This window comes from Halalkaliarchaeum sp. AArc-GB, assembly GCF_031432225.1.
Taxonomy (GTDB): Archaea; Halobacteriota; Halobacteria; order Halobacteriales; family Haloferacaceae; genus Halalkaliarchaeum.
Genome location: NZ_JAVKGM010000013.1, coordinates 1 through 95,773, shown reverse-complemented (window position 1 = coordinate 95,773; position 95,773 = coordinate 1). Strand labels below are relative to the sequence as shown.

Sequence of the window (95,773 nt, the reverse complement as noted above, 5' to 3'; positions counted from 1 at the left end):
CTGGGTCATCAGCGTGTGTTGGTGTTTCCCCAGAAGACATCACGACAGCGGCAGAAACGATATCAGAAGAGTACGCTGCGTTCATCGACGAGTACGACGCAGAGACGGACTCTTCCTGGCATTTTGAGAGGCAGTACGAGGAAAGTGAAACGTTCCGAGAATGGCGAACTGGGATCTACATTGGACACTACATATCCGGTGAAGAGGTGTTTGAGACGGCTGATAAGCCGAAACTCGTCGATGTGTTCCGGATGCAATATGTCAATAATACCCTCCTTGGAACGGTGTTGTTTGGTCCCACAGACTGGGACTGGTCACACGCGGCACTCCTGGATCGGCTCACAGAGTACCAGCGAGACCAGGTACTCTCGCTCACGGAAGCTGCCTCCATAACCACGTCAGGTGACAAGTAATGTCGGAACACCACCCATCTGGACTGCTTACGGACAACGAACGCGAGGTACTCACCGGAGAGCATCCAGACGCAGAGACTCAGCGAGAGCGTGTTCTCGAGGCAGCTTCGACCCGGCTGCCGGACGCACTTGTCGATCTCATGCACCTGTACCTCTACCTTGATGATGACGAACTCGAGACCGTCATGACTGGTGGCGCAGAGTCTGAGCGCTCGCTTCGAGCCCTAGCACAATACGCACACGCTGCGCTCTATACGACACTCCAGCTCACAGGTGATGATCCTGAACACCGGCTGGTGAGTGCGATTAAACAAGCAGAGGCTGCCCACCAGCGTCACGCACAGGTGGACCTCTCAATCACGACAGAACCCTTCTTACCGCCTGAAGATCGACTTGCCGCGCTCAAACGCGGTGATAGTGACCGAGTGTCGATCGAGGCGTTAGAACACCTGTTTTTCGACGATACGACGTCGGCTGACGTGTTTGCTGACGCCCTCTCTGTGTTCAATGGTGAGGAGGTTTCACCCGAGACAATTCGGGCGGAACGAGAGGGAGCATCTGAGTTGGCTCGGCCTCCAGTCGCTGTACTTACTGACATCGAGATAACGGAGGCTGAAGACTAATGCGAGATCACTCAGCCCCTGTTATTGAAGAAGACGCAGATGCTGTGTATACAGTCTCTAACCTTTTTCAGAGTAATGATGCGAAGATTCTACTCGTCGATCTCGGCGACGAGACGATAGAAATTGTTATCGGATACCTCCCAGCACCTCTTGACTACAACTTGGATCGGAATTATCCAGATGCTCTTGAAGATGAGGAGAAGATGCGATCACATGTGGTTGCGAACTGGATTGTTTCGGAAGCCGCTGGAATCCTGTCGGACTACGAGTGGGAGACATATAGCTATCAGACGGCGAAGCCAAATTACGTCTTAGGGGAAGTATACTTCACCTGTGCTAAGTCTGAGGTCAATGAGGCAGTACTGGCTGCGAAAAAGTTCTTGATCCAGCTGGAAGAGAAATCTCTTCGCCATCAGCGTGAGTTTGGGACGGTACAGGAGAGTCCGCTCGACCAACTCGAAGATTGAGAGTACCAGACACCCGGACATCGCTGTCTACTACAACACCACCATCCGAGCGTCTACCGATAGCTGAGCCGCAGAAGTTCCTCCAGTACTCTGGCTTGTTTTGTATCGGGTCCACGATTGTTCCACAGTTGGGATGCTCTGTCCAGACACTACCCTCATCCCCTCGCATTATATCAGTAACCTGTAAGAGAATCAGAGACTGTGTTCAGGAATGGACAGAGCTGGTAAGTCGGGGTCCCTAGAAGATCTCACCGGAACTGAGTAGGAACTTTGAGGGCCATAAGAGGAGAAAAGAAAGTCATGAGTCCTACCGTCCGAGAACTACGCAACGCGATTCGAGTAGCAACTGGTCGCTTCGAGCGGGAGGTCAAGGCCTCGTTCACAAAGGAGGAACTACAAGCAGTCTGTGAGACACTCGGAGTCGACGTCAGCGAGGCGGGGCGATCATCAACATCGCAGATGCGCCGAGTTATCCGGGCGCACGTCGGGATCGCAGAGTCGCTGGAGGCGGCTGACGACTCTACCTTTCGGAAGACTGATCTCCAAGTTATCGCTGACGAAGTCGGAGCATCGTTCGAACCGTAGCTGCCAGTTGCTCAATCTGTCTACTGGGGGCCCCGACCTAATCCTCTGAGTAAGACCGTACCCACATTATCGGGTCGCACTGTCTGTCAGCACAGCTGCCGAAAGAATTGATGGTGAGGTCACATAAAGCTCACATCAAGGGCATTCTCAATCCGTTTCACAACTTTGTCCCACTCCACTTCTTCATTATACCACTGCTCAATCGGGATATTTGCAGTACCACAAGCTCTCGCGATTTCATTCCGTGAAATTCTTTGATTGGTCCACTCCGTTGCGAGATATTCAATCATCCCCTGTTTAGCCACACTATTCTCATCAGTCGATTCGACATTAAATGCATCAGCAACCCCGTCATCGTAGGCACTTCCATGGGATTTGATCGCTTCGCGGCTTGGCTCGGAAGGATATGGTAGTTTAGACATGAGAACCAATATACTCACCAAGAAAATAATAGTATTGGATTATGGACACATATTCACAGTCGAGTTAGTGCCCGGCTGCGGGATGCGTATCGTCGTCTCGATCGGTATCGATCGGTTCGTAGTCGTAGTCCATCCCCACGGGAGTGAAGCCAGGAACGTAGCTGAACCGTTTGCCAGGCTCTCCGTAGAACATGACGGGGAGGGTGCCCCGATAGTCACGAACGTTGTTCTGTGGAGGCCACTCGTTGAGTTCAGCCGATGGCTTGTACACTTGGGGCGCAGGAAGCGCACCACGTTCAAGATCCCGCAGATCGAGGACTCGGACTTCGAACTGACGGGCGAGCTCCTCAGCCCGAGCTGTGATATCGCTCGTATGACAGAGGATCGGCATTGCCCGGCAGGCAAACGCAATCGTACACAGCCGGAAGATCGTTGACGGCGTGATCGTGTCGCTCGTCCAGTCTTTACACTGAGCGACAATCCAATCAGTCGGCTGCTGTTGTTTTGGCTTCCGCTTGGCGACGACATCGACCTCAAGACCGAACAGGTGCTGGCGTGTCTCTGCTTGATACCCCCACCGCATCAACGCGCGCTGGAGCTGATACTCAAGCCATCGCCCATCGCCAACCCCACGCCCAGCCACGTCTGCATAGACAGATCGGTGACTGGAGAGTTTCTCAAGCAGCGTGGAGTTGTCCGTCGACCCCTCAGAAAGTGCGTCCTGAAGAATGACGATGTGGTCTCGAATCGTTTCGAGTGTTTGCTCGATCGAATACTCTTGTGAGGAGTGGTCGTACCCCTGAATGGAGAGATCCTCAAGCAGCCGATCGAGACGTAGTTCGATATGATACAGTGCCTGAGCAGGGCCATCCCACGTCACCACCTCATGATCGCCTTGGGACCGGTGATGCTCTGTATCCGCAAGCTGTTGGCGGATCGTGTTAAGCGGGTAGAGCGCGAGGAACAACCGCCGCCGTGTGGTGACAGCTTGGACGGTCGTAAGTGTCTCCTCGTCTGAGAGAGCGTCCCGGAGCGTCTCGATCGCGTCGATAAGCTGGATGAGTCCACGATCGAATCCCGGTGGAAGCGAGAGTGGTTCGTCCGTCATTGAGAGAGCGGGCTGGGAGTGAAGTCATGGCGAGTCAGTGCGGTTTCTGAGAGCGGTAGGAGCGTTGGCTGTCCGTGAGTGCGAAGGTGGTGGTAGAACTCGTCTGTCGTCGCAGGATACCACTGTGGGCTATCGCGCTCGCGGTAGCGGAGCTCGCCGTCGACGGAGACGACTACACCCTGCTCGGTGGTGGCCGTCTTCGCGAACACGAGCGCAGGCGGATCCGGACGCGCCCAACTGTCGCGGGTCCACTCGAGCATCGTTTCGATCGGTGTGGGATCGACTGGCTCTGGATACCGCGCCGCCGCTGGAGCACGTATCGCGACGTTGTCGAGGCGATCACTCCCACAGGGACGCCACTCAGCGCCGGTCCACTCCCATTCGCGACGGGTCCACGTCTCGCCAGTGCTGTCGGGCTCGAACCGGAGGCGGCGAGGCGGAGCACTCGGTGGGTCCCACTGGAGGAGACACGTCCCGTCATCAGCGAGCGTGGCGTCCTCAGTTCGGCGACGATACGCGAACAGTGCGGCGTCGATCTGTGCTCGTGTCTGCCGTAGTGTGGCGAGTGGGTCATCTCCCGGCATGGAAGGCGCCTCAGAGTCGTTGACTGTCTCGAACAGCCGGTGGAAACTCGTGTCGATGTCTCTGAGCGTCTCCATTTCTGGCTGATACTCGGTCATTGGGACTCTTCCGAATCTGGCTTGTAACACGCAGTCTGGAGCCGGCGGATGTGTTCGGCGAGCGGTTCGGTCGCGTCCGTCGGAGAGACGGACTTCGATCGGTCATCAAACGCGATTGCGCCGCACTCATCGAGCGTCTCGAGATGCGATTGGGTCAGCGAGATGTAGACTGAGGTGCGTTCGTTGCTCCTGATTTTACTGGGGTCAATCGCATTCTCGATGGCGGCGATTTCGACGGCCAAATCACCTGCGGTAATTGCTCCATGCGACTGTGAGAGTGAGAGCAAGACGCGCCGGCGACGACTGTTTGCGATTGCGTTGAACGCACGGTCTGGATCCATCGGGATGGCGAACGAGGTCGGATCGTCGGTGGCTTCGGTCACTTAGACCGACCCCACGATGATTGTTCGACCGGCGTTTCGCTGGCGACGGTTCGGCGAGATTTGAGAACTGGACTGTGCGACGCGGTGTATCTGTGGGTCAGTGTCGAGTAAGGTACTCTGGAAACCAGAGTTATCACTCCTGACCCTGTTTGGGTTGGTTGCTGTCATTGGGTGGCAGCACGACTCCTCCGGCGTCTCAGCGCCGGAGGGTTCCGTCAGGAATCGTGCGTGAGTTGAAGAGAGTCGATTGTGACTTTTATATGAGTGTCACAAACTGAGAGCCGAGTATTTGGCCGCTTGAACGCCTCTAAAGCAGATGTTGGATTGTATTCTTATCACCTCTTAAATCACGCACCACCTCAACTGGTGGTTAAAAATAATCCTTCACTGCGGCGGCTCTTCTCTATCTACGCGATTGGGATGGGGTGATGAATAGGACCCCGACCACAAGACCGCTGACAGCGCCGTGAGAAACAGTTGACTTCCCAAATATGGAAACGGACTCAGTCATCTATCAAATGGCACAGCGGGTCCAGCAGGCGGGCTCACCAACGGTGGTCGAACACCGGCAAGTGGGTGGGAGTGGTCAATATGTTGTAACTGGTGAAGGTCTAGAGGGGGACGGGTTTGAAAGGTGGCAGCTACAAGTTTGACGAGAGTACCGAGGTCCCAGTAGAGTGATTTCGGACGAGTTCCGCATGAACATCGATACAGAAACCATTCGAGACCGATGTACCGATCCCGTGTTTGAGCGGGGGCAAACCTATCGCAGGGAGGGACGGATCCAGCAGCTCGACCGGTTCGACGATCTCGTGTCGGCCGTTGTCAGCGGATCGAACCCGTACGACGTGACTATCAAATTCGGTGGCCGAAGTCTCGAGACTCAGTGTACCTGTCCATACGACGGCCATGGCGACTGCAAACACGTCGTCGCGGTGCTCCTCGCTATCGCAGACGACCCGCCAGAAGATGAGAGCGAGCGTATCGAGGCTCTCCTTGCGGACGTCCCTGTCGAGGAGTTACGTGGGTTCATCCGTGATGTACTCGCTAAGCACGGCACGGTCCGAGAACAGTTTCTCGCGCAGTTCGGTGACGAACACAAATCGGTCGATGAGTACCGCGAGGAGATCGGACGCTTGTTTGAGCAACATGCCGATCCGGCGGTGTTCGAAGCGATCGACTTCTCCCGATTCTTCAACATTGCCGAACAGTACCGTGAGCGCGATCGCTACCTCGCCTCTGCGACCGTCTATCGGGCAGTGTTCGAGGAAGTCGATGAGAATTTTAATTGGATCGACGGTTCCTACGACCACTACGCACAGACTCTCCAGACAGCTCTCGATGGATACATCGACTGTGTCTTGGCGACCGATCCCAGTCCCGAGAACTTCGAGACGTACGCGGGTGTTTTGGAAACCCGGGCAGCAACAGAGTCAGAGATTAACAACACGCAGTTCTGGCGAGCACTCGACGACCTCGAAGATCGATACGACGAATAGACCACTACGATCTCAAAACAGCGACTCCAGCTCCCCGTCGCTGTCCATCAGGTCCGAGAAACGGTCCTCGCTCTCGTCAGTGATCTCCCCGAGATTCTGTTGTGCTTCGATTGCGACTTGCTGGAGCTCTTTCACTCGTGGGACGTTCGTCACGCCGCCGAGCAGCACGAGCGCTGCGACCGTTCCCTCACCGCGTCGTGGATAGTCACCACCACGGACCTCCATCGATCCGGTCTGTTCTTCGAGCCACTTGCGACCGTGCTCGATTCCCTTCCGGTTGAGATACTCTGGCGGGCCGGCAACCACAAGCAGTGCTCGCTCTGTCCCGCTCACCTCACAGGGCAGCGTGAGTCGACCGAGCGTTGCTTTCCGGACGAGACTCGTGATTCGGTTGGTCGCTTCTGTACTGTCGATCCCGTTATCTGTATCGCCACTGAGTCGCGAGAGCAATCCCTTCCGCTTCGGCTCGTCCACCTCGACGTCGGCGTAGCCTAGCGAAGAGATTCCGCCCCCTTTGAGCGTATTGATGATCTCCGAAGAGTCAACCACGCTTTCAGCGACATCGCTTCCCTCGGTTATCTCGCCCGCACTGAAGAGCACGCCGAACCGCTGGACGAGCTCCTCGTTGATCGCGTCGAACCCTTCCTCCACGGATTCACCCGAGCTGCGCCAGGCGTCGTTGTCAAACAACATGAGGTTGTCCACCTCGTCGACGAACGTCTTGAGCGATCGAGCGGCGTTCAGCGTGTAGATCCCACCCTCGTCACTGCCGGGCAGAATGCCGAGCCCGTACACAGGTTCAGTGTAGATCCGCTTGAGGTTCTTGGCAATCACGGGCGCCCCACCTGACCCCGTCCCGCCACCAAGCCCCGCAACGACGAGGAACGCATCGATCTCGTGGACCGGCACTGAGTCGAGCGCGCCCTGAACCTCGTCGATGTCTTCTTCGGCCACCTCTGCGCCGAGTTCGTTATCTGCGCCCACACCGTGTCCCTTCACTCGCGATTGACCGATCAGGATCCGGCGGTCTTTCGAGAGGTGGTCGATTCCCTGGAGATCTGCTTTCGCCGTGTTGACGGCGATCGCTCCCCGAACGATATCAGCGCCTGTCCGTGCGTCGTAGGCCAGGAACTCGTCGACCACCTTCCCACCCGCCTGCCCGACCCCGATCAATGCGAGTTTCATGTGAACATCCCACGTGTAGATACGCAGGTTGGACTGATAAAGCTTGGAAGAACACTGGAAAACCGGTGTGGGGGGTCCATGAATAATGTAATCGACCCAGAGCACTCGCAAAATGGTGTGGTCAATGAGAGACAAGACAAAATGGAGTGAACAGCCCTACCGGAACCTGTGTGTCGCGACCCGTCGGCCGTCAGTTCTACTTACTGATTGTAGGGGTGATCTTCTGGGTCGTGGTACCAGCCATCTCCGCCGAAGTACGGATGTGGTGTGACGAGGTCGACCCCAGTCGTTCCTTCGGGCAGGGGCATGTTTCCGATCTTCTCGCTCTGCGCTTCGATCTCCTCGCCGAACTCGCCATCCGTGTTGACAGCTATCTCTCGAAGCACCCGCTCGACCTTGATGTTGATCTGCTCCATCTTGATCCGCTGATGGCGGTTGTTCACGCCTTCTCGAAGCAGCAGTTCGATCGTTCGGTTCCGAGAAATGTTGTGGTGCTCTGCGACATCGTCGATGAGCTCGGCGAGTTCATCAGCAACGTATCCGGTAATGTGTGTCGGCATCGGGGAGTCTCTTTGCCGGTGAGTTATGAATGTATCTGGTTGGTAACAACATGTGATAATCAGTCAGAGCATCCACTATCACTACAGGATTACTTCCCCGAATCGCGTAGCTGATTGCCCTTCGCGTCGCCGTCACTCCGGCTGTGCTATCGGTGGTCGCTAGACGTCCAGTTGTATCTGCCCCATCCGTGGCTCGTTGTCTCTGCCTGTCCCCATACTGAAAGTGACTGGCTGTGTTGACGCGACTGTCTCTGCCGGGCGTCGGTCGTCGTTCCTCCGTGGGTGTGCCCACCGGGACGTCTACTCGCTTGGTTGCGATAGCCACTCTGTCCGGACGGGCCACCCTCCCGATCGTCGTCTATCTCGACTTCTGACCGACTCGTCTCTCCCTTGCCAATCCAGTATCTGATTTCTGATATACGTACTGCGATATCTCGCTCGATTTCTCTGATCTCCCTTCTCCTCTCGGCTCCGCCCCGTCTCCTCGCTACGCGGTCGACCTTCGGGTCATTTTGCTTCTCAAGCCCCTAACATTGTGAATTCGCGGAACCTAACCACAGGGGAGGAGAGATATATTAGAACATCTCTAAAGGTCTCTCAGGCCCTCAGAACCCAACCAGCGGGATTATGGGGGAGGGTTAGGTTACACCAACAGGGGCCAAATCCGCCCACGTACGCTTATTTTTAATGATGACGCCCAAACTACATTTTTTATACTGAAACACCTCTAAGTCGCTCCCGTCTGGTTATATGATGGTTGTATATCCCGTAATAATGTTTTATTCAATCACCCCTCAATACCCCTGCCGTATGCTTATTCGGGTGTTTACATGAACACAGCCATATCGGGTCGCTGTCTTGTTATTCTTGGTTGTCTATGATAATGTAGGATGTGTGATACCGAGGTGGAAATCTCTTATAACAGATAGTACCAATTGCGGTCCCGTCTGCTTGTTTTAGGTTTTACATCGCTTGCCCAGTATCCCGCTACCGTCTGCTTATTCTTGAATAGCGATGCTACAGCCAGTTTCCACTCACATCGCATTATCGTATTACACAAAGTAGCATCAAATCCCTCCACGTCTGCTTATTCAAGATTATACATACACACCGGCCTAATGTATTGCTGTCTACTTATTTATTGCGTGGGTGTGGGCAGTAGTGAAAGGAATGTGAGGTGTGTTCTGTGTCTGAAGTCTGTTTGGGAAGTGTTGAGGATAGAAGATCGGGGATTTGGTGTTGTCTAGATTGGGTGGGTTTGGACATTTACAGTACAGTGTTTCTGGTTGTTTGTGGTGGCTTCAGTTTGATACACCTTGCTTGTTCAGCTTCTTCTCAATGTCTTTTCCATTCGCTCCCGCCTCGCTCTCAATGTCTTTTCCATTCGCTCTCACCTCGCTCTCAATGTCTTTTCCATTCGCTCCCGCCTCGCTCTCAATGTCTTTTCCATTCGCTCTCACCTCGCTCTCAATGTCTTTTCCATTCGCTCTCGCCTCGCTCTCAATGTCTTTTCCATTCGCTCTCACCTCGCTCTCAATGTCTTTTCCATTCGCTCTCACCTCGCTCTCAATGTCTTTTCCATTGCTCCTTGCCCTGTTCTTAGATGATATTCTTATGGACGTACCACGCAGATTGTCTAGCTGTGAGTGGATTGGTTTACGACTGTATGCCGACATAGAATGGGAAATCCACTCGCTGTCAACTGGATTAGTACTCGTTTTGGGATGGAACTCAGAGTTCTGCGACCCGATAAAAAGAGAAGCTAGTGGAGAGAGTTTAGTTGCTAGTCGTCTCCTAGATCCTTTCTGAGTTTGTTGATGCCGAAGATTTTCTGCGCGCCTTCTGCGTCGAGTTCGTCGCTGATCTTCTCGAAGTTATCCGATTTTCGTGCCTCAATATACCCGAGCTGACCAGTGAGCGACGACAACAACTTCCGCATCCCGCCGGCATCTTTAACGACCCAGATGGCGTCGGCATCTGCGTCTCGGAGTTTGAAGAAGTCGTCTACGACGTGCCGCCGCTTCTCCGGGGACAGCTCAACTTCGATGACTTTGTCCCGATCGTCGGGAGATTCCTCTGTCGCCTCGACGTAGAGATCGAACTTGAGTTCACTGCCCTCGGGGGTGTAGTACATGTATGTCTCGTAGCCGAGCCCGTCGTAGTATGCGTCGATGAGCCTGACGCCGACCCGATGTTCCGGGCTTTCCCGACCGTACTCACCACCGTCTCGTGGCGCGAGATTCTTGTCGACGACGACGTTTGCTTCGTCTGTCGGCCAGTAGTACGCCTGTCTGTTTCCGAGTTCGAACTTCTCGAGGAAGCCCCACTCGATGAGATCGGGTGCCGTCTCGCTGTACGGGAGGACGTTCATTGTGTCCTTGATGTGGTAGCCAGTCACCCCGTCTGTGAGTGCGTCGAAGACCATCCGGAGGAAGGATTCATGATCGCCTGTGAACTCTTCAGAGTCTTCAGGATTGTCTCCATCACTGTCCGAGTCCTCGTCTTCGTCCGCACCAGGACCGGTCTTCACGCCGCTGTCCATGTCGATCGCTTCGTGCTGGCGGTTGACGCAGTGTCGGTCCCGACTTCGTTCACGGACTTGTTCACCCCGCGAGCTGACGTTGAACGACCCTGCGTTATGCCCTGGCGGGATGGGAAGGGGACGGAGTGTGAGTATCTCTGGCTTCTGTTTGTGGAAGCCCGTCGACGGGAGTTGGACGAGCCATTCTCCACGTCGGAGCCCCGCGATGCGGTCTTTGATCTCGTCGTTTTCGAGATCTTCGTGGAACAGCGACTCGGCTAAGAGGTCGTCCGTCGCGACGTTGCCGATGATCTTCGTGTTGATGTTGTTGAGGATTTCTTTGTACGCCCGCCGGTTATCCTGTGGATTATCCCCCAGCACCTGCTCGGGATACTGCATGATGAGCCCGAGCGAGAGGTTGAACTCACGCCCTTTCGGGAGGAGTTCTCGGTAGACGATTTCATTGCGAGCGATGTTCGCAGACTCCTCGATGATGACGTTCGTGATGTATTCATCATCGTCTGGCGTCCAGATTGACTGCGCTGAAGTCCACAGGTGCGAGAGGAACAGGACGGTGAAGACTTCGCTGCTGGCCCCGCGCAGACTTCCCGTGTCGATGAGGACGACTTTGTTTGAGTTGAGGATGCTCTTCATATCGAGCATCGGAATCTGCTCTTTGTTGTACCAGTTTGTGTCGTCGTTCCAGTACTCGTCATCGACCGTGTACGACAGCATATCCCAGATGAAGTCACGCTCTTTCAGCTTTCGGATCCGGTTGAGAACCGCGTCAGTCGTGTTCATGAACTGCCGCGCGTCCTTCTCAAGGTGCGACTCGAGGATGGACTTCACCTGCGTGTCGACCGTTTGCGGGATGGCTTTGAGGACGGTTTCGTAGTCCTCGTCGAGGTCTTCGACTTGCTTGCCGTACTTCTGGAAGACCTGTGCGGCCTCCATGAGCTCCCCGATTGAGAAGTAATCTTTCCCGTGTTCGCGGTCGAACAGCGCCTTGATTAGGTTGGTGAGGATTTCGTTCGCGACGAACGCTTGTTCGACTGTCTTCTTCCCGAGGACGAATCTGAGTAACTGGAAGTAGTGGTCGATGATGTCCTGTTTGGCTGTCTCTCGGGTGCGTCCCGCACCCTCTGTGAGCGGCCGCAGATCGAAGAATGGCATCCCTGGAACCTTGCCCTCCGCTTCTGGAATCTGGATGTATTCGACGTCTGCGAGGTTGCCGAACAATGTCCGGTGACACCGCAGATAGTTCTCACACATCTCGCCGTCCTTGGGATCGATGAGGATTGTCGGCCCCTCGAGATTGTGGTGTGTGGTGAGCATGTCGTTGATCGTCGCGACCGTTTTCCCGCTCCCAGTCGTTGCTGCGCGGATGTAGTGCTGGGTGAGATGATCTGCTGACAGTGAGAGCGCATCCCGCTTCGCGAGGTGGTCCCACCACTCATTTTTGCTCTGGATGGTACTGATCTGATCTGGTTTCTCGGAGTCATCTCGGAGTGCGGTGACGGCGTGGCCGATCGTCATGCCGGTCGAGAACTCCTTGAATACTTCTTCGTTCGGTGAGGTGAGCGGCGACTGAGCCGTCGGTCTCCCGCCGGTCCCACCTCGGCTCGCTTTCGGCAGCGTGTCGATTGAGGGGACCGTGATGAAGTTTGAGAGCTCGTCGATGTTACACACGAGCAGCGGCTTTTGTCGCGACCAGGACTCGAGCCCGTTCGGGTAGGTGATCCCGTGGCTGAGCATCCGCTTGTACTCAGGTTCGTTCGTCCCGAGGTAGTTTCCCTCGATAGAGTAGAACTTCCCACTGAGCTGGTTGAGGGAATCTTGGAGATTTCGGGCACACTTAGGGCTTGTTGTGGCCGCTCGGAGGGTGACGTTGTAGGTGTGAGATGGGTCTTTTAGGTCGATCTGCCCCATCCGTCCCGTGCCTGAGCGGTAGCCCGCAGTCTGTGAATCGTGGATTGAGCCGCCAATCTCGTTTGGTGTATCACTCCGGTGGCGCTCCTGTTGCTCTTCATCAGAGACGCCAAGGACTCCGTCGAGAACCGTCCGAAGGACAAGACCGCCGGTCGTGTGGACGCCTTGCTTGAGGTTTCCTTTCTGCCGTTCGGCTTTCGGAGACCAGTCTGCGCGTGGCTCGAAAACCGCTTGAAAGAGGACCACGCCGTCTGATTGGATGATGGTTTCGAGGAGATTGGAGAGCGGCGAGCGTTCGATCGCTTCGTTGTCGAATGACGAGAGCGTCGTCATCCAGTCTCTTCGTTTCTCCTCGACGCCCTCCCAGCGAACCATCTCGGGGACCTCATCGAAGACATCCGTGATGTCGAAGCTTTCCCGTCCGAACTCGAAGTTCTCTGGATACTGCGATCGTGTGGTACTTTCGAGTCGGTCGCAGGTGACTTCACCGCGATCTCCGGGTCCGATGAAGAACTTGAATTGAGCTTCATCCTCCGGTTTGTAGATGATGAACTCGAAGTTTGAGACGGGTTCAATGCCGGCGATATGGAGTTCCATATCGAGTGGGAGCTTGCGTCCGTTTCCGTATCGGTGGAGTCCGTAGAGTTCTCGCTTGACTGTCTCTGAGTTCACCTCCTCACGTACAGGAGTGATCTGAATATATTCTTGTTCGGATTCGATCTGTTCGATGAAGTCTTCCGCTTCGTCAGTGTCGATCTCCCCGCTGAGTGAAGCACTAGCGGAGGTCTCGTCAGCATCAGATTTTGGTGTGGAGTCCGCTTCTTCCGCATCAGGTGGTGCATCCGGATTTGTTGGTTCACCGGATTCCGGAGGTACCTCATCATGTTTGTTTTCTTTTTTATTCACAGTGATTTCCGACACAACCCTCCTAAATAGCTCTTTTTGGGGGTCTACAAACTGTTCAATGTGTATACTATTCGGGAATTACTCAGATTAAACTACGGTAGCACGTATAGTCATTTGAACACGGCCCAGTCAGGTTCGCCGACACGAAGGAAGTGACTGATAGCGACGACGAGACCAATGACGACTCACACCGCAACTGCGTCGTAGCGACTGGGGGTTAGTGCCGAGCGGACCGAGGTCACAACTGGTGAGCTCGGTGATACGCTGCTCCAGTTCTTCGATTTCAGCTTGGATCTCGGTTGTGTCTTCGTCGGCACCAGCGAAAGGTTCCGACTATACCTATCGATTCCGACCGCTCGGTGATAGGCGATCCGCTCTCGTTAACCAACATCTGGTGATGGGAACCGGTAGGTATTGGTTAAGACCGCTTCGACGTTGAGAGGGTCACAGCCTCGGAGGATGGAATTGATGCGTGCCTTCTGTTCGATTCGTCTGTTCTGAATCAAAATCGAGCTGATCTCTCGCGTCGGCTCTGCGCTGGTTCCGCTTCTGGAATATCCCAGACGTCGAGTTCTCTGACCGGCAGAACGTACGCCTTAGGTGGATTTCAGTTTCGTCCGTTCGGTCGCTCGACACCCTCGGCGGCCGTGATTTCGTCTGTTTTCTCGACTTCGGCGAACAGTTCTCGGTACGCATCGGGCTCAAAGAGGTTGTTTCGGTCGAACAGCTCGCGGGCGGCGTCGGTCAACTGAAAGAACCGGTACGGCTGACCCCGTTCGAGCCCCTCACGATCCTGTTCGATGGCCTCGATCAGTCCCACTTCTTCCAGCCGGATGAGGTGGTCGGTGAGCGTCGACGCTGCGATACTCGGATTGTAGTATTCGAGTTCCTTCTTCGAGGGCGCGCCTTTCGGGTGACCGACGATTGTCCCGATGATATTCGCACGGGTCGTGTCGTCGAGGACACTAAACGCTGCGATCGGATCGAGTCCGGCCGAACTCTTGGCTGGCGTGAGCGGGGTGGCATCGGGCCGGGACATTGTGTCTCTGTGTTTCTCTCCCGATCGGATAACCATTTCGGTGAAACTCGAATTGATGCCCAAGGTGATTGCGTATTCCACTTCCAGTCGTATTTCTGTACCGTTAGGTGGCGGTGGTGAATGAGGCCCAGTATGAACAACGACGACGCTACCCGTGCAGTCATCGATAAATTGGGTGAACAGCCGGGCGAGACGCTCACACCCGAACGGGTCGAGGCGATTCAGACCGCGATGCACGAGGACCTCGGACGATTCATTAACAACATGTCCTACTTTGTTCTCGGTTCCTACGATGAGGAGGAGCGGCCACGATTGGAGGCTGTTCGCGACCAACTCGCGATCGATGCCGCAGCCTCGAACTCCGATGATGGGATCGACGCGTTCCTGATGGACGATATTCTGGACATCTCGGAGTTCTTCACGTCGAAATTCAAGCTACTGGTCAGCTACGCGGACCATATCGTGGGGGTGTACGAACATTCCCAAGGCGGGCACGCGTGGGAAGCGGGTTACATCGATCAGCCGACCTATCGAAAACGGACGCGGGCCTTCTATCGAACTTACGAGACTGAGGAGGAACAGTACGCGGCCTACGACGGGATGTTCGCACACTATCTCCTCTCGATGGAGCGCGTTGACCGTGCGTACACGTGGACGACGCCAAAGGAACTTCGTGATTGTGTGGCGGACGCCTACGCACCCGATTGATGCCGATTCAATCCAAAAATGACTCATCCTCGAAGACCGTGAATTCCCACAATCTTGATGGATAGATATTGATGCGTTCCTTTCATTCGACATTATCCATATTGTCTTATTCGAGAGGTACACCAGACGATACAAGCCCGTACGCAACTGAAGATGACTATGATCGAGTCACTCCTCCGAAACTGTGGAGAGGATAGGCCCAGTACTCAGTATAGTGTGAGACATGTGTGATTGTGGCAGACTATTTGTCCTCAAACGCCTCAGCAAGCCGGTCATACATTGCGTCGCGAAGATACTCACGGCGTTTCTCTTCAGAGAGATAGTTCCGAAACACAACCATCGGGTCGCTGCTCCCCTGCTCGTGAGCGACACTCTGGAGACGCTCGATCACCGTCTCGACGGCATCAGCGTACGCGCTGTACCAGAACCGACGTCCCATCTTCGAGGTCGGAAGCCCACCGCGAACTCGCACATCTGCACGCGTAGCAATCGACTTGAACCGGCGATTGAGTGTCTCCCCGGTCACGTGATCACGCCGAGCGTCTGGTGAGGGAAACAGATGCCCGCCCCATCCCTGACGATCCGACAGCTGTGTGATTCGATCCGCAAGGACATCTTGGCCGTAGATCAACGCCACTGTTCCGGGACCGTTCTTCCGCGTGTCGAACGAGAGATACGGTGACTCCGCCTGGAGTTCAACATTCTTAACGTGGAGAGTTGCTAATTCACTCCGTCGCAAGCCCCAGGCGCACAGCCCTAAGACGATTAATCGCTCTTCGATGTTCTCAGCCGCAGCCACGAGAGATCCGACCTGTGCGGGCGCAAGTGCGGGGTTATCGCGCTTAGCAACGTCCCACTCGTGGTCGTATCGAACAGGGTTGAACGCTCCGTAGCCGCGATCGACGAGCCAGCTGTAGAGATCGTCGATGTCAGACCGGTACCGGCGCTTCGAGTCATTACTCTCGAGTTCTTCATCAAGAATGTCGAAGACAGCTGTGACGCGCTGGATCTCTTCAGGTTGGTCAGCGACATCTGTGATACGAGAGACGATCTCCGCTGTCCCGTGAAAATCCTCGTAATGGCGAAGAAACTGGCCAAGCCGCGAGCGCTTTGACTGGAGGGTGCTCTCCGCAGCCGACCCCCGTTGTTGTGACCGGAAGTACTGTTCGAGGTACTCGATCATCTGCTCGTTATCGATTGGCCACGATGGACTCTCCGGTGAAGCGTCGTCTCCAAGTCCAACAGCCTGTTCGAAGAACTCGGATAGTGTCATTTCATGATGCTCCCGGACAGCGTACTGGAGACCGCTATAGCCGTGCTCAACGAGCCACTGGTAGGAGGGGATCTTGTTTGGATCGTATCCCTCTTGCCGGCGTTCAGGAGCGATATCTCGCTCGTAGAAATCGACGAGTTCGTCGAGTGATTTCCTTGACCAGTTGTAGGTTTGCTCACTCACGGAAATCTCGGGGGAGAACCCCGCATGCTGCCCCCTGTGGTGATTCTAAGCGTGGTGATCTCATGGGATAGCGTCTATTTGACAGTAGTATAATAGTATTGGTTATGCGCGTGTCTGTACGAGACACGCGAAATAAGCAACTTATCGGACAGAGAATGCTCAAAGGTAATAAATCGTATAACGATATACAAAATGAGCTGGCTACTCGATATCGTAGCCCCACTCTCGAAGCACGTCGGCGACTTCGTCTAGATGATCCATTCCGACGAGATATGCCGCCTCTCGGGCATCAGTAAGTTCGACATCATCCCCAAGTTGTTCCTCAAGCGCAGGCCGGAGCTCCCGACGTTCCCTCTTTACCGTGTGTTCCGTATAGTGGATCGTCTTGTGGTCCCGATCGTCTTTCACTCCATCGCGACGGTGGATCCATGGTAGCCGGGAAGATTCGTCAGCAGGATGGTCAGGGATGCCTGGTAGCGTCGTCGACGTCGGATCCGGTTCTGGCGTTGTTGATTGCTCATCGAACGGATCACCCGCATCTGTGTCCGTATCCGCGACGTCGTCGACAGGCTCATCGTCGACATCATCATCCTCGGCGAACGGATCATCGCCGCTCCCGGACTTCATGCCGTTCGGCATTAGGCACTCACCTCCTCAAGATGGCTGGCGAGGTCGTGTAACTGCTCGAGCGTCTCCATTTCGTGATCACGTTTCCGGGAGCGATACTCATTGACGTACGCGAATGCTGTCGTCTGCTTGTCCCAACAGCCTTCGAAGAGCGACGATCGCTCACCAATGGCGACCGGCGCGTCGTACCCCAGCTCGCGGATACGCGTCAAGTAGCGTTGTTGGTCCGTCGTCCGCCCAACGCCGTTCGGCACGACCGCAAGGACGCCAACGGTGACACCCACCGTCTCTTCGAAGCCCTGAACGACATCTTGTAGCCCCTCTATCGATTGCATCCCTTTCCCTGTCGGTTCCAGCGGGATCACCAGCGAACGGGTTGCGCCAATGGCGTTGTAGAGATGGGGGCCAGCGGTTGCCGGCGGATCGACGACGATCGTATCGTACTTGTCGGGAATATCCGCGTTGAGAAGCACCTGTCGCAGCTGATCGTGGCGCTCAAACTCTTCGCCGAGGTCTTCTGCCATTGAGGCAGCGCGAGCAAGGAGATCGGCGAGATTTTCTAGCATATTGTGGCTTGGAACAAGGTCGAATCCAAATGGTGTCTCAAGGATGAGGTCCTCGAATGCGCCCTTTGGTCGGTCGATGAGGTGGCGCGCGATGTTGTCTGCGTTACTATCTTCTCGTGGAGCGTCAACGCCGAGTAAGTACGTCAACGAGCCGTTCTGTGGGTCAAGATCGATTACGAGAACATCGCGATCGTGCTGCCCGTGCGCGTCGGCGAGATTCGACGCGAGCGTCGTCTTCCCGACGCCGCCGGCTTCGCTGTAAGTCGTGTACGTGAGCATGTCTTACCTGTTAGACCCATTCGTCATAAATTTGCGTCAGACAAATCAGTTAGTATGGTTAGTTGTACTAATCAGTACAACCAATAAGTATGGCTAGTTAGCACAACAAGAAGGGTATAAGAGAACAACAAATTGAATATACTATTACATATTAAATATGAAATCGGAATAATATCTACCGGTATGAGAGGGAACTGCCAATACTTTTTTTAAAATGTCGCATCAGAATGTTTTATGGATGAAATCAAAGAGGAAGACTATCAGCGACTTTGCGAGAGGCTTTCCGAGAGTGAAAATCTATCTCTATTTTGTGGCGCAGGAATATCGGTACGGGCAGGGGTTCCGAGTGGGCAAACCATTATAGGTCGTTTGGAAGACAAATACGCCAACCAGTCGTGGCCAGATGACATTCAGTATGACGAAGCTTGGAACCGTGCGCTCCCTGGCGAAGAGCATCGTGAACAACGACGAAGTCTCATCGAACAATGGTTCACAGGGATTCCGCCGGTAAATAATCAATATCCAGATGCCTTCGGTCGACGTGCGTATCCTGGCAATCATTACCTAATTGCTTCCCTTGTGGACCAAGGAGTGTTCGGTGATGTCGTGACTACAAACTTTGACCATCTCCTTGAAATTGCGTTCATGTTGTTGCCAGATGATCGCTTCAGAATCTGCCAATATGATGATCAAATAGATATACAGCAGTTCGACGATTCACTATCCAAGCTGTTCAAACTACATGGGGACTTCCTCTACGACGATCTCGCAAATCTATCCGAGGAGATGAGAACGCGGGTGGACGAAAGCTTACAGGCTAAGCTTACTGAGTATCTTCAGGGGAGAGGACTCGTAGTACTGGGATACAATGGTCACGACGACAGTATTATGACTCTTCTTGAGGAGGCTGCTCGTTCAGATAGTGGATTGACAGAGGGACTCTGGTGGGTGAGTTACAGCCAAATCGACCTCGAGGACGATACGAATACAAGAATCCGTTCGTTGAAAGAAACAATGGACAGACACGGGAAGGATTTTGAGTTACTCACCCCGAAAGATGATGGAAAAATACCGGCTCGCGATTTCCTTCTTGAATTAGTATCTGAGAATGGAGTACCTATGCCGACAGTCGATCCGTTCGGGCTGAATTTGACCGATCACTTCGTTCCGAGCATTATCGATAATGACACCCACTTTCCAAGGCAGAATGCCTTGTTTTGCCGCCTAGTGACGACGGTCTCAAACGCTCTTACTGTAATATTCCGTCAGATTAACCCGGAAATAGACGCCGTCTGGCGATATGGCATCGCTCAGACGGCTTGCTTGGATGTGTCGAGATCTTGCCAAACAGCATGTTGATGATCCGGACGTACCCGCCGCGCCGGACGGCGCGGACGGGTACGCCGAGTGGGTACAGATCGCGTTGATCCTGTACCGAGTCGAACTGGAGAAGAGTCTCCGTGAGACCGAAGACTACCTCAACGAGATGCCCGGCGTCCTCGCCGTGTTTGATCTTGATGACGCACCGCACTACAGCTCGTTTTGTCGGTGGGAAAATGAGTACCGAATGCGTGAGCTCCGCCACCTGCTCCGCGCTTCGGCGGAGCAGGCGGGCTGGAGTGGTGAAGCTGCAATTGACGCAAGCGGCTTTCAACGCGATCAAACCAGCTACCACTACCGCGATCGCGCAAATTACTCGTTCCACTCGATGAAGACGACGATCTTGATCGACGTGAATTCGCTAGCGATCAAGGACGTTCATTTCACGACGCAGAAGGCATGGGACGGTCATATTGGGATGCAGGTCTTCCGCCGGAACGCGGAAGACCTGCGTGTGTTATCTGCCGACGCGAACTACTCATGGAGCGATCTCCGTGAGGAGTGTCGCTCCAACTCAACGCGACCACTGATCAAGCACAGAGAGCAAACACCGCTACAGAAGGCTCACAACGCCCGGATGAATGAGGATTACAACCAGCGCTGGATGAGTGAAACGGGCTTCTCGCAGTTGAAGGAAGACGACGGCGAGAAGCTACGCTCCCGGAGCTGGCACGGCCAGTTCCGGGAGCTCACGCGGAAGTGCATCATCCATAACCTAACGCAGGCGGCGAGTTAGGGCTCGCCGCCTGCTCCCCCTTCTCCGGACATATTTGGGAGAGGCATCGCCGTCGTCACCTGATCAAGGAAGTAAGATACCATAGTTTTGACCCTTTGACGGCCACCGCCAGCGGCAGCTACTACATCTTCTGAGTGTAAGAACCAGTCTCTAACACCGTGAAACCGTGAGTTATCGACCCTACCCCGACGCGGTCTTGCGTTCAACAAGGCAAGGCAGAATCTACCCAGTAAGGCAGAATCAAATGTTAGCCAGCAAGAGACTAGTGAACTCCACACAACTATTAATAATGCCCTCGCAAATTCGGATACCGCCTACCTCCGCAAAGGGAATCAGCCGAACTTCTCGAACCGCATTGGGTCAGAATTGCGGAATATTCGTGATGAGGAACTGATATTCTACTACAACTGTCGACATGGTCGAGGGTACCTCTTCGATGATTTTAGAAACAATTTGTTCAGCTTTGCCAACACGATCGGCATTGTTGATCGTGACACGAACACAATACAGAGTGTTGGGTACCAAGTACTCGACGCAGGTGCAACGATCGTCTTAGACGGCGTTGAGCTTGATATCAATCAGAGTGTAAATGGAAAGAGGCTATTCAAGAATATTGTCAAACTAATCACAATCAATACAATAAGCCCAAATGGGGAGTTATTGATACTTAGCACCCAAGAACCAAGTCAAAAGTTTAGAAATTCAATACGATCACGGGTTGAGAAAGTTCGAGAGCTATTCGACGGTCAAGAAGCGACATATGATGAGTTTCAGACATCTGCAGCTGAAGCTGATCTCATACAAAATACTGAGGAGATTGAGGCAACACAAGAGGATAGCTACGATCCAACTGAGACAATCCTTACAGCGGTAGACTGTAGGCAAGGTGAGTCATTGGATCCAACAGAAGTTGAGGAGTGGTTACAGGCTGCCTCACCACAGCTGACTGAGGTTATCGAAATTGTGGCCGGCCTCCGGCGAGCTGAAGATCTCGGGACCTTAATGTCAATAGCAAAGGATGTTGATGTGGAACATCACTTACAGACATTAATAAAGAAGGGCTTTGTCGAATCCATTTCTGGTCGATATTTCCTCCTCCCAACTCCAAGATCAGTAGTAATATCACATACAACGGCGGAGCGACGACAAGAGCTGTTTCGATCCATTGCCGAGGGGTATTTGGAAGGCGGAATCAGCGTCCCACAATACGCTACAAACCACAATTTGATCGAAGCGGAACGGGCATATAATTTTGCGGAGGATTATAAATCTGGGCTCATGATTTTGAGGCAATTTGGTGAAACCCTGTCTCAGTCTGGATATCAGCAGTTCCGATATGAACTTGTGCGTAAGTATGTTGAACATATTGTAAATACTCACCCCGAATGGTTTCATGATGACCTAACGCCACTAAGGCAGATCAATTTCCTCCATACTATGCATAAGTGTGAGAATCAGATTGACGACGTTGATCTGGAATTTATGAAGGCACAAAATCACCTCGAAACGTTGGTTCTTGCTGAGGTAGAGAAACCGATCGCAGAATTTTATTTTGCATTACATGACAATCTATCTGATGATTTTGATTCCGCTGAAAGGCACCTCCAAACCGTTATGAGCGAAGTGGATTCGGATCGCGATCCGTACTTTCTCGGAAACATATATGACTTAATGATGACAATAAAATCTCACCGTCTCCAAAGTGAGTTTGATCAAGACACTAAGAATGATCTACGTGAAGAAATCATATACCATGGAGAAGAGGCAATCAAACACTACGAAAGTAGTGGGGATGAATTTGACGCTGCAAGAATAAAAGACAATATCAGTACATCACAAAGCCGGTTAGTTGAGGCGTCTGCTTGCTGAAGGTGTGTCTAATACCAAGCAAGCAGACGGTGAAATCCACGAGGACCAGCTTCTTAACTTCCTCGTCAACTCTCTTGACGAGGAAGTTGCCCTCACACTCGCTGAAAACGCCGAAATCGATGCTGAAGACATCTACGAGGTCCTCGTCGGCGCGTGCGCCGACGGGACCTCGGTCTCAACGCTCTGTGAGCGGAGTGAAGATGCACCCCACGAAAACTCGGTTCTCTACCACCTCCGCACCAAGTTCGACCTTGAGACGCTCGAACAAGTCGGAAACGCGCTCCTTCAGAAGGACGTTCTTGACGTCCTTCCCCAGCAGGTGGAGGTCGTTTCAGACCTCCACCTGCGGCCCTACTACGGCGACGAAGACGGTACAGACGGCCTGTATCACTCACAAGCGAAGCGTGGAACAACTGCGTTCCATGCCTACGCGACACTCTACGCGCGTGTGAAGAACAAACGCTACACGCTGGCGGTGCGCCGTCTCGAAGACGGCGACACCGCCAGCAGTGTCCTGGCAGAGTTTCTCGGTATTCTCGACGGCCTTGACCTCGACGTCAAGGCCGTCTTTCTTGACCGCGAATTCTACGACAGCAAGTGTTTGACGCTGCTTCACGCACACAACCACGCCTACGTCATGCCGATCGTCCGCTGGGGACAGACGATCAAGCAAGAACTCTCGGAAGGCTGGAGTCGCGTGATTCAGCACGACATGACGGCGAAACTCGACGGTCACAGCTGGACCGTCGAGTTTCCGGTCTACATCGACTGTACTTACCAAAACGGACGGTACGACGAACATGGGGTGGCGCGTCACGGCTACGCCGCTGACGCGCCGTTCATCGACTCACCACGAGACGCTCGATACCACTACGCGAAACGCTTCGGTATCGAAGCGAGCTATCGACTCTCCGAACAAAGTATTGCGACGACTTCGACACAAAATCCGGTCGTACGGCTGCTGTACGTCGTGGTGAGCTTGTTGTTACAGAACGTCTGGCGGTATTTACACTGGGAGTACGTGGCGACGCCCCGCCGTGGGGGGCGTCGCCTCTGGCAGTGGTCGTTCAAGGAGTTCATCAACATGATTCGACGGGCAGCGTGGACGGCCCTCGCAACGCGTCGGGCCGTCCCCGCAAACCGACCACCAGACGACCGGTTTACCCGCTAATCCCCGACCGGGCTAGCCTTCGCCAGGAGTGGCGACGCTGTCGCGTCGGCGGCAGCCGCCGCCGACAGCGACAGCTCTCCGTCGGTTCGTCGAAGATTTTTTCGTCAAGACCACCAGCACAACCGCTCCGCCACGGAACTCAGGCTTCAGAACCAACTAGCCGAGGATGCTTTGTGAGGTACTGAAATTTGTTACTGAGGCGAACGATCCGTTTAGCGAATTACGAGCCGCTGAAGGGTATTTTTTCGAGGCCGTTATGAATTATGCCGCTATGACTGATTTCCGGGGTGTTGCCAAATTACTCCTCCAGTTGGTGGGTTATCAACTGCCTTCTACCTCAAACAGCGTGCTTCCAGACACAGAGGATATAATTCGCGCCATATTCGACATGGCCGATAGACGTGCAGCCGATATCATAGATATCCTCCAGCGACTCAGCATATTTGTCGAGATGTATCTCCAAGACAGCGGTGATCGCTCCTTTCTCGAGTTTTGGCTGCCAAATCATGATCGTCACGTCGAAGCGGTCCTCAGAGAGCAGGGCCTACCAAGGGCGGTAGCCGTTCGGACGCGGTTTCTGAGTTCTGTGACAGACGCCTTTAGCAGCCACTACATCCAGGACTCAATTTATCCCGAGTTACAACAGGATCTTGTATCAGATACAGTGTTAGATTGTGCACGAGAAGTACTGACGGAGGATGTAAATTTGTCAGAGATTCACATGGACTACGAACTCAGTGATGAACAAATCGAGTTACTACGAGATGCCTTCGACGAATTGGCTGATGTCAATATACCAAACAACGGGTGATCTACAGATGAGCAGGGCGAGAGCCTGAACTTGATCCCGAGCATTTCACAACGAAGTGCTCTGTTGAATCCGCAGAAGGCGTCGGGATTGTATCATTCTATACTCGGCTCAGAGCCGCTGCCGAGAGAATTCGGAGATGGAATCGTAGCAGAGAGCGAGAGGATCGAGATCACAGAGGGATCGATCCAATTCATCGGCGAGGAAGAGCGAGATAAACGCACCTTTAGAGATCGTGACCCCCGTGCCGTCATCAGATTCAACAGAGCACTCGTGAGCGAGCATGAACACCGAATCCGCTCAGATGATGCCGCCAATGACGAACAGTCCAACGACGAACAGCAGAGCCACGACTACTCCCCCTCCAGCCAAGAGCTTGTTCTCCATCGCCTTCTCGTGGATCGACATCCCAGCGTACTCCTTGCGGAACGCCTCGAGATTCTCCTCGTTGTAGAAGTACTTCGTCTTCAGCGCGAACCGTTCGGTCACCGCACAGCCCGTACAGACCGGCTCCCACTCAAGCCGTTCAGTCTGAGTATGGTTGCCACAGGCGATCGCCCCGCAGTTCGGACAATACGTGTACGTCTCGCCGACACCGCTCGTCTCGCTGTGGACGCATCGGTGAATCCCGTCCTCTGTAGTGACCCGTGAAGGCCCAGCAGCATAGTATTCGTAGGGATACGAATACTCCAGGATTTCTGTCGTCTGCTGAATCTCAGGTAGATACACCGGCTCAATCGATTGCACTGAGATATCCGAGAGATTCGGCTCACACGTCTTGTTGTACGTGACGTTGTTGTCGCCGGTGTAGGTCACCGTCGTCGTGTGGTGCTGCTGGAGGCGCTCGACGGCCCACTCCTTGTACTCGGTCTGGGTCTGCCCGAATCGGCGCTCCTCGACGTCGTCGAACACCTCCCCAAACTGTTCGGGGTCGAGTTCGATCCTCGTATGGAAGTTCTTGGTGACCAGTGCCGCGACATCTTCGTCGACGACCTGTGGGTGGCCACGTTCAGCGTGAACCACGAACTGCGTCCGATCGTTGATCCGGTGGATGACGCCGACGGACGTCTCGAAGACAGCGTTTGTGTCGGCGGTAACCGCAACTACCGGTCGGAACGTCACCGCAGAATGCGGTGTCGGAAGGTCGGCGGCCTCGATGTTCTCGATATCGCGGAACGCCTCCGTGACGGCCGCGTCGACGTCGGCCGCGGGGTCGTACGGGCGGAGCGTCTCGTCGCAGAGAATCTCGATGCGGCCGTTGTAAAGGTCGAGGCCGATCTCGTCGGCGATCTCCCGGAGGTCCTCGCCATCAAGCAGCTCGATTGGGTGTGGATCATCGTTCTGCTGGAGACGGTCGGCGTACTCCTGGGCGGGACTCGTGAACCGACCCGTCGTAACGACCATGCCCCGCTTCGGGCCATCGAAGTCGAACGTCGCGATCGCCGAGTGGAGCTTCTGGACGACCGGTCGCCCAACCGTCCCCGTGTGTTTACACTCGACGACGATCGCGCGCCGCGTGCCGTCGACGACCTCCTCCATGATGACATCCCGCCCCTCGTCGGCTGTCTTCTCAGCCTGCCGGACGTTCTCGTAGCCGAGGTTGCGGAAGACGTCCTCAATCAGATCTTCAAACTCGAACCCAGAAAGATCGTCTAGAACGGCCATTTGATTTATTTGGATACTGTCGCGCGATTACCAAATACATTGGTGGGAACCAGAGAGGTCATCAATTTCGGAAGACGCGATTAAATGAGTGTGATATCATCATCCTCGCTATCAATAAGATCCCAGAGTGTAATGATGGTAATTTGGCCCTCGTAGCCTAGGGACGACATTGCGGTTTCGATTGCCTCTCGAGCAACCCGGTCGGCAGTAATTACAGTGATGTTGTCTGCCCGTTCGGTATCGAGAAGGTACTCGACAGCAAGTCCAGCGAACACGGGATCGGCTTTTTCCACGTCGTGCTCGTCTTTGCTCGCCGATTTCGAGGCGATTGCTCGCCGAACGATATCTTGGGCTGTTGTCGCCTTGCTGTGGGAGACGGTCGGGGCTGCCACAACTTTTGCCCACCCCTCGTCTTGGGCTCGCTCCAGTGCTGGCTTGACTCCACCTTGTTCAATTTCTTCTTCAACACGAGCAGGAACCAGAAGCGTCACGCCAGCACGCCGAACTGTTTGGCGGAACCGATGGTGTTTGGATTTCCCTGGATTTCCGATGCTAATAAAGACGTTTGCGTCGACTAATGTGACTGACTCGGGGGAGAGAGGAGACGGGTTGTTCATCGAGAATGGGAAGAATTACGACTCAGTATTCGGGCGAGGCGTAGTCACGTCAAGTTCGCTCTCGAATCCGATGTCATCCGAGATTTCCGGGAAAATCACGTCGAAGTAGGGATCGTATTCCTGCCCAACCGCGAGCGCAGGCTTCAGCGCGAGGATGACACTGATCGCTTCCCCAGTTCCGATGCCAAGTGGATCAGCGGCCATTCGCTGGGTGATCTGACCAGCATAATGGAGTCCGGCCTGTCGGACAGCAGCAGCGAGTTTGCCAACACCGTGTCGCTCAACAAAGTATGAGACTTCTTCATCGACTTCCTGGAGTGCAACGGCGTGGAGGATCGTCGGCGTCACAACAATACCATCAGTAGTGATGCAAACCGGATCTGCGGTCACTTCTACTGGTCTATCTCCCGCCAACGTGACGATTCCGAGTGCCTCAAGCGTTTCTACGTGATCGTAGACGGTGGTCTTTGGGATATCTAGTGCCGCCTTGATCTCTGGGCGGGTGACCGGCCCGTAATAGCAGGTGTACACATAGACACGCGCCAGTTCTGGATGATCCAATAACCGCCCGACAGTTGCGAGCTGATTGATCCCCGTTTCGAGATCATGTGGGGGTGTCTCCGTGACGGGGTGAGGGGTCATACACATTAGTACGAAATACTTGAACTTTAAACTTCGTATGGGAAGCGTGACTGCTGTTAATGTGAGAGAGAAACTTCGTAGTCGGCTGCCAGCCTCCGGAATTGAGCCCATTCGGGAAAACGACGGCCAGTATCTTGCCCGTGTGTGTTCAGATACTGGAGTAGGGCATCGATTGTCTCCTCCAATTCGTATTTCGCTGCTTGATCTCGGAGTTGGCTCTCGTCAATATCAAGATGACTGATCAGGAGGGCACAGTACGATCGGTGACGTGACCCATCATCGATCAAAAGCACGTGACAGCAAAGCGCCGCAGGCGACAAGCTGTCAGGGTCTGTAGAATACAGGTAATAGCGGCGGCTCGTCAGGAGAAACTGGAGGCCAAACCTCGCGAACACTGCTAACCCAGTCTCGTGGAAATTCTTTGAATCGATCTCCAGTTCAGTTTGTGCGAGAAATTCGTCGTACCCCTCCCAGAGAATTGTTCCATCCGGAACGACCGATCTGAGTCGCTGTCGATGGTCATAATGAACGAGTTCACGTGCGAACTCACGTAATTGCTCGAAGTTCCCGGTGAAGTAGTACTGACTGTCTTCTCTGCCTACCAAGCCACGATTACGGAATCGTCTCAACACGCGATTGACGGTGTTGCGATAGTTGTCGCTTTTCTCAGCGATCTCAGAGACAGTTCGCGGTTGGTCGATGTAGTACAACACCTCGAGAGCTTTGCCGGTCAGCATCTCGGAGAAGTCGATATGAGGGTACTGGCGGACGAGGTCCTGGTAGATCTCGACGGCGCGGGCATCCGATGGGACAACTCGTTTTCGTCGGCCGTCGCGTTCGGTATAGACGAGCCCCTTCTCGACGAGGTCGGCGACGGCACGAGAGAGGTAGCTCTCGCTATGGTCGAGCTTCGTCGCGAGCTCGGAGATCGTATCGTCGCGGGCGACCGTGGCGAGGACCTTGAGTTCGATGCGCCGAAGCACAGTATAACATAGTACAAAACTAATTTATAAACAAGTTTCGAGTAGTGTTACATCCAGCGAGCACGGGAGCCGTCTCCATCGTCTTAACCAACAAAACTATGAATTCGCGGGTCGTGTTGGTTAACACGAGAGTAGCCGATGTCCTACGAACCCCCGCCCCCACCGGCGAACCTGCCGACAGAGATCGTCAACACGCTCAACGAGTCGGACCCGGATCAACTCCGAGATGTTGCGACGTATGCTGAAGCGCTCGCCGAGCACAAGGAACGAGAGGCGTGTCTCGAGGAGTCAACAGATCAAGAGGAGGTCGAAGATCGACCAGACGATCTCCCGGACGACGTCCCCACCAAAGCGACGATCACGATCAAGGAGATCAACGACAATCGCTACTACTACTGGCAGTGGCGAGATGGAGAGAAGATTCGTTCTCAGTACAAGGGGCCGGTCACCCCTGATGAGTAAAACTCGATGAGGGAGAACACCCACCCCACGTTTCCGTCGTAACTGGATGTGGGTGGAGCGGGTGCGGCTGATTTCGAAGGGACCACACCCCCCGCGTTTCCGTCGTTTCTCCACGACGACGTAGGGAGAGGCTAGGCTTAGTACAATACAGCCGCTAATTATGTTGACCTAGAAACAATCTAGAGATGAACTAACTTCTGGAACACTTAGATTAAAGTAGTATGGCTGAGAAGCGGTCATTAAGTTTACTTCGGCAGACGAGGGGGCGAAGTACTTCGCCCCCTCAGATGAAATAATCCTTTCCAGCTGCTTCTATAGACGGCCAGCTTTTGACGGCTAGGCTGCTCTCGCCTTTGGTATCTCGTTGTGGACGTCTTCTTCGAGTCCCCTCCCCACCTGTTCAGTGATTACGACGGAAACGTGGGGTGTGTGGGTTCGGGATTCGAGATCGAGGAGACGCTTACGTCTACGGGTTTCCTATCGCACGTCGGAAACGCGGCTATATTGTCAGTAATCCAATTCCGCCGAATTACGTCTTTTTCCCGCTGATATCGGACAAGGAACGTCGGAAATGTGGGGTAGTGTTCTCCACTAGATTTATACTCCCCCCGCTCACACCGTGTGATATTCAATGACGCCCGACTCTTCACCCAGTTCTGTCGACGATCCACTCTTTGAATCCGGGCATCGTATCTTCGCGAACAAGGATCTCCTGAAAATCGGCCACGTTCCGGAAGCTGACCGGATCGTCGGTCGCGACGAGGAAATCTCGAAACTCGCGAAACGTCTCAATGGTGCTGTCCACGGGTACTCTCCGGAAAACGTGATGATCTACGGGAAAACTGGGACTGGCAAATCTCTCGTTTCAAAACACGTCTGTCAACGAGCTCAAAATGCCGCTCAGGATGGCGTCGAGATTGGAACAGCGTATATTGACTGTGCAGAAGACAATACCGAGACCCAAGCAATCTCCTCACTTGCCGCGAAGCTGAACGATGAATCTTCGACTGGAATCTCTGTCCCCCATACTGGCCTCAGTACGTCGAAATACTACAAACTCCTCTGGAAGACGCTCGACGCTCAATTCGATTCTGTGATCATCATCTTGGATGAGATCGACTTGATGAACGACGACAGCGTGCTGATGAAGCTCTCGCGCGCTGAGGAGGCGGGGAAAATCGACTGTAGTATCGGTGTCATCGCGATCAGCAACAAGATCCAGTACGTCGACAGCGTGAACGAGCGCGTGAAAAGCAGCTTCCAACACAAGGAACTGTTCTTCAAGCCATACGACGCCAACCAGCTCCGGGAGATTATGTTCAACCGCGAGGATGCCTTCCAGGACGGCATCCTTTCTGAGGACGTGATTCCGCTCTCGGCTGCCTTCGCTGCTCAGGAACACGGCGATGCTCGGAAGGCGATCGATATTCTTCGCCACGCCGGGGAGGTCGCCTACGAGGCCGAAGCAGAGCAAGTGGCGGAGGAACACGTTCGCCAGGCACAGCAACACGCCGAAAAGGACCGGTTCAGAGAACTCGTGAACGGCGCACCCACGCAGGCGAAGGCGGCGTTGCTGGCGCTCACGGAACTGAGTGTCAACAGCAATGACGATGCTTTCCTCACGAGCCGGGTGTACGACCAGTACGAACGGATCTGTAACCACCTCGATATGGACATCCTCTCCGTCCGTCGGTTCCGCGACATCCTGAAAGAGCAAGCCTTCCTCGGGGTTGTCGAAATCGAGAAGATCAACAAGGGAAGTGCGGGCGGCATCCACCTCCAGAACCGACTCATTGAAGATCCCCATGTCGTCCGCGAAACGATCCTCGAGGACAGCCGGATGCAGGACTGGACTCGCGAATAGTAACTCCCTACTACTGAGTGGGTGCGGACGACGGAAATCTGGGGTGGGGCGTAAGGAAACGACGGAAACGAGGGGGGTCCAAAATTACGTCGGAAACGTGGGGTTGGATCGAAACGACGGAAACCAGGGGTGGGAACCACTACGACAATTTGTCGGTGGCTCCGAACGAGCTCAAAACGGCGTCCCTCTCACCGGAGAGCTCTCGCCGAATGTCGGATCGGTCCCACCCGAGCGGTGAAAGCACGCTCTCGACAGCTCGGATCAGTTGCGTCTTGTAGTACGACGCATCGTACGAATCTATCTCTTCGTGGGCGAGGCCGACACGCTCTCGCGAGGATTTCTCGTCGTCGACGACCACGTACTCGATATCCTGGCCTGGGTGGACTGCTAGATTTTGATCGCGAGCCCGTTTCAAGGCCGCCACGTTCTGGGTATTCTGCGAGTACCCTTCCAAGGGCTTGGAGACACGATTCCGTTCGACGAGCCGCTCCACTGCTACGGTACCCGCCTGTAATTCGTCGATTGCCCTTTCGAGACGCCCGAGCACCGCGTCCGGTGACCCCGTGGCATCGAGCCGGTCGAGACAATCCCGCTGGACATCCTCGATAAACGATGGGGTCGACCGCTGGCGAGCCTCGATCCCACGTAACTTGAACTCGTCGTTGCCAGCCACCTTGCCGAAATACTTCGTGAGTGCACCGGCGTCACTCTCGCGCTGGGGAACGAACGCCACCCAGTCGTAGTGGGCTTCGTGTTCGAGCTGAATCTCGACGCGCTCGGTGATCGCCGTCGCGAGCGCGTCGAGGTTTTCGCGGTTCTCGTCGTCGACGTCGGGATCCGGGGTCACCCAGATAGAGTCGACGATGCCGTGGACGACGCGCCAGCCGCCGTCCTCCAGCTGCTGTTTCGCCGTCAGCAGAATCTCGCGAGCGAACGCGTTGATTGCCTCGTGGCACTCGATGCGGCCGAACTTCGCGTTGCTGAACCCTTGATAGCCGAAGCAGGCGACGAGGATCCACTTCAGCGCGCCCGATCGCCCCTCGAGTTCCGCCAGCCGGTCCTCGTCGGGGTCGTCTCGTTTCTTCTCGCGACGGATGGCCGCCTTGATCTCGTCGCGAGCGTCGATGATCGGCTGGAGCACGTCGACGAGGTAGCCTCGATCATGGCAGATCGAGTACCCGAGGCCGGGGACGTCCTTGCGGTCGCTGTGGCAGTCACACCGAATGACGTCCGGTGAGACGTTCCGCGTACAGATGATGTTCGGGTACAGACTCGAAAAGTCGAGTTCGTGGACGTTCTCGTGGAGGCCGACCTCGGGCGCGAAGATGAACCCGCCGCGATCGGCGTCGTGGAGCGTCCCCATCGGCTTGAAGAACTCATGCCGCCAGGAGTTCCACGGGACGAGGACGCCGCGATCGTGAGCCTCGCAGATCTGGATCGCCGTGAGGACGTTCCCGATCGATGCCCACGCGAGCTCCTGGACGGGCTTTTTCGAACGTGACACGAGATCGAGGACACCGTTGAGGTTCGTCTCCCCGTAGAAGAACGTGTTCGACTCGTCGATGATCGCTCGACCGGGCACGTTGTACCGCGCCGGGGAGTGACCGACGCGGCCGTAGCTCGAGTACGTCGACCGGCTCGCGAGCTGCTGGTAGTCGACGTCCGGCCACCGACTCAGCGAGAAGTCGTCGACGCCGGCAGCCGTCGCCATCTCGTGGAGGGTCGGGACGATCTCGCTCGTCGAGCAGACGAGGATGTCTGGATCATGTGTTTCGATCGCCGCTTGGACGGTGGTGAGGATGTCTCCTGCTGACCCGGTTACAGTCTCGCCCGCAATTGTGAGCTCGCTGTACGTGTCTTGGCCTGTCTCGGTCACTGGAATACCGAGCCGGAGCGTCGACAGTTCCGCTGCCGGCGTTGGATCGCGATTCGTCTCCAGACAGTAGCGAAACTCCCGTGAGAAATCGACGTTGAAGCAGGCGAGATCGCCGACCGGATGCGCTGATAGTTGGCGTGCCTGTCGCGCAAGCGGTGTGACGCGGTCGACGTGGTTAACGTCGACAGCGAGAGCGGACTCGCCGTCACGACGAAATCCCGGCCGCCGGGATACGATCTCTGTCGCGACGACATCGGGGTGTCGTTCATATTGTTCGCGAAGTGGTGTGAGATCGATGTCGGTGTCAGGGTCACGTGCTGCGACGAAGAAACGGGGAGTGTAGTCGTCGCGTTCGGTCATGGTGGCGCCATCATCGGTCGCTTCCCATTCAAGAACGCGACCATCGTCAAGGAAATCGATCGTGAACGTCATTTGCGTAAGTCACCCACCTACCATTCTATACACCGAAATCTCGCATAATCGCTGGTGTGTCTGTTCCGGATTTCGGGAAACGAGGATCGTCTCGATAGAAACATCGCGCCCTCGGAAATTCATTCTTTTACCCACTTTCCGGAATCGCTTCCGAGTTTGATATCCGAACCTCCGAATCCGTGTTAACCAACAGACACGCTGTATCACAGAATTTTGTTGGTTAAACCGAAGCATTTGGATGCTCCGAGCCAGACCTGCCGATCGAAATTATCGTTCGCTGAGGGTTTCAACAGACTTCGGCAAACGAAATGGAGTCTCCCGCTACGCAACTTGGCGGACGTGAGCTTTGACAGCTTGATAGAGCCCGTCGAAATCATCGAACTCGTCGACTGTAACGTGCCAGCGGTCTGAAATCGCATCGATCATCGAACTTTCGACGTTCTGTTCGCCAAGGAACAGCACTTCTTCACGGAGTTCCTGTGACGAGAGATGTTCACAGACAGATCCGATCTCGATTCCTACACCGAGGTTGTCGCCCATCGCCGGGGCAATAAAGACAGTTGCAACGGACGCTTTAGTAAATTCGACACTTTGGGTAGCAGCGTCCATTTCGTAGAGCGGGATTTCAGGATCCGTCGCGAGAAAGGCATTAACTCCTCGCTCTTTTCGGAGTCGTCGTCGGAGTTCGATGAGGAGCCAGAGTGCCTCATCCGCGTCAAAGTCAGTTTCAGTAGCTTGGAGGTTTTGGACTGCTTCGTCAAGTGTCGTTCGCGTCGTGGCTACGCCTAGCTCGGTAGAGGGTGACTCGTAAGGTGGATAGGACTTGTAGGGCCCCATCAAATAGACCAAAAGTCGGGGCTTGGAGATCTCTGTCTCGCTGAGGTAGGGGCTTGTTTCGAGTGCCTCGATCAACCGCTCTTCCATTATCCGTTACTCAATTCGGTGGACCAAATAGTTGGATGGTCTCGCCGCAACCATAGTAAAAAATCTTAACATGGTAGGGAACCAACTGACTTATATGGCTAACTCGCCCGACCGAACGTCAATTCCTGACGGCGGTTCGCTCCGACGGCGTGACGACCCTAATGAGGGCGATAACGGGTTCGACCTTGACGTTGAACTCCCTGAAGACAGCCTGTTCGATCTTGACGATTACTTGAAGATGTACGAAGTGGCGTCTAAGCCCAAGCAATATCTGATCCTTGAGGCGCTTGCGGAGAATAATCAACTCAGCACCAGCGAACTGTCAATGGTACTTGGTGAGGAGGATAATGCGCTCCACTATCCGCTCCGGACGCTCAAGGATGTCGCACTCATCAAGAACCGACGCGATCCGAATACGGGGACTGAAGAGACCTATTCGTACTACGAACTGACGGAGCTAGGACGGATCGTGTTGACCGAGGGGATCCGCGAGGGTGTCCAAATACTGGCTCGGCAAGAAGCATCTCTCGAAGACAAATATAGCAAGTAAATCGCCCCGAGGCCCTCGACAGTTTTTGTACATTCACCCTTCACTAATCACTGGGTCAAGCGATTTCATCGAAAAATCTGATTTCGAGCAGTATCGTTCGGCGACGTCCATCAGCGCCCATGTGCGGCGAATATCGGCGACGTTGTGGAGTACGACCGCTTCGAAATCACCAGTCTCCCACGCGTCGACGGCCTCGCTACTTTCCCCAAATGGATCGACTGTGCCGTGGCCGGAAGCCACGAGCTCGTCATACACTCCAGTGAGGCTGTTCTCGCTCGTATTGAACCGTGAGGAGAAGATCTCCATCACGTCGATGTACGGTAGCTCGGCGAACGGCCACTCGCGTTCGTGATGATTTAACCGCGTTCGAAGGAATGGCAGATCGAATCCGCCTTTCCAGGTTTCCCCATTATACGCTACGAGTTTGACATCTCGCTGTGCGATCGTGGCGTCGACGAACGTCTTGACGGCGTCCAACAGCGCGCCCTCATCGTCATGAACAGAGAGCGTTACTGGCGTGGCGAGATGCTCGTTCACGCGCTGTTCGATATCTGCGGCACACGCACTCCCGTCTGTATTGAGGAACACTCTCGAGCCGACCTCGGCGTCGAATCCGACGACGGTCAGCTGGTCAGTCGTCGAAAACCCCGTCGTCTCGATGTCGAATGCGATCGTCGCGAGTGTACTCATTGGGATGGCTCGCTGGTTTCTTCATCGGATACTTGCGCATCGGTGCGCTGTTCGTCGAGCCGGTGTTCGAGCGCTTCGAGGCGTTCCTCGTGGTCTTCCAATGTGGTTTCCTGTTCGAGATCGATGCTGAACAGCGCCGGCACCAGCGGATTCTGATGGTTCAACAGCCCGCTCGCATCGGCGTGTTCGCGAGCGTACTCGAACAGCTGGTCGAAGCGTGGTTGGTCGCGACGACGGAGCGCTCGTCGGAACTCCGCCCAGCGCTCTTCGATAGCCCGCAGCGCATCCCGATATGTCGGGTTCGTGCGTCCCATTGTTAGCGCCCCCCAGGTGCTATCCATGCATCGAGGAGCGGACTCGCGGTGAGCGACATCGTCTCGCCGTCAGCGGTCACGCCTGTTCCGACACCTGCCGGACTCGACGTCGACGACGGGGGTGTCGCCGGTTCGAGGCCAACCTGCGTCGCCCGCGTAGCGAGTAGCTGTCGCCAGTAGGCAAATGTGGTCTGGTAGTACGAAGCGTCGTCGACGGGATAGACGAGTGTCTCGAACTCGTCACCGACGAGTCGCGGCCCCATCCGGGTTTGCTCACACTCAAGATGGTGCTTGGCGGCCGTCGCGACCGCTGCTGTGAACTCATCGATCGTACTCCGAGTCACGAGTACCGGGACGTCGTAGCTGTCGGCGTACGTCGCTAGCCGAGCGAGGGTTCTCGCTTGCAGTGTTTCTGCGTGCTGCTCGCTGAGCGTCTCGTCGCTGCGGTACTGGGCGTCGACGGCCGGCGCGACGATGAGCGACGGGGTGTGTGGAGACGAGTCATCGTCTTGACCCATTGACTGTCGATCGGATGTGCTGGTGACAGCGGTCGATTTCTGGATGGCCTGGTTTACTGCTGTCGGGAGATCGTCGACAGCGCCGTAGTGCTGGTACGCGGTGAATCCACGTGCGACGTGGATCCGGTCGAGCAACCGCTGGCTCGGTGTGATCTGAGCCAGCGTCGTCGTCGTCGCGTGGCCGTTCGCATCAACCCAGAAGGCGGGCCCATCGTGTACCAGGAGATGGTCAAGCACGAGCGACTGGAGGATTGGGACGCCACGGCCGCCGTCTACGTCGAGCAACGTAATGCCGTCGTCGAGTGACGGCAGCAGCATCTCGTCCGTAGCCGGATCGGCCTGGTCAGCGAGGGACCGATTGCGGTCAGCTCCCCGTGTCGGCTGATCCACCGCCAATCGGTTCGACGTTGAATGTTCTCCCATACTCCACCAGAGGTCTACTTTCCCGATAAGCCGCGGCGTGTCGCTTCCGCGTTTCAGGGAACTCGCTTGATCCCCTCCAGTCCCGGTACAGTCCCGAGTAGTCTCTATTTGGATCCCGTTTCCGAGAATAGTTCCCGAATCCAGCGTTCTCCGTGTTAACCAACATCTGGCCGTATTGACGGCGGTGTGTTGGTTAATCCTTCACAGCTACAGTCTCGAGCCTGACTGCTCGGTATGTTAATGCTCAACGCCACGTTGGAAGAGGTGCTCTATGAGCTACCCACAAACCCACGTCGACCACCGAGATCCCGATCACCACGAGTCAATGCACCCAACTCGAAATATCGTGAACGCCCACGTTGTTGCTGGTGAATTCCTCACTTCACGGTACCACGATGCGCTTCAAACTGTTCTCCATCCCCTCGGCGAATCTCTGAATACCAAAGACCCATTCGTCTTTAGCTAAGACACACACCTCGGTTGTGTAGCGGTAGCGAGCGTCTCTTGTAAGATCGGTCGTTGTTGATGGATCTTCTGAGCATCCTCGATGAGCCGCTCCAGCAACGGTGGTGGTGAGTAGCCGAGGTACTCACCGAGTTCGTGGAGAACAAGCTGGGCGTGCGACCGGAAGGTCGCCGCCCAGCGTTCCGGTGGAAACACAATCTCGTCGTCAGCCTGCTCGGTGACCAGATCCAACAACTCACGGCTCACTAGCAGCGACAGCAACGCCGCATACAGCAAAATCTCCACCACAACAGGGTTGCTCGTGTCGAACTCATCTAGTTCGTATTGCGTCTTCAACTCACGAAACAGCGTTTCTACCTCCCATCGACACCGATACAGCGTCCCTAGATCTGCTGGGAGAAACTCTTCTCTCGGTAGATTTGTGATATACAGATGGTAGTCGTCGGCGTCCTCGTCGCGGACGCCGACGACGCGGAACCGCTTCGTGTCTAGCGACCGTGTTCCCTCGTACTGACCCCGCTTGAACTCTGCTTCGACCTCTACGTCAATGTACTCCCGCGAGAGATCACCGACCACGTCGTGGATCTTCTCCCCTTCCAAGGGAATGGCGCGCCCGCGCCATTCCCGTAGTTCCTCTGTTATCACCGGATTCGCGTTCTGCTTCAACCGGCTCACGAAGTAGCCGTCGTTCTCGTCGATCAGCGCAAAGCGGCGGTACTTGAAGTACGCTAGGTCGAATAAAACCAGCCGTCCACGCAGCCACGGTCCCGTCTTGAACAGCGTACTGTCGTGCGCTTTTTCATCGGTCACATCGATCCGTTCAATCGTCTGGTCGGTGGCATTGTGGAGCAGGTGGAGCTTCGCTCCAGCCTGCTCCTCGTGGCGAGCTTGGAACTCGTCGGAAAGAAACTCGTGTAACCGTAACACCGTTCCATCAGCGATCATCACGTCCCTGAATCGGTTGATATCAGCGTCAACAGCGTCGGGAACAGCGACCTCGTCGAGACCACGCTCGACGAGGTCGCGGAGATACTCTGCAAGTGGCGGTGTCAACCGGTGATAGAAGCCACCGGGAGAGATCGTCTCATCGGCTGTAGAGTTGTAGCTGCGTCTAAATCCAGCGAGTGTTCGGCTCTCGCCTGCGGCGAAGCCGAACACAAGCGCCCACACGAGGACGGGAATCTGAAGCTTCCCCTCCCGTTCGACCACGCCGAGTTCCTCGGCGTGCTCTTCAAGGAACTCAGAGGGAAACAGTGTAGTGAGACGACGCAAGATTCTCGATGAGGAGGTCTCGTTGTACACACTCGACACCTCCTCATTCCTTCCGAAAAGTAGCCTCGATAAGCTGCTGCTGTCACGCGGTTCTTCGCTTAGCTAAAGACGGATGACCAAAGACCAACATGCGCTCAACGACCTTGGAATCGTCCATGCTAATGGCTCGCTGAACGATATGTCTCCTATCGTCCGTGCATACGTCAAGCTCGACGACTATTGGACTCGAACCCATCGTACTGCGCTCAACGAACTATTCGGTGAACGACGTGCTCCCGTTCTGAGTTGCTGTACACGGTTCCTTTCTGAGTTCTCTCGACACACACTCGAAGTCGAATCTGGCCGTTCCGGAACTGCGCTGGATACTACCCTTGCTCCGCTTCTCAAAAACGGATTTCTCTCACACACAGATGATGAGAAAACGCCATATGCTGTTGATGAATATCACGCGCTGTTTCGACCGACTGAACGGCTCTTTGACACACTTCTTGACCAAGCAGCTGTTCTCTGTGAGCTTCTGCCACCGACGGAGCTCTAATCGCACGATTCAGAGCCTGTTCGGCTCTGCAGAAACTCTCTTGGTCACATTCCATCTGCAGTAAAACAGCCGGTAGGTAGGATTGCGGACCGACTTTCGTCAAGGCTAGACGCCTGATACACCCACCTATTATACAGCTGTCTGCCAAGTCCAAGTATGGACATTTCCGAGCTCCCCGAGGAGTTCGACTTTGTAGACACACTAACTTTGGAGCGGAACAAGGCAGGAGAGGTCGACCTCAAGATGCCGCAGCCTCGCTACAATAAATCCGACCAGACTCCACTTCACGAGTATGGGTGGGGACCATTCTGTAACTTCTATGCCGACACCTCCGACTACAAGGACGTCCCTGGAGTCTACATCTTCACTGCGAACCACGAAGTCGTGTACATCGGGGAAACCGTAGACCTCCACCGCCGGATACAAGCAGATTACTCCAATATCTCCCCGAGGAACTGTTTCAAAGGTGGTCAAGGGACAAACTGCCGAATCAACAATGCGATTCTTGAGGTCGTTCGTAATGGAGGTCAAGTTGGACTGTGGTTCACAGAGACGGAATCACACGGACAAAAAGAGGCGGGGTTAATCGACGACCACGATCCGTCGTGGAACGAGCAACCATCCACTACATACCCCACAGAACAGACTACTACTGTCGGGTCTAATCCAAAGGAACAGCGGGATACGACCAAGTCCACCTCGATACAACAACCCACACAGGACACATCTACGAGTAACTTGGAATACGCCAGACACGGCAAATACGGGCCACTCTATGACTATCTTGAGGAAACAGAGGAACATACGCTTCACTTCGCATTCGAGGAGATTGAGGAAATCCTAGAGGCACCGTTACCGAACTCCGCCTACGAACACGAAGTCTGGTGGAACCCAGCTGGTCACACTCACGCTAAGGGGTGGGCGGATCTCGGATGGAGTGCAGACCCAAATCTTGATTCTCAAACGGTCGTCTTCAGTATAGTAAAATGAAGCTTAAGCAAGACACTCTCAACGAGATTGCAGGAAAGTTCGTGGATGCCGGCGTCACCGAACGCCATGTCGAACGAGAGCGGTCTCTCTACACGGACGTATATGGGATCGATCCGGAAAGCCCAGAAGAAGATGTCCAGATGCTGTTCGACATCGCCATCCAGAATCGTGCTTGGTCACTCTCCCCGAGCGAGTACCGGGCACTCTCGGAAGGTTTCGACCCGGGAGAATTCCTCAGTTGTAACTCACGGAAAGAGGCCTTCAACAATATCCGCGAAATAGACGATCTAGGCCCGAAAATCGCCAACGAACTGCTCCGGAAGGCTGTCCATGTACTCCAAATCAACGAGGGCTGGGAGAAAGATCTCCACGTCCCGCTCGATACCCACGTAATCAAGGCGTTGGTCAAAACCAAGGCAATCGACCTAGAGGGAGAGGGTTGGGAAGACGATCTCAATAAGAACCCTCAGCGTGTCGTGAATATGGATCCTGACGCGAATCCACGGAAGTTAGTGGGGTACACAGAACTCCAAGACGGGTTTGCCGAGGCAGCATCTCAGTACAACCTTCCTCGAATCACTTTCGATGAGCTCTGGGTTGAACACTCTCGTTTAATCTCAAATCCCCTGCTGCAATCAGAGAGCACACTATCAGAATTAATCTGCCCAAGATTCGAGTTCTAAGAGCGATTCCCAAACTTCCCTCACTCGAAGAGCTAGACGCACTCTATCCCAGTGGCACAAAAGATAGGGTGTCATAGAACAGTTAGCATGGTTTTCGGATATCGGTTGTGAGGACTGTTATTGCTGTTTCTGAATAGCAGTGATTACATCCATCTTTTAGACACAAATTTTCTTGGGGCTACTGATGTATGTGAACCGTTCTATGACACCCTGGCACAAAAGAATCAAGTCACAAAATTATACTAATTTGACATATCTGGGGGTAGTGGTCTTTTTCCTAATCTGTACTCACCGATTATCCCCAAATCTACCATCAAACGAAGGGGCAACAGAACCAACCCTTCACATTTCCAGATACGTTGAAGACTCTCCCGGGCGGACCCGGATGTATGTGTGGCCGGAACTCGCTCTTCATCGACCAAGCAGACCTCGAGGCTCGCTTCGACGCCGAGGTCGTCGCAGACGGCGGGTACACACCCCGATACAACATCGCGCCTGGCGACGACCTCCACATCGTCACGAACGAGACTCCAGACGAGATCGACGCCTACCACTGGGGACTGATTCCGTACTGGGCGGACGAACCCGAGGAGGGCATCATCAACGCTCGCTCCGAGACTGCCGACGAGAAACGCGTCTTCGATCGGGCGTGGGAATCACGTCCCTGCCTTGTCCCCTCGTCAGGGTTCTATGAGTGGAAATCGCCGAACGGCGGGTCGAAACAGCCCTACCGGATTTACCGCGAAGACGACCCTGCCTTCGCGATGGCCGGGCTCTGGGACGTCTGGGAGGGCGACGATGAGACGATCTCGTGCGTCACGATTCTCACGACGGAGCCGAACGACCTGATGAACTCCATCCACGACCGGATGCCGGTCGTCCTCCCGAGGGACGCCGAATCCGACTGGCTCGCCGCAGATTCGGACACCCGCAAGGAACTGTGCCAGCCGTATCCGAAAGACGATCTGGACGCCTACGAGATTTCGACGCGGGTCAACAACCCCGGCAACGACGATCCCCAGGTCATCGAGCCGCTGGACCACGAGCAATCGGGCCTCGGCGAGTTCAGGTCGGAATGAGCCCGTTTAGAACAATTAGCACACTAAAGAGCAGGGTAAACGCTGAGGTTGATAAGTTCAGCGACCCCGCAATATGACCCTTCGTCTAGTTGTTCTTCTATATCGGTGCGACCATCCGTGCTCCCGGCCCTCGAAAGCCGATCAATAGGGAACTTGGTCAACACGAATAAACCCCCTCGCCCGATTGTCTGAATGTATGACAAATACTTCGCCTGAAGAGTGGGGGAGTTGGGTGGAAGATGCCTTGTTGAACGCAAGACAGCGTCGGGGTGGGGTTGCTGATCTACAATTTCACGGCGCTAGAGACGGATTTTCCATCTCAGAAGATGCAGTCGCTGTTACTCACGGCGGTAGCTGAAGGGTCATAATTATGGTATCTCACACCGTTGTTCCGATGACGGCGGCGATGCCTCTCCCGGATACGTCCGGAGAAAGGGAGCAGGCGGCGAGCCTTAACTCGCCGCCTGCGTCAGGTTATGGATGATGCACTTCCGAGTCAGCTCCCGGAACTGGCCGTGCCAGCTCCGGGAGCGTAGCTTCTCGCCGTCGTCTTCCTTCAACTGCGAGAAGCCCGTCTCACTCATCCAGCGTTGGTTGTAGTCCTCGTTCATCCGGGCGTTGTGAGCCTTCTGCAACGGTGTTTGCTCCCTGTGCTTGATCAACGGTCGCGTTGAGTTGGAGCGACACTCCTCACGGAGGTCGCTCCACGAGTAGTTCGCGTCAGCAGACAGTACCCGCAGGTCTTCCGCGTTCCGGTGGAAGACCTGCATCCCGATGTGGCCGTCCCACGCCTTCTGCGTGGTGAAATGAACGTCTTTGATCGCTAGCGAATTCACGTCGATCAAGATCGTTGTCTTCATCGAATGGAACGAGTAGTTCGCGCGGTCGCGGTAGTGGTAGCTGGTTTGGTCACGCTGGAAGCCACTCGCGTCAATTGCAGCTTCGCCACTCCAGCCCGCCTGCTTCGCGCTTCGGCGGAGCAGGCGGCGGAGTTCACGCATCCGATACTCGTTTTCCCACCGGCAGAACGAGCTGTAATGTGGTGCCTCATCGAGTCCAAACACGGCGAGGACACCGGGCATCTCGTTGAGGTAGTCTTCCGTCTCGCGGAGACTTTTCTCTAATTCGACGCGGTACAGAATCAACGCGATCTGCACCCACTCGGCGTACCCGTCCGCGCCGTCCGGCGCGGCGGGTACATCCGGATCGTCAACGTGCTGTTTGGCAAGATCTCGACACATCCAAGCAAGCCGTCTGAGCGATGCCATATCGCCAGACGGCGTCCATTTCCGGGTTAATCTGGCGGAATGCTACAGTAAGAGCGTCCGAGACCGTCGTCACTAGGCGGCAAAACAAGGCAGTGGAAGACCAACTCCAGAAGATGGAAGACGTGTACCATCGGGACGAAGACCGACTCTTTTCAGACTATAATCGAGAGACAAAGCATATTGACGGATATTCTGGTCGTGGATTACTGGAGCTCATTCAGAACGCTGACGACGCCGGCTGGGAATCGTCCGATTCGGTTGACGTTCTAATAGAACTGACAGAGGAAGGCCTATTCGTTGCTAATAGTGGGGAGCCCTTCTCCCGTGAGGGAATCAGTTCGTTAATGCTCAGCGACAATAGTCCGAAACAATTCCGGGAGGAATGTATCGGCTACAAGGGACTTGGATTCCGGTCTATTTTGAATTGGAGTTCGGACGTGCTCATACACAGCGGAGACGTATCGATCGGATTCTCGGAACAGTTCGCAGCTGAGTATTTAAACAAACTCCGTGCTGAAAACGACGAAATTGATAGGAAAGCTAAGCGATACGAGCAGCGGGGAACCCCAAATCCAATCGCAACGCTGAGCACGCCACGACTTCTCTCAGAGAGCGACGTTGTAGATACACGTTTCGAGGAAGTCCACAAACAAGGCCAGCAGATCAAGGGTCGAGGCTACGACACTGTAATCTGTATTCCTCTGTTTGACAGCGACAGTCGAAACCAAGTTCAGAAGGAGATCAACTCCCTATTCAAAGAGCTCACGCTGTTCCTGCGGAGCGTAGATGATCTTCGGATTCGCAGTCCAGAACGAGAAGAGCACTGGAGTGTCAAACGCGGGGAAGAGGAGGTTATTGTTGACCACGGCAGCGGCGAACCGACTACGTGGAAAATATTCAAGGACTCAGGGGAAATTCCAGAGGAATATACCACCGCTTCGCAAACCAAAGATCGGTACGAGATTAAAATCGCTATACCAGAGGATATCAGAAGCAAGGAGCTACCATCTGATCTCTTTGTTTTCTTCCCTACCAAGGTCTCGTTCCCATTTCCGATGTTGGCGCACGCCACGTTTCAGGTGACAGAATCACGAAATCACCTGATAGAGAGCGATGCGAATCGATTTGTCGCTGAACGATTAGCGTCGAAGATGATTGATGCAGCGGAGGACCACCGATCTGAAGAAACCCCGTGGGCCGCTCTCCGTACAGTTTCACCCACAGGACCAATCGGTTCTACGCTAAACAACCTCGGAGCACCAGATGAAGTCCAAAGCTCATTCGAGCAGTTACTTGAGTCAGAAGTTGCTACGCGGTCACTCATCCCAGTGCAGGATGGTTCCTTTACAACACCCGCGAAGGCAAAGCGAATTTCCGGTGATTTTGACGACCTACTCCAAGGAGAGTTATTCGACGATGTCTGTCTTCACACGAACAGTCAGGATGTGAAGAACCAGCTGGATCGTTTAGACGTTGGGCACATCAACTACACAGACCTACAAACGCGACTTGATACTATTTCAAGCGACCTTTCTATGACAACCCGAGCAGGCATCATCACCCGTCTCGTCGATAATAATCTCATTCGAGACGAGACTCCACCGCGTCTTCTGGTTGATGGCGAGGGGAATACAATTCCGCCTGAACGAACTACTTTCCTCCCACCACAGGGAGAGTCGATTACACTCCCCTCATGGGTTCCAAGAGATATTCTTCACCCTGATCTTGCATCAAAGCTGCAGTCAAGCTGGGGATTGACCAGTATTCGAGATCTGCGAATGAAGCTATCGTCGTTTAATATTCGTGAGTACGAGCTTTCAGGGCTAGTCCAAGCGGTTGTCACCGAAGCGAACGACCGCGTTTCTCAGAATCCGGACTCAGAGGCACATTGGCGCCGGAAGATGCTACGTGGGCTGTGGGACCTTTACGAAGCCGGTGCCAAGGGGGTGAGCCTCACAGAAATCTCGATTGTTATTCCGACACGTACCGGGACTTTCGCAAAGGCCAGCTCTCTCTATCTAACGGGTGAGTACCCCAACGGCAAATTGGTCGAACATCTGTATGAGTCAGTAGATCAGGAGCTGTTCGTCGTAAGTCCCTCAGAATTAGACTTCTTTGACGATGTAAGCAAGCTAGAGTCGTTCTTGCTTTGGTTGGGTGTCGCCGATGAGCCGCGATTAGAGCGACGTGAGATGAGTAATTCTGACTTCTTCGACCACGTCCTCGAGACATTAGACTATCCAGCTGAGTTCGGGAGTGAAACAAAAGAAACCCCGAATGACGTTACGTCGACACGGAATTATCGGCTACGAAGGGTCGAGACAGTCGACCGACTTGAGGAGATCGTCGAAAGCGCACATCCGTATGCGATACTCGCGTGGCTTGCGACGATTCCAGAGACGACCAATCGCTGGCGGAAGAATGGATCAGACGCGATACTTGAGATCAAACCCAAGTACCACCAAAATTGGAAATCACTTAACGAGCAGTCTGTACCTTCCCACCCTTACTGGATTCTCCGAACGAGCCAGTGGCTTCCTGTCCAAGGTGAAGAGACTAATCTTCAGACCCCACAGACCTGCTCGACTGCATCGTTAGCGGAGGATATCTCGCCATTAGTTGGATATCCGGCAGTAGATCCAGAATATCCGCTCTTCTCCGAACTGGGTGTTGACGAAACTGATATCTCCAAAACGCTCCGAGACTTGGGTGTAACGAATACACTCGCCGATCTTTCGTGGGAATCGTTTTACGAAATCCTGTTTAACCTTCCTGATCGCGATCCAGACGGAAAGGTGGCAAAGCGGGTCTATCGAACCTTGCTAAAGAATCGTGAAAGTGACGAGGCTCCACCAGCATCTCTGCGTGCTGATTTCATCGAAAATGGGGAAATGTTCGGAACTCACGAGGGAGTCGAAGGATACTATCCGGTGTCGGAGCTGCGATACACAAACACCGACTCAATTCCTGCGCCAGTTGAGAACAGATACTCCTCACTGATGCTCGATAACCGCCAAGGTACTGAGAAGGTGAAACAGTTCTTCGGCGTAGAGGGGCTCACAAACTCTGATATCAACATCTCAGACGTCGACTACGACCACCACCTGTATATGGACGAGTTTTCGCAGGAGGTTGAAGAGTTGAAGCCGTTCATTTACGCCTTCAGAGTTGATGGCGACGATAATCGCCGGGAGCTACGGGCGATACGCGATGTAGAAATCGTCCTATGTAACGCGGTAAAGGCGACTGCATCAGTTGGTGGCGATACCTTCGATATCGAACTTCAACTAGGATCGTACCTCATTGACGATTCGGCAGTGTATGTTGTGCCCGATATTCTCGACGGGAGGCCACAGGTGACTGATGACCATCTTGCTCGGTTGGTCGGAGATGTTTTTTCAGATGTCCTCGATAAGAAGCTGAGCAAGGATATTCTCTCGCTCGCAACGGCAAATGATAGGCGTCAGCGTTTGGAGGTGCTCTTAGGTGACGAATCCGCGCATGAACGCTTACGTGAATCTAGAGCGCTCCTCACAGGTGAGACCTCTGAAGAGTCGGACTCGGTTTTCACTGCGCCTGAAGTCACAGACGGAATGGATCGAACGAAGAAAACAGAAAGAGATCGATCGGAAGATAGTCCCTCGCGTGACGGAACGGCTGTCAATTCACAACAGCCGACCGATGAGACACCTGCTTCGACAGCACAATCTGGCATCGACGAATCGATAGAAGGCGTTTCATCAAAGCAACAGGGCTTCGAAACGGTTGAGGGAAGATCCATCACGATTCGCCGCACATCGCAGACATCACAGAGTCGGTCGACATCGGGAACATACGATGTACCCGATTCTGAAGGGGCCGAAAAACTCGCATACTGGTTCGAAATTGACGCGGGTCGTTTCCCAATCCTCGTTTCACATATCCAAGGAAGCGAAAGCTATGGGTGTGACGTATTGAGTTTTGAGACGGAGGAACGAAAAGAGGCATTCGAATCAGACCCTGACAGAACCCTCATAGATCGATATATCGAGGTGAAAAGCAGTACAAGTCAACAGGGATACGTAACTTTGGATGACGGCCAGGTCCAACAAGCTCTGACCCATCAAGAACGGTTCTATCTCTATCGAGTGTATGATGGATCCAGCGAGGACGGGTCGTATGAACTGGCAGTACTCGAGAATCCGTTAGCGCATGGAGACGCGGTTAAGCGGAAAGCTTCGATAGATCCATATCGCACCGAGGAGGCCATTAGCTACTCTCTGGATCTTATTTCTGACGAGCAAGACGATTGAAATCCAAGCCTCAGCTTCCGAGACGTGTTATTCGGCGAGAAAGTCGGGCGAATCTGAACAATCTGTATCACGTACGCCCGTACGCGAGCAAACCGTCCTGATTGGAACCACCGACAATCGGGCCTCGGCAGGTTCAGTTCGGGATAGCTGACGGCATCACGGTCACTGTATCGGCGACGCCGCCGCCGAATCGACGAGCGAGTACTCTCGGTCCCGACTCGTCCCCTCCGCCTCGAGGAGGTTGTATTGGGTCATCTTAGACAGATACGCCCGCACAGTCCGTTTCGTCCGCGGATCATCGACTTCCACGGAATAGCGTTCGTGAATCTCGCTGGGTCCAAGCGGGCCATGGTCGCGAACAATATCATAGACGACCCGCTGGTGCGGCGTGAGTGAATCGAGGCTCTTCTGCTTGATTTGTGCCCGAGCATCTTCGGCAGCGTCTATGAGAATGTCGTTGGTGATGTCCTCGTAATTTTCGCGATCAGCCGTGCTGGCTGCGCTGCGAAGCATCCCGATAGCAAGACGAGCGTCGCCAGCGGCGGCATCAGCGATCTGATAGAGCTGGTTGTCGGTGATAACGTCCTCTTCAAGGCCCCACTTCGTTCGAGCACTCAGAATGTCGTAGAGTTGTTCGTTGTGGTACTTGTCCATCCGGACGTGTTCGCTGGAGCGCAGCCGACTTACGAGCCGGTCGTCGACGCGGCTGAACAGCTCTTCTTCCTTGTTCGCGATACAGATCACCGCGAACTGCTCCATACTGTGGAGGTCGTAGATGAGGCTCGGGTCTTCGAGTTGGTCGACCTCGTCGAGGATGACAACGGTTCGAGGACCGTCGTACTGTTGGAGCCGATCAATGAGCTCGTCGTGGGGTGTCGACTGCCGATGAATGTCTATCGTCGCACCGATGTCGTCGAGGATCTGGTATAGTGTCCGGAAGCGGCTGTAGTTTCGCCAGCAGTTGACGTAGGTGGCCTCGACGTCGAGCACTTCCTCGCGGAGCCGTTCGGTAACGAACTTCGAGACACAGGTTTTGCCGACGCCGCTCGGGCCGGTGACAATGGCTGTGTCAGCCGGCTCGCCGTTCGTGATCGGTTCGAGAACGCTCGAGAGATGGTTGACTTCGGCGTCGCGATGCTCGACTTCTCGAGGGACGAACCCGGCGCGGAGGACGCGAGCATCACGGATCATTTTGGTCTGACAGATTCATTTCTGCTCAGGTTATAAAAACCTCACCGGGTCAATTCCGGAAAGTTCCTCATCACCGTTAGATTGCTTCTTCTATAGTGTCGCTGTCTCCCGATTCTGATTGTGGAAACGCTCCACTTCCGGAAACGTCCAAAAACTCACTCGGCTCTCTCTAGCCCGGCGTCTTCACCGTCAACCTCGATGACATCACCGTCGCCAACGTTCAGCGCGTTACGAAGCTTCTCGAGATGGTCATCTGCCTCCTCGCGGATCTCCTTCGCGGTGGTGAGATCAACCTCTCCATCTTCGAGTGTCTCGGCGGCCTCTTCAACAGCGTGCTGTGATGAACGACGAAAGGACGTGGTTGAACCGCTCAGGCTCCTCTAAGAAGGGACAATGACCACTATTGGTGAAGCGCTCAAGTTGGGCGTCAGGTGTATTGTCGGCAACGTATTCGACACCACCATTCTCTAGCATCGTTTCGTCTTCACCAAGACACACGAGGGTAGGAACATCCACGTCGGGAACCACTCCCCGGTAGTCGCGTACTGATTGGTCGAAAAGAATCGCGCTCGTGATCGGTGGTGGGACTCGTGTGATCTCGTCGAAGAGCGTCTGTTCGACAGTATTCGGTTCATCCACGAGCATCTCGTCAATGAGGGACCACGCCAGCTCGTGTGGGTTGGTTTGTGCGAGCTCCATGAGTCCACGAAGTTCATCAAAGCCGAACACACCGTGCTCGTAATCCTCCTGTTCAAGATCCAGTGGCTGTTGTTCGACACTTACGAAGCCGCGGAACCGGTCTGTCCCAAACTGACGAACGTATTCCCATGCCACGAGCGACCCCATCGACCAGCCGACCAGAATAACATCAGAAAGACCCTGTGCGTCAAGGAACGCCTCCAGGTCACGAGCATACTGAGGCAGCGTATGTCCGGTTTCGGTTTTTTCGGAGCGACCGTGGCCTCTGAAATCGAGGGTGATAACCTGATACTCGTCGCTGAGCGATTTCTGTTCGCTGAAGAATCGGCTACCCATCAACACCCCGTGGAGGAAAACAACCGGTACTCCGTCGCCATCTGATTCGTAGTACAACTCAGCCCCGTTGACCGATTCCGTTGGCATATCGGAAGATATGTATGATCGCTGTTAGTTGTTGTGCCGAATGCTGCTGATATCCAGTTGTTCCACTCTAGTATAGCACATTATGCCTCAGAACAGGGTATCCTCTACTGACTCTCCTCAGTCGCTTCCGTTGACGCCACCTTCTTGACGATATTGACCGAACATCGATTGTATGAATGTTCTCGTCGCTGGTTCGCATGGACAAGTTGGCCAACACGTGACCCGTCTGCTTGCTGAGAGCGATCACAGCGTTCAGGGGATGGTGCGTGTGGAATCGCAAGCACCAGATATCAGGGATTTGGATGCTGAGCCGGTTGTAGCTGATCTCACCGGTGATGTCTCACACGCCGTTGAAGAGATTGACGCGATCATTTTCGCTGCGGGATCGGGTGGTGAAGACGTGTGGGGTGTTGACCGCGACGGTGCGATTAACCTCATTGACGAGGCGGTATCTGCGGGGGTAGAACGGTTTGTGATGCTTAGTTCGATTAATGCCGATCAGCCTGAGAATAGCCCCGAGGCGTTGCGAGAGTATCTCCGCGCAAAGGGTGAGGCCGACGAGTATCTCCAACAGAGCAACCTGACGTACACTATCGTTCGGCCTGGACCGCTGACAAACGAAGGTGGTACCAAACGAATCAAAACAGGTACTGATCTCGACAGAGACGCGATTGAGGTCCCGCGAGAAGATGTCGCCCGGACACTGATCGCGACGCTCGGGGCTGAGAGTACGTATGATGAAACGTTCGAACTTGCGGCCGGTGAGGTGTCGATCGGTGAGGCGTTAGAGACGCCACACCATACGTAGTCTGACGACCGGATTCGTGGACGGCTATCCTTTTTGATGGTGTCCGTACGGGTGTTGAAGTCCTTTGGCTGTACCACACCCCTCTGTCGACGCCATCGCCAAGCGCATCCGGATTGCCGGGATGGTTCGACGTATATTTCACCTTTGGCGACGACCTCCTCGTGAATGAGTCGCTACCGGACGGCCGGCCGCTTCTTGTTGCTGTGTGCGGTCTAGAGGACGGAGTTCATGGCGACGGACGTCGGCCTCGCAGATCTCCCCGCGGTACCGTTCGCAGCCGTGCGCTTCGATGTCGCTGCCGCGCCGCTGTTCGCCGCCGTTCTCGTCTCTGGTGCGGATATCCATCTTCGGACTCTTCTGGTTTCAGTTTCACCCCCCTTGACGAACTCTTTTGTCTGTCTTTAACGGTGTGACAGTATGCGACGATACGGTATCATTCTGCTACTTATAATTGTAGTCGTGGCCGCTGGCACTACGGCTACAACGGGTCAACAAGTCCAAGATAGAGCCCCCGAAAGTTGTATAGATGCTTTTACAGCCCAACAGTGGGAGTCGGCTCAGCTTACGGGAGAGATACGACTCACTGAGGATGACACAGTCCAAATCACATACGATGGCCACGGTGAATTGACCCCATTCGAGGTTGACCCACCGACTGCGGCTACCGTTGTCAACACGACTGGGTTCTCGAAGACTGCGGATGGAACCTACACCTTTGGTGGACGGCAGGCAACACCGACCCTCACGTATCGCGTGCAAACTGGATTATCCACCAATGAATCTTATGCGAGCGGTGAATCGTGGCTTCATACTCCTCTCCCTTCGTACATTCAGACCCGCGTCCACCACACCACCCCCGAAGGCGGCCACGTTGGTACGCAATTCGCGTATCTTGGAAATTATTCAGCTGTAACGCTTCAAGATGGATGCCACGAAGTCACGGGCATCATCGCTGACGAGAGCAGGTCGGAGGTTGACAGTGAGCAAATCGAGCGGCAGCTCCGATACGCGATGACTGAGTACGATGTTGGACACCGTTACAGCAAGACAACAGTCTTCGTAACACCGGGAAAAGTCGATCACACTTCCAGTGGTGAAGCACACAAAGCGGACACGTGGGCGTCCAGTCGACATGGGCCATCGAATACCACCCATATCGTACTCCACGAGTACTTACATACGAGACATTCTTTCGGTGATGCTTCACTAGGCGAGATGAGTTGGTTCAATGAGGGGACAACGGAGTATATGTCTCTACGACTAATGCTGGGCGCTGGGACACTTTCGCCACGAGAATACAACAACCGATTGGAGAACGCCGCAGGGGACCGTGCTGTCCTATCGAACCGGTCAACGTGGACCGATCATCGTACCCCATACCAGCGGGGAACGTTGTTCAATGCCCATTTAGACCACCGTATCCGAAACGCTACAGACGGCGAGAGTACGCTTGAAGATGTCGTCGCCGTCGCGAACGCTAAACAGGGGAGCCAGTTCCTTCCGTCTGAACGTGCGGTATTCGATATTGTCGCAACTGTTTCCAATACAGACACGGCGATGTGGGCAAACAGTACTGTAGATAGCAGTCGAGCCTTTGGAACTTCATCAATCCAACAAAAGACTACCCCTGAATGGGAGTACCGGCTCTCAATCGCTCGCGAAAATCTAAGCGAACAACCTTTGCTTGGTGTCTTCTTTGGATTGGTGCTTGGGGTTTTGCTGATGACAATTCCCGAAGAGTACGGCAATGAATCGGAGGATGACAGCCTAGAAAAATCAGAAAACAGCTAGTTGGTAGACGGCTAAGTCCTCTATTAAAGAAGGCGCTCATTCAGGGTATCCGAATCTGTCAGTACACGCTGCGAGAGTGAGTATTGGTTCTGTAGGGCCGAGACTGACTGGGCGAAGTCACTCATGTCCCATCTCTCCGAGAATCACTCGAATCAATAGTGGGGGTACCTATCTGTCTGAGGGGTGCCGGGACCAACCCTGACGCTGAATAATATTGGTGAAGCGCCGTACTGTCCGCCTTCTGGTCACTTGTCCGGCTTCGTCCCGGTTCGCAGATTCTCGCGGTACTCAGCCCACGCCTCGTACATTTCGATCTGCTCGTTTTTCGATATTGTCTCATCGGTGTCCGGGTCGAAGAACGGAAGTTCCTCTTTCTCCGGCATCGCCATCACTTGGCTGAGCGGATAGAGCTCAGAGTAGTAGTTTTCTAGGACCCATTCCTCTCCGTGATCTTCGACAGCTTCGGCAATGAATGGGGCTGCTTCCGGGTACTCGTCGGCGAGGGTATCGGGCATTGTGGACTGTAGTGGGAAGGGTAGCCGGCTTACGCGTCGGTGAACTCAGCAAGCGAGTGGTTGGGACTGTTGTGGTTCCACTTTCCGATCTGAATAAGATCGAAGGTCTCGATGTCGTCTTCAACAGCGGCGTCAAGTGTGGCAGTAATGTCGGCAGGGAGACTGTCGACACGGATTACCGTCACTGGATGACCTCCAAGCTTGTAGCCGGTTGCGAGACTCGTGGGAGAGACGACGATTACCGTATCACCATCGACAGCGTCGAGGGCGAGTTGGGCATCCCGATGCTGGAGGACGGTCGCATCCAGCTCATCGACAGGGAAGAGACAGGCCGCTGTCCCGTACTCAATACTTGCCCTCGCCGAATAGAAATGCCCTTCGGACATAATCAACTTCTACTATATGCTCTAAAGACATTAATATTGCGGCGCCAAGAAATACCAAGCTATGCGACTCGGGCAGCCCGTAGCTTGATTATTCACCCCGTTTCACCGCTGTATGTGGCTCGAACCCTGTACGAGAGCACCGCGGCGGAACTCGCGACTGGATCTGTGGAACACATTTCGTACGAGACCCCACCGAGCACTGCCGCCGAGTGGCTCGTGACGAATGGCTACGATGCGGCGCCAGTTGACCGGGACGGCGACCCAGTTGGATTCATCCACGAAGATGACGTCGACACCGACGATACTGGTGACACGCTTGAGGCGGCGCTCACGCCGCTCACCATCGATTTCATGATTAGTGGCGACACGTCGTTCGGTGAGAGTCTCGCAGCGCTGATCGAGGAGCCGGTCTATTTCCTTGGGGGCCACAACCGGATCACCGGCATCCTCACCCGTGCGGATCTAAACACACCCCCTGCGCGGATGTATCTCTTCGATAGGATCACATACCTGGAAGAACATTTGCGAGAGGTCATCTCGGCGGAGGTCCCCGATTGGAAGCAGACTCCTGTGAGTACCGACGAAATCGATGGTATCGAAGCCCGGTATGCGGATGCCAAAGCGGCCAACGTGGAATTATCAGAGATCCACTACGCCCAATTTTCGACACTCAGTACAATCGTGTCGAGCGTCGACGCCTGTTGGCAAGAGTGCGGATTTTCAACGACAGGTGAGGCGCAGTCGCGGCTTCACGATATTACGGAACTCCGGAACGATGTCGCCCACGCTAATCTCCTTGTCGAGAACACGGACAGTGACCAGTTTTTGAGTAGTGGCCGCACGACTGAGAACCTGTATACACTCCTTGAGGACATCGAGCAGATTCTGACCAGCCTACAGGACGGTGGGTATGCTCCGCCGACCGCCGCTGAGTAGTCCTCGAACCAGCCACGTGGCTCTGTTGAAAATATATTTTCAAATCCAAAACCGGCGGAGACAGCCGTTCGCTGAGTATTGCTTATTTCTCGCGTCGTTCCCGGCACATTCCACAAAAATCGTCGACCTCATTTACCGATGAGACCTCAATTGTCTCCTCAAACGAATCCTCCTGTGTAAAGGTCTGTGCCCACCCGCAGTGATCTGGTTCAGTGAAGTGCCACATCTTGTCTTCCTTACGTGAAACTCTCATACGGTTTCATTACCGGCATTGCTGAAAAGGATGTACCCTGTAATCACAGCAAGTCATTTTTTTGCACCTGTTGAGTGCTTCCATAAAGCCACCCACATCCAACTACTATTGCGCTTCGCCGTATCCACTGTCGTATGGATGACTCAGCGGTAGGTGTTCTTTTGGGACTCGCCTGTGGCGACGCCCTCGGTCGTCCGGTGGAGTTCCAGCAATCAGCCTCAATTCAGCAACGGCACGGCCCCGTCATGGACATGCTGGCCAATGGGACGCATGGCCAACCTGCTGGCACGATCACGGACGATACCGAGATGGCGTTGTGTGTGGCTCGAAGCCTCGCTGATTCGGGCCACTTCGATCCCGTTGACGTCGCAGACCGATTCGTCGAGTGGTATCAATCAGACCCGTTCGACATTGGACTACTCACTAGCACAGTCCTCAGGCGACTCCGAGATGGTGACGCGTGGGATGAGGCTGGGATCGATGAGTGGAAACACCTCCCAGAGGGATCCAATGCGGGCAACGGCAGCGTCATGCGATGTGCCCCGTACGGGATCGCGTTTGCTGGTGAGTCCGATGCACTCGTGACTGCGAGTCGTGCTTCCTCGGTTATCACGCACGCCGACCCGCGCTGTCAGTGGGGATGTGTTATCCTGAATGGGACGCTTGCTGGCCTGCTTACCGGTACGGACCAGCCGCTTGCGTCCGCGCTTGATCTCGCAGAGAATGGGCCTGCTGAACTCCAGAGTGCGTGTGAAGCTGTTCAGGCAATTGTGGAAGGGTCTGAGTCTCCGGCAGATCTTGAACTCGCTAATTCGGGTTATGTCGTCACAACACTTCAAGCGGGACTCTACCACGGACTGACTGCTGAGAGTGCGGAGGGTGCCATCGTCGATGCGGTAATGTTGGGTGGTGATACAGATACGATTGCGGCCGTTGCTGGGGCTGTTGCGGGGGCACGGTTTGGCGCGTCCGAACTTCCTGATCGCTGGCTCCAGGCAATCGATGAGACGGCTGAAATCAGAGAATTGGGCCAGCAACTCGATACGATGGAAATCTCGCTTCCTGAGTCAGTCGTAGAGAAACTTTCGAGTGGCCAATTTGATTTACAAGCCTAATTTAGAACCTTTAACCAACAACTGGGGATATTTCGAGCTATTGTAGGTTAAATTGACTACTCTACTTCATCAGTTTCGGCCCGTCCGTGCCGTCTATCTATCTCATCAAGCATATCGAGTGTCTTTCGGATTGATGCTCGAACCGCATCGCTTCGATTGACGAATTTTCCCTCGTCACCGACGTGTTCATCGAGGTCATCAAGCAGTTCTTGGGGGATCTCGACGCTGACCTTTGGCATACCCTCGTATTCGCAGAGGAATATCTTCATAGTGTCGGCCAGGACATCGGATGCGCCTAACTGATCGTTACACCACGTAATCCCGCTTTCAGTACCTGAGACATATTTGATATGATAACCATTGAGCACCCTGGCAAACCTACGTTTTCAAGTGATTCGTTTGACTTGACTTTCTGGGGCACCTCAACTGAAGTACAGAACACATGTTTTTAATCGTCAGTGGGTATGATACTCTGATATACACAATGCCTGATAGTGAAACTGAGGTCCTTGATTACTATCCTTCAGGATGGAGTGAGGAGATTCACGACGAGTACTACATTGAGTGGAGATCCGATGATGATGAATCAATTCTCGTCCGTCTTGACGGCACAATGGGCGATGGCGACTATTCTGTCACCCCGATCACCGGCGTGAATACGGATGGTGAGGAATTCGTAACACGGCCGATATCTCGGCTATCACGAGAAGAAGCGTTCGACGTCGCAGCGACGCTTATCTATGCGATGAATGGAGTTGCGGGACGGCTTAACGGCGAAGATGAGTTTACAGGTGACATCACCGACGAAGCTTAGCCCCAGCAGGCCGAGCTAGTTTTTCCTACGTCGTTTGAATAGAAGCGTTACGAGAACTCCGGCCGCTCAGCATACGCGATCGGATCGCGTGACCCGGCATTCCGGAACGCCTCTAAGCGGAACGCACACGCATCACACGCCCCACAGGCCGGCTCCTCGTCGCGGTAGCACGACCATGTGATGTCGTACGGCACACCAAGTTCTAACCCCCGCTCGGCGATCTCCGTCTTCGACCACTCAACGAACGGCGCTTTCAACTCAATCTCTGTCTCTGGTTTCGTCCCGACGTCGATCACGTTCTGAAAGGCGTCGAAAAAGGCGGGGCGACAGTCGGGATACCCGGAGAAGTCCTCGGAGTGCGCCCCAATGAACAGCGCCTCCGAATCAGTCGCCTCTGCGTACGACGTCGCCATCGACAACAGGTTCGCGTTCCGGAAGGGGACGTACGATGTCGGAATCTCGTCGCTCTCCATATCCGCGTCAGCCACATCCATCTCTTCGTCCGTCAGACTCGATGCCCCGATCTGCGAGAGGTGCCCCGTCTCGATATGGAGGAAATCAGCCGCATCAACCTCCTCAGCAAGCGTCTGTGCGCACTCGAACTCTTTGTCTTCGGTGCGCTGCCCGTACGACGTATGGAGGAAGTACGGCTCGTACCCCTGCTCGATCGCTTCGTAAACAGCCGTCGCACTGTCCATCCCGCCGGAGACCAGAATTACCGCGCTTTTGTTGCTCATGATTGCTCAGTTGCGTCGAATCGGTTATCGCTCTGTTCACCACGCCGCAGGCGACACTCACACCGCACTCGCGGCACCGCGCTCTTCCGACCGGTCTCTGAGAGTGACGTACTCATGTACCCGGTGCGTCGTTCCATAGGTCCACGTGGAGTCGTGGCGTGTACCGGTAGCCGTACTCCATCGCCAGCTCGGCGACCTCGCTTCGCGTCCCGTCGAGTTGCTCGCGCGTCATGCCCTCCGGCATCAACAGGACGTCATCATCGGCGACGGTCGTCGCCGTCGCTTCTCGCACTCGGTCAACCAGGTCTGTGATCTCTGGGAGGTCCGACTCGTCGGTCACGACGAACTTGAGTTGTGTCTCGTAGTCGTCGACCATCTGGGACAACGCATCCATGTCGATCCGGTTCTGTTCGTGTTTCTCCTCCCACTCGCCCTCCCCCTTCGGGTCACGCTCCGGTGTCGGCGTGCTGCTCGCCAACTTTGGGCTGATACTCGCCAGATCGATTGGTGCGTCCCGGTAGATCGTCCCGTTCGTCTCCACCGTCGTGTGATACCCCCCTGCGTCAAGCCGTTCTAAGAGCTCGACTGACTCCTCGTGGATGAGTGGTTCCCCACCTGTGAGCACGACGTGGCCAGCCTGTTCGTGGGACTGTATTTCCTCCACGATAGAGTCGACGTCGCGCCACGCCCCGGTCGGCTCCCACGAGGTATGGTACGAATCACAGAACCAACACCGCAGGTTACACCCAGAGGTCCGTACGAAGACGGAGGGGACGCCTGCGAGCGTTCCCTCGCCCTGTAACGAGTAGAACACCTCGTTGATCGGGAGGCCCTCACCAGTCGTGTCAGCGTCTGTTGCGGGCTCCTCGATATCGCTAGCGACCGGCATCAGTAACTCGCACAGAGCTCACCGGTTTCGCTCACCGACACCGACACGTCCGAGACGGTGTCCGGGAACGCATCGAGCATGCGTTGTTCGAGGAGGACGCTCATCACCTCCGCCGTCGGCGGGTGCTCCAAGACGACGAGCGCGTCGCCGTCGCCCGACGCTTCGAACGCGTCGACGAGCGGATCGCCCTCTTCGACGAGGAACCGGTGGTCCCACGCGTCGATGACGTCCGTGACGTCGCCTTTGTCGACGACCCACCCCTCCTCGGTGAGTTCCCCGGTCACTTCGACGGTGATCTCGTAGTTGTGGCCGTGTGGCCGCGAGCACTTCCCATCGTGATGGAGGATTCGATGGCCCGAACTGATCCGAATCGGCTTATCTGCTCCAATTTGGAGTGTGCGGTGGCCTGCTTCCTGAAGCACATCTGCTTCGGATTCGTCTCTTGATATACTCCGAGACATACTCGAAGAATATTCGGGGAATATATAAAGATTGAGTTTCGTTACTTCATCGATGGAACAGCAGCACCACTCACGATCGTCTCTCCGCCGACTCTCTCGTTGCCCCCTAGCATCCACTCTGGCCGAGCCGCAATATAGCATCACACGCAACTGTCCGGTCACAGACGGTGGTGACAGCTGATGGAGACTGAGGATACTCGTGCGATTTTTACTGCTGTGTTTGCCGGCTCAATCGTCCTCGCAAACGTCCTCGCAGCGAAACTGACGTGGATCGAGCTGCCGGGGCTTGGCGGTGTCGCTGTCCCTGCTGGGTTCGTTGCGTTCGGCGTCGCGTACCTCGCTTCAGACCTGCTTGTCGAGTACCACGGGAAAGAGTACGCTGCGACCGTGGTCAACGGAACCGTCGTCACGCTCGTCATCGCGTATGCGCTCGTGTTCCTCGCCATTTGGATGCCGTCTGCCCCGTTCTACGGTGGACAAGACGCGTTCGTATCGACGCTTGGCGGCTCGGCATCGATCATCCTCGCCTCCGTCGTCGCGCTCGCGTTCGCCCAGCATCTCGACGTTCGGTTATTCGCTAACCTGAAGGATCGTACGGCTGGTCGGCATCGCTGGCTCCGAAACTGCGGCTCCACTGCAATTAGTCAGGGCGTGGACACGGTCGTGTTCATCACGCTCGGCTTCGCTATCTTTCCGGCACTCGGCCTCGGTGGGGACCCGACGTGGGGTTGGGCGCTTGTGTCGATTGTTGCTGGGCAGTACATCGTGAAACTGCTTGTCGCGTTGATTGATACGCTTCCGTTCTACGCTGTTACGGAGTTCGTGGAACGGCCGGCTTAGCTCTGTATGTGCCGAATGTAGGCCAACCTTCGTTGCTGAATAAGGCGAATATATGTGGCTCAGTACTTGAGAGACATGTTCGACGTGGGAGGTGGTGAAAGATGGGTGAGTGAGCCCGGAACTACGGCAAATTAAATGGCATGTTGGTATTATCGGGATAAATTCACATCTACTTTCGTAGACTGAGCACCGTCTTTGGATATTCTGGTCAGGAAAAGATATAAGTCACAGCTGAGCTTATCGCAGCTCGTTACATGTTATACAGACGACGAACACTATCAACGCCACACGGGAAATTAGAGACACCTGTTCTCTTCCCAGTCCGGAATATCGGGAAGCGATCAAGCGATAACACCCCAGAGTACACGGATGAGATCCCTGACCTCTCGACTGCGATGGTTAACGCTCGGTCGATACGTCAGCGGGAACCACAATGGGATAGAATACAGGACGGTCAGACCCTGCGGAGTGAGATGGGGGTACCCAAATCAACCATTATTTTCGCCGATAGTGGTGGATTTGATTTCCGCTCTGAGGAACTAGACACCACCCCAAAGAAATCGCTCGAAACACAGCAGGCAATCGAAGCAGATATCCTTGGAACAGTCGACGTTCCACTCTCGCGCGAGAATAGAGAACGAGAGAACGACCGGCGGGCAGAAGAGAACATTCAGCGGGCCCTTGCTGCGAGCAATTCGCATGACGGAGACGGCTTACTTTTCGCTAGTGTCCACGGGTACGACCCTGAGACAATACGGAACGGGATTCGATATCTTGAGAAGAACGGTGAATTCGACGGATACGCCCTCGGTAGTCTCGTTCCTATCAGGACCGACTATGAGAAGGTCACAAAACTGATATTAGCTGCACGGCGAGCAACTGACAAGCACCTCCATGCGTACGGATTGGGCGGTCTCGTGTACCAACCACTACTGCTCTACTGCGGAGTGGACAGTTTCGATTCAAGTGCGTTTATCCGAAGTGCTGGTAACCGGAACTACCTGATCCCCGGATTCGGAGGTGAGGAACTCCGACATATCGAGGATCTCGAATACCTTCCTTGTGCTTGTCCGGTCTGTAAAGATCGCACACTTGACGACGTCCGCGAGGACCGTGATGCCCTCGTGAAGCACAACTTGTGGGCACTCACACTCGAACTTCGTCGCTTCCGGTACATGGTGGAAGCAGGCGAGGACGTTGAATCATACCTCGATCTTCGCTTCCGTGGCAACGAAGTAACCGCCCGGGCCTACAAACTAGCAAAGCAGCAAGTCAGGAGACTCACATGAGTGACGACCGCCCCACCGTTCGACCGGTTAACCTCGGTCGACTAGTCGAACTAACCCACTTGTGTCGGAACGGCGCGCAGTCGACGGATGACATCGTTGATGTACTTAACGTGAGCAAACGGCGTGCACGAGAAACAATCCTCGAATCGACGCGTCTCAGTCTCACTGAAGAAATACCTGACAAGGAAACCTACGCGGCAACGTCCGTCGGTGAGCGCTTTATCGATGCCGTCGAAGCAAGCAATTGGGAGAAAGTCAGCTCGGTTCTGCAAACTCACAGTCCACACTACGGCGAGTTTCTCGGTCTATTCGAAGATGGTAGCACCATCGAACCAGATGTGGCGCTGGAACTACTTGAAGAACAAGCCGAGTTTACCCCTTACGAATATAACGAGACATCGTTAGATGTCATCGGAGCTTGGGCGCAGCGCCTCGGCGCGATCCAGAGAAACGCGTTCGATGGGACCTTCTATGCAGTCGAAGAAAGCGAAGTGCCGCCAAACTTCCCGTACGTGTTGCTGTCTGTTGCTGACAGCCTAGAAGAAAGTGCTGGCGTGAATCTGAAGAAGCGGTATCTCTCGATCCCCGAACTTCGTGAGCATACCTGTGAGCGCCTCAGTTGTGACCGTGCTACGTTCGATGAAGCCCTGCGGACGCTTGCACAACAAAACATCGGACGGATAGAGCTCTCCGGAGCACCGATCGACACCGGTGCGAAGGAGGCGCGTTACGGACTCAAAACGATCGAACTGGCCGATGGTGGCGGTGATCTCGTCACCACTGATCAGTCTTCAGAGCAGGTGATGCGTGGTGTCGAACAGCTTGGTAAACAATACTACTACCTCGCGGTGTACGACCGCGACCTCCAGTTCAACAACAATGACAACTGACAATTTTGAGATTACAGACGAACAGCGCGACTACTCATCCCTCGGTCTCGACGAAAATCCGTTTCCCTACAGCCCAGTCCCTTCGGACGATCCAGAGGTTTACTGTGGACAGGATCACGTGGCGAACGCGGTAAGCGATACCGTGTCGTCGGTGCTCAGTACCGGAAAATCGAAACACCTCGTCATAACCGGAAAGTACGGAAATGGGAAATCACACACCCTCAAATACGCACGCTCGCTCGTCCGTGACCGCGGAGATGTTCTCGTGGGATATGTCGCTCAGCCTGGAGAAGGGTTCCTCGACGTCTATCACGAGTTCATGTACGATCTCGGCTTCGATCGTGTACAGGAACTTGCGTACGAATTCCTTTCTCACGTCGCCCGAAAGCATACCGAGACGAATCCGATGGGGGCATCCTCGATGAAATCGCTGATCAATGAGGGAGAGATTCTGCTCTCAGAACTCGTTCCAGAGGCTGTCCAATTATTGAGCGATGTCACAAAGTTCGCTGATTTCGCTCGTGCGATTGTACACATGGTCTATGAAGACACGAACCTCTACGCGTGGCAATGGCTCACCGCAGAAGGCATTCGATACGAACAGCGGAAAGAAATGGAGATCCACAGCGCACTCGACGACGACACGATGGGTGTCCGTGCGTTTACTGCGCTGAAAAACATGCTCCTCGAACTCGGCTACACCGGCGTCTTCGTCTTCGTGGACGAGTTCGAGAGCGTAGCGCGACTCTCCCCAAAAAACGAACAAGCGACGCTCAACAGCCTCCGACACCTGATGGACCAGAACAGTTCCGGACTCAGCATGATGTTCGGATGCGCCCCGGAAGTCTGGCAGGAAATCATGAGCGAATACCACGCCTTCTCCGAACGCATCGGTCGAGAAGTCTCCCTCCGACCGATGACCGAAGAGCACCTAGAGACTCTCGTGGATTCGTATCTCGACCTAGCTTCCGATGATCCGGTGTCAGTGGCCGATGTATTCGAAGAAGACAGCCTCCAACTTATCTTACAAAGCTCACAAGGGAACGTACGACAGGCACTATCGATTTGTAGCTACACGGTCGATGATGCCGCCGAACGGGGACGGGCAAATATAGACGCGGAAATCATTCAGGAAGTCGTCTCGTAGAATATCTTGCCCCTATTGGGACTCACTTGACCCCAATCATTATTCTCCGCCGAGATCGTCGGTGGACTAGATGATTGAACCGCTCGTGCTGGCGGCGGCGAAAGATTTCCTTGTCACCGATGGCACAGAGCACGGATACGCGATCGTTGATGCACAGTTTCTTGTAAGTCAGTGGGGAGAGACAGAGGTTGCCGATGAAACCATCGAGAGACTCTCACCGATTAATGCACTGAACCTCTCTGCAGGGCGTCCAGATGCTCTCGTGGCCGTACCGAATCCGGATGCGTTTGAAACGAGCACGGAACAGGTCATCTCCCCACTACTGTGCGCTGTCGAAGCTAAAGGTCACTCTGGTGATTCCGTTAACGTCGCTGAGGCAATTACACAGGCACACGCACATCTCGATGAGGTTAATCTCGGATTCGCAGCTGTCCCGAGGCAGAGTATAAAACCAATTCACCGTCGTTTAGCCGGAGAACTTGATATTGGACTCCTCCTGGTTGATGAAGCTGAGAGCGTTGAAGTCGCCGAGAAACCGAGAGCGGTCGGTGCATCGACGACCCCGTCCACCGAGACGATCCGATTTCATGCCCGAATCGGAGGTGATGTCCCGTCGAAATTGAAAAAGAATCATCCAAAAAATGCAGTCGGGTATGCACTTTCAGTTGCTGCCGATGGCGACGCTGAAACCCTGTGTGAGGAATACGTTATCGGAACTACGTCGGATGCACGGCTGGATGCAGAAGCACTGGGTCTAGTCGCAACCGGGAGTGGTGAACCCACACTGACCCCCAAAGGAACTGAATCTGTTCGGACACTTTCGTATTGTTATGATGGTGTACTGCCTGCGCTGGAGAAAGTTAACGAGTATTACGGTTCTCAGAAGCGACTGATCGACGTTGAACCAGCGATGGGGATCGTAGCACGAGACGCGATTCTGCAGTATCCGCCGACGCAGGAATTACTCAACGTTTTGGACAATATCGCTGAAGAGGGCTCCGAGAAATTCCGCGTCGATCAGGTCGCAAAACGCCTTGCAAGACGTCGCCCGGAGTTCGCTATCGACTTGTTTCTCAGCACGGATCCGAAGACACGGCGAGACGCTCTACGGGATCAAGAGATGCGGTTAGACGTATTTGATCGAGAAGAAAACTACCACACAAACACGCTATTCCAGTACAAGGCCGTGCTCTTCCACACTGGTCTTCTCACGTCACGAGGATTAGATACCCTCGCAGATTTAGATTTCTCTGAGGAGAAGGACTCTCAGCTGTGGATTCCCGAGGATAGTATCTGAATCAAACGAACAAAACTCGTCTATCAGAGGGTACAAAGTGGGACCTCAATCACGCCAATCATCAATTGATGATTGTCCTGGTGGTGTAGATATTCGTTGATATTCTTCGAACTCATCCCATTCTAGATGTTGATCGCGGAGTAGTCTCTTTACTGATGCATGGATCGATGGCGCGACCAATATACCTCTGACATGAGAATCAATCGACTCTCGAAAATAGGAAACATACCGTTGGAGTTGATCGACATGAGTATACTTTGCAGTAGGCTGTTTTACTTCAATGATGACCGGATTTCCATCGATGTCCTTCCCGAAGAAATCAATTCGTCCGTGTGGAATCTTTCGCTCGTGTTCTATAATGCGGAGACCATCTTCGATAGACTCTGGACTCAATTCTATCGCTCGATGCATTTGTTGTTCCGTCTGGTCCTCTTGTAGCGTGGCGTCATCTTGTGCGCCATGGCGCACAGCAACTGATGCGGCAGTAATATCCACTCGAATTGTTTCATGTTGACTACTCGCACTATAGATCCGAACACGGTCTTCTAGAACAAGCGTCTCTAGGGTGCTCCGAACTCCTTGGGAAGCAACTGCACGCGCAGATGTCGGGCGGTGAACAACGACGGATCCATCTTTTTTACAAATAATTACTCGCTCTCCCTCGCCGATCGTACCTTCTCGATTGCCCGTAAATTCCACGTCACAAGTTGCATAAATGGTAATGAGTTCGCTATTCGCATGGCCGCTAGCCACAAAATCAGCGAGTTCCCTATGAGAGGGCGATCGAATTAAATTCAATTTATTCACCCATTTGTGGCTTTACTACTAACTCATTCGGTGACTGGCATGATATGGCCAAACAATCTTTGATCAAGTGAGTTGGCGGTTTGATTAGCCGAATAAACACATGTGAGATGAGATTCTAGACGTTAGCGGCTACACAATATAGGTTCAAAAGCCGATCAAGAGTAGTTGTCTATCCCGGATTGAGAACCTGTTGAATGGTCCGTTTGACAGTACTCAGCCGCTTCATCAGGAGTGACTGAGTCTTTTGAGTCACAGAGAGCAGCAGAGAAATTCTTGAGGTAAGTCCCTTTCAGACCTACTACCGTTGACCCAAATTGTTTGCCTTCCTCGGTTCGTGCAGGTACAGAAATGACCTGTTCGTATCCCTCTTCAATTCCTTCCTGATTAAACAGAACGACAGTCGTTTCTACCGGCGTGGAACTGAGAAGCCCGTTAAGATCGATCGTGTCGTAATACTTCGCCCCAAGAGCGAGAAAAACGACATCAAAGCCCCCATTATCAATCAGTTCTCTCACCCGCTGAGTAAGCTGAAACCGTTCCGCCCGTTCAGCAATCTCCGCTTGAGACATTGAATTAAATGTGGCTTCGTACGGAGGCAGACGCTGGTCCTCGTTGACGAGTCCGAAACCCGCACTGACAAAGAATCGCTCCACGTTGTGACCTTTTGTCGTAAGCGCATGGATTGCCTCCGTGATTCGGCGTTGCTGCTTCCCATCATACAGATCCTTCGCTCGAATCCCCTCAATACCTAGACTCTCTAAGAGACTCTCTGGATCCTCTGATTTCGTTTCTTCCTGATTGACGACTGGATAGTCCTCCGGATGAGATTTTGTCCCTGAACACTGATCGATAATCAGGATCCGCATTCAGAACTCCCCCAACTGGATCTGGATGTCTCTGCTCGGGACAGGATCTGAATCGTATCCCAGCCTTTCCAGAGTCCGACCTCGAACCTCTTGCGGATCTTCCACTATCTCGACACTATCGATATCAAAGCGTGCTTCCCCGTCAGGATCATAGTAGAGGATCGTATCGTAACGGCCGGCCTTTCGTTCAAGTTCTTCTGAGATCCCAGAAGGATCGAGAGAGACACTCGACGGGCCGGGTTCCCACCACTCATGGACACCATTCGCATCAAGGACACCAATCTCCGCAACCGGAATATCATGCACCGCATCCCAGAGCTCCCCGTACATGTCCGTGAGGTAGCCTTCCACGGTGTTTCGGCCGAATAGGGAGCTATCAGCAGGAGCCACGATCAGAATCTTCGGCAGATCACGCTTGAACTGTTGATAAAATCGATACGTGTTGTGGAATCCGCGGCGTCGGTTCCGGTTATTCCCTCGGAAGATGGCGACCTCAATACCCAAATCCTCGCAAATCGGACAGTCACACCGATCCCACGGACGAGAGCGAAGCGTCTTCCGGTATCCCTCAAGCAGATTCTGATCATCAACTAAGTCTGATACAGCATAGTTCTCTAACACCGTCCAGACCTGTTTAAACGTCGCCATCTCCCCGGACTTCTCTTCGAGTGCTTCCACGCGATCTGCAGTTCGAGGGAATCCCTCAGCAACCTCTCGACCGGTGTTAATAATCTCAATATACTCGTCGAAATCAACTGGATCGTCAGCGTCATCGACACGCAGCAGTTTCACAAGTTGCTTTCTGAGATCATCACTGAAACTCGCCTGCAACTCGCACCCATACTCGAAATCATCACGGAACTCGCTAGTGATCTTCCGAAGGAGCCTCGCATCGTATATTTCATCATGCCGGTGTTCCTCTAGGTAGTCAACGAGTGCGTCAAGCACGAGGTCCGCTTCCGCGTACCAGCCACGGGTCCGTCTCGAAATCGAGTCCTCATCGTCAAAAGCGCGCAAGGCATGCAACACTTCTTGACCGAGCATTGACTTTTTGACGGCAATCTCAAGAGAGTCACCGGGTTTCGGGTACCGAACGCGGATGGCATCGAAACGCTCGTCAGGGTTCAAGTGATAATTGTTTCCGCCTGTCCACGCTGCTCGGAGCATGCTTGCGCTGTCTATCGAGGACATCTGTGCTCGACCGACTGTCTCGAAGCCATCCGTCTTTGCGAACCCAAATACGTGGGTGTCGATCCGTGTCTCGTGTTCTGACTCGAACTCTGTTATTCGGTGCCCTACCTCTGTGACAATTTCCTCGACCTGCTTGAGTTGACTCCCAGCAACGCCACCAATGCCGACGTACTGATAACCCATCTCGAGGACTTCGTCCAGTGCCTCGCCGTAGGTGGTCGGATTCCATCCCTGAAATGCAGCCATGAGGTGAAATGACCAATCCCCATTATCGTAGAGCTCACGGATCTCGGCCGCATTCTCTAGCGTCATCTCATACCTATCCTGCTTATCATCTTCTCGATAGACTGCACGAGGGTCACGATCCATGCGTTGGAGAACTCCCTGAACGCTCCCCTCGAAATCCTTGTGAGTAAAAGGTTTGACTGCGGATACGCCGTAGATCGAATCGTCGTACCGCTCGACAAGATCAGGCCACTCTGCGGGCCACTCATCGACCATGATGTCGACTTGCTCGGTGAGCTCTTCGGGGAGATCACTTTCCGTGAAGTCTGGATGGAAAGCGTGCTTATCAAGATAGAGACGCCCCTTCTCCTTCCCGGAGCCAAGCACGAGATGGTCGATCGTGACTCCCACGGTCACGTCGAGTGCCTCGTAGAACTCCAGCATATCGTCGTTCCCGTATCGAGGAAATGGGAGCGATTTGTACCCCCATGCTCCACAGTCGCTGATCGTCGGGAGCCAATCTGGAATGGTAAGCTGAGGGTCATCGTAGACGCCGTGCTCAGTCACTCGGTCGTACTTGCGCTGACTATCTTCCACCTGCTCGCGAGAAATAAGTACGCCGTCAATCGGCGTCGTTTCGTAGTCGAAAATGTCCCAGATGAAGTGACGCTCCCGCTCTTGCTTGTCCAGATTAGAGAGTTCATCGTGGACAAAATCGTAGCGGGCATCGACCGCGTCCTCCCACTCGGGCACGTAGAACTTCACAGCGTTAGTTCACCAGCGCTGGATTACGTCCAATCCTATTTCAATCCATCCTATCGTTGGTCGGCTCTTTGAGACTAACATGACGATCAGTACGGTGCTGGGGACGAGCACACGAACTACCTCGCGTACGTCACCGACGCGCAGTTCGAGCAAGCCGAGATCGAAGAAGTATTGCAGTACGTCGAAGGCAGGGAATAGATCGGCAAGCGGGACTAACCCCCGAATCGCTTCTACGTCATGGTAGATCGATGGCTTCGGACAGCGTCATTCGCAAGTCATTGATGAACGCTTCTGCGACGGTAATCCGGGTGGGTTCCGCCGAGTAGCGACTTCACGAACCAGTAAATCCTGGCGTTTATCGTCGCGGTAGCTTGTTTCCATCTCGCCTCCTTGTTCGGGGAACAGAACGATACCTGGAACATCATGAGCGAGCGGCTCTGTTGAAATCCTCTTCTTCAGATAGGTTTTCGTGTGAAACAGCCGGTCAGTAGATCTGCCTACTCCGCAATCAAGAATTATACAGTTCTATTCCCGGTTACTCAGTCCGGCACCAATTGCAGCACCAAGTGCCACTCCGATAGCGAGCCACAGTCCGATATTATCCGTAGCAGAACCGATAGCGACCCCAATCGCAAGTCCAATCGCCATCCCTATTCCTGTGTCTTTCCCGCTCGGTCCTGTCTCCCTTTCCCTGCTCATGTACTATCAGGTGACGTTAGGAGACGGTAAGCCCACCGTCTGTATTGATCGCAACTGGTCAGAATATATCACTTCCTAAGGATTTCAACAGAGCCTCACTGTTGAGAATCAAGCTTTATATATTACTGCTTGTAGAATACTACCACCTCTCGTGTGCGATAGACTGTCAGAACTAACTGGAGGGAACGAGGCGACGTTCGTGATCCTCAACGACCCCAAGGTAGGCCAACACACGCATGAAGAGCGGGCGCAACTGCGGAGTCTTCCCCTACTCAAGGAATTGGGATTCTCCAGGTTCCTCCACCGACCGTTGTGGGATAACGGCTTTCGAATGGTGGAGTACGAGTTCATACCGACGGAAGAACTGTACGAGCGAGATGAACTGTTCCCGTTAGTTCACGTGGTGAGTCAGAAGGGGTTGAAAGAGACGGAGGTTCGGCGACACGAAATTCCATATACTGGTGAGCAACACATCGTCAAGGATCTGCTCAGAAAACGATCTGAAGACGATATCTATATTCTCGTCACGGATTCTACCGCGCCGAAAGCCCCAGCAATCTCACCCAGTCGACCGATCACCGATGAGTATGGTCCGGTGACTACAGTCCGGTATCCGGACTTCGTGGACGAATACGTCAAGACCCAACTCGACTCAGCGATACCGATGACGACGACGAGAAACTATTTTTTCCATCAGGTCTCGGATCACCATCGGTCACATGGGCTGGAAGGCGATACGCTGCTCTCGTTGTTCGATTACGACAGGATCCCACCAGACAGTCCGGCATGGGAACCGCTCTACTTCTTCGTAGAGCACGACCTCGACCAAGTACTCGAGCGATACACGGAGCGGATCCGAGAAACCCTCCGGTCGTGGCTCGAGCGTGGTGACGTCACTGATATCGCAAACAAGATGGACGAAATGCTGACCCGATGTGGATTCCGAGCGGACAGATTGGACGAACAGCGCCAAATGAACGCTGAGCAATACGACAATGTCTGAATACACGTACAACGACGACAAACCGTCGAAACTCCTCACAGGGTACAGTACTGTTCGCGGGGCTGAACTGAAGTCGATCTACACCTTCGTCGGCGGTGGTCAGGACGTAACAGAAACAGATATCGAAGAGCGATTCGGCAGGCCAGATTTCGCATCGGGAAACACGAACACAGTTCATATCGATAGTTGTCTCCGGTTCTTGGAGGCGATCGATATGATCGAAATTTCCGATACGGACGTCGTCTCCCTCACGAACGACGAGTTCTATCCTGAGCTCGAGTCGTTTGAGCCCCGATTACTCGCCCACATTCGAAAGCAAGAGGGAGAGCAGTACCACCTCTCATACCTGTTCGACATCACCGCTAAACAGGATACCCGCAGGTGTTCGCTCGAGGAACTCTTGGAGGTTGCAAAGGGAGACGAGACCAACTTGTTCGACCTTGCCTGGCGGGAAGAGAAACTCCGGATGTGGGCGAACCTGGCCGATCACGTTGGCGCCTTGAGTTACCTTAGCGGAGACGGTGAGAACGAAGTCATGACCTCCCCTGCACGACCATTACTGGGTGAACTCCTGAGTTGGTACAACGAGAACGGCGAGGACTCGAAGCGATTCGCTCGAGCGATGGAATGGATCGACTCGGAATTCCTCGGTGTGTTCTCCGAGTCGCTAAACATCCCTACAGTCAGCGTCGGCGTAGCCGACGTGCTAGCAAATATGGTAGACGATGGGGTCCTCACCCTTCGTTCGATGAGCGACACAGAAGACGTGGTCGAACTCCCGATGCCCAACGGTGGAACACGGAGAATTTCGACATTCAACATCGAACGGCCGTTCCCCCAGAAGCCGACGTACTGGTATCCGCTTGACCGAAATGAACGGAGGATGAACCCATGAGTGTTTTCCACAAAACGTGGGACGACGACGTCGTCTCGAACTATATCAAGCAGGAGTCGCAACAGAAGTCACCAGATGTCTTCCTCGAGACACATATCCCGATTCGGAAGATACGTGCGGAGAGTCTGATCGGCCACAATGGCGACTTCGTCTCCGATGAACAGATCTTTGATCATATCGTTCAGTCGGATCCCACATCAGATGAAAACCGGATCTACATGCTCAAGGGCGAAGTCGGGAGCGGGAAAAGCCACCTCTGCCAGTGGCTCGAATATGAAATAAACGGTGACGGCGAACTCGGGGGTGCTGACGAGCACGTCGCGATCCACATCTCCCGAAACAGTACTCGCATCAGCGATATCCTCGACAAGCTCTACGAGCACATCGATGCAGAGTACGATGAGGTACAAGACATCGCGACGCTCAATGCCGCCGATCTAGCGGACTTCATCATCTCGAGTCTACGGGCCTTCGAGTCGAATCAGTACGACCACAACGACTTCGATTTCGAGGAGTTCCTCGAAGATAACTCGAACGGACCGGATCTTCGGAGTGTTCTCGAGCGGAACATCAACGAATACCAGGAAGCTGTCGAGGATGAGGATCGCGAACAGCGGATCGAACTCCTCGAACGTGAGGAATTCAACGAGATCTGTCTTCTCAAGTTCGGCCGGTCAGTCTCTGATGAGGATATCTTCCCCCGCATTCGAACCGCGATTCACGATCGACTCATGACGAACCTCGGGATCGAGGATTTCCGAGGGGAACTCATCGACATCGCTGACCAATATCAAGCGGAGGGGAAGCGTCCCGTGCTCATCTGTGAAGACGTGACCACGTTCACCGTCATGAAGGACGACTTCATGGATCACATCTTCCAACTCGGTGATGGAGGTGAGACGATGCAGAGCGGATTCGATGTCGTACTGGGGTATACGACCGGGTGGGAGTCGGAGAAGGCGGATGACGCGCTGATGGTCGGCGATCTCTCGTACATGAGACAGCGAGCGGTCGGCTACCTCGTTATGACGAACAGAGACGGTGAGGCATATTTCCTCGAGGAGGGCGCGATGCCGATCCAACTCGTCGAACAGTACCTCGAGGCGATCAAGTCGCACTCCGACGTCCCCGAGCATCCGTCGATCGATGACGATGCATTCGACGACCTCTATCCATTCAGCAAGCGGTTCATCATCAGGGCCTACGATCATCTCGAAGAGGACGGCAATCTCCAGCAGACCCCCCGGCTTCTTCTCTATCACGTGATCGGGGACTGTCTTCGAGCGAGTGTTCCCCCGCATGAGAAAGTGAGGAACCATGGATATCTCAGAGACTTCTCTGCTCCCACAGCGGTCGGTGGATACGACTCGTCTTTCCGGTCGCTGACGAAGTGGTACGGTCGCATGGACGATGGTGATGTCGTCGTCCCCAAGGCGTGTTTTGAGGCATTCGACATCCCGATTCCTGACGAAACCACTGTCGAGGATGGCCTCGTCCGGTTGAACGTCGTCTACGAGGATATCGGGTGGACCGTGCCCGACTCGGATCTCAAACCTATTGATCCCTCGGAGGCCGGAGCGGGTGCTGGAGAAGTGGGAGAGAAAGAGACGGACGATGAAGATGACTCCGGCTCAGGAGGTGAAATTGACCCGACGACCGGGAAGACAAAGACGTCCTCGACAGTAGACTCAGATGGCGAAAGTGACCGTTCCCGGAAGATCTCTCAGTTCCAGGATTGGTACGGGACCGGCGGAGACTTCCCCAGTTCTAATCGGCTCAAAGAGGGCGTTCGGGCCGCGCTCGAAGCGTTTTACGACCCGGCTCGACTCGCGAACGAAAACGCGACGACCGATGGGACAGCGGGATTCTATCACGCGCGGGGCGACTTACAGGTCGAAATCAGGGGTGCAGATCAGAGCAAGGAGAGAGCGATAGTCGTTCCGCACAAACCGGATGGAGCCGTCGGTGAAGACGTCTATGAGCAACTCCTGCTCAACTTCATGATCCGCGGACTCGATGGAGAATTCCGGCCGGGGACAGACTTCGATGCCGTACGGGCGTGGGCCGATAACAAGGTCGTCGATTTCCGGTCGAAGATGCGTGACGATCTCGAAGCTGAACTTCCTGAAGGAATGACGCTCGAGGAGTTCCTCGTCATGTCACGGTTCCTGCTGCAGAACGCCGCAGAGGGCGTGAGCTCTCCGGACCGGGTGACGCTCTTGCGAGACCCGGATGAATACAACGTCCCTGAAACGTCTCCGTTCAAACAGGATGATCCCTTGTTCGATGTCGGCTCTCTCAGATCGAATTTCATCGACTTGTCGACACGAAAGACGGACCTCGGGTTGCTGTGTCAGGGATTCTTCTTACTTAAGCAGAACTTCGTGGACGAAGAGCGTCTTTCTCCGGCGATCGAGTCCGTCTCAGAGAACTTCGAAGACTATCTCGCCGCACTCACGAAGATCTCCGCATCGGAGATCCCCGATGCATACAGGATCGGGACGACGCGAAATCAAGCCAACGTACAAGTCTCGGCATTGTACGAGGCCGTTTCGGATTACGCAACCGCGCTCAGAAAACTGGAGCAAACGTTCGATGTCGCCACGATCAAGGAAGATATCGATGTCGTAGAGGGACTCTACAGTCCAACTCACACTATCGACGATCTCACCGAGATGTACAATCGACTCAAGGAAGCTATCGCGCCGCTCGATATCAATTTCAAGGAGCGGTGGGAGCGTGCATCTTCGACTCTCGCTCGTCTGTCGGACGAGGATATCGAGGAATTCGGGTCGATCATCGAAAGGTATCGCAAGGCAGCTCCACAAAACGGGGCAGAGATACTCTCTCTCATGTACGGGTACAGCGAGAGCAGGGCCGTGTATGACGAGTGGAACGTGTATGAGACACTGTCCGAAATGCTCGGAGAACTCGAAGATCACGAAGACGTCGATGGGAACGAATTTCGTGAACTCGTCCGCGACTCGACTGAATTCACGGCCGTACAACAGGCGCGAGGGAGCGCACTGAATACGATCGAGGGGATCTAACATGAAGACGGAGCAACGAGATATGCTCGACCGGCGGATCGAGAAACTCGAAAAGAAGGCGGAGCGAATACAGAACGCCCGAGATACGGACAACCAGGCAGAGTCGGCGAGGAAATCTCTGGCCCGGCTTCAGTCAAAGATGAGTTCGATCGAGGACACTGCATCGGAACTCGGTTTTTATGTAGCAGTCCTTGAGGACGTCTTCGACGGGACGCGACCGACTGCTGTCGACTCTGCCCTGTTGGCCGCAAAACGTGCAGTCGATATCGACGACGAGACGTTACTCACCGACGCTGAGAACAGGCGCCTCTCAGACCACATAAACGATATCTCAGAAGCCGAAGACGACTTACGACGTGCACGAGATTCCGTGACCAAAATTATCGAACGAGAGCATCAGAATTCCTGGGAGGATGACCTCGATTCGGCCAGCCAACTGAATCAGATCATTGGAGGCAAGCATAGCGAGTTCGAGTCCCTGATCAACTCTATCTATTCGTTCCTCAATCAGGACGTCTGGAAGTCGAGTAACTCTCCGACGGTTCTCTCTCAACGATGGGACGAACTCCAGCGGAAATGGGAAGAGAACTCGGGTAAGCACGGATGGGAGCCGTTCCAGGAGGAACACGATCTCTCCAATAAGACGATCGAGGAGATCAAACAATTCACTTCCCAGGATACAGTCCATCTGTCGGACTTCTCGATTTCGAGTCTCGAGGAGATCAAAGGCGTCGAAGAACTCGAGTCGGCCTTGGAGGTGAGTCTGCACTCATGAAGGATCCGGCACAGCGTGCGGAGGCGATGAAAGAAGCGTACGAGTCGTATGTCCTCGGCAACAAGGCACCTGCCGCGAAGAACGTCTATCATCGGTTCCAAGCGACCGATACCGATGAGTCGTTTATCGGGTCGAGAGGGCCGTTCCTGCAGGCCCTCGATATCCCGAACTGGAGCGATCAGAGTTGGGAGGAGTTCGCTGCTGAGGCGAACTTACACCCGTTGCTTAGCGATGCGTTCTCGTCGCTCGGGTTCCGGCGCCTCTACGACTTCCAAGAGCGTGCTGTCTCTTCGGTGAGCCAAGGAAACAACACCCTCATCACCGCAGCGACCGGTCGGGGGAAGACCGAAGGATGGCTGATCCCGATTCTGGATCACGCTCTCCGCGCGAACGAGGGGAATCTCGAGGGAACTGACCCGGATAGTGTCAAGGCACTCCTCGTCTATCCGACAAAAGCGCTCGCACAGGATCAACTCAAACGCCTCATCGAGTATCTCTACAAGATCAATCGGAACCTCCCGAAGCGGAAGCGCATCACCGTCGGGATCTACGACGGAGATACTCCTAACGACAAGGGACGGAAAGGTGCCGAAGGGTACCTTCGGTCCTCGTTCAAATTCTTCGAATGCCCCGGATACAACGAGGATCTCGCGAAATGTCAGGGGTGTTCGAAGGATCTCCGCGTGTCACCGGACTCCGGCCGCCTGAAAGTCAGGCCCACCAAGGAAATGTGTGAGGACGATGTCCCGCTGGAATTCATCAACCTCACCAAACAGGACGTTTTGAACAGGGACGTCGATATCGTCCTGACCAACCCAGACACGATCAACTACCGGGCGATGAATATCAACGCGCCCGAAGAGCAAGAGACGTTCATCCACGAACCGGACTTCCTCGTTTTTGACGAGGTCCACACCTACACGGGGCTGTTCGGGAGCTACACCTCGATGTTGGTAAAGCGGATACGTGAGATCCGACAGGCTCGTTCCGAGGGGAACGACTTACAGGTCATTGCCAGTTCTGCGACGGTGAATAATCACAACGAACTGTTCCGGAAGGTGGCCGGCGTCGACTCAATCGATCACGTCGACGAGCACCCACGAGAGTTGGAGACGACGACCCCGGACTCGGTTCCGAAATCGCTCTTCGAAACCGAGATCGAGGAACGAGCACTCGTCGATATGGGGAGGGACAACAGCAGGACTCCAGAAGCACTCCAACCGGGTGACTTCGTCGTCGACGATGCCGGCGAGTTGAGTCAGACGGAACTGTCCACTGCCGTCAGTGACGAGTTGTTTGACTGGCTGACCAGGCCAGATCCCGAATCAGCAGCGGTTCAGTGTATCCAGTATATCCACGATCTGCTCCAGGACGAACCGAGGACGCGACGGCAACTTCTTGAGGACCTTCGCACCAAGTTCGATCTCGACGAGGGGGATGCAGAAACTGTCCTTGAGAACGTCCAAACGATCGGTGAGTTCTCCGGATTGTTCGAGAACAGGAGTCACCTCTTCTCGTGGCCCCTAGACGGGTTTTACTCCTGTGCGCGGTGTGATGCGGTCTATCGGGCACCTCAAGGTGAATGCACGGAATGTGGCTACGGATTCGTCACCAGGGCCACGTACTGCAATCACTGTGGTGAGGAGGCCCTGGTTGGATGGTACTGTACGACCTGCAACCAACTCGAGCAGTACACGCCGACGGAGCACGGCGGGAGATATGAGGACGAACACACGTGTCAGCGATGCGCTGCCCGCGGCCTGGAATCCGAGGCGCTACGTGTAACCTTCCGACCGTGGCTTGAATGCGGTGACTGTGGACACGTTGAGCGACGAGCGACGAGCGACTCATGTGAGGCCTGTGGGGCGCCGACTGCACGAAAAGATCGGACCACAACGGTGTGTGTTGACCCCTCTTGTGAACATCAACAGTCCATCGATAACAGTTGCTCGGTCTGTGGGTCGTCACAGCGACTCCCGCAGCGAACGAGCACAGGAGTCGACTGCCCCGAATGCGGAGAGCACCACGAGACGGACGGTCCACAAATCGAGTGTGCCTGTGGAAACACCGTCGTCAATACACGGTACATCCCGTGGGTCGACCGGAACAAAGACTGTGAACGGGTCTACTTCCAGGAATCACCGCCCGACTCCTGTGAGTGTGGTTCCTATACGTTCGCAAAAGGGGGGCTGTTCGAACTTCGCCGCCGCCTCGAATGCCGCAATTGCGAGGACGTGGTGGCGATCGGATTCGAGTGCGGATGTGATTCGCCCGAACTCGTCGAACAAACTGTCGACGTAGATGGGTACGGAACGTACGATTCGGAAGGCGGCCTCCGTTCGGTGACGAACTTCCGGGCAGGGGTCCCGTGTTACCATGCGGGACGACAGTACACCCTGGGACGGTACGATGAGCTGACGTACAGTCAGCAGAACCTCGCTGTGACCACCGCACAGTACCTCCTCCGAGCAGTGGCTGAGGATGAGGGGTTCGACTCAGCGAAGATGCTCTCGTTTGCCGACGCGCATTCGGACATGGAGAACCTTCGTCGAGAGTTCGACGAACCGGAGGCGTCGACGTTACTCGATCAACTCCTCGTGACTCCGGCGACTGCGACAGACGGCTGGATCCCGCTGGAAGATGTCTTTGAGGAGGCCTTCCAATCCATATCGACGTTGGAGAGTGAGTTCTCCACGACACGCGACGTGAAGGAAGGCCAGGTATCACTCTATGCGAAACTCAAGGGACGCGAGCGACGTAACTGGGAGGCGGAAAACGCGATCAAGGACCGGTTACTGCGGCGGGTGATCGTTCATTCGTACAACCCACGATTCCGCGAGCACGATGGGCCCCTCTCGAAGGATGGCGTGCTCGACGTCCGATTCGATCAGGCGGTGGACCTCGACAGCGACGAGCGAGCGCTGATCCGTCCCCTCATCGAGAATGGAAACAGGCTCCATCGCGATACACTCCGAGATGAGAGTGGATTATCGAACCCAACGCCGGTCCTCAGAAGTTTGCTGAGTAGCGACATCCTCGAATCCGGAGATGATGAAGAGTGGATATCGATATCTCCCACGGCATTAGAGATTACTGCTGCAGGCGGGAACGACGGCCTCGCGTACAGCCCTGGTCATCAAGAGTCGTATTCATCGCTCGAACGCTACTTCGATCAGGTCCCAGACGATGCCGTTGCCTATGACACCTCCCTGGCGGAAGCCGCATCCCCGGATCATCCCCGCTTCTCGTATCGGGCGTATCGGGCTACATATGCCAGGTTGATGCTGTTGTGGGCCGACACCTATTACGGGCTCACCGACAAACAGACACGACGGAACATCGAGTATCTGTTCAAAGAGGGCAAACATCCACACTTCCTCTCGTCCGGCCCGACGATGGAGGTTGGAGTCGACATCGGAGCGCTCGATTCGCTCCTGCTGTACGGGACACCACCCAATATGAACGCCTATCTACAGCGGATTGGACGTGCGGGTCGGTCTTCGAAGTCCGCTCTCATTCACAGTGTTAGCCAGCGGAATCCGATCGACTACTACTATTACGAGAATCCGGTCGACCTCATCGATACGACCCCGAAAGACGTCCCATTGAACGAACACAACGAGGAGGTCCTCCGTGTTTCACTTTCCTGGGCGGTCTTCGATTATCTCGCCGCGAACTTCGGGATCGATTGGCAGATCGAATACGAAGGAAACCGGGCGAAGGTCACCGGCGGAGATACTTGGGAGCAGAAACCGGATCGGGCCCAGACCCAGGGGTGGAGCAAACTCACCGCGATCCGGGAACAGACCAACGACGTCCTCCAGATGGACACGGGTCGACCGAAGATCCAAGTCCTCGATGAGCTCGTCACTGACTACAGCGGCGACATTGAGGACTACCTCTCGGGAATGCTCGAGTACGATTACTGTGAACTCTGTGGACGCAGGTACCAGGATCGTGCCTCGACCGCGGACGATCACTGCGACTCCGATGAGTGTTCGGGCAAGATCCGGCATGCGGCCGACGAGTTCGACCAGTTGGTGAGTGAGGCAGTCGAGGAGTTCTCCGACCGGTACATCTACCACTATCTCGAGTACACCAACGAACTCTACGACCAGTTGGACGAACTCACTGATCGCCGTCGCGACTTGGATCGAACGAGACGACGGACGACCGATGCCGACGAGGCAGACCGGTTGCTGGAGGACATCGACCGGTTGCGGACGCAAGAGAACGTCATCGATGACCACCTCCAAGAGATCCGCAAAGAGAAATATAGCGACTTCATGCGGACCGCCAGCGGCGGCAAGTTCGCGTTCAATATGCGCTCCGTCGCTACATCGGTGAGCGCGACGCTTGTCAAGGAGGACTACAAACGTGAGCAGTTAGGAAACAACCAGGGTCGGGAAATGCGGATGGCGATCAAGGAACTCCATCCCGGTGGGGCCCACGAGCAGGGCAACGCTTCCTACACGGTCTGCCGAACGAAGTACGACGAGTTCGCGTCCGAAGAGATACGCAGGACGATCGAGAATTCCGATGCAGCCAACGAGTTCGCAAAGGAACTCGTCTGCCCGGCCTGTCACAGTTCGTATTCGACAGACGTGAGTTCATGTAGCAGATGCGATGCGAACGTATCGCTAAAACCACGAAAGGTGACTGTCCTCGATTCGGTTACCGCGTATCGACAAGACCTGTCTCCATCGACGGGAGATGGGTTCCGAGCTCGACAGGTCTACCGAGAGTCCGACGAACAGATCCAAGGGACGTTCTCGGAACGAGAGACAGATGTCCTCTCGTTCGATGTCGTTGATGCATTTGATCTCGTCGACGATGACGGCAACTGCGTCGGAACGCTAGAGTACGGGGAGATGGATGTACTCATGCACTCCACCTCCTACCGAGCGAAATACACCACTGGGAAGGTCGACGGTCGTGAGACACTGTTCGAGCGCTGTGGGCACGACGAGTGTGATGGGATCATCGTACGTGACGAGGACGAACACGAAGCCCGGTGTACGGTTGACCCAGACCATGACCCGGACGGATACGAGAATCCCTCGGAGTTCGTCCGCCTGGGGTACGCGTATTCGACAGCAGGGGTGCGGGTCGATCTCGTTGAGGACGACGGTGAAGGAGCACACGCCCTGACTCACGGATTCCGTATGGCGCTTCAGTATCTCGGAGGCGTAGACGTCCGTGAACTCACCGAGAGTGTTGACGATGACGCGCTCTATCTATTCGATTCACAAGAGGGGGGAGCCCAGATCACCCGCCTGCTCGTCGAAGAGGATGATGGGGAATTCCGGAACTTCAACGAGGCAGTCGACCTAATAGATGAGCACTTCGAGTGTGACTGTGACGACGGCTGCCCGCTCTGTGTGTATCAATACGGGTGTGATACGTACAATGCTCCGGAGAGTCTTGATAGATCGTATATAACTGAGTTACTCAGTCCACTTACCGAGTTGGAAATTAGAGCGAACTAATTGATCTTCCCTTGCCGGTAGTCGGTGATTTCGTCTGACCGCCGGCGTAAGAATGTATCTCTATCTTCGCTTTCAATATCAATTCCAATCCCCCATTAAGAAGATAATCTGTATAAAAACAGTACGTGCGGGTTTGGGACAGCGAGGTAATCGGAGAAATAGGCCTCAGTTCCTTCCAGTAATGGAATTCAAGAATAACTTTCTGCCTGTTCATCAACCAACTCCTCAAGATCGCGCTTCGAGCGAAGCGTCGGGCCGTGGCCGATCAGCAAGATGTCCTCAGCACATGAGAGAAGTCGGTACAACATCTCCGGTTGGTTGAGCGGCGGACGCAGTATTCCGAGGTCGTTCGATACGCCGAAACTGACGATCGCCGTTCCGGCGACACCCGCACCGAGTTGTTCCGGCAATTTCACCGGAACGGAAACCCCTTGTTCCTCAAGTCGTTGTCGCAGTTCGTTGGCGTGAGTTTCGAAGGGCGTGACGATGAACTCGGGATCGTAGTCCTCTGCAACCTGGGCGACGATTTTAGCCTCGGGCCGATTGTAGAGGAAGGAGCGGGTGAACTCGGGCGTTTGGGCTGCGTCCGTCTTGACGACGACACGGTGGTGTGTCGCGTTCCGTTCCTCATCGAGCGACCGCTTCGATTCGAGCAGCATCGGAATGTCATCGATATTCACAACCTCTCCCTGCCGCAGTAACGTCGCGTCGAGGTAATCACGCGACTCCAGTTTCGACTGAATAGTGAACGGATTTGCAGTCGTGTCCGAGACGTCGAACACGAGTTCTTGGGGGAGACCCTCCCGTGCTCGCACCGAGGTTCGGATTTCGAAGTCCTCGGCGGCGATCGTCTCTCCGCCTTCGATTTCGAGGAAGGTAAATTCTGTATCGCTGTCGGTCCACGTGTCCTGTGGGTAGAGGCTCTGTACGAACTCGTTCGTCTCGCCGGTGAATCGGAGGCTCGTAGCGTTGTCGACCGGAAGGCTGGCGTATCGGCCGTAAGCCCACGAGAAGTACGACTGATCGAGGCCATGTTCGACGGCTTCCGGGCTCACCATCGACGGACCGAGGCCGTGTGTATCCCCGATAGAGACGACACGGTCAGCGAGGTCGCTCAAGAAGAGGTACTCGGGTTCCGTGACCTGGTCTGCTCCCAGAAGAACGAGCGTGTCGAAGAACCGTACCGAGTGGTCACGGTCGCTGTATACACCCTCGACGAGCGAATGGAATCGCTCCGTGTTCAGTGCGTATTGAACCGACGAGAGCAAGGATGTCGAATCGTTCCATCGCTGCTGGATCTGATGATACGAATCGGACTCCCGGATCGTAGATTCTCCGGTACCGCCACTGTCCATTCGATAGTGGGCTCCGTCAGGTAACGCCCGCTCTGCGAGGTCAACCAGTTCCGGTGTCGCCCCGAGAATGAGCGTTCGCTGGTGTTCCTCCGGGACAGTCCCCTCGGTCGAGTTGGAGGTTCCAGGAATCGCAGGAAGTTGGGCAGTGACGGTAGACTCCACGAGTGACCCGAGGATACTCGTTCGGTCCGGTCGGACCGGCACGTGAGCGAAGAGCTCGGTGTTATCGAGGTGTGATGCGATCTCGCCGGGGTCGTCGATATCGATCGCGTTCTCTCCAGTGGACCCCTCAGCCTTCTGTTCGTGTTCGAACCGCCGGTTGTGATCGCGGCGCTGTGCATAATCTAGGTAGGGAAGGAACTTTCTGGAGACGTGTTCGGGCTCAAACGTCTTCTTCGCTCTGTACGTAACGTCGTCACGAAGGAATTGAAGCGACTGCCCGACGTCGAATTGGAACCGGAACACCTCGTCGTCGACTCCGAGGAATGTGACTCGTTTGGCGGCGATCCCTTCCGTTTCCGGTTCGAGCAAGACAGTATCGCCGGGGGTAAACGCCGGAATCTGTGGTTGATCGACCTCGAAGCGTGCAGTCGCGATGGATGCTCCGTCGAACGAGAGACCCGTGACGAGTCGTCCACTTCGCTCCAAAACCGAGTCGTCGAGTTGGTCGAGGAGATCACTCGCCGTCCGGCGCGCGCGCTCCTCGGAAGCGAGCGCTGACCGCAACTCGTTGTAATGGTCGACCTTGTCGGGGTCTCGAAACTCGAGTCGTTCCTCACACTCATCGAACAGGGTGCACTGTGAGGTCGTCCCCCCGTCTGGCGTAACCTCATAACACGACCATCGCCGTTCGGTCTGGCAGTGGAATTTACAGGCCGATGGGAGCGATCCCCGCTCTTGTCGGGCGGATTTATTCGAGGAAACAAGTTCGTCCTCATCACGAAGTCGACAGCCTTCACAATCTCTGTTGTACGGCGAGGGCGGACCGAATGGGTCTCGAGCGTCCGCAACGGCGTTCCGCAACTCGAGAAGATCTTTGACGTCCGAGCGGTCCAACGTGACTGACTCGAATTGGACCTCATCCGTCCCTTCGAGGTTCGGATAGACGATATATCCCTCCGGAACGGCATCGATCGTTTCGAGTACGTCTTCTCCCACGTCTGCTCGCTGGAGGAGTAGCCCGAACAGATACAACTTGAGTTGACGAGCGTGAGAATCGGCGTTCACATGGAGTGATGTCTTGAAATCGTACGGTGTGTCGTCGATAACGAGGTCAACATCCCCACGATAACCGTATTCATCGGCCAGCGATTGCTCTGTAACGATATCTGACTTGTCGGCCGCTGCCAATCGTGTACAGAATTCCTCCGATGTGAATAGCCGGTGGAGTGCCTCTTTCGCATAATCACGGCCATTTAGTCCGATACCGGAAACAACCAATTGAGCCATGCGAATGCCGAACTCATCATCGAGGATGTCATCAACGTAGGAATCGATGTCGTCCTCTGTCCATGACTGATCGACGAACCGTTCGTACGTGTCCGTCACTGCTCGCTCAGCTACCCGGTGGACGACATTTCCGCGGAAGCGACTCTCGTTGAGAGAGCGTGGATTGTAGACCTTCTTCACGAATGTGAGATAATATCTGCGGGGACAGGAACTCCGGACCGCCATCTCACCTTTCCCGATCTGGAGTTCCGGAGAGCGAACGAGTACTGAGGTAACGTTGAGGAAGAGTTCGCGCTCGCCGTTCCGAGTCGAGATATTCGGCGTCGCTCGGATTAGGACAGATTCTCCCTTGTTCAATACTGGGTCGCCCCGTCCACTGCCGCCACCGAGGATATCGAGGATGTACTCTGCGGTCTTCGAAATTCCCGGTATCTCCGGATTCTCGTACCAAAATGAGAGGTACGCCGGGATAGCCAGGTTTCCGCGGGGGTCGTCGATCTCATATCGGATCTTTTGTCCCTTGTTCTCGCCCGGAATGCCGTCGCTCCGGACGCGACACCGGACCGTTACTTCCTGGCTCTCGAACCGCTCGTAGTCATCGTAGATGGTTGCAAGGTCGTACAACATCAGTCCAAGCACACCTCCCGAAGCAGGCGGCGATTGAGTAGTTCTGATTGGTATTTCATTCCGTGTACGCAGTCGCTTTCTTCCGTTTCGAGACAGTCTGGACAGGCGGTAACGCACTGCATGGTCAGTTCTTCGAGTCGTTCGCCGAGTTCTGAGAGGTCGCGTCGATGTGTCCCCTGTGCGAACCGTTGATAGGTCTCGCGGACTCTCGGATCTCTGATGATATCACGGTCGAGGTGAAGGAGCAAGTCGACCGAGCGGGGTGTCCGTCCGACCGTTTCTTCGACCGCTTCGTACTGCTCTGCGACATAGGCATAGAATCGAGCGGTTTCGCGTGTTTCGAACAGCGACCGGACTCGGTTCTCGGCCAGTGTGGTCAGATCCGCGAGGTTGTACCCATCGGTCGTTTCGTCGAGTACAGCATCACGAGCGTCGACGACTTCACCCCTAAACCCGGTAGCAGACGCGACTCCGTCTTCAGGGTCGTCCTGACCGGAGCTCTCATCACTGCTCTTTGAGCTCTCCGTGTCCCCAGCGGCGTTGGTGGGTTCCGGTCGTTGCTCTTCAAAGAGGTCGTACAGGACGTCGCCGTCTTTCTCCGCTAAGAGTTCGATGGCGGTTAGATCGGCGGCTGCCGTATGACAGGCTGCCTGAGAGCCGACTCCGCTGTCGAGTTCGATGTCGTCCGTTCCGAGGTAGTCGTGCACCTCAGTCGCGATCCCCGCACCTCCCTGGATTGAGTCATATATCCCGGCGTGAGCGACACCGTCGTCACGCTGCTGGAAGTTCACATCGTACCAGAGTTCGAAGGATCCACCCGCCGGAGTCTCTTCGTTTGCCCACGTCGAGAGCGCATGCTCGACCGAGTGAACAACGACCTCCTCGGCGAAGTCACGGAGTGCATCGTCGTCCGAGCACGTATCGAGAAGCGCTTCGATCAGATCGGGGTGGTTCCGAAGTATCGCGAGCACGTCGGATGAGCGCGCTTCCTCATACCCCATCAAGGTGAGTCGTCCCCCACTGTCTTCCGATCCGAGGAGATCTTCGAGAATCGATTCCAGGTCTTCCATCGAGAGGTCGAAGACTGATTCCGCATCGTAGCTGTTGGTGTCACGACACCAGAAATCCGCGCCAAGGACGTGTTTCACGAACGGATCGACCAGGAAGACGTGATCGAGGATCTCCTCAGTGAAGAACAACCTGTCCCATACCTCACGGTAGAGGAGCGAGAACTGGAGGTCTCGTTTGATGTCCGGATGCTCTGAGAATACCCGCTCGATTCGGTCGCGGATCTCCTCTCGATCCAGTTCGAACAACAGCAACTGACTACGCTCACGCGCACCCACGAACGCATCGGTATCGTCGGTCCCGTGCTCGTACCTGAGTGTCCGTGAGAGCGTGTCGTTGTTCTCTTTCTCATAGAGAGTCAACAGCGACGCGTAGTAACAACGGAGGAACTCCGTATCGGGCTCGAACCGATAGCCGTCGACAAGTGAACTCTCGTCGAACGCGGTTCTGTCGCCCGAGAACTCCTCCAGGTGATAGCGGAACCAGAGATAGTTCGTCGTCGGGTCGCTCGACCCGAGTGAGAGCGTCTCCCCCATTGGCTCTCGGTCGGCTACGATATTCTGCAACCCGATGTGCCACTGGTACTCGGTGCTCTTTGGCAGGCGACTGACGTACATCGCCTGTGGGACATACACCGAGACCGCATCCGTTGAGAGACCCATGCCAGTGAAGTCTTCCGTCTCGGTCCCGAGGAGATCCTCGAGTTGGTGGTTCTCTCGGAACTCGAACATCGGTTCGATGTCGGCGTACCCCTGTCTGTCTCTGACGATGTCCCACTCGCCCTGCCAGAGGTAGAACTTCCACCGTTGCTTGTACCCGCCCGGAAGGAAGCTTCCGAGCATCTGTTCGAGGTTCTCCGTATCAAGCGGAGCGTAGTCGCCGTTCTTCTGCCGTTCGATGACGCGGATATTGCCTCCGATCGATTCCGGGATGAACGAACTCGATACGATATACGGAGGTTCGGCGACCGGGTCGGCCGCGAAGAGATTGGGGAGGTGGAGATACGGAAACTTCCCCTCGATCGATTGAAGATGTCGCTGGATTCCCTCGAGCCGTCCGAGTCGGTCCGCATCCGAAATCTCGTCGCTCATTCTGTACTACCTCGCATCGACTCCCGTAGCGATTGGGCGAGGGTGTCGATATGGGTTGAGGACCCCGTCTTTCCGGCTTCTTCGACTGCGGTTCCGAATGCCTTCCAGAACGCCGTGTCGTCTTCCCCCGGCACCAGCGGTTCATCCAGCGTTTCGAGGTAGTCGACAACGTTGTCGATGACCTCCTCAGCTGTTCCATCGCCGTCGGCTAAGCCGAACCCGGTCCGCAGCCATTCTGCGATGTCACTCCGGTGTTCGTAGAGTACGTCATCGAGGAAGTCGATATCCGGGCCCTGATTATCCGGACGTCCGCGATAGATACGCTGACTGTTCACACTGTCCGTCACGTTCAGGTAGTCGAAGATAGCGGAGGTCATGTGTTCGGCCCGAACGAACCGATTGTCCTCGTCAAGCGGAATCTCTAGGTGCTCGCTTCCCGGATGACTCAGATACTCCGAGTGATGGAAATAGAACGAATCCGTCGACGTCGACCCGAGAACAACTACGGTGATCGGGTTGTCCTCGGCGTCACGACCTCCCCGCCCTTTCCGCTGGATGAACCCGGGAACTGACATCGGGGCTCGATACTGGTACGTTCCGATGATGCTCGGATGGTCGAATCCGACCTCGAGTGCGCTGGTTGCGATCATGTGCTTCCAGTCGTTACCGGGGTCGGACTGGTCCGATGGCCGCTGACGCTGGCCGCTCTTGTGGATCGCCATGCTCATCGGGCGGAGGTCCATCTGGCGGTCCCGCATTGTCCACCAACATTCGCCCGCCTCATAGACCGAACATTCGTTGAGGTGCTTGTTCGGAACGACCGACTCACAGACCGCCGTCTCGTCCAGTTCCTCGTCGGTTCCCTCCCTAAACCGTTCTTTCGGACAGTCGGGGTTCTCCCCCTCGCCGTGCAGGAACGCATCGGGACGCCGGAGTTCGAACAACCCGTCGTCTTCGGCGTTATCGAGGTACCGACCCAACCGACCGACCGAATCGATCGAGTCGACGAATCCCAATATCCGGTCTTTATCCACGTTCAATCCGTCTCGAGAGCCCTGACGCTCTTTCCGAACAGTGTGATAGAACGCGAACGCGATCTGGATCATACACGAGAGATTAGAGGCAGTCGTCCGGTGGAGGTCCTCCCACTCGTTCTGCGGCCGAAACACCGAGTCGCCGATCGGGATCTCGACGTCTCTCGGCTCGGTCGATTTGACGAAGAGCATGTACTCCGAGCCGGTGGATTCAGTCTTGGATGGCGAATGCAGTTCGGCCGATTCTGTGTCGAATATCCGTCGTGTGAAGTCTTTGGCCTCCTCGATCGTCGCGCTGGAGGCAACGAGCGTCGGTGATTGGTGTGAATTCCGGTGCTTGAGAGCCCGTTTAAATCGACGGACCACATTCGAGACGTGCATTCCCGACTGCTCGGTGTAGACATGCACCTCATCGAGTACGAGAAACTTCGTCGGATACGTCGACGACCAGAACGCGCTCTTTCCGTATTTGTCCATCAAACGCAGGTGAAGCGAGTTTTGCGTCGTGACGATAACGTCGGCCGGTTTTTCCCGATTCGCGGTCGCCCACCGAAGGACGTGGTTCTCCGGATCACGTTGACACGCGAAGTGTCTTCCTTCCTCGTAGTCTGTCGCCGCCATTGTGCCATCGCAGAACGGACACTCGATCTCGGTATCGGTCCTGCTCCCATGTTGGATCGCGACGCTGATCGGTGCCTCGTCCAGCGAAGCGTGTTCCTTTCCGAGCCGTTCGTTGATCGTAAACGCGTACTCGACTAGGCGCTCGAACTGATTATCACAGAGGTCGCGACGGGGGTACGTGAGTACGGCTTTGTTCTCGGAGATCCCGGCACGCCACGCGGTATGACAGTACGCGAGAATCGGGAAGAGGAACGCCTCCGTCTTCCCTCCGCCTGTGCTTGCGGTAATAACGTGTGAGAGGTCCGCCTCGCCTGCGTCCTTTGTTACCGCATCGAGATACAGTTCGATAAACGAGTCCGCCTGATAGTCGGCCAGCGACCGAATCTCATCGGGGAGTCCGTCATTAAAGAATTCTCCCATGAACTCGACCGTTTCCCCGATAGTATCCCGCCAGTCTGAGCCGACCGTCTCAGCGAGTTCTGCGGCCGGTTCGGCGTCTGCAGAGTTGACTCGCTTGTTGATCTCGCGAAGGGTCGGACCGAACCGGGACGCACGCTCGGGATCGAAGATTGGCTGCTCACGGTCGAGGACCTCCATCTTTACCATCTTTACCAGACTCGGAGAGAAGTCGATTGCTGTCCCACCATCTATCTGGAGTCGCTGCCGAATAAGCGCGAAATACCGTGCCATTTCGGCGACTCGACTACGAACTCGCTGTCGATCGTAGACATAGAGTACTTCTCCGTTCTCCTCGAGTTCCCCAATAAGTCGTTCGAGAACGAGGTGTCCGAGTTGCCTCCTGTCGTATTCGATCGTTTCGAGGAAGACTGCATCCGATTCCAGGACATCTTCAACGAACGCACTATCGTCCGTTAGATACGTCTCTTCGAACCACTCGAAGACCGTTTGTAGAGTGATTGTCGCATCGTAATTACCAGCATTGATCTGTCGTTTGCACCCCTCATCGATACGACGGAGGACACTCGACCGCATTTTTTCATAGAGTGTCTCGTGGGCTTCAGCGGTGAACTCCTCCCAGATCGTCTCGACCTGTTCAGTACCAGGCAAGTCAGTTGTCGGATGTGTCTTGCTCATTCGAATCTCGCCTCTAAATCGGCTATCTCTCCGTCTTCGAACAGTTCACGAAGGAGAGCGAAGAACGCGTCACGCTCCAATTCGGTCGCCTCTAACGTCCGCGATACGCTTCCATCGTGCTCTGTAAGGAGTTGCTGTATCCGTTCACGGTCCGAAGTAGTCGCCTCGGTGTCGACGAACGTCGCGACCCGGTCGCCAACTTCCTTGATCTTTAACCGTCGCGCGAGCTCGTTGAGTTCGTCCACGAGATCGTCGTCTGTAGTCGGACCGATCGCATCAGCCAAATCATTCGCTAGAGCGTAGCCAGCACGCCGCTTTCCCGTGGTAAGCGCGACACCATAGAACGTGGAGAGAACCTCACTGACCGTCTCGGCTTGGTGGTCTTCGATCGCTTCCTCCCCCTCTATGCCAGACACTATCTCATCAGTCTCAGGAGCCGTTTGGACCCGCTCTTTTACGCTGAGTGCTTTCGGGTCCACATCGCGTACAAGTTCCGAGAGATCGTTGGTATAGTACTCATGGAAGGTATCTCGGAGAGCTACCGCAACTGTCACATACGCTGTAGCGGACACCTCCGTCCGGATCGAATCGTTCATCGAGCGGATGTCGGTCTCGAGATCATCCAGATCGATTCGGTCGCTCGATGTGATCTGCGTATGTTTCCCCGCGTTAACGAGCTTTGTAGCTGCATGTAGTCGTTTGTCAAGGCGTTGGCCGTGATATTCGCTATTGCTCTCTGTTTCGTCTTGGATAGTGAGCAGTGCATCAAGCCACTCGCGGAGAAGCGTGATTCGTCGCTCTAATAGTTTTTCGTGGTACCGCCGATACGCCGAAGTAAGCCGAGCGAGCATAGTGGCTTGCTGGTGCGTAGCTTCAGCCGCTTCGATTTCTTTTTTGTTTATTGTATAGATCGTGTCGAATTCCTCGAGTTTCTCAGAAATCTCAGTAAGAGCGGCCGGATATACTGATGAGATGTCCGCGTTCAATTCTGTGAGCGCATTGTAGTTCTCCCGGGCCTCACTCAGTTGGTCTGAGGCGTTCGATAGATGTTCCTCAAACTCATCCCAGCCTCCATCGCTATTCGACATGGCCAGATTCGAACACCACGCTAGTCCATCCAGCCGTTCATTGATTAATAAACCTATGTATTCGAGAATAACCATCCGTAGCTACGGAACGCACACACCTGAGTGAAATCGGTTGGCTCCCTGGGAAACTGCTACTCACATCGACCCATTGCAGTTGTATGTGAAATCGGTGATCGGGGACGTATTCGATCAGTATCAGGGTGGATCAAACGGCGGCGTCCATCCCCACACATCCACGCTGTCTTGATCCGGAGGCGATGTAGGTCACAGTCTCCACACCGCTATCTCGAGGAACATCAAGAGACAGACAGACCATCCCTATAGGCAAATCAACTTAACTCTGGTCCAACGAAGCTAATAGATGGTGTTTTCCTCAGGGTTCTCGACCGCAATCGCTTCAAATACGTCTATAATCCGGTCTGGAACGAGTGCCGTGAGAACGCCGAGTGCACCGAGAAACTGCCGTAGCATGCGCACTCGCATTCGTTCGCTCTGACGGTGCTTATCGAGAAGTCACTCCCTCAATCTTCTACACCAATGATGGTAACCGGCGCAGGATCACCCATCTCAGCAAATCAGAACTCAAAGACCTGGTCCGAACACACCAAGCGTGACCCCGGCTCCTCTTTATCGATGACAACTCACACCTGATTTTCAGTAGCTAACTACCGGCAATGCCACTTCGTTGGAGTCGCGTAGCTTTACACCCCACCAGCGACGACTGTGACCATGGAATCGCCACGGAAACTCACTACTCTTCTCATTATCGCCGGGATGGTTGTCCTCGCCGGATGTGCCGGCGGGATATCTGGTGATCCAGCTCCAGCTGATCCAGACCCAGCCAACGGGTCGTCAACCGTCACCACAAACGGGAGTGTTGAGATCCACTATATCAACGTCGGTCAATCGGTCAGTACGCTCATTACGAGCCCGAACGGTGAGACGATGCTCGTCGATACGGGCCACTATAACGACGACGGCGAGCACGTACTCGCATATCTCCAACGTCACGATATCTCGCGGATCGACCACCTCGTAACATCACACAGTGACGCGGATCACATCGGTGGAAACGCCGCGATCATCGAGTACTACGAAACAGAAGCCGACGGGATCGGCGCGGTGTACGACCCCGGTATCGCATCAAGCACACAAACTTACGCCGAGTATCTCGACGCGATCGAAGCACGCGACGTGACACTATACGAAACGCGCGAAGGCGACACGATCGACTTTGGCGATGTCGACGTCAATGTTCTCGGCCCACCGGACCCGTACCTCGAAAACGAAGATCGCAACGAGAACAGCATTGTCCTCAAACTCACCCACGGCGAAACGAGCGTCCTGCTCTCAGGCGATGCCGAAGACGATCAGGAAGCATACCTCGTCGACGAATACGGGTCAGAGCTGGAGTCGACAATTCTGAAAGCCGGCCACCACGGCTCTGCGAGCTCGTCAAGTGGAGCGTTTCTTGATGCGGTCGATCCGCAAGCAGTCGTTATTTCGAGCGCGTATGATTCCCAATACGGACATCCCCACGAAGAGGTCCTCGAACGACTCGCTGAGCGTTCACACCCAGCGTACTGGACCGCCACGCACGGCAACATCATCTTGACCAGTGACGGACAGAACGTTACCATCCAAACCCAGCAGGACGTCCCAACAGATCCGAGTACGCTCCGTGAGGGCGTTCCGATCGAAGTTGGAGCGGTTGACGCTGTTAGTGACCGTGCCCGCATTGAGAGCGATGGGACAACCAGTATCGACACTGGTAGCAACGACACTCCCGATGACACGGACAGCGAGACAGATGAGACGACCGCTGAAGCCGGCCTAACAGTCGCTGAAATCCACGCGGATGCGGCTGGTGATGACCGTGATAATCTGAACGACGAATACGTTGTCTTCGAGAACACCGGTAACGAGACGCTGGATCTGTCTGGCTGGACGATCGAAGACGAAGCAGGCCAGAGGTATACTGTTCCTGCGGGGTTCGAGCTTGCTGCCGGTGAAACAGTGACACTACACACAGGAAGTGGAACAGGTACAACTACTGAGTTGTACTGGGGTTCAGGTTCGCCGATTTGGAACAACAACGGGGATACCGTGATCGTCAGTACTCCTAACGGGGAGCCTGTCCTAGAGGAGACATATTCATGACCGATTTAGTTGATCTGGACAAGGGAGAATACACAGCCGTTGTGGACTCGATCGAAGATGGGTTAGCCACCGTGTTTTTCGAACGTGACGGCGAGGAGGTAGGGAATGCTGTCTTGGGAGCTGATCGGCTCCCTGAGGACGGGCACCACGCAGATGCGATCCTCACAGTCACCGTCGTCGACGGCGACCTAGATACAGTACAGTACGAACCCGAGCAGACCACGAAGCGAGCAGACGCAGCCCAGAATCGGTTTGATCAGCTCTCGAAACGGCCGCCGTCCGAAGACGATTCGTAGATCACTCAGGTGATGTCCCCAGGCGGTTACCCGGTTTCTCAGTCGATCGCTGGCCAAGGTACTCTGTAAAGAACACAAAGACGGTGATGATCATGCCGGCCGCAAACCCCGTTCCGTGAGCGATCACGCTAACAAATCGCCCCGTCTCATCCAGTTGGACTTGGAACAACTGCGAAAGGAGTACTACGACTATCGCTGAGCCAACGCCGATGAGGAGGAGTTCGTAACGGTGTGACCTGGCCCACGCTCGCCATGTCTGGATTTCAGACCAGTTGGTGACAATCCCAATTCCGATCGCGAAGGCTACAATCAGACAAAGAATGGGTGCTACAATTGGTGGTAACACAGCAGACGTTATTGCGAGCGCTGAGAGCGCTCCGAGGACAATTGTTCCAGTCGTCGCGACGCCGGCGTCGTAGCCATACCTATCGGTCGCTGTGCGGGCCAGTGAGACGTATAGCAGTCCACCGAACGCACTCACGACTCCAGAAAACCCTCGTGCCGTCGTCGCGTCCGCAACAAGATTCCACTGAAGCTTCAACAGCCAGTAATCCACGAGTTTTGTCATCGGCGGTGCGAGCACGAGACACCCGACTACAGCAAACCAGAACGGACGTCGACGCTCCCACGTCATGGAGAGTGCGTACGCCGATGCCATCACGATCGCGTACCACGTTACGCTGGACGCTAGATGTGAAACGCTATCGTGGAGGATTGCCGCGGTCCACGCCGAGACTACAGAGGGCTCGCCATACGTGAACACAAACTGCGAGCGGAGTGGTTCAGGGAAGAAGAGATGAACAACGATGAGGACACCAGCAACCCCAGAGAGTATGGCAATTTCCACCAGTTGGGTTGGTGGTAGGGCTCCCTGTCGTCGAGGCATTCACGCGGGATTGTCCAAGAGTGAATAAAAAGGGACAGATCGGTCACAAGCGTACGATTTTCAGAGACGGTCTTGGCAATTAACCACTATTGGCAGGGGCATGAGCGAGTAGGCTGAGGTATTCCACTCATGGGGGTCGAATATTCGGAAGTTGGATAGCGATCGAGCATAATCTTAACCAACAAAGTTGGGGCAAAAAGCGCATGTTGGTTAATCGTGCTGGTGGTCTACTCCACCGGAAACCTGGTGCGTTTGGCCCGCAAAGCCGCCAAAAGCTTAGGTTCGAGGCGGGTGATATTCATTTGGAAGGAACTGTCACACGCTCCTTCCACCCCTTCATGAACGCTGACGAATCGCCCCTCGGTCGGTGCCCGAAATGTGGTGAGGACATATCCGAAGCATGGATTCTCGTTGAGTACGAGAAGGACGACGGCACAGAGGGCGTGTGGACCGAGTGTCCGGCTTGTGAGGACGTTGTAGCCCCGGAGTAGAGAGACAGCAGAGTAATGTGTGATTCGCCGCGTATGCGGTATACAGTCTAAAAATGGACATTTCAGAGCAACTTCAGTGTCTGTTCTCAGGGAAAGTCGAAGAGCGTAACGGGTCATATATGATTGAGATACCGGAACAAGAGCTCCGCCTGGGGAACCTAGAGACGGACGAAACGTACCGTATCGCTGTGTTGTCTTCATCCACCACCAGCGAGACTAACACTACTGACGCCGATCCACAGCCCCAGCGAGCGTCACAGACGCCCCCCGTCGAGGAAGGAGAGCAACGCACCGTCGAAATCGAAGATATTGGCGATCAAGGCGATGGGATCACCCGTGTTGAGCGCGGGTTCGTCGTTATTGTTCCCGACACCAAACAGAGCGAGCGTGTCACTATCGAGATCACCGATGTGCGTGAGAATGTCGCCTTCGCGGAAGTTGTCGATCGCGTTAGCTACTACGAGTAATCTGAAGCGTTCATTCTCTTCGTCTGAGGGCGGGATCGCGTGAGCGATACTGGGTATTCACTTATACTATCTCCGTGCGGTTCGAGCTTGCTCTCGACGAAATAGGACACTTCACACAGGAAGTGGAACGAGTACAACTACAGAGTTGTACTGGGCTTGTGTCTCGCCGAGTTAGAACAGCACTTCGAAAATCAGTAGTATTTCAAAACATGAATACGTAAGATAGGGCATGTATGATCTCACAGGCTTTCAGCGGGATTTGTTGTACGTAATCGCCGGTCTGGATGACCCACACGGGCTCGCAATCAAAGACGAACTCGAAGACTACTACGAAAAAGAGATCCACCACGGTCGCCTCTATCCGAATCTCGACACACTCGTTGAGAAAGGACTTGTCGAGAAAAGTCAGCGCGATCGGCGAACTAACGAGTACACCACCACTCGTCGGGGCACTAGAGAAATCGAGGCGCGAGCTGAATGGGAAGCCGAGTATATTGACCACGACGGCTGACTGAACCTCGTTGTCGACGCCAGTGCGACACTTGTGTTATGAATATTTCGTGCTAATCCCGCTCACACAGATTTCTAGCTTTGAACTATCCATTGTGAGAGATACCTCAAGACAGGAAGCGGATACAACGAGAGGGTAATAGTGGCTCTAAACTACTGAACCGTCGTTCAGCCGCTGTTGGTGAACAGCCCATACGACCACTCCACAGCTTGCTGTGCGCCATCTGGAAATTCAGAGTCAAGCTTGATTGAATATCGCAAACTCGAACTCCAAGAGTTGGTTTCTTCGAAGTCGACCTTCTCCAGGAATTCTGTGGGGAACTCACCGTATACCGACTGCTTCACCGTTGGATCGAAGCATAATCGAGGCCCTGGGAGTACGACAGCGAATACGGTACCCTGTTCTGGCTCACCATCTATGTCTCTCGCATAGAATGTGTAACCATTAGATCGAGGGATTGGCTCTATACCAGTCCATGCCTCAATGTGGTCCGCCACATCTTCTTGAGACATTTCGTCACTGGAGTCGGATTTGAAGTCTGATAGTGCCACACATAGGTTATCGGGGTGTTGGTTAATATACAATTCTTATTTGTGATCTGATAGTAGATGTCTGAATCCTGCTGAAACGAAGTATCTGAGATCTAGCCTACTATCACATAGCAGACATATAAGAGAAAAACTACAATCCACATCTGGCCTGATCCAACTACCGTAGTTAACAGAGAAGAGGTACTAATTACTAATTTCTGATTGGAGTGTCTGTTGAGGTGATGTACGGTGGTTTTTGTTGTCGCGCTCCCGCTGCCTGATCACTTTCTCTTCCAACGTGTTGAGAAACCGTTTAGCAGCGAGGACGGCGTCGTTTACTTCATTCATCCCGCACTCAAAGTACACGTCTCTGAGGTGATAGTTTGGGTTATTGGTCTTGTACGATGATTTGCTGTAATCCCATTCATCTAATTCCTGACTCGCCTCATCAAGAATCCAGCGTGCAACTGCGTGCTGGTCAAGTACGTCTCTCTCAGTAGCGTTGTAGTTATCATGGAACCTAACAGGTTCTGGGATGTGTCCAATTAGAACTTCTACAGTCTCTCCTTCCTTCGCAAAAAGATAGATTGTGGCATCCCTATTTTCGAACGGCAGGCTGACGTTGTAACTAACATCTGCATCGCCACCTTTGCGGCCAGACCGTGACTGCGAACTTCGCGCCATGTTCCGACAGATGGTGGGTACGTTTATAGTATTTTCGCCAAATTGTCGAATCGTCTGATTGCCAAAGTATTTACACAGGGCCGACAATGCGTAATTGATGACTACAGCCCTGAACCCACGTATCGAGTACGAGATCAAGGAGGTAATTTCAGATATTGCTGGGCGTGACAAGACGATCAAAGAGACCGCAGCTGGGCTAATCCAAATTGGCGTCGGTGTCCGTACTCATGGTGTTGAACCCAAAATCGTCGGGCCATTAGGGATCCCGCGGCCCTTTGCGAAACTTAGTCTGGGAGATCAAATGAGTGAGCTACGGACAGAAATTGGCGACGACCTCGCCGACGAACTCGTCAATCGGTTCGACAACAAACCCAATACAGCTGCTAGAGAAGCGATTCGGCTCGGCGTACTTGCTGTCGCTCAAGATGCGTTTACTGTCGAAGGGCCTGTGGGTGGACCCCGACCATTCGCAGAGATCGACTTGAGTGAGCTAAACGACCCAGAACTCAGAACCCAAATCGAAGACCTTCGAGAGGAGCTATAAATGACAACGGAGACTACCGCAGTATACGGGTTAACTCCGTTCTACGATCGCGGATTCAGTGGCAGTCTCAACTGGTTCTCTGAAACTCAAGATGCTGGTGTTGCGCCAGCAGTTCTCGCACAGAGTGGCCTCTTACCACGTTTTGATGAATTCATGAATACGTGCGTCGGCTCGCGTTTTGATGCGGAAGAAGGAGGGCTTACGTTGGGTGAGACAGACGCAGACGGATTGGAAGACGTTCTTTCAGCTACAGTACTCTCGCTGTTCATCCCGATCCAGCAAGCCACTCAGACAGACTGGCAGTCGATCTATACGTTTGGCAGAGAAGCGCTTGTAGATACGATCACAACAGCGACACCCGATAGTGAACAACGATCAGCACACTCCCACAGTCTGATCGTGACGGACGTCGACACGGAATCTGAAGAGACCGCGATACTGTTTCAGGTAACCCCACTTGGCGCGATCTGGATTGTAGCCGAGTCATCACAGACAGGACTGAGTATAAATCCGCTGTTAGAAGCGAGCCGGCAGGAGATAACGACGAGTCACCGAGAACACAGACAAGAGAATAGCGCCGTAGATGCTGACGGGACTGGCGGAACCGAGTCCATCTCAAGTTCCCTTCTTCCTGAACCGCATTCGATCTCTCCCAAACCGATACACCAGCTAGTTGCCGCCAGCGAGGACAATGATGGCTAACTTCGTGTCAGCAAATACGAGCAGCCCAAGAGACCAATGACAACACCAGATACCCACCCTGAAAGAAGCGATGAGAAAGCAGATAGTAGCGTCTCTCGACGATCATACTTGGCTGGACTTGCGACTGGGCCGTTCATGACAGCCGCAGCCTCAGGCGATATCACATCGGAATCACTCGGTCCAGAGAAGGCGCTCATCGCGGAAGCTCAGCTCCCAGAGCCATTTACTACGTTGTCGGGGATCGACGCAGCTGGTGCGTTTGACGCAGTAGAGTCGCCGGGTGAGGGGGAAACATCACGCGATCAAGTAGCGTACAACAGTTTCTGGGCAGGGAACGAACCAGAGGAACCACTCTGGGTTG

The 95,773-nt window shown here is 54.5% G+C and carries 83 protein-coding genes; 42 read left to right on the top strand and 41 right to left on the bottom strand.

Features of this window, described 5'->3' with window-relative positions:
• The 4 genes from RH858_RS12400 to RH858_RS12385 all read left to right on the top strand — a co-directional run.
• Positions 1-413 (top strand): hypothetical protein (locus RH858_RS12400; RefSeq protein WP_310562036.1); only part of this gene is annotated, 413 nt, incomplete at its 5' end.
• Positions 413-1,036 (top strand): hypothetical protein, encoded by a 624-nt coding sequence (locus RH858_RS12395; protein ID WP_310562035.1) that lies wholly within the window; start codon positions 413-415, stop codon positions 1,034-1,036. The genes RH858_RS12400 and RH858_RS12395, both read left to right, overlap by 1 nt.
• Positions 1,036-1,503, top strand: coding sequence for a hypothetical protein (locus RH858_RS12390; RefSeq protein ID WP_310562034.1), 468 nt, complete (start codon positions 1,036-1,038; stop codon positions 1,501-1,503). The genes RH858_RS12395 and RH858_RS12390 overlap by 1 nt, the downstream gene beginning before the upstream one ends.
• Before the next feature lie 300 nt (positions 1,504-1,803).
• A complete protein-coding gene (locus RH858_RS12385) occupies positions 1,804-2,088 on the top strand; it encodes a hypothetical protein (protein ID WP_310562033.1) in 285 nt (94 codons plus the stop codon).
• A gap of 119 nt (positions 2,089-2,207) precedes the next feature.
• On the opposite strand, the gene RH858_RS12380 is transcribed toward RH858_RS12385, so the two are convergent.
• The 4 genes from RH858_RS12380 to RH858_RS12365 form a co-directional block, all read right to left on the bottom strand.
• Positions 2,208-2,510 (bottom strand): hypothetical protein, encoded by a 303-nt coding sequence (locus tag RH858_RS12380; RefSeq protein ID WP_310562032.1) that lies wholly within the window; start codon positions 2,508-2,510, stop codon positions 2,208-2,210.
• Positions 2,511-2,574: 64 nt separating this feature from the next.
• Complete coding sequence (locus RH858_RS12375; protein ID WP_310562031.1) at positions 2,575-3,618, bottom strand: restriction endonuclease; 1,044 nt, start codon at positions 3,616-3,618, stop codon at positions 2,575-2,577.
• Entirely contained in the window at positions 3,615-4,298 is a 684-nt protein-coding gene (locus tag RH858_RS12370) for a hypothetical protein (RefSeq protein WP_310562030.1), read from the bottom strand. Before RH858_RS12370 ends, RH858_RS12375 begins: the two co-directional genes overlap by 4 nt.
• On the bottom strand, positions 4,295-4,681 hold the full coding sequence (locus RH858_RS12365; protein ID WP_310562029.1) for a hypothetical protein: 387 nt from the start codon (positions 4,679-4,681) through the stop codon (positions 4,295-4,297). The genes RH858_RS12370 and RH858_RS12365 overlap by 4 nt, the downstream gene beginning before the upstream one ends.
• Before the next feature lie 698 nt (positions 4,682-5,379).
• Here RH858_RS12365 and RH858_RS12360 point away from each other — a divergent pair.
• The gene (locus RH858_RS12360; RefSeq protein ID WP_310562028.1) at positions 5,380-6,180 is read left to right on the top strand and encodes an SWIM zinc finger family protein; all 801 of its coding nucleotides are present in this window, start codon (positions 5,380-5,382) and stop codon (positions 6,178-6,180) included.
• Positions 6,181-6,192: 12 nt separating this feature from the next.
• Here the strand turns inward: RH858_RS12360 and RH858_RS12355 are convergent, their stop codons facing one another.
• From RH858_RS12355 to RH858_RS12335, 5 genes are all read right to left on the bottom strand, one after another.
• Complete coding sequence (locus tag RH858_RS12355) at positions 6,193-7,365, bottom strand: tubulin/FtsZ family protein (protein WP_310562027.1); 1,173 nt, start codon at positions 7,363-7,365, stop codon at positions 6,193-6,195.
• 200 nt (positions 7,366-7,565) lie between these two features.
• Positions 7,566-7,925 carry a hypothetical protein gene (locus tag RH858_RS12350; RefSeq protein WP_310562026.1) on the bottom strand — a complete coding sequence of 120 codons (360 nt, stop codon included), beginning with the start codon at positions 7,923-7,925 and terminating at the stop codon, positions 7,566-7,568.
• Between the two features lie 1,301 nt (positions 7,926-9,226).
• A complete protein-coding gene (locus RH858_RS12345) occupies positions 9,227-9,601 on the bottom strand; it encodes a hypothetical protein (protein ID WP_310562025.1) in 375 nt (124 codons plus the stop codon).
• Between the two features lie 107 nt (positions 9,602-9,708).
• Complete coding sequence (locus RH858_RS12340) at positions 9,709-13,047, bottom strand: ATP-binding protein (RefSeq protein WP_310562024.1); 3,339 nt, start codon at positions 13,045-13,047, stop codon at positions 9,709-9,711.
• Positions 13,048-13,888: 841 nt separating this feature from the next.
• Positions 13,889-14,320, bottom strand: a complete 432-nt coding sequence (locus RH858_RS12335; protein WP_310562023.1) for an ArsR family transcriptional regulator — start codon at positions 14,318-14,320, stop codon at positions 13,889-13,891.
• Between the two features lie 132 nt (positions 14,321-14,452).
• Here RH858_RS12335 and RH858_RS12330 point away from each other — a divergent pair, with 132 nt between their 5' ends.
• Entirely contained in the window at positions 14,453-15,028 is a 576-nt protein-coding gene (locus tag RH858_RS12330; protein ID WP_310562022.1) for a hypothetical protein, read from the top strand.
• Between the two features lie 241 nt (positions 15,029-15,269).
• Here RH858_RS12330 and RH858_RS12325 read toward each other — a convergent pair whose 3' ends face one another.
• Positions 15,270-16,301 (bottom strand): tyrosine-type recombinase/integrase, encoded by a 1,032-nt coding sequence (locus tag RH858_RS12325; RefSeq protein WP_310562021.1) that lies wholly within the window; start codon positions 16,299-16,301, stop codon positions 15,270-15,272.
• A 3-nt stretch (positions 16,302-16,304) separates the two neighbouring features.
• Between RH858_RS12325 and RH858_RS12320 the strand changes: the two genes are divergently transcribed.
• Positions 16,305-16,451: a hypothetical protein gene (locus RH858_RS12320; RefSeq protein ID WP_310562020.1), complete on the top strand. Its 147-nt coding sequence runs from the start codon at positions 16,305-16,307 to the stop codon at positions 16,449-16,451.
• Positions 16,452-16,685: 234 nt separating this feature from the next.
• Here RH858_RS12320 and RH858_RS12315 read toward each other — a convergent pair whose 3' ends face one another.
• Positions 16,686-17,123 carry a hypothetical protein gene (locus tag RH858_RS12315; RefSeq protein ID WP_310562019.1) on the bottom strand — a complete coding sequence of 146 codons (438 nt, stop codon included), beginning with the start codon at positions 17,121-17,123 and terminating at the stop codon, positions 16,686-16,688.
• The gene (locus tag RH858_RS12310; protein WP_310562018.1) at positions 17,123-17,956 is read right to left on the bottom strand and encodes a ParA family protein; all 834 of its coding nucleotides are present in this window, start codon (positions 17,954-17,956) and stop codon (positions 17,123-17,125) included. Before RH858_RS12310 ends, RH858_RS12315 begins: the two co-directional genes overlap by 1 nt.
• Before the next feature lie 234 nt (positions 17,957-18,190).
• On the opposite strand from RH858_RS12310, the gene RH858_RS12305 reads away from it, so the two are divergent.
• The 5 genes from RH858_RS12305 (at position 18,191) to RH858_RS12285 (ending at position 23,923) form a co-directional block, all read left to right on the top strand.
• Positions 18,191-19,315: an SIR2 family protein gene (locus RH858_RS12305; RefSeq protein WP_310562017.1), complete on the top strand. Its 1,125-nt coding sequence runs from the start codon at positions 18,191-18,193 to the stop codon at positions 19,313-19,315.
• Positions 19,257-20,072, top strand: a complete 816-nt coding sequence (locus tag RH858_RS12300; RefSeq protein WP_310562016.1) for an IS5 family transposase — start codon at positions 19,257-19,259, stop codon at positions 20,070-20,072. The genes RH858_RS12305 and RH858_RS12300 overlap by 59 nt, the downstream gene beginning before the upstream one ends.
• A 453-nt stretch (positions 20,073-20,525) precedes the next feature.
• Complete coding sequence (locus RH858_RS12295; protein WP_310562015.1) at positions 20,526-21,941, top strand: hypothetical protein; 1,416 nt, start codon at positions 20,526-20,528, stop codon at positions 21,939-21,941.
• A gap of 4 nt (positions 21,942-21,945) precedes the next feature.
• Complete coding sequence (locus tag RH858_RS12290) at positions 21,946-23,112, top strand: ISH3 family transposase (protein ID WP_310562014.1); 1,167 nt, start codon at positions 21,946-21,948, stop codon at positions 23,110-23,112.
• Between the two features lie 271 nt (positions 23,113-23,383).
• Complete coding sequence (locus RH858_RS12285) at positions 23,384-23,923, top strand: hypothetical protein (RefSeq protein ID WP_310562013.1); 540 nt, start codon at positions 23,384-23,386, stop codon at positions 23,921-23,923.
• A gap of 297 nt (positions 23,924-24,220) precedes the next feature.
• Here the strand turns inward: RH858_RS12285 and RH858_RS12280 are convergent, their stop codons facing one another.
• The 4 genes from RH858_RS12280 to RH858_RS12265 all read right to left on the bottom strand — a co-directional run bounded on the left by RH858_RS12280 (position 24,221) and on the right by RH858_RS12265 (position 27,827).
• Complete coding sequence (locus tag RH858_RS12280; RefSeq protein WP_310562012.1) at positions 24,221-25,585, bottom strand: restriction endonuclease; 1,365 nt, start codon at positions 25,583-25,585, stop codon at positions 24,221-24,223.
• An 80-nt stretch (positions 25,586-25,665) separates the two neighbouring features.
• Positions 25,666-26,076, bottom strand: a complete 411-nt coding sequence (locus tag RH858_RS12275; RefSeq protein WP_199241364.1) for a hypothetical protein — start codon at positions 26,074-26,076, stop codon at positions 25,666-25,668.
• A 141-nt stretch (positions 26,077-26,217) separates the two neighbouring features.
• Complete coding sequence (locus tag RH858_RS12270; RefSeq protein WP_310562011.1) at positions 26,218-26,844, bottom strand: helix-turn-helix domain-containing protein; 627 nt, start codon at positions 26,842-26,844, stop codon at positions 26,218-26,220.
• A 56-nt stretch (positions 26,845-26,900) separates the two neighbouring features.
• Positions 26,901-27,827 (bottom strand): MarR family transcriptional regulator, encoded by a 927-nt coding sequence (locus tag RH858_RS12265; RefSeq protein ID WP_310562010.1) that lies wholly within the window; start codon positions 27,825-27,827, stop codon positions 26,901-26,903.
• 138 nt (positions 27,828-27,965) lie between these two features.
• On the opposite strand from RH858_RS12265, the gene RH858_RS12260 reads away from it, so the two are divergent.
• On the top strand, positions 27,966-28,289 hold the full coding sequence (locus RH858_RS12260) for a hypothetical protein (RefSeq protein WP_310562009.1): 324 nt from the start codon (positions 27,966-27,968) through the stop codon (positions 28,287-28,289).
• Between the two features lie 631 nt (positions 28,290-28,920).
• The gene (orc4, locus tag RH858_RS12255) at positions 28,921-30,153 is read left to right on the top strand and encodes a DNA replication protein Orc4 (protein WP_310562008.1); all 1,233 of its coding nucleotides are present in this window, start codon (positions 28,921-28,923) and stop codon (positions 30,151-30,153) included.
• A 139-nt stretch (positions 30,154-30,292) separates the two neighbouring features.
• Here orc4 and RH858_RS12250 read toward each other — a convergent pair whose 3' ends face one another.
• Both RH858_RS12250 and RH858_RS12245 read right to left on the bottom strand, forming a co-directional pair.
• Positions 30,293-32,461, bottom strand: a complete 2,169-nt coding sequence (locus RH858_RS12250) for a type B DNA-directed DNA polymerase (RefSeq protein WP_310562007.1) — start codon at positions 32,459-32,461, stop codon at positions 30,293-30,295.
• Positions 32,462-32,782: 321 nt separating this feature from the next.
• Positions 32,783-33,385: a hypothetical protein gene (locus RH858_RS12245; protein ID WP_271969772.1), complete on the bottom strand. Its 603-nt coding sequence runs from the start codon at positions 33,383-33,385 to the stop codon at positions 32,783-32,785.
• A gap of 94 nt (positions 33,386-33,479) precedes the next feature.
• On the opposite strand from RH858_RS12245, the gene RH858_RS12240 reads away from it, so the two are divergent.
• Positions 33,480-33,935 carry a MarR family winged helix-turn-helix transcriptional regulator gene (locus RH858_RS12240; RefSeq protein WP_310562006.1) on the top strand — a complete coding sequence of 152 codons (456 nt, stop codon included), beginning with the start codon at positions 33,480-33,482 and terminating at the stop codon, positions 33,933-33,935.
• Positions 33,936-33,968: 33 nt separating this feature from the next.
• On the opposite strand, the gene RH858_RS12235 is transcribed toward RH858_RS12240, so the two are convergent.
• From RH858_RS12235 to RH858_RS12220, 4 genes are all read right to left on the bottom strand, one after another.
• A complete protein-coding gene (locus RH858_RS12235; protein ID WP_310562005.1) occupies positions 33,969-34,625 on the bottom strand; it encodes a ribonuclease H-like domain-containing protein in 657 nt (218 codons plus the stop codon).
• On the bottom strand, positions 34,622-34,939 hold the full coding sequence (locus RH858_RS12230; protein WP_310562004.1) for a hypothetical protein: 318 nt from the start codon (positions 34,937-34,939) through the stop codon (positions 34,622-34,624). The genes RH858_RS12235 and RH858_RS12230 overlap by 4 nt, the downstream gene beginning before the upstream one ends.
• A gap of 2 nt (positions 34,940-34,941) precedes the next feature.
• On the bottom strand, positions 34,942-35,880 hold the full coding sequence (locus tag RH858_RS12225) for a hypothetical protein (protein ID WP_310562003.1): 939 nt from the start codon (positions 35,878-35,880) through the stop codon (positions 34,942-34,944).
• Positions 35,881-36,342: 462 nt separating this feature from the next.
• Positions 36,343-37,617, bottom strand: a complete 1,275-nt coding sequence (locus tag RH858_RS12220) for an IS4 family transposase (RefSeq protein WP_310562037.1) — start codon at positions 37,615-37,617, stop codon at positions 36,343-36,345.
• A 694-nt stretch (positions 37,618-38,311) separates the two neighbouring features.
• Between RH858_RS12220 and RH858_RS12215 the strand changes: the two genes are divergently transcribed.
• From RH858_RS12215 to RH858_RS12205, 3 genes are all read left to right on the top strand, one after another.
• Positions 38,312-39,145 carry a GIY-YIG nuclease family protein gene (locus tag RH858_RS12215; protein ID WP_310562002.1) on the top strand — a complete coding sequence of 278 codons (834 nt, stop codon included), beginning with the start codon at positions 38,312-38,314 and terminating at the stop codon, positions 39,143-39,145.
• Positions 39,142-39,828 (top strand): hypothetical protein, encoded by a 687-nt coding sequence (locus tag RH858_RS12210; protein WP_310562001.1) that lies wholly within the window; start codon positions 39,142-39,144, stop codon positions 39,826-39,828. Before RH858_RS12215 ends, RH858_RS12210 begins: the two co-directional genes overlap by 4 nt.
• Positions 39,829-40,217: 389 nt before the next feature.
• Complete coding sequence (locus RH858_RS12205) at positions 40,218-40,907, top strand: SOS response-associated peptidase (RefSeq protein WP_310562000.1); 690 nt, start codon at positions 40,218-40,220, stop codon at positions 40,905-40,907.
• A 452-nt stretch (positions 40,908-41,359) separates the two neighbouring features.
• Here RH858_RS12205 and RH858_RS12200 read toward each other — a convergent pair whose 3' ends face one another.
• On the bottom strand, positions 41,360-42,175 hold the full coding sequence (locus RH858_RS12200; protein ID WP_310561999.1) for an IS5 family transposase: 816 nt from the start codon (positions 42,173-42,175) through the stop codon (positions 41,360-41,362).
• A 92-nt stretch (positions 42,176-42,267) separates the two neighbouring features.
• Here RH858_RS12200 and RH858_RS12195 point away from each other — a divergent pair, with 92 nt between their 5' ends.
• Positions 42,268-46,467: a DUF3883 domain-containing protein gene (locus tag RH858_RS12195; RefSeq protein ID WP_310561998.1), complete on the top strand. Its 4,200-nt coding sequence runs from the start codon at positions 42,268-42,270 to the stop codon at positions 46,465-46,467.
• Positions 46,468-46,629: 162 nt separating this feature from the next.
• On the opposite strand, the gene RH858_RS12190 is transcribed toward RH858_RS12195, so the two are convergent.
• Both RH858_RS12190 and RH858_RS12185 read right to left on the bottom strand, forming a co-directional pair.
• Positions 46,630-47,658 carry an orc1/cdc6 family replication initiation protein gene (locus tag RH858_RS12190; protein WP_310561997.1) on the bottom strand — a complete coding sequence of 343 codons (1,029 nt, stop codon included), beginning with the start codon at positions 47,656-47,658 and terminating at the stop codon, positions 46,630-46,632.
• A 324-nt stretch (positions 47,659-47,982) separates the two neighbouring features.
• Entirely contained in the window at positions 47,983-48,780 is a 798-nt protein-coding gene (locus RH858_RS12185) for an alpha/beta hydrolase (RefSeq protein WP_310561996.1), read from the bottom strand.
• 172 nt (positions 48,781-48,952) lie between these two features.
• Here RH858_RS12185 and RH858_RS12180 point away from each other — a divergent pair, with 172 nt between their 5' ends.
• The 3 genes from RH858_RS12180 to RH858_RS12170 all read left to right on the top strand — a co-directional run bounded on the left by RH858_RS12180 (position 48,953) and on the right by RH858_RS12170 (position 51,379).
• Complete coding sequence (locus RH858_RS12180; RefSeq protein WP_310561995.1) at positions 48,953-49,588, top strand: SDR family oxidoreductase; 636 nt, start codon at positions 48,953-48,955, stop codon at positions 49,586-49,588.
• Between the two features lie 228 nt (positions 49,589-49,816).
• Positions 49,817-49,993, top strand: coding sequence for a hypothetical protein (locus RH858_RS12175; protein WP_310561994.1), 177 nt, complete (start codon positions 49,817-49,819; stop codon positions 49,991-49,993).
• A gap of 987 nt (positions 49,994-50,980) precedes the next feature.
• Positions 50,981-51,379 (top strand): hypothetical protein, encoded by a 399-nt coding sequence (locus RH858_RS12170; protein ID WP_310561993.1) that lies wholly within the window; start codon positions 50,981-50,983, stop codon positions 51,377-51,379.
• Positions 51,380-51,624: 245 nt separating this feature from the next.
• Here RH858_RS12170 and RH858_RS12165 read toward each other — a convergent pair whose 3' ends face one another.
• Both RH858_RS12165 and RH858_RS12160 read right to left on the bottom strand, forming a co-directional pair.
• Complete coding sequence (locus RH858_RS12165; RefSeq protein ID WP_310561992.1) at positions 51,625-51,894, bottom strand: hypothetical protein; 270 nt, start codon at positions 51,892-51,894, stop codon at positions 51,625-51,627.
• Between the two features lie 29 nt (positions 51,895-51,923).
• The gene (locus RH858_RS12160; protein ID WP_310561991.1) at positions 51,924-52,280 is read right to left on the bottom strand and encodes a hypothetical protein; all 357 of its coding nucleotides are present in this window, start codon (positions 52,278-52,280) and stop codon (positions 51,924-51,926) included.
• Between the two features lie 114 nt (positions 52,281-52,394).
• Between RH858_RS12160 and RH858_RS12155 the strand changes: the two genes are divergently transcribed.
• Both RH858_RS12155 and RH858_RS12150 read left to right on the top strand, forming a co-directional pair.
• Positions 52,395-53,216: a CBS domain-containing protein gene (locus tag RH858_RS12155; protein WP_310561990.1), complete on the top strand. Its 822-nt coding sequence runs from the start codon at positions 52,395-52,397 to the stop codon at positions 53,214-53,216.
• Positions 53,217-53,603: 387 nt separating this feature from the next.
• Positions 53,604-54,584 carry an ADP-ribosylglycohydrolase family protein gene (locus RH858_RS12150; RefSeq protein ID WP_049932902.1) on the top strand — a complete coding sequence of 327 codons (981 nt, stop codon included), beginning with the start codon at positions 53,604-53,606 and terminating at the stop codon, positions 54,582-54,584.
• A 56-nt stretch (positions 54,585-54,640) separates the two neighbouring features.
• Here the strand turns inward: RH858_RS12150 and RH858_RS12145 are convergent, their stop codons facing one another.
• Positions 54,641-54,823 (bottom strand): ribbon-helix-helix domain-containing protein, encoded by a 183-nt coding sequence (locus RH858_RS12145; RefSeq protein WP_080508614.1) that lies wholly within the window; start codon positions 54,821-54,823, stop codon positions 54,641-54,643.
• Between the two features lie 203 nt (positions 54,824-55,026).
• Here RH858_RS12145 and RH858_RS12140 point away from each other — a divergent pair, with 203 nt between their 5' ends.
• On the top strand, positions 55,027-55,398 hold the full coding sequence (locus RH858_RS12140; protein ID WP_310561989.1) for a hypothetical protein: 372 nt from the start codon (positions 55,027-55,029) through the stop codon (positions 55,396-55,398).
• A gap of 47 nt (positions 55,399-55,445) precedes the next feature.
• On the opposite strand, the gene queC is transcribed toward RH858_RS12140, so the two are convergent.
• From queC to RH858_RS12125, 3 genes are all read right to left on the bottom strand, one after another.
• Positions 55,446-56,135, bottom strand: coding sequence for a 7-cyano-7-deazaguanine synthase QueC (gene queC, locus RH858_RS12135; protein WP_310561988.1), 690 nt, complete (start codon positions 56,133-56,135; stop codon positions 55,446-55,448).
• A 112-nt stretch (positions 56,136-56,247) separates the two neighbouring features.
• Positions 56,248-57,024: a 7-carboxy-7-deazaguanine synthase QueE gene (locus tag RH858_RS12130; RefSeq protein ID WP_310561987.1), complete on the bottom strand. Its 777-nt coding sequence runs from the start codon at positions 57,022-57,024 to the stop codon at positions 56,248-56,250.
• Entirely contained in the window at positions 57,024-57,485 is a 462-nt protein-coding gene (locus tag RH858_RS12125; RefSeq protein ID WP_310561986.1) for a 6-pyruvoyl tetrahydropterin synthase family protein, read from the bottom strand. Before RH858_RS12125 ends, RH858_RS12130 begins: the two co-directional genes overlap by 1 nt.
• 180 nt (positions 57,486-57,665) lie before the next feature.
• Between RH858_RS12125 and RH858_RS12120 the strand changes: the two genes are divergently transcribed.
• From RH858_RS12120 to RH858_RS12100, 5 genes are all read left to right on the top strand, one after another.
• Positions 57,666-58,325, top strand: a complete 660-nt coding sequence (locus tag RH858_RS12120) for a queuosine precursor transporter (protein ID WP_310561985.1) — start codon at positions 57,666-57,668, stop codon at positions 58,323-58,325.
• Positions 58,326-58,579: 254 nt separating this feature from the next.
• Positions 58,580-59,614, top strand: a complete 1,035-nt coding sequence (locus RH858_RS12115) for a tRNA-guanine transglycosylase (protein WP_310561984.1) — start codon at positions 58,580-58,582, stop codon at positions 59,612-59,614.
• Positions 59,611-60,504 (top strand): hypothetical protein, encoded by an 894-nt coding sequence (locus tag RH858_RS12110; RefSeq protein WP_310561983.1) that lies wholly within the window; start codon positions 59,611-59,613, stop codon positions 60,502-60,504. The genes RH858_RS12115 and RH858_RS12110 overlap by 4 nt, the downstream gene beginning before the upstream one ends.
• Positions 60,494-61,651: a BREX system ATP-binding domain-containing protein gene (locus tag RH858_RS12105; RefSeq protein ID WP_310561982.1), complete on the top strand. Its 1,158-nt coding sequence runs from the start codon at positions 60,494-60,496 to the stop codon at positions 61,649-61,651. Before RH858_RS12110 ends, RH858_RS12105 begins: the two co-directional genes overlap by 11 nt.
• Before the next feature lie 70 nt (positions 61,652-61,721).
• On the top strand, positions 61,722-62,948 hold the full coding sequence (locus tag RH858_RS12100; RefSeq protein WP_310561981.1) for a hypothetical protein: 1,227 nt from the start codon (positions 61,722-61,724) through the stop codon (positions 62,946-62,948).
• Between the two features lie 45 nt (positions 62,949-62,993).
• Here the strand turns inward: RH858_RS12100 and RH858_RS12095 are convergent, their stop codons facing one another.
• From RH858_RS12095 to RH858_RS12085, 3 genes are all read right to left on the bottom strand, one after another.
• Positions 62,994-63,701, bottom strand: coding sequence for an endonuclease NucS domain-containing protein (locus RH858_RS12095; RefSeq protein WP_310561980.1), 708 nt, complete (start codon positions 63,699-63,701; stop codon positions 62,994-62,996).
• Between the two features lie 209 nt (positions 63,702-63,910).
• On the bottom strand, positions 63,911-64,621 hold the full coding sequence (locus RH858_RS12090) for a DUF6884 domain-containing protein (protein ID WP_271969658.1): 711 nt from the start codon (positions 64,619-64,621) through the stop codon (positions 63,911-63,913).
• Complete coding sequence (locus tag RH858_RS12085) at positions 64,622-66,802, bottom strand: queuine tRNA-ribosyltransferase tRNA-guanine transglycosylase (RefSeq protein ID WP_310561979.1); 2,181 nt, start codon at positions 66,800-66,802, stop codon at positions 64,622-64,624. It lies immediately after the preceding gene.
• A gap of 898 nt (positions 66,803-67,700) precedes the next feature.
• On the opposite strand from RH858_RS12085, the gene RH858_RS12080 reads away from it, so the two are divergent.
• From RH858_RS12080 to RH858_RS12060, 5 genes are read left to right on the top strand one after another with little or no spacing between them, the layout of a single operon-like run.
• A complete protein-coding gene (locus RH858_RS12080; protein ID WP_310561978.1) occupies positions 67,701-68,504 on the top strand; it encodes a hypothetical protein in 804 nt (267 codons plus the stop codon).
• Entirely contained in the window at positions 68,497-69,399 is a 903-nt protein-coding gene (locus tag RH858_RS12075; protein WP_310561977.1) for a hypothetical protein, read from the top strand. The genes RH858_RS12080 and RH858_RS12075 overlap by 8 nt, the downstream gene beginning before the upstream one ends.
• Complete coding sequence (locus tag RH858_RS12070) at positions 69,396-72,449, top strand: hypothetical protein (RefSeq protein WP_310561976.1); 3,054 nt, start codon at positions 69,396-69,398, stop codon at positions 72,447-72,449. Before RH858_RS12075 ends, RH858_RS12070 begins: the two co-directional genes overlap by 4 nt.
• A gap of 1 nt (position 72,450) precedes the next feature.
• Positions 72,451-73,224, top strand: coding sequence for a hypothetical protein (locus RH858_RS12065; RefSeq protein WP_310561975.1), 774 nt, complete (start codon positions 72,451-72,453; stop codon positions 73,222-73,224).
• The gene (locus tag RH858_RS12060) at positions 73,221-78,713 is read left to right on the top strand and encodes a DEAD/DEAH box helicase (protein WP_310561974.1); all 5,493 of its coding nucleotides are present in this window, start codon (positions 73,221-73,223) and stop codon (positions 78,711-78,713) included. Before RH858_RS12065 ends, RH858_RS12060 begins: the two co-directional genes overlap by 4 nt.
• A 188-nt stretch (positions 78,714-78,901) precedes the next feature.
• Here the strand turns inward: RH858_RS12060 and RH858_RS12055 are convergent, their stop codons facing one another.
• Genes RH858_RS12055 through RH858_RS12040 form a run of 4 tightly spaced genes read right to left on the bottom strand, consistent with a single transcriptional unit; the run spans position 78,902 to position 88,216 of the window.
• Complete coding sequence (locus RH858_RS12055; protein ID WP_310561973.1) at positions 78,902-82,144, bottom strand: PD-(D/E)XK nuclease family protein; 3,243 nt, start codon at positions 82,142-82,144, stop codon at positions 78,902-78,904.
• A complete protein-coding gene (locus RH858_RS12050) occupies positions 82,144-84,303 on the bottom strand; it encodes a hypothetical protein (RefSeq protein ID WP_310561972.1) in 2,160 nt (719 codons plus the stop codon). The genes RH858_RS12055 and RH858_RS12050 overlap by 1 nt, the downstream gene beginning before the upstream one ends.
• Entirely contained in the window at positions 84,300-87,053 is a 2,754-nt protein-coding gene (locus tag RH858_RS12045; protein ID WP_310561971.1) for a DEAD/DEAH box helicase, read from the bottom strand. Before RH858_RS12045 ends, RH858_RS12050 begins: the two co-directional genes overlap by 4 nt.
• Positions 87,050-88,216, bottom strand: a complete 1,167-nt coding sequence (locus tag RH858_RS12040; protein ID WP_310561970.1) for a hypothetical protein — start codon at positions 88,214-88,216, stop codon at positions 87,050-87,052. The genes RH858_RS12045 and RH858_RS12040 overlap by 4 nt, the downstream gene beginning before the upstream one ends.
• Before the next feature lie 654 nt (positions 88,217-88,870).
• Here RH858_RS12040 and RH858_RS12035 point away from each other — a divergent pair.
• Complete coding sequence (locus RH858_RS12035) at positions 88,871-90,301, top strand: lamin tail domain-containing protein (RefSeq protein WP_310561969.1); 1,431 nt, start codon at positions 88,871-88,873, stop codon at positions 90,299-90,301.
• On the top strand, positions 90,298-90,597 hold the full coding sequence (locus RH858_RS12030; RefSeq protein WP_310561968.1) for a DUF3006 family protein: 300 nt from the start codon (positions 90,298-90,300) through the stop codon (positions 90,595-90,597). The genes RH858_RS12035 and RH858_RS12030 overlap by 4 nt, the downstream gene beginning before the upstream one ends.
• Before the next feature lies 1 nt (position 90,598).
• Here RH858_RS12030 and RH858_RS12025 read toward each other — a convergent pair whose 3' ends face one another.
• Positions 90,599-91,483, bottom strand: coding sequence for a hypothetical protein (locus RH858_RS12025; protein ID WP_310561967.1), 885 nt, complete (start codon positions 91,481-91,483; stop codon positions 90,599-90,601).
• 544 nt (positions 91,484-92,027) lie between these two features.
• Between RH858_RS12025 and RH858_RS12020 the strand changes: the two genes are divergently transcribed.
• Both RH858_RS12020 and RH858_RS12015 read left to right on the top strand, forming a co-directional pair.
• Positions 92,028-92,441, top strand: a complete 414-nt coding sequence (locus tag RH858_RS12020) for a TRAM domain-containing protein (protein ID WP_310561966.1) — start codon at positions 92,028-92,030, stop codon at positions 92,439-92,441.
• A gap of 229 nt (positions 92,442-92,670) precedes the next feature.
• Entirely contained in the window at positions 92,671-92,952 is a 282-nt protein-coding gene (locus RH858_RS12015) for a helix-turn-helix transcriptional regulator (RefSeq protein WP_122106947.1), read from the top strand.
• A gap of 167 nt (positions 92,953-93,119) precedes the next feature.
• Here RH858_RS12015 and RH858_RS12010 read toward each other — a convergent pair whose 3' ends face one another.
• Both RH858_RS12010 and RH858_RS12005 read right to left on the bottom strand, forming a co-directional pair.
• A complete protein-coding gene (locus RH858_RS12010; protein ID WP_310561965.1) occupies positions 93,120-93,503 on the bottom strand; it encodes a hypothetical protein in 384 nt (127 codons plus the stop codon).
• Positions 93,504-93,686: 183 nt separating this feature from the next.
• Positions 93,687-94,166, bottom strand: a complete 480-nt coding sequence (locus RH858_RS12005) for a hypothetical protein (RefSeq protein ID WP_310561964.1) — start codon at positions 94,164-94,166, stop codon at positions 93,687-93,689.
• Positions 94,167-94,263: 97 nt separating this feature from the next.
• Between RH858_RS12005 and RH858_RS12000 the strand changes: the two genes are divergently transcribed.
• The 3 genes from RH858_RS12000 to RH858_RS11990 all read left to right on the top strand — a co-directional run.
• Complete coding sequence (locus RH858_RS12000) at positions 94,264-94,710, top strand: hypothetical protein (protein ID WP_310561963.1); 447 nt, start codon at positions 94,264-94,266, stop codon at positions 94,708-94,710.
• Positions 94,711-95,412, top strand: coding sequence for a hypothetical protein (locus RH858_RS11995; RefSeq protein ID WP_310561962.1), 702 nt, complete (start codon positions 94,711-94,713; stop codon positions 95,410-95,412).
• Between the two features lie 135 nt (positions 95,413-95,547).
• Positions 95,548-95,773: hypothetical protein (locus tag RH858_RS11990; RefSeq protein ID WP_310561961.1), on the top strand; the 226-nt coding region annotated here is incomplete at its 3' end.

Bases quoted from the DNA above. Each gene is read 5' to 3' on its own strand.
- RH858_RS12395 (WP_310562035.1), top strand. From the start codon at position 413: ATGTCGGAACACCACCCATCTGGACTGCTTACGGACAACGAACGCGAG.
- RH858_RS12390 (WP_310562034.1), top strand. From the start codon at position 1,036: ATGCGAGATCACTCAGCCCCTGTTATTGAAGAAGACGCAGATGCTGTG.
- RH858_RS12385 (WP_310562033.1), top strand. From the start codon at position 1,804: ATGAGTCCTACCGTCCGAGAACTACGCAACGCGATTCGAGTAGCAACT.
- RH858_RS12380 (WP_310562032.1), bottom strand. From the start codon at position 2,510: ATGTCTAAACTACCATATCCTTCCGAGCCAAGCCGCGAAGCGATCAAA.
- RH858_RS12375 (WP_310562031.1), bottom strand. From the start codon at position 3,618: ATGACGGACGAACCACTCTCGCTTCCACCGGGATTCGATCGTGGACTC.
- RH858_RS12370 (WP_310562030.1), bottom strand. From the start codon at position 4,298: ATGACCGAGTATCAGCCAGAAATGGAGACGCTCAGAGACATCGACACG.
- RH858_RS12360 (WP_310562028.1), top strand. From the start codon at position 5,380: ATGAACATCGATACAGAAACCATTCGAGACCGATGTACCGATCCCGTG.
- RH858_RS12355 (WP_310562027.1), bottom strand. From the start codon at position 7,365: ATGAAACTCGCATTGATCGGGGTCGGGCAGGCGGGTGGGAAGGTGGTC.
- RH858_RS12350 (WP_310562026.1), bottom strand. From the start codon at position 7,925: ATGCCGACACACATTACCGGATACGTTGCTGATGAACTCGCCGAGCTC.
- RH858_RS12345 (WP_310562025.1), bottom strand. From the start codon at position 9,601: ATGTCGGCATACAGTCGTAAACCAATCCACTCACAGCTAGACAATCTG.
- RH858_RS12335 (WP_310562023.1), bottom strand. From the start codon at position 14,320: ATGTCCCGGCCCGATGCCACCCCGCTCACGCCAGCCAAGAGTTCGGCC.
- RH858_RS12330 (WP_310562022.1), top strand. From the start codon at position 14,453: ATGAACAACGACGACGCTACCCGTGCAGTCATCGATAAATTGGGTGAA.
- RH858_RS12325 (WP_310562021.1), bottom strand. From the start codon at position 16,301: ATGACACTATCCGAGTTCTTCGAACAGGCTGTTGGACTTGGAGACGAC.
- RH858_RS12320 (WP_310562020.1), top strand. From the start codon at position 16,305: ATGATGCTCCCGGACAGCGTACTGGAGACCGCTATAGCCGTGCTCAAC.
- RH858_RS12315 (WP_310562019.1), bottom strand. From the start codon at position 17,123: ATGCCGAACGGCATGAAGTCCGGGAGCGGCGATGATCCGTTCGCCGAG.
- RH858_RS12310 (WP_310562018.1), bottom strand. From the start codon at position 17,956: ATGCTCACGTACACGACTTACAGCGAAGCCGGCGGCGTCGGGAAGACG.
- RH858_RS12305 (WP_310562017.1), top strand. From the start codon at position 18,191: ATGGATGAAATCAAAGAGGAAGACTATCAGCGACTTTGCGAGAGGCTT.
- RH858_RS12300 (WP_310562016.1), top strand. From the start codon at position 19,257: ATGGCATCGCTCAGACGGCTTGCTTGGATGTGTCGAGATCTTGCCAAA.
- RH858_RS12285 (WP_310562013.1), top strand. From the start codon at position 23,384: ATGACTGATTTCCGGGGTGTTGCCAAATTACTCCTCCAGTTGGTGGGT.
- RH858_RS12280 (WP_310562012.1), bottom strand. From the start codon at position 25,585: ATGGCCGTTCTAGACGATCTTTCTGGGTTCGAGTTTGAAGATCTGATT.
- RH858_RS12270 (WP_310562011.1), bottom strand. From the start codon at position 26,844: ATGACCCCTCACCCCGTCACGGAGACACCCCCACATGATCTCGAAACG.
- RH858_RS12260 (WP_310562009.1), top strand. From the start codon at position 27,966: ATGTCCTACGAACCCCCGCCCCCACCGGCGAACCTGCCGACAGAGATC.
- orc4 (WP_310562008.1), top strand. From the start codon at position 28,921: ATGACGCCCGACTCTTCACCCAGTTCTGTCGACGATCCACTCTTTGAA.
- RH858_RS12250 (WP_310562007.1), bottom strand. From the start codon at position 32,461: ATGACGTTCACGATCGATTTCCTTGACGATGGTCGCGTTCTTGAATGG.
- RH858_RS12245 (WP_271969772.1), bottom strand. From the start codon at position 33,385: ATGGAAGAGCGGTTGATCGAGGCACTCGAAACAAGCCCCTACCTCAGC.
- RH858_RS12240 (WP_310562006.1), top strand. From the start codon at position 33,480: ATGGCTAACTCGCCCGACCGAACGTCAATTCCTGACGGCGGTTCGCTC.
- RH858_RS12235 (WP_310562005.1), bottom strand. From the start codon at position 34,625: ATGAGTACACTCGCGACGATCGCATTCGACATCGAGACGACGGGGTTT.
- RH858_RS12230 (WP_310562004.1), bottom strand. From the start codon at position 34,939: ATGGGACGCACGAACCCGACATATCGGGATGCGCTGCGGGCTATCGAA.
- RH858_RS12225 (WP_310562003.1), bottom strand. From the start codon at position 35,880: ATGGGAGAACATTCAACGTCGAACCGATTGGCGGTGGATCAGCCGACA.
- RH858_RS12215 (WP_310562002.1), top strand. From the start codon at position 38,312: ATGGACATTTCCGAGCTCCCCGAGGAGTTCGACTTTGTAGACACACTA.
- RH858_RS12210 (WP_310562001.1), top strand. From the start codon at position 39,142: ATGAAGCTTAAGCAAGACACTCTCAACGAGATTGCAGGAAAGTTCGTG.
- RH858_RS12205 (WP_310562000.1), top strand. From the start codon at position 40,218: ATGTGTGGCCGGAACTCGCTCTTCATCGACCAAGCAGACCTCGAGGCT.
- RH858_RS12200 (WP_310561999.1), bottom strand. From the start codon at position 42,175: ATGGCATCGCTCAGACGGCTTGCTTGGATGTGTCGAGATCTTGCCAAA.
- RH858_RS12190 (WP_310561997.1), bottom strand. From the start codon at position 47,658: ATGATCCGTGATGCTCGCGTCCTCCGCGCCGGGTTCGTCCCTCGAGAA.
- RH858_RS12185 (WP_310561996.1), bottom strand. From the start codon at position 48,780: ATGCCAACGGAATCGGTCAACGGGGCTGAGTTGTACTACGAATCAGAT.
- RH858_RS12180 (WP_310561995.1), top strand. From the start codon at position 48,953: ATGAATGTTCTCGTCGCTGGTTCGCATGGACAAGTTGGCCAACACGTG.
- RH858_RS12175 (WP_310561994.1), top strand. From the start codon at position 49,817: ATGGCGACGGACGTCGGCCTCGCAGATCTCCCCGCGGTACCGTTCGCA.
- RH858_RS12165 (WP_310561992.1), bottom strand. From the start codon at position 51,894: ATGCCCGATACCCTCGCCGACGAGTACCCGGAAGCAGCCCCATTCATT.
- RH858_RS12160 (WP_310561991.1), bottom strand. From the start codon at position 52,280: ATGTCCGAAGGGCATTTCTATTCGGCGAGGGCAAGTATTGAGTACGGG.
- RH858_RS12150 (WP_049932902.1), top strand. From the start codon at position 53,604: ATGGATGACTCAGCGGTAGGTGTTCTTTTGGGACTCGCCTGTGGCGAC.
- RH858_RS12145 (WP_080508614.1), bottom strand. From the start codon at position 54,823: ATGCCAAAGGTCAGCGTCGAGATCCCCCAAGAACTGCTTGATGACCTC.
- RH858_RS12140 (WP_310561989.1), top strand. From the start codon at position 55,027: ATGTTTTTAATCGTCAGTGGGTATGATACTCTGATATACACAATGCCT.
- queC (WP_310561988.1), bottom strand. From the start codon at position 56,135: ATGAGCAACAAAAGCGCGGTAATTCTGGTCTCCGGCGGGATGGACAGT.
- RH858_RS12130 (WP_310561987.1), bottom strand. From the start codon at position 57,024: ATGCCGGTCGCTAGCGATATCGAGGAGCCCGCAACAGACGCTGACACG.
- RH858_RS12125 (WP_310561986.1), bottom strand. From the start codon at position 57,485: ATGTCTCGGAGTATATCAAGAGACGAATCCGAAGCAGATGTGCTTCAG.
- RH858_RS12120 (WP_310561985.1), top strand. From the start codon at position 57,666: ATGGAGACTGAGGATACTCGTGCGATTTTTACTGCTGTGTTTGCCGGC.
- RH858_RS12115 (WP_310561984.1), top strand. From the start codon at position 58,580: ATGTTATACAGACGACGAACACTATCAACGCCACACGGGAAATTAGAG.
- RH858_RS12110 (WP_310561983.1), top strand. From the start codon at position 59,611: ATGAGTGACGACCGCCCCACCGTTCGACCGGTTAACCTCGGTCGACTA.
- RH858_RS12105 (WP_310561982.1), top strand. From the start codon at position 60,494: ATGACAACTGACAATTTTGAGATTACAGACGAACAGCGCGACTACTCA.
- RH858_RS12100 (WP_310561981.1), top strand. From the start codon at position 61,722: ATGATTGAACCGCTCGTGCTGGCGGCGGCGAAAGATTTCCTTGTCACC.
- RH858_RS12090 (WP_271969658.1), bottom strand. From the start codon at position 64,621: ATGCGGATCCTGATTATCGATCAGTGTTCAGGGACAAAATCTCATCCG.
- RH858_RS12075 (WP_310561977.1), top strand. From the start codon at position 68,497: ATGTCTGAATACACGTACAACGACGACAAACCGTCGAAACTCCTCACA.
- RH858_RS12070 (WP_310561976.1), top strand. From the start codon at position 69,396: ATGAGTGTTTTCCACAAAACGTGGGACGACGACGTCGTCTCGAACTAT.
- RH858_RS12065 (WP_310561975.1), top strand. From the start codon at position 72,451: ATGAAGACGGAGCAACGAGATATGCTCGACCGGCGGATCGAGAAACTC.
- RH858_RS12060 (WP_310561974.1), top strand. From the start codon at position 73,221: ATGAAGGATCCGGCACAGCGTGCGGAGGCGATGAAAGAAGCGTACGAG.
- RH858_RS12055 (WP_310561973.1), bottom strand. From the start codon at position 82,144: ATGTTGTACGACCTTGCAACCATCTACGATGACTACGAGCGGTTCGAG.
- RH858_RS12050 (WP_310561972.1), bottom strand. From the start codon at position 84,303: ATGAGCGACGAGATTTCGGATGCGGACCGACTCGGACGGCTCGAGGGA.
- RH858_RS12045 (WP_310561971.1), bottom strand. From the start codon at position 87,053: ATGAGCAAGACACATCCGACAACTGACTTGCCTGGTACTGAACAGGTC.
- RH858_RS12040 (WP_310561970.1), bottom strand. From the start codon at position 88,216: ATGGTTATTCTCGAATACATAGGTTTATTAATCAATGAACGGCTGGAT.
- RH858_RS12035 (WP_310561969.1), top strand. From the start codon at position 88,871: ATGGAATCGCCACGGAAACTCACTACTCTTCTCATTATCGCCGGGATG.
- RH858_RS12030 (WP_310561968.1), top strand. From the start codon at position 90,298: ATGACCGATTTAGTTGATCTGGACAAGGGAGAATACACAGCCGTTGTG.
- RH858_RS12025 (WP_310561967.1), bottom strand. From the start codon at position 91,483: ATGCCTCGACGACAGGGAGCCCTACCACCAACCCAACTGGTGGAAATT.
- RH858_RS12020 (WP_310561966.1), top strand. From the start codon at position 92,028: ATGGACATTTCAGAGCAACTTCAGTGTCTGTTCTCAGGGAAAGTCGAA.
- RH858_RS12015 (WP_122106947.1), top strand. From the start codon at position 92,671: ATGTATGATCTCACAGGCTTTCAGCGGGATTTGTTGTACGTAATCGCC.
- RH858_RS12005 (WP_310561964.1), bottom strand. From the start codon at position 94,166: ATGGCGCGAAGTTCGCAGTCACGGTCTGGCCGCAAAGGTGGCGATGCA.
- RH858_RS12000 (WP_310561963.1), top strand. From the start codon at position 94,264: ATGACTACAGCCCTGAACCCACGTATCGAGTACGAGATCAAGGAGGTA.
- RH858_RS11995 (WP_310561962.1), top strand. From the start codon at position 94,711: ATGACAACGGAGACTACCGCAGTATACGGGTTAACTCCGTTCTACGAT.